The organism is Nocardioides luti (assembly GCF_014212315.1).
In the GTDB taxonomy this organism is placed as follows: domain Bacteria; phylum Actinomycetota; class Actinomycetes; order Propionibacteriales; family Nocardioidaceae; genus Nocardioides; species Nocardioides luti.
On the sequence record NZ_JACKXE010000001.1, the window covers coordinates 2,482,597 to 2,595,841 of the forward strand.

Below are 113,245 nucleotides of genomic sequence, written 5' to 3' on the forward strand. Positions count from 1 at the left end.
GCCCACCTGGACGAGGGCGATGTCGGTGAAGCCGGCCTCCCAGAACGCGGACACGGCCTCGACGATCGCGTCCAGGTCGGGCCCACACGGGATGTTGTCGGCGACGTCCGCCGGGCGGACGAACTGGGTGGCGCCGGCGAAGCCCGCCGGGGTGGGCAGGTCTGCGTTCACCTTCCACCCGCCGGCGAACCAGCGGAACTGCTCGTGCGCGCGGCGTACGGCGGTCTCCTCGTCCGGGTCCCAGCAGATCGGGATCTGCCCGATGGCCCGGGCGCTGTCCGGCCCGATCGTCCGCGCGCCGTCGGCGGCGTTCCAGGCCTCGATCAGGTCGGCCTCCGGCTCCACCGCGATCAGGTGGTCGCCGAGCGGCGCGAACCGGCCGACGCCCTTGGGTCCGGCGACGGCGACGGCCAGCGGCACCCCGCCGTCGGGGCAGTCCCAGATCCGCGCCGAGTCGACGTCGAAGTGGTCGCCGCGGAAGGTGACGAGCTCGCCGGTGTGCAGCTCGCGGATGATCTCGATCGCCTCGACGAGCATGTCCTGCCGGGCGTCGACGGACGGCCAGCCCTGTCCGACGACGTGCTCGTTGAGGTTCTCGCCGCTGCCGAGCCCGAGGGTGAAGCGTCCCTCGGCGAGCAGCTGGACGGTCGCGGCCTTCTGCGCGACGACGGCCGGGTGGTAGCGGATGCTCGGGCAGGTGATGTACGTCATCAGGTCCACCCGCGAGGTGGCGTGCGCGACCGCCCCGAGCACGGACCAGGCGTACGGCGCGTGCCCCTGCTCGGTGAGCCAGGGGGAGTAGTGGTCGCTCATCACCTCGAAGTCGAAGCCGGCCTCCTCGGCCGCGGTGGCGTAGGCCACCAGCTCGCGCGGGCCGCTCTGCTCGGTCATCAGGGTGTAGCCGAAGTTCGTCACGGGAGTCCTCTGGTGCGGTCGGGGATCGTGTGGTGTGCGTACCCGACCTACGGTGGATCCATGACTCCTGCCGAGCTCCTGACCGACGCGTTCGAGCGGATCGTGGAGGGAGGGCGGGCGGTCGTCGCGGACCTCGACGACGACCAGCTGGCCCACCGACCGAGCCCGGACGCGAATTCCATCGCCTGGCTGGTCTGGCACCTCGCCCGCGTGCAGGACGACCACGTCGCCGACGTGGCCGGCACCGGGCAGGTGTGGACCGACGAGGGCTTCCGGGAGCGGTTCGACCTGCCGTTCGAGGCGGGCGACATCGGCTACGGACACTCCTCCGACGACGTGGGGCGGGTGCGGGCCGGGGCCGACCTGCTGGCGGCGTACCTCTCCGCGGTGCACGCTCGCACCGTCGCCCACCTCGCCGGGCTGTCGGAGGCCGACCTCGACCGGATCGTCGACGAGCGCTGGGACCCGCCGGTCACCCTCGGCGCCCGCCTGGTCTCGGTGGTCAACGACGACGCCCAGCACCTCGGCCAGGCGGCGTACGTGCGGGGGCTGCTCGGGGCGTGACCGGGCTTGTAACGCCCGGTTATGGGGTCTGGGGACCGGTTCGAACGGGTCCCCAGATGCGATAACCGGGCGTTACAAGCGCCGTGGCGCGCCGCCCGGGATCACCACGGACTGGGCTGGAAGTCCTTGAGGAAGTGCCCGTGCAGCGGCTCGCCGGCCTCGCCGCGGACGATCGGGTCGTAGACGCGGGCCGCGCCGTCGACCAGGTCGAGGGGGGCGTGCCAGCCCTCGGCGGCGATCCGCAGCTTCTCCTGGTGCGGGCGCTCGTCGGTGATCCAGCCGGTGTCGACGGCGTTCATCAGGATCCGGTCGGTCTCCCACATCTCGCCGGCGCTGGTGCGGGTCAGCATGTTGAGCGAGGCCTTGGCCATGTTGGTGTGGGGGTGGCCCGGGCCCTTGTACTGCCGGGAGAACTGCCCCTCCATCGCCGACACGTTGACCACGTGCGCGACCCGACCACCACCGGCCCCGCCGCCCGCCTGCACCGCGGCGCGCATCGCCGGGCGCAGCCGCGAGATCAGCAGGAACGGCGCGGTCGCGTTGCAGAGCTGGACCTCGAGCAGCTCGAGCGGGTCGACGTCTTCGACCTTCTGGGTCCAGGAGTTCTCGGTCTGCAGGTCGGGCAGCAGCCCGCCCGCGTCGACCGCGGTCCCGTCGAGGTGCGCGGCGAGGCTGGCGCTGCCGGCCTTGAGCGCGAGCGCGGTCATCGTCGCGGCGTTGTGCGCGGCGACGGCGTCGGCCTCGGACTGGCCGTCGTGGTGGGCGACCGCGTCGCGCCGCAGCGTGCCCGCGATGGCGGCGGGGTGCGCGTCGCTGATCCGGTCGAAGGCGATCATCTCGGGCAGCGCGATCCCGGTCGGCAGCGGCGCCGACTCCATCTCGACCAGGCGGCTGTAGGAGCCCGGCGAGCGGCGCACGGTCTGCGCCGCGTTGTTGATGAGGATGTCGAGCGGACCGGCCGCGGCCACCTCGTCGGCCAGCGAGACGACCTGGGTCGGGTCGCGCAGGTCGATGCCGACGACCACGAGCCGGTCGATCCAGTCCGCGCTGTCCTCGAGCGCCGAGAAGCGGCGTACGGCGTCCTTCGGGAAGCGGGTCGTGATGGTGAGGTGGGCGCCGTCGCGGAGCAACCGGAGCGCGATGTACATGCCGATCTTGGCGCGGCCGCCGGTCAGCAGCGCGCGGCGCCCGGTGAGGTCGGTGCCCTGGTCGCGCTTCGCGTGCGACATCGCGGCGCAGGTGGGGCACAGCCAGTGGTAGAAGGCGTCGACCAGCGTGTAGTCGTTCTTGCAGATGTAGCAGCCGCGCGGGTTGATCAGCTCACCCGCGAAAGCGCCCTTGGTCGAGGACACCAGCGGGATGCCCTGGGTCTCGTCGTCGATGCGCAGCGGCGAGCCGGTGGCGGTGGCCTCGGTGACGGCGCGGTCCGCGGCCAGCTCGGCCTCGCGCTTGCGGGTCCGGCGCTCGCGCTTGAGCGCCTTGTACATGTGCGAGGCCGCGTGCTTGATCGTCGCGATGTCCGGGTGGTCGTCGGGCAGGTGGTGCAGCTGCTGCAGCACCCGCACCGCGGTCGCCAGCTCCTCGGGGTCGATCCCGGCCGCCTGCGCGAGGGTCGGGTCGAGGGGGTCGTCGCCGGAAGTCACCGGTCAACTCTAGGTGCGGCGGCGCCGGGCGCCCGCTTCGGCGGGTCAGGCGGCGTCGGGGACGGGCCGGGTGAGGCGGTACCGCACGAAGGAGGGGACGGCGAGCGCCGCGACGACCGTCCCGACGACGACGAGCACGCCACCGCCCGCGGCGGCCGCCGCGGTGCCGACGACCGCGGCCGAGGCGCCGTGCGCCACGTCCGCGATCCGGGGTCCGCCGGCGACGACCACGATGAAGACGCCCTGCAGGCGCCCGCGGACCGCGTCGGTCGCGGCGGTCATCAGCATGGAGTTGCGGAAGGCCGAGGAGGCCATGTCGGCGGCGCCGCCCAGCACCAGCATCAGGACCGCGACGACGAGCATCGGCGTGCGCCACCGGTCGGCCAGCCCGACCGCCACGCCGAAGCCGATCATCGAGGCGCCCCACAGCAGGATGCAGACGATCACGGCCCGGCCCTGCAGCTCGACCCGCGACACCCACCCGGAGAACACCCCGCCGATGACGGCGCCGGCCGGGATCGCCGCGAAGAGCAGCGCGAAGGCGAGGCCGCCGCCCGACGGGCCGTCGAAGCCGAGGTGGGCGATCTCGGGGAACAGCGCCCGCGGCATGCCGAAGACCATCGCGATCAGGTCGACGACGAAGGACATCAGCAGCACCGGGTGACCGCGCAGGTAGGACAACCCCTCGATCACCGAGCGCAGGCCCGGGGTCGCGGCGACCACGCCCTCGATCGTCAGCCGCGGCAGGCGCACGACGGCCGACAGCGTCGCGAACAGCGTGATCGAGTCGACCAGGTAGAGCCACGAGAAGCCGATGACCGGGATCAGCACCCCGCCGACGAGCGGGCCGGCGATGGCGCCGGCCTGCATGACGGTGATGTTGAGCGAGACCGCGGCCGGCAGCAGCTCGGGCTCGACGATCTTCGGCAGGATCGCGCTCCGGGTCGGCTGGTTCACCCCGAAGAACGCCTGCTGCACCGCGAAGAGGCACAGCAGCAGCCACACGTTGCCGATGCCGAGCGCGGCCTGCACCCAGAACGCCGCACTCGTGGCGATCAGCCCGCTCGTGGTGACGATCAGGATCGTCCGGCGGTCGAAGGCGTCGGCCAGCGCGCCGCCGTACAGCCCGAAGACGATCAGCGGCACCAGGCCGAAGAGGCCGGTGAGGCCGACGTACGCCGACGAGCCAGTTTCGCTGTAGATCTGGGCGGGTACGGCGACCACGGTCAGCTGAGCACCGATGACGGTGACGATGTTGGCCAGCCAGAGCCGGCGGAAGTGGTCGTTCCTCAGGGGGCGCGTGTCCGCGACCAGCCCCCGGATCCCCTGCACGGGTCGAACCTACGCCCGCCCCGTCCCCCGAGATGCACCCCCTACCGAGAGGAACCCCATGGCCACCATGCGCGCAGTCCAGGTCAGCGAGGCGAACGCCGCCCTCGAGCTCGTCGAGCGAGAGGTCCCGACGCCCGGCGCCGGCGAGCTCCTGATCAAGGTCGAGGCCTGCGGCGTCTGCCACTCCGACGCGTTCGCCGTCACCGGCGGCTACCCCGGTGTCACCTTCCCCGTCGTTCCCGGCCACGAGATCGCGGGCACCGTCGAGACCGTCGGCGACGGCGTCGACTGGTGGCAGGCCGGCCAGCGCGTGGGCGTCGGCTGGTTCGGCGGCAACTGCAACCACTGCGAGCCGTGCCGCCGCGGCTACCTCATCCAGTGCGAGAACATGGGGATCCCGGGCGTCACCTTCGACGGCGGGTACGCCGACTACGTGGTCGTCCCCGCCGCGGCGGCCGCCTCGCTCCCGGACGAGCTGTCCTTCGAGGACGCGGCCCCGCTCATGTGCGCCGGCATCACGACGTTCAACGCCCTGCGCGAGAGCGGTGCCCGCGCCGGCGGCGTCGCGGCGATCCTCGGCGTGGGCGGGCTCGGCCACCTCGCGGTGCAGTACGCCGCCAAGCTGGGCTTCCACACCGTCGCGATCGCCCGTGGCACCGACAAGGAGCAGCTGGCCCGCGAGCTCGGCGCCGACACCTACATCGACAGCACGAGCAGCGACGTGGCCGAGGAGCTGCAGAAGCTCGGCGGCGCGGACGTCGTGCTCGCCACGGTCACGAACGCCGAGGCGATGGCCGCCACGATCGGCGGGCTCGCCCCGCGCGGCCGCCTCGTCATCGTGGGCGCGTCGATGGACCCGATGCCCGTCGTCCCCGGCGCCGTCATCGGCGGCAACCTCGAGGTCGCCGGCCACGCGTCGGGCACCTCGATGGACTCCGAGGACACGCTGGCCTTCAGCGCCCGGGCCGGCGTGAAGCCGCGCATCGAGACCGTGAAGCTGGAGGACGCCCAGGCGGCGTACGACAAGATGATGGCCGGCGACGCGCGCTTCCGGATGGTCATCACCACCTCCTGACCTGCCCCGGACCGATGACTTCGGGGCGCCCCGCCGGTCGTACCTGCATGACCACGACCGCGAGCAAGGCGGGGCCCCTCGACGTCACCTTCGACGCCGAGCTGCTCCTGAGTCCGAACAAGGCCGGCTGGACGTACGTCGTCTGGCCCGGGTCCGCCGACTTCTTCGGCACCCGCGGCCTCGTCAAGGTGCGCGGCACCGTCGACGGGGCCGGCCTGCGCAGCTCGTTCATGGCGCTCGGCGACGGCCGCCACAAGCTGCCCGTCCGCGCCGACCTGCGCGAGCGGATCGGCAAGCAGGCCGGCGACACCGTGACCGTGCACCTCACCGAGCGGCTGGGCTGAGGCCGTGGCCGAGCAGGTGAAGGGCCCCGCGTCGTACTTCCCCTCGATCGAGAAGAACTACGGCCACCCCGTCGAGCACTGGCTGGCCCTGGTCCGGCCGCGGCTCGCCGCCGGCGAGAAGCACGGGCAGGTCGTGACCTGGCTCAAGGCCGAGCACGGCCTCGGCCACGGGCACGCCAACGCGCTGGTCGCCCACGCCCGGGCGGAGTGAGGATGCCGGCGTCGCCGTCCGCCCGCGTCCGCTGTAACGCGGTGTCCACGTAGCGGAATGGGCGCTGCAGCACCGCACCAGTGACGTGGACACCGCGTTACAGCGGCGGCGGCCGCCCGGTCCCGAGTAGTTTCGGCCCATGGTGGATGACGAGACCGGCCCCGACGTCCGCGACCTGGTCGCCCTGCTCGACGCGCAGGACGTCGTCGGGGTCACGCTCGGGTGGGTCGACAACAACGGGATCGTGCGGGCGCGGACGGTGCCGCTGGCCGAGCTGCCGGCGGTGGCGCGGCGCGGGGTGGGGGCCACGACCGCGGTGTCGGTGTTCGACTCCCACGACGGCATCACGTTCGCCCACGACGGCCTGTCCACACCGGCCGGCGACCTCCGGCTGATCCCGGTCGTCGACGGGCCGCGCAGCATCGTGCCGCTCGCCGGGCAGCCCGGCTTCGCGTGGGTGCCCGCGCGGCTGCGCACCGCGGACGGCGATCCCTGGCCCTACGAGCCGCGCGACGTCCTCGAGCGCCAGGTCCGCCGCGCCGCCGAGGCCGGCTTCGAGGTGCGGGCCGGCTTCGAGATCGAGATGTACGTCGCCCGCGACGACGACGGGGCGACCGCGGCGCACCGCGGGCCGGCGTACTCCGCCAACGCGCTGCGCGACGTCGACGAGTTCGCCCGCCAGCTGCTCGTGGACCTCGCGGCGAACGGCCTGTCGATCGGGCAGCTGCACGCGGAGTACGGCGCCGCGCAGCTCGAGATCGCGCTCAGCCCGCTCGACGCGCTGGCCGCCTGCGACGCCCAGGTGCTGGCCCGGCAGACCATCCACGCCGCCGCCCGCCGCCACGGCCTGCGCGTCAGCTTCGCGCCGGTCGCGACCGTCGAGGGCGTCGGCAACGGCTGGCACCTGCACACCTCGCTGACCCGCGACGGCGCCAACGCCCTCACCGGGGACGGCCCGCACGGGCTGTCGGACGTCGGGCGCGGCTACCTCGCCGGCCTGCTGCGCGAGCTGCCCGGGCTGGTCGGCGTCACCGCGCCGAGCACCGGGTCGCTGGTGCGTCGCCGGCCGGGGTACTGGGCCGGGGCCTACGGCTTCTGGGGCGTCGAGAACCGCGAGGCCGTGCTGCGGCTGGTCCCGTCCTCGGACCTGCTGGGCGCCGGGCACACCAACGTCGAGCTCAAGGCCAGCGACGCGTCGGCGAACCCCTACCTCGCCCTTGCTGTCGTCATCGCCGCCGGGCTGCGGGGGATCGCCGACGGCGCCGAGCCCCCCGAGCCGATCCAGGAGGACGTCGGCACCTGGGACGCGGAGCGGCTCGACGCGGCCGGCATCGCGCTGCTCGCGACCACCCACGAGGAGCAGCGGGCGCACCTGCTGGCCAGCGACCTGGTGCGCGGGGTGCTGGGCGAGGAGCTGCTCGGTGCGTTCGTCGCGGTCCGCGACGCGGACGCGGCCTGGGCGCTCGACCACACGCCCGAGGAGATCGTCGAGTCGCTGAGGTGGCTCTACTGACCGGCCCGGCGACCTCGGACCAGGGCGCCGTGCGCCCCTTCCGCGGGGCCGACGCGGTGCTCGCCGCGCAGGCCGCACGGCTGCCGCAGCCCGACCAGCTCTGCGGGCCGTTCGCGGCCGCCGCCGCCCTGCACGCGGTGCTCCCCGACCCGCCCGACGTCGTCGAGGTCGCCCGGCTGGCGGGGACGGCGATCTGGCCGCACGACGTGGCGGCGTGGCGCCCGGCCGGCGCCCCGCTCGACCGCACCGGGTGGGACGTGCTGCCGCACGCCGCGTCCGCGGAGGACTCCGGCACCGACGGGACCGGCCTCCTGGGCGCGATCGGTCCCGCGACCGGGGACCGGGTGGTCGCCGTGCCCGCGTCCGGGCCGGGCTGGACGGCTGACGCCCTGGGCGACCTCCTCGGGGCAGTCCACGAGGCGTCGTACGCCGTCGGCGTCGTCGCCAACGTCCGGACCGGCCCGCTGGCGGCGGGCGACGGTGCCGGGGGCGGGCCGACGTGGGACGTGGGGCACTTCGTGGTGCTGTGGGGCACGGCCGGTCCGCCGGGGGCACCGACCCACGTCGCGGTCGCCGACACCTACCGCGAGCTGGGCGAGCCCGGCGCGCCACCCGGCTGCCGGCTGGTCCCGCTGGGGGCGCTCGCCGCCGGCCTCGCCGCGCCGCCGGGACGCGGTCTCCTCCTCCTCGTCGCGCCCGCCGACGCGCCCGCGACCCGCGCCCTCGTCGAGGACGCCGGGCTGCGCGTGGCGCCCTGGCGGGCATGACAGGGGCCCGACCGTCCGGTACGCGCACGGTCACAACCGCCTAACGAACAGCCCTGCGTGATTGCCCCCGACCCTCGACGTACGGTGTCCTGTGCTGCGGACCACGCGGGGACAGGGGGAGACGGCGGTGCAGACGGTGGAGATGGGCTCGGACGTCCGCTACGACATCGGGGAGCTCGGCAGGCCCGGTGGCATCGGCATCCGCTGCCAGGGCGTCGTGCACCTCTACCGCACCTTCGAGGGCCACGACGTCGTCGCGCTGCAGGGCGTCGACCTCACGATCGAGCCGGGTGAGCGGGTCGCCTTCCTCGGCCCCAGCGGCTCGGGCAAGTCCACCCTGCTGACGCTGCTCGGCGGCATCCAGAAGCCCAGCGCCGGCCGGATCTTCCTCGGCGACGACGAGATCTCGCGGCTCGGGGAGCGCTCGCTCGCGAAGATCCGCTCCCGCCGGGTCTCGACGATGCTGCAGGGCTCGACGCGCAACCTGCTGCCCTACGCCACCGCCCGGCAGAACATCGCCTTCGCGCGGCTCGCGATGACCAGCGCCGAGCGCCGCAACGCCGTCCTCGACGTCGACCTGCTCCGCCGGGTCGGGCTCGCCGACCAGGTCGACCAGGTCGTCTCGACGATGTCCGGCGGCCAGCGCCAGCGCCTCGCGCTCGCCTGCGCGGTCTCGACCGGCCCGCAGCTGCTGCTCGCCGACGAGCCCACCAGCCAGCTCAGCCACGAGGACCGCGACCACGTCATCGAGCTCATCCACGGCCTCGGTGACGACCTCGACACCACGATCGTCGTCGTCACGCACCAGCCCGAGGTGGCCGCGACCTTCCCGCGCACCGTCACGATGAAGGGCGGCCGGGTCGGGGCGGAGGGCCGCGACGGCGCGGAGTACGTCGTCATCGGCGCCGAGGGCGTCGTGCACCTCCCGACCCACCTCGCCGAGCAGTGGCCGCAGGGCACGCTCGTGCGGATCGAGCCCGAGGAGATGGACCGGCTGGTCGTCTCCCGCCCCGGCGCGCGCACCCCCGCAGTCGGCGGCACCGACACCGACACCCGGGGCCACGCGGCCCCCCAGGAGGACCCGGCGTGAGCGACCTCCGGCTGTCCGGGATCACCTACGTCCTGTCCCGGACCCTCCTCGACGACGTCTCCCTGGACTTCAAGGCGGGCGAGCTCACCGCGCTCTCCGGCCCCAGCGGCTCCGGCAAGACCACGCTGCTCTCCGTGGCGGGCGGGCTGATCGAGCCGACCAGCGGCACGTCGTCGTACGCCGACGGCTCGATGTGGCTGGGCACCGGCGACCCCCGGCCCGAGGTCGCGTTCGTGCTGCAGGTCTACGGCCTGGTCCCGATCCTCTCGGCCCGCGAGAACGTCTCGGTCGCCCTGCGCGCCCGCGGCGTCAAGCCCGCCGAGGCCGACGAGCGCGCCGAGGCCGCGCTCGCCCGCTTCCACATCGCCGACCTCGGCGACCGCCAGGTCGAGGAGCTGTCCGGTGGGCAGATGCAGCGCGTGGCCCTGGCCCGCGGGCTCTGCGTCGGCGCCGGGGTGCTGCTCGCCGACGAGCCGACCAGCGAGCTCGACGAGGGCAACCGCGGGCTGGTGCTGGCCGAGCTGCGCAAGGAGGCCGACCGCGGCGCGGTCGTCGTCGTCGCGACCCACGACCCGGCGGTGGCCGACGCGTGCGACGCGCACTACGTCATCGACGAGGGCCGGCTGGTCGACCACGTCGAGGAGGTGCACTTCGAGCACTTCGCGCACCCCGAGCGGCGCCTGGTCGAGGAGGCGGCCCCGCCGCACTTCGACGACATGCCCGCGGCGGCCCCCGCCACCGGAGAGCGTGCCCCCGACGAGCCCGCTCCCGAGCCCACGCCCGCCCCGGCCCGCCACCGCCTGAGCGAGGACGACGCCGCCTTCCGTCGCCCCGACCCGAAGTGAGCGCTGGGTGAACCGCACGCTCCGGGGCGCCTGGTCCCGGCGGGGCACGCTGCTGCCGCTGCTGCTGCTGACCGTCGTGGTCGTGGCCGGCGCGGTGACGGTGATCGGCTTCGCCGACGAGGCCGGCACCTCGCCGTTGCTCGCCGTCCCCCTCCTCCTGCTCGGGCTGGTCGCCGTCCCCGCCACCGGCCGCGAGCTCGCGACCGCCCGCCGCGCGGAGATCGCGATCTCGCGGCTCCGCGGGCTGCAGGGACCCTCGCTCTACCTCCTGCTGGCCGCCGAGCCGCTGCTCGTCCTCGTCGTCGGTGGCGTCCTCGGGCTGGTCGCCGGCGCCGCGGGATCGTGGCTGGCCGCGCACCTCTGGGTCGACGCCGACGCCGCCCTGCCCGGGGCCAGCGCCGTGCTGGCCGGCGCCGGGATCGTCGTCGTCGCGCTGGTCGCCGTGCTGGTCGGCATGGCCTCGGCGCTGCGCGAGCCGCTCTCGGAGCAGGTCAGCCTCGCGGCCCGCCCGCGCCGGGCCGGCACCGGGGCGATCTTCGCCAGCATCCTGGTCCTCGTGGGGGCGGGGGTCGCGGCCTACCGCGCCGGCGTCGCCGGCGACGAGCCCGACCTCGTCGTGCTCGCCGGGCCCGCGCTGGTCGGCCTCGCGGTCGGGCAGGTCGTGGTCTGGCTGGTCCGGCTGCTGGCCCGCCTCGCCGTCGGCCGCACCAGCCGCGGCGGTCTCGGCGGCTTCCTCGCCGTACGCCGCCTGGCGCGCGTGGCCGATGCGGCCGCCTCGCTCCGCGTGCTGGTCGCGGCCTCGGTCGTCGCCGCGCTGGCGGTCACGGGGGCGACCCAGGTCGACGACTGGACCGACGACACCGCGCGGCTGCGGGCCGGTGCCCCGCTGCGCATCGACGTGGACCTCGACGCCGCGGGGGTGCTCGGCATGGCCCAGGCGGTCGACCCGGACGGGCGCTGGCTGATGGCCGCCGTGCTCGTCGCCGGCGAGGGCAGCGTCGCGGCCCGCCGGGCCTTCGTGGACACCGACCGCTACGACCGCGTGGTCGGCGACTTCTTCGGCGGCACCGACGCCAGCGGGGTGGTCGACCGGGTCGGCGACCTGGCCGACGGCGGCTCCGCCCTGGCGAGCGGCCGCGAGCTCAGCGCCGACGTCGAGGGCGTCAGCGCCCGCCGCAGCGGGCAGATGCGACCGCGCGTCCTGGTGACCTTCCGCGCCGGCCTCGGCGACGAGCAGGAGGTCCGCCTCCGCGCGACCATCGCGCAGGACGGTGCCGCCACCACCGTCAGCGTCCCCGTCTCCTGCGAGGCGGGCTGCGTCGTCACCGACATCAAGCTCGCCCGCAGCACGGGCGACACGACGCTGCCGTGGGTGCTGACCGCCCTGCGGATCGGCGACCAGGACGTGCTCGACGCCGGCTGGAAGCCCGCCTTCCCGCCCCGCAACTTCCGCGGCACCCCGATCCCGGGCGGACCCGAGCCGGTCGACAACGGGCTGCTCGCCGTCGCCACCCGACGCACCCTCGAGGCCGTCCCCGTCGCCTCCACCGCGCAGGTCCCGGTCCTGGCCACCGACACCGCCACCTGGGACGGGAAGCCGATGCTCGACTCCACCGGCGGCGACGAGCGCCCGGCCGACGTGCTCGAGCGGCTCCCCGCGCTGCCGCTCGTCGAGGGCGACGGCCTGCTGGCCGACCTCCGGGTCTCGGCGGCCGGCGCGCCCCCGACCGTCCCGGCCGCCCAGGTGATGGTGCTCGCCCGCAGCGACACCCCCGCGAAGGTCCTCGCCGGTCTCGACGACGTCGCCGTCGGCGCCCCGCACACGCTCGCCCAGGTCGACCGGCAGACCGCGGACGAGTCCGGCGCCGCGCAGGCGCGGGTCTACTCCTTGATGGCCGGCTTCTGCCTGCTCGTCGCCCTGCTCGTGCTGGCCGCGGCGGTCAACCGGCAGCGGACCGCGTGGGTCCGCGAGGTCGCGGCCCTGCGCGTCATCGGCATCCCGCTCCCGACGCTGCGGCGCTCGGGCCGGGTCGAGGTCGGGGTCCTCGTCGTGGCCAGCGTGGTCGCCACCGTGGTCGGCGCGGTGCTGGCCGTCCGCCTGCTGCTCGCGCACCTCGCCCTCGTGGCCGTCCCGCTGCACGCCGTACCCCTCCGCAGCACGCTGGAGGCCGGCCCGGTCCTCCTCGCCGCCGTCGTGGTCGCGCTCGCCGTCGCCGCCGTCAGCGGCCGCGGCCGCAGCGTGCCGGGCGAGCGCAGCCGACCCGCCATCCTGCGCGAGGAGGGGGCCGCATGAGGACCATGCTCGCCACCGTCGTCCGGGGGCTGCGCTCCCGCGCGCTGCTCTCGATGGGCTCGGTGCTGCTCACCGCGCTCGCCATCGGCTCCGCGGTGCTCGGCCCGATCTTCCAGGTCGCCGTCACCAACTCCTACCTCGTCAGCCGGCTGGCCGAGGCGCCCAACCAGCTCACCGGGTTGAGCTGGGACTTCCGGCCCGACCCCGGCGGCGACGCCGCGGGCGCGGTGCGGACCGCGAGCCGCGCGGTCGCCGGGATCGACGGTCCCTTCGCGGCGCCGCAGACGGTCCTCGAGACCTCGATGACCGACGTGTACGGCGGGCGCTGGCGGCTGACCGCCAAGGACGACGCGTGCGCCCACCTCGAGGTCGAGGGCACCTGCCCGAGCAAGCCGGGCGAGGCGCTGATGCTCGCGGGCGACCTGGACTTCTCGGGCACCGAGGTCGGCCAGACCGTCGACTTCGGCGCCCTCGGCAAGCAGACGATCACCGGCACCTACCGCGTCCCGTCGACCGGTCAGGAGACCTTCTGGTTCGACCTGTCGCGCTTCGCGAGCATCCCGCCGCACACCAACCGCTCCGGCACCACGCCGTACATGCCGGCACCCATGGTCACCGTCCCCGAGGCCTTCGACCCCCTGCCCCAGGGGCTCTGGCACGTTCGCGTCGACCGTCGCCTCGCGGTGCCGGCGCACCTGACCCTGCCCGTCATCGAGCGCGCCGAGACCGTGGCCGCGTCGCTCGGGAAGCCCGCCGAGCAGGTCCGTGGCGGGACCCTGGCGGGCAACTCGATCAACGACCTGTCCACGATCGTGCGGGAGACGCGCGCGCAGCAGGCGACCGCCCGGGCCTCGATCGCCCCCGCCGTGATCTCCCTGGTCCTCGTCGCGCTCGCGCTGCTGCTGCGGCTGCTGATGGCGGCCGCCGACCTGCGCCTCCCCGAGCTCGCGCTCGCCTCGCTGCGTGGCGTGGGCCGCCGCCAGATGTGGGCGCTCGGCCTCTCGGAGCCCGCGGCGCTGCTGCTGGCCTCGATCCCGGTCGGCGCCGTCGTCGGCCTCGGCCTCTCGCTCGGTCTGGTCCGCTGGTGGCTGGTGCCCGGCCTGCCGGTCCCGCTGCCGTGGGCGGCCGTGGCGACCGGTCTCGGGGTGGCGCTCTCCGCGCTCCTCGTGGCCGTGCTCGCGGTCGGCCTGGTGCTCCGGGTCTCGCTGTCCGAGCAGCTCACCGGCGTACGCCGTCCCAAGCAGAGCAGCCGCACCACGATCGTCGCCCAGCTCGTCCTGGTGGCCGGCGCCGTCGCCGTGCTCGCCAGCAAGCTCTCGGTCGGGAAGCCCGGCGACCCGGACGCGACCGACCTGGTGCTGCCGGTGCTCCTCGCCGTCGTCGCCGGGCTGGCCGCGACCAAGGTGACCGGCTGGCTGGCCACCGCGTGGACCCGCCGCCGTCGCGGGGGTCGCTCGCTGCCCGGCTTCGTCGCCGCCCGCGCGATCAGCCGCCGTCAGGAGGGCACCCTGGTGATCCTCCCGGTGACCGCGGCGATCGCGATCTGCGTCTTCGGGGCCGGCGTCTACGACTCGGCCGCGCAGTGGCGGGCCTCGGTCGCCGCGACCGCGGCGCCTGCACAGGTCGTGTGGCGCTCCCCGCTCACGATCGACCAGACCGTCGACCTGACGCACGCGATCGACCCGGACGGGCAGTACCTCATGGCCGCCGGCACCCTCGTCACCCAGGGACCGACCTTCGCGGTCGTCGACACGCCCCGGCTCAGCCGGGTCGCGGCCTGGCAGGACCAGTGGACCCCCGGGCTCAGCACCGCGGAGATCACCGACGAGCTCACCGTGCAGGCGACCATCCCGACCGTCACCGGGCGCCGCGTCGAGCTGACCGTGGACAACGGCACCGAGGCCGACGAGGTCGTGGTCCGGCTGCGGCTCGACGCCGAGGGCACCCGCATCCACTACGCGTACGTCGGCCCGTTCGGGCCCGGCGAGAGCACGATGACCGCGCGCACGCCGTGGTGCGACGACGGGTGCGCGCTGCAGGCGATCACCCTCGGCGGCCCGGCCGCCCTGCCGGTCGTCGCCAACGGCACCCTCACGCTCTCCGACCTCGCCGCCGACGGCACCCCGGTGACCGGGGCGTTCGACGGGGCCGGCTGGGCCCGCGCCCCCGACGCCTCCGCGGGCGACGCGATCACCGGGGTGACCACCCAGGACGGCGCACTGCGCGTCGACCTGGCCAGCGACACCACGCCGGTCATCGCGCAGCTGACCTCGGGCGCGATCCCCGAGGCGCTGCCGGTGCTGCGCGGCGTGGACGCCACGACCGAGGCCCGCGGCGGCGCGGCGTCCGAGACGAGCGCGACCACCTTCCCGGTGGACCCCGTGGCGGAGGCGGAGAGCGTGCCGCTGCTCGGCCCGATCGGGCTGATGATCGACTACGGGATGCTCACCTCCGACCGGGAGATCTACGAGCAGCAGGACGCCACGATCCTGGTGCTCGCCCGGGGCGACACGCCCGTCGCGATGCAGCGGCAGCTGCAGGACGCCGGGGTCTCCGTGCAGACCACGCTGGCCGACGTCCAGCGCACGCTCGACCAGAGCGCCTACGCCCTCGCGCTGCGGCTCTACGCCGTCGTCGCGGCGCTGGTGCTGCTGATGGCGCTGGCCGGGCTGTTCGTGAGCACCGCGGTCCAGCTGCCGGCGCGGCGCCGGGACGCGGCCTCGCTGCGGGTCGTCGGCGTGCCCCGCCGCTCGGTGATGTCCGCGGTGCTCCGCGAGCTCGCGTTCGTGCTCGGCGGCACCGCGATCGCCGGGCTCGCGGCCGGGACGCTCGCGCAGTACGTCGTGCTGCGCACCGTGACGCTCGGGTACGTCGAGAGCATCACCACCCCCGCCCTGATCGCCACCATCGACCCCGGCCGGCTCGCGGTGCTGTCCGCCCTGGCCGCGCTGCTCTTCGGCTCGGTCGCGCTCGGCAGCGCCCTGCTGACGGTGCGCGGCGCGCGCGGCGCGACGCTGCGCGAGTCCGCGCGCTAGGCACCGGGCCGCGCTGGGTCGCCGGCGCGGTGGTCCGTCACCCGCCCCCGACTACCGTGGAGGACATGCAGCTCCGACGCACCGTCCTGACCCAGGCCAGCCCCGACCGGGTCTTCGCGTACCTCAGCGACTTCACCACGACCACCGAGTGGGACCCGGGCACCGTCTCGACGGTCCGGATCCAGGGGGACGGCGGCGTCGGCACGACCTACCGCAACGTCTCGAAGTTCCTCGGCCGCGAGTCCGAGCTGACCTACACCGTCGAGGAGCTGACCACGCCGCGGAAGATCGCGCTGCGCGGGGAGAACAAGACCGTCACGGCCCACGACACGATGGAGCTCAAGGCCGCGGGGGCCGGGACCGAGGTGACCTACACCGCCGACTTCACCTTCAAGGGGGTCGCGCGGTTCGTCGCCCCGCTGCTCGCGCCGGCGCTCAAGAAGCTCGGCGACGACGCCGAGGAGGGCCTCGCCGACGCGCTGGGCAAGCTGGCATGACCCGGTCCGCCCGCTGGCCCGAGCCGCTGCCGGCCGAGGACGGCCAGGAGTCGGTCTGGGACTACCCCCGCCCGCCCCGGCTCGAGCCGACCACCGAGCTCGTCGAGGTCGTGCTCGGCGGCCGCGTGATCGCGAGCACCACCGCCGGATGGCGGATCCTCGAGACCAGCCACCCCCCGACGTACTACCTGCCCCGCGACGCCTTCGAGCCCGGCGTCCTGCGCGAGGCCGGCGGCCAGTCGTGGTGCGAGTTCAAGGGCCGGGCGTCGTACTTCGACCTGGTCAGCGGCGACACCGTGGCCACCAAGGCGGCCTGGACCTACCTGCGCCCGAGCGACGCCTACGAGGACATCGCCGGCGCGATCGCGCTGATGCCCGGTGCCGTCGACCGCTGCACCGTCGACGGCGAGGTCGTCGTGCCGCAGCCGGGCGGGTTCTACGGCGGCTGGATCACCTCGCGCGTGGTCGGTCCCTTCAAGGGGGAGCCGGGCACGCTCGGCTGGTGACCTCGCTCAGCAGTGGTCGGCCTCGGGCGTGCGCCCGAGCAGCCGGTCGGCGAGGAAGTCGCACCACAGCCCGGAGTCCGGGCCGCCGTTGCACGGCCCGTCGGACTCACCGGGGTTCTTGACCCATAGGGTCCCGTCGAAGGCGCCGTCGAACTGCAGCCGCGGCGGCTTGCCGAGCCGGGCCCAGGTCGGGTTGCAGACGTCGTACCCGTTGGGCGGCGTGCCGCCGCCGTTGCGTCCCGTCTCGATGACGTACTTCGTGCCCTTCACGCCGATCTTCCTCAGCTCGGTGACCAGGGCGGTGGCGTAGGCCTGCTCGTCGGCGGTCGGGCGGAAGTTGCCGATGTTGGTGCTGAAGCCGCGGGCGCTGGCGATGCCGGCCTGCTTGAGCAGCGGCGCCATGTGCTCGGGCGTCTGCCACCCGGAGTGCCCGGCGTCGAGGTAGACCCAGGCACCGGCCCGCTCGAGCATCCGCGCGGCCCGTCGCAGCAGCCCGAGCCGGTCGCCCTGGCCGGTGCACTGCGGGTTGCCGATGAACGGCACCGCGTCCGGCTCGAGCACCACGATGGCGTGCTGGCCCTTGACCCCGGCGGCCACCTGCGCGATCCACTTCTTGTAGTAGGCGTCGGTGATCTGGTCGTCGTTCGACGAGTAGAGCCCGCAGTCGCGGTCCGGGATGTTGTAGATCGACAGCAGCGGCGTCTTGTTGGCGTCGTTGGCGCGCTCGGCGTAGTTGAGCACGACGTCCTGGACGGTCGCCTTCTTGTAGTAGTCGGTGATCCACAGGGCCTGCGCCCGGCGCGCGATCTTCTTGTACGCCGGCCCGCCCTCGGTCTTCGCCTTCATCAACGGGTCCACGAACAGGCCGCGGGTCCGCCGCGGGTCGCCCGCGCGCGGGGTGGTGCCGGTCGTGCCGGGCGCGTCCGAGCCGGCCGGATGGGCGCGCTCGACCGCGAGCGGGGTCAGGACCAGCGGGGTCGCGGACACCGGCACGGCGGGCGAGCCCAGGCCGGTGGCGACGATGGCGAGCGCAGGCAGCGTCGTCGCCAGGGCCGCGAGGACACCCGGGCGCGCGCGGACACGGCAACGGAGGAGCACGGGGACAGGGTACGGACCGCCGGGGACACCCGGACATCCGTCGATCGGTCAGGTCCGGGCGCCCGGGACGTGATCCACGCCTCAGCCGGGCAGCGGCTGGTCGTCGTCGCGCGGGCCGAAGATGCACAGCCCGTCGAGGTGGTCGGGCTCCAGCACCGGGCCGCCCCAGGCCTGCATCTGGGCGCGCGAGCGCCGGGAGAACACGCCGCGGAAGAGCTCGTACGGCGCCACCTCGACGCGCGGGCCGCCGGCGCCCCAGGTCTCCCCGCCGCAGACCACCTCGGCCGGCGCCCGGGCCAGCAGCCCGGGCGCGACGGCGGCGAGCACCGGCGCCCAGAGGTGCTCGGGCAGCCGGTGGCGACCGAGTGCCTCGTGCAGGTCGGCGTGGTGGACGGCGATGTCCCAGACGACGGCCGGGCGCGGGTTGTCCACGGTAGAGGCCGCCGTCGCCTCGGTGTTCGCGCGCAGCTCGGCCACCAGCTCGCCGACGTCGCGCCCGGCGCGCTCGGCGACGTGCCGCGCGGTCCACTCCGGACCGGGGGCGCCCTCGGTGCGCCCCGTGAGGCTGTCCGCGGGTCCGCCGGCCAGGTGGGCGACCACCTCGCGGACGGTCCACTCCGGCGTCCCGGCCACCCGCGTCGCGAGCGTCGGCTCGTCGAGCCCGGTGGCGAGGGCCGCGACGGCGTCGACGTGGTCGCGGTAGAGCTGGGCCCAGTCGGTCATGCCCGGACTCTAGGAACTTCGAGGAATTTCGGAAAGGGTTGTCGTGTCCCGGCCCCGCCGTTCGTGGCGTTGTCGACGGGGCCGCACGGGCCCCCCAGCCAGGAGGAACCACCATGAGCCAGTACCTGCTGTCCGTCCACCACACCGCCGACGACCCGATGCTGAGCGCTCCCCTCGAGGAGATGCAGCCGGTCTTCGAGGCCGTCGGCCGCTTCAACGACCGGCTGATGGCGGAGGGTGCCTGGGTCTTCGCGGGCGGGCTGCACCCGATCGAGTCCGCGACCACGGTCGACAACACGGGTGCCGAGCCGATCGTCACCGACGGGCCGTTCGCCGAGTCCAAGGAGTGGATCGGCGGCTTCTGGATCATCGAGGCACCGGACCTGGACGCCGCGCTGGCCTGGGCCGCGGAGGGCTCGAAGGCCTGCGCCGGCAAGGTCGAGGTGCGGCCCTTCCAGGAGGAGCCCGCGTGAGCGGCGGCGCATGAGCGCGGCCCACGACGCGGTCGAGCGGATCTACCGCGAGGAGTACGGCCGGGTGGTCGCCTCGCTGGTGCGCCGCTTCGGTGACATCGACGTCGCCGAGGAGGCGGCCGGCGAGGCCCTCCTGACCGCCCTCGAGCGGTGGCCGGCCGACGGCGTCCCGCCCAACCCCGGTGGCTGGCTGACCACGACCGCCGCCCGCCGGGCGATCGACAAGCTGCGCCGCGAGTCCCGCCGCGACGCCAAGCACCAGGCGGCCCTGATGATCGACGACGACACCCCGCACGAGCCGACCGGCGTCGTCGAGGACGACCGGCTCCGAATGGTCTTCACCTGCTGCCACCCGGCACTCGCCCCCGAGGCCCGGGTGGCGCTGACCCTCAAGCTGCTCGGCGGCCTGACGGTCGCCGAGATCGCCCAGGCGTTCCTCGTGCCCGAGACGACGATGGCGCAGCGGATCACCCGCGCGAAGAAGAAGATCCGCGACGCCCACATCCCCTACCGGGTGCCGGCGCCGGCGGACCTGACCGCCCGGCTGGGCGGGGTGCTGGCCGTCGTCTACCTCGTCTTCAACGAGGGCTACCTCGCCAGCGCCGGCGACACCCCGGTCCGCGAGGAGCTCACCGGCGAGGCGATCCGGCTGGGCCGCGTGCTCCGCCAGCTGCTCCCCGACGTGCCGGAGGTGACCGGGCTGCTCGCCCTGATGCTGCTCACCGAGGCGCGCCGCCCGGTCCGCTTCGCCGGCGGCGAGCTGGTCCCCCTGCACGAGCAGGACCGCGGCGGCTGGGACCGCGCTCTCATCGCCGAGGGGCACGACCTGGTCCGCGCGTGCCTCGCGGCCGGCCGCCCGGGGCAGTACCAGCTGCTCGCCGCCGTCAACGCCGTGCACACCGACGCGCCGACCGCCGCCGACACCGACTGGGGGCAGATCGCGACGCTCTACGCCCAGCTCGAGACCATCGCGCCGAGCCCGGTCGTCTCCCTCAACCGGGCCGTCGCCGTCGCGGAGCTGGACGGGCCCGAGGTCGCCCTCGCCCTGGTCGACCGGCTCGACCTGACGGCGTACCACCCCTGGCACGCGACTCGCGCCGACCTGCTCCGCCGGGTCGGGCGCAGCGCTGAGGCGCGGGCGGCGTACGACGCGGCCATCGCCGCCACCGGCAACGACGCCGAGCGCGCCTACCTCGCCCGGAGGCGTGGCAGTCTGGCGCCATGAGCGACCTGCGCCCCCTCGCCCTGCCCGACCGCGACGCGATGCTGCCCTGGCTGCGGGAGCGCTTCGCGGCCCAGCTCGACGGGGCGCGCGAGCTCGCCGAGGGGCTGCGCACGGCGCCGCCGGCGGACGCCCTCGCCGTGCTGCGGCAGTGGGACGACCTGGGGCACCTGGTCGCGCAGGTGGGCGGGATGGCCTCGCTCGTGGCGAACGTCCACCCCGACGAGGAGGTGCGGACCCACTGCGAGCAGGCCGGCCAGGACGCCGACCGGCTCGGGACCGCGCTGCGGCAGGACCGCGCGCTGCACGACGTGCTCGCGGCCGTCGACCCGTCCGGCCTCGACGAGCAGGCGGCGCGGGTGCACGCCAAGGCCCTCAAGGACTTCCGCCGCGCGGGCGTGGACCTCGACGACGCGACCCGCGAGCGGCTGACCGCGATCAACGAGCGGCTCACCACGCTCGACCAGGACTTCAGCCGTGCGATCCGTGACGACGTGCGTACCGTGCGGGTCGAGCCCTGCCGGCTCGCCGGCCTGCCCGAGGACTGGCTCGAGGCGCACCCGGCCGGGGACGACGGCCTGGTCGCGGTCACCACGGACTACCCGGACCAGGTGCCGGTGCGGATGTTCGCCCACGACGCCGGCGTGCGCCGCGAGGTCACGGTCGCGGCCAACGAGCGCGGCTGGCCGCAGAACGACGCGCTGCTGCGCGAGCTCTTCGCGCTCCGCCACGAGCTGGCCGGGCTGGTCGGCTACGCCGACTGGCCGTCGTACGACGCGGACGTGAAGATGATCGGCGAGGGGCCGGCGATCCCGGCCTTCATCGACCGGATCGCCGCCGCCGCGGCCGAGCCGGCCGCGCGCGACCTCGCGGTGCTGCTCGAGCGCTTCCGCCAGGACGTGCCCGACGCGACCGCGATCGACAGCGCCGACGCCACGTACTACACCGAGCTGGTCCGCAAGGAGCAGCTCGACGTGGACGCCCAGCAGGTGCGGACCTACTTCGAGTTCGCGCGGGTTCGGCAGGGGCTGCTCGACGTGACCGGTCGGCTCTTCGGGCTGCGCTACGAGCCGGTCCCGGACGCGACGACCTGGCACGACGACGTCGCGGTCTACGACGTGCACGACACGTCCGCGGCGGCGGGGGCCGCCCCGGTCGGGCGGATCCACCTCGACCTGCACCCGCGCGAGGGGAAGTACAAGCACGCCGCGCAGTTCACCCTCGTCGACGGCATCGCCGGGCGCTCGCTGCCCGAGGGCGTGCTGGTCTGCAACTTCCCCCGCGGGCTGATGGAGCACCAGGAGGTCGTCACCCTCTTCCACGAGTTCGGCCACCTCGTGCACCACGTGCTCGGCGGGCGCACCGACTGGGCGCGCTTCTCCGGCGTCGCGACCGAGTGGGACTTCGTGGAGGCGCCGAGCCAGATGCTCGAGGAGTGGGCCTGGGACGCCGAGATCCTGGCGTCGTTCGCGACGAACGACGCCGGCGAGGCGATCCCGGCCGAGCTGGTGGCTCGGATGCGCGCCGCGCACGACTTCGGCCGGGGCCTGCAGGCGCGGATGCAGATGTTCTACGCGTCGGTGTCGTACTGGTTCCACGCCGAGCGGCCCGACGACCTCACCGCGCGGCTGCGGGAGCTGCAGGCGGCGTACGCGCCCTACCCCTACATCGAGGGCACCCACTTCTTCGCCAGCTTCGGCCACCTCGGCGGCTACTCCTCGGCGTACTACACCTACATGTGGTCGCTGGTGATCGCCAAGGACCTCTTCAGCGCCTTCGACGCCGACGACCTCTTCGACCCCGTCGTCGCGGGCCGCTACCGCGACCGGGTGCTCGCCCCCGGCGGCTCCCGCGACGCCGCCGACCTCGTCGCGGACTTCCTCGGCCGGCCCTACACCTTCGACGCGTACGCCGCCTGGCTGGCCGGGTCCGCCGGCTGAGGGTGCCGGTGGGGGTGGGGAAGTTTCACCGGGTACCCGGTGAATCCTGACGTTCTGTCAGGAAGCTTCCGCCGACAAGCGCCAGTTTCACCGGGTACCCGGTGAAACTGCCTTGCGTCGCGCCCACAGTCGGCGTACGCTCACGATATATCGCGAAACACTCGGCGACAGTCACAGACAGTCAGCGGCGTCAACCCGCCGGCCCGACGTCGGACAGACCGCCACCGCGATACCCACCAGACACAGCGACACGCACAGACAAGGAGTCCTGATCATGGGACGCAAGGAATTCAATCGACAGTTCGACCGGCAGTGGGTCCGGCCCGAGGACGAGTGGCACCAGCACCGCGGCCGCGGAGGCGGCGGCGGGCGGCCCTCGTGGGGCGGCTTCGGCGGCCCCGGTGGTCCGGGCGGCTTCGGCCGACCGGGCGGCCACGGCGGTCCGCCGCCGTGGGTGGCCGGCCTCTTCGGCCTCGCCCAGGGCGAGGGCCAGCGCGGGCCGCGGGTCCGCCGCGGCGACGTCCGCATGGCCATCCTCGACGTGGTCCGCACCGGCGGCTCGGGCGAGGGTGAGCATCTCAACGGCTACCAGGTGATCCAGGAGATCGCCGCCCGCAGCAACGACCAGTGGCGCCCGAGCCCCGGCTCGGTCTACCCGACCATCCAGCAGCTCCAGGACGAGGGCCTCGTCGAGACCGACGAGGGCCCGAGCCGCCGGGCGCTGCGCCTGACGCCGGAGGGTGAGGCGTACGTCGCCGAGCACGCCGACGAGCTCGACGCGGTGTGGAAGCCGTTCCGCTCCCGCCGCGAGCAGTCCTCGGACTTCGCCGGCCTCAAGCCCGAGATCGGCCAGGTGATGGGGGCGGTGTGGCAGATCGTCAGCACCGGCAGCGAGCAGCAGCGCCGCGCCGCGGTCGAGGTGCTCGTCGAGACCCGCCGCAAGCTCTACGGCATCCTCGCCGACGGCGAGCTCGACGAGGCCGACGAGGCCGACGAGGTCGACGAGACCGGCACGAGCGGCCCCGGCGCCGCGGGCAGCTGGGCCGCCGAGGGGGACGACCCGGCATGAACGAGCAGCACCTGCGGATGAGCGACGCGGAGCGCGAGCAGGCGGCGGCCGCCCTGGGGGAGCACTACGCCCAGGGCCGGCTGACCACCGACGAGCACGGCGAGCGCCTCGACCAGGTCTGGGCGGCGCGGACCCGGGGCGAGCTCGCCCCGGTGTTCCGCGACCTGCCCGGTCCCGCACCGATGGGCGCCGGCCAACCGTCCGCACCGGCGGGCCGGCCGCAGCGCACCCACGGCCACCCCCGCGGCTGGCACGGCCTGCCCGTGCCGCTGCTGGCGGTGCTCGCGGTCCTGGTGGTGCTGACCGTGGTCACGCACCTGCCGCTGGTGCTGCTCGGCCTGCTGGGCTGGTTCTTCCTGGTCGGCCGCCACCGCCGGCGCTCCGCCGTACGCCGCTGGTGAGGCGGCGACTCTCCGGTTTGGTCACGTGGTCTAGCGACGTGGACCAGATCACCGAGGCCGGGAGGGTCCGGCGGGACTAACCTGCGGATGCCGCAATGGGGTGCGTGCGCAGCCGACTCGGGCAACGGGAGTGATCCGTAGGACCTAGGAGAGCGGCCATGACCCCCCACCCCAGCAAGCCTCGCCACCGGCGCAGCCTCGCCGTCGCGACCGGGCTCCTCGCCCTGGTCGCCCCGCTGGCCGCCGTGGCCGTCTCGTCGGCCCCGGCCGAGGCGTCGAACACCAAGACCCACCACGTGAAGATGTACAAGGTGGAGGCGCAGGTCGACCTCGACGGGGAGTACCCCGACAACTCGACCCACACCCACCTGTCCTGCGGCGCGGGTGACTACGCCCTCGACGGCATGTGGCGCGTCGACTCCGTCGACCAGGCGAACCCCGACACCGACACGTTCGGTGACGAGCGCGACGTCGAGGTGACCGCGTCGTACGGCGACACCGCCGACATGACCAAGTGGCACTTCGAGATCACCAACCGGGCCGACGGCGACGCGCAGCTCAAGATCTTCCTCACCTGCCTGCAGGGCACGACGGAGGGCCAGCACGGCCACAGCCACGCCATCACCGTGACCAACAAGACCCTCCCCGCCTCCAACAACCAGGCGGACGGCGACTGGGAGAAGGAGTACACCGCGCAGTGCGCGGTCGGGCAGTACGCCGTCGCCCCGGGCTTCAAGATCGCCAACGGTTCGGCGCGGCCCTACGGCAGCTACATGACGACCGACTTCCGGGGCTGGAAGTGGGGATTCGTGAACTCGTCCACGCCGGACATCCAGCCCTACCTCCGCTGCCTGACCATCCGGACCGGCGCGGCCGGCGCCGGCGGCCACGTCCACAAGCTCTACGCCCAGTGGTTCCCGGGCTACGCCGGCGACATGGACTTCGTCCCGGTCAAGCACCAGACCGAGCGGCAGTACTCCTGCACGAACAAGTTCTACGACAAGGGCATGGTCGCCTCGTGGTGGATCAACGACCACCAGTACACCTACTGGCTGGGGATGGACCCGCGGCCCAAGACCCGGGCGTTCCGCTACTGGCGCGAGGCCGGCGGGGACGGCAAGACCTACATCGCCCTCCTCTGCATCGGGACGCGGACCAGCAAGCAGCAGGCGCCCTGATCGACCGACCCCGGGGTGTGACCCGAGAGCATGCCCCGGGGTCGTTCCAGGCCGGGGGACGCATCGCCCGGCTTCCCCGGAGCGGCTAGGGGGCGCCCTGGGGAAGCCGGGCGAGCAGCGCGTCCATCCAGGCGAAGCAGTCGGCCGACAGCGTGGCCGGGTCGCCGGCACCCGGCAGCAGCGCGGTCAGCCGCGCGGCGACGTCCGCGGGCAGGTCCTCGTGCCAGTAGCGCAGGCCGAAGTCGTGGCGCCACGGGCAGTGCTCGATCCGCACCAGCCGGACCAGCGGGACCAGGCCGAAGCCGAGGTAGAGGTGCAGCGCCTCGGCCGCGTGGCCGCGCCGGATCGCCCGGTTGACCAGCCACTCGGCGGTCGCCCGGCGCTGGCGGGCCTGGTCGAGGGTCTCGGCGATGGCGGCAGCCGTGGCCGCGGCGTCGTCCTCGCGCAGCACGACCAGGCCGTCGGGGTCGTGCAGCACGATCGGGGTGCCGTGACGGCGTACGTCGACGAAGCGGTGCGCGTCGGACAGTTCCGAGACGTGCAGGTCGACGATGCGGGTCGGCTCCTCGAGCGCACCCGGCCGCGCCTGGAGGTTGACGAAGCACTGGCGCCCGTCCGGCCAGGTGGCCCGGGGCAGCTCCCACACGTGGTCGACGGCGAAGTCGGTCCGCGCCCGCGCGACCAGCCGGTCGTGCACGGCGTCGGCCTCGCCCGGGGTGCACAGCAGGTCGACGTCGAGGTCGGACCAGTCGTCGTACCCGCCCGTCGCGGCGGAGCCGCCGACCCACACGACGCGCACGTCGGGGTCGGACTCGCCCTGGTGCGCGAGCCAGGTCGTCCAGTCGTCGTAGCGGGACAGGTCGGGGGTCATGGGCACCATCCTTTACCGGCGCTCGCTAGGAGCCGACCGCTCCCAGTGACTAGGGTCACTGCCGATCCCCTCGCGGGTCACAGTCTGCTCGCCACACTCGGAGGTGCACATGGCCGACGCTCCCGACCGCCAGCCCGGCGGTTCCACCCGAGGGCACTGGGCCCTCGTCTACCTGCTGCTCGCGCCGGCCCTCGTGGTGCCGCTGCTGGTGCCGATCTACGACCGCACGGACCCGGAGCTGTTCGGCTTCCCGTTCTTCTTCTGGTTCCAGTTCGCGCTGATCCTGGGAGCGGCGGCGCTGACGATCACGGCGTACGCCGTGGCCTCGCGCGCCGACGCGCAGGACCGTGCCACCCGCAGGGCGCGGCGCGACGCCGGGCGTGACGCGGGACGCGGCGCCGGGGGGTCGGGCCGATGAACGGCGTGGCGGTCGGCGTCTTCACCTTCCTCTTCCTGCTCGTCACGGTGCTCGGCTTCGCGGCCGCGCGCTGGCGGCGCGCGGACAACCTGGAAACCCTCGACGAGTGGGGCCTGGGCGGTCGCGGCTTCGGCACGTTCATCGCCTGGTTCCTCATCGGCGGCGACATCTACACGGCGTACACCTTCATCGCGGTCCCCGCGACGCTGTACGCCGGCAGCGTGGTCGGCTTCTTCGCGGTGCCGTACACGATCGTGGTCTACCCGCTGATCTTCCTGTTCCTGCCGCGGCTCTGGTCGGTCTCGCACCGCCACAGCTACGTCACCCCGGCCGACTTCGTCGGGGGCCGCTACGACTCCAAGGGCCTGGCCCTGGCCGTCGCGGTGACCGGGATCCTGGCGACGATGCCCTACATCGCGCTGCAGCTGGTCGGCATGCAGGTGGTGCTCGAGGTGATGGGCATCGGCACCGGCAGCGACAACTGGTTCGTCAAGGACATCCCGCTGTTCCTGGCGTTCATCGTGCTCGCGGCCTACACCTACTCCTCGGGCCTGCGCGCGCCCGCGCTGATCGCGTTCGTCAAGGACACGCTGATCTACCTCGTCATCATCGTCGCGGTGATCTACCTCCCCGGCCAGGTCGGCGGCTGGGGCCACATCTTCCAGGTGGCCCAGGACAGCTTCAACGCGAGCAACAAGGAGAACGCCGACGCGATCGCCGCCGGTGCGGCCCCCGCGAAGGGCGTCGTGCCACCCCCGGCGGCACAGTGGGCCTACGCCTCGCTGGCGCTCGGCTCGGCGCTGGCGCTGTTCATGTACCCCCACTCGATCACCGGCGTCCTCTCCACCCGCAGCCGCACGGTGATCCGCCGCAACGCGGCCCTGCTGCCGGCGTACTCCTTCCTGCTCGGGCTCCTCGCCCTGCTCGGCTTCGTCGCGATCGCGGCCGGGATCAAGGTCGAGAACGCCCAGCAGTCGGTGCCGCAGCTCTTCGAGCAGGAGTTCACGCCGTGGTTCGCGGGCGTCGCCTTCGCGGCGATCGTGATCGGGGCGCTGGTCCCGGCGGCGATCATGTCGATCGCGGCGGCGAACCTGTGGACGCGCAACATCTACAAGGCGTTCATCAAGCCCGACGCGACGCCGAAGCAGGAGGCCACCCAGAGCAAGCTGGTCTCGCTCGTGGTCAAGCTCGGGGCGCTGGTCTTCGTCCTCGCGTTCTCCAACCAGTTCGCGATCAACCTGCAGCTGCTCGGCGGGGTCTGGATCCTGCAGACGCTGCCGGCGATCGTGGTCGGCCTCTACACGCGCTGGTTCCACCGCACCGCGCTGCTGGTCGGCTGGGCGGTCGGGATGGCGTACGGCACCTGGCTGGCGTACGGCGTGCCTCTCCCGGGCCAGCCGGACAGCCACTTCGGCGGCCCGCTCGTGGTGTTCCCCGGCGCCGAGACGACCAAGGTCTACATCGCGCTCGTCGCGGTGCTGGCCAACCTGCTCGTCACCGTCGTGCTCACGCTGGTCTTCCGTGCGATCAAGCTCGACCCGGGCGTCGACCAGACCCACGCCGACGACTACGTCGTCGACGCGGGCGAGGAGGGCGTCGCCGAGGAGCTCGACCCGCACGCCCCGGTGCACGGCTGAGGCCGGCGGTACGGCGCTTGTAACGTCCGGTTATCGCATCTGGGGACCCGTTCGAACGGGTCCCCAGTGCCTATAACCGGGCGTTACAAGCGCGGGCGCGCGGGTACGGTCGCCCTCGTGACCACACCTTCCTTCGAGCTCGGCCAGGACCACCTCGACCTCCGCGACTGGGTGCACCAGTTCGCCGCCGACGTCGTCCGGCCGGCGGCGGCCGAGTGGGACGAGAAGGAGGAGTTCCCGTGGCCGGTGCTCGAGGAGGCCGCCAAGATCGGGCTCTACTCGATCGACTTCTTCGCCACCCAGAGCTTCGACGAGACCGGGCTCGGCATCCCGATCACCATGGAGGAGCTCTTCTGGGGTGACGCCGGCATCGGCCTCTCCATCGTCGGGACGGCGCTGGCCGCCGCGGGCGTGAGCTCCAACGGCACGCCCGAGCAGGTCGGCGAGTGGGTGCCGCAGATGTTCGGCTCCCCGGGCGACCTCAAGCTGGCGGCGTTCTGCTCCTCCGAGCCCGACGCGGGCAGCGACGTCGGCGCGATGCGCACCCGGGCGACGTACGACGAGGCCACCGACGAGTGGGTCCTCAACGGCACCAAGACCTGGGCCACGAACGGCGGGCTGGCCGACATCCACGTCGTGACCGCGGTCGTCGACCCCGACCTGCGGACCCGCGGGCAGGCCAGCTTCATCGTGCCGCCGGGGACGAAGGGGCTCAGCCAGGGGCAGAAGTTCCACAAGCACGGCATCCGCGCGAGCCACACCGCCGAGGTCGTGCTCGACCACGTCCGGGTGCCCGGCAGCTGCCTGCTCGGCGGCAAGGAGAAGCTCGACGCCCGGCTGGCCCGGGCCCGCGAGGGCGCGAGCTCCGGCGGCAGCAACGCCAGCATGGCGACCTTCGAGCGGACCCGCCCGGCCGTCGGCGCGCAGGCGATCGGCATCGCGCGCGCGGCGTACGAGGTGGCGCTCGACTACGCGAAGACGCGGGAGCAGTTCGGCAAGCCGATCATCGAGAACCAGGCGATCGCGTTCATGCTGGCCGACATGGCGATGTCGATCGAGGCGTCCCGCCTGCTCGTGTGGCGCGCGGCCTGGATGGCCAGCCAGGGCAAGCGCTTCGAGCAGGCCGAGGGCTCGATGTCGAAGCTGTTCGCGGGCGAGACCGCCGTGAAGGTGACCACGCAGGCGATGCAGATCCTGGGCGGCAACGGCTTCACGCGCGAGTACCCCGTCGAGCGCATGTCGCGCGACGCCAAGATCTACACGATCTTCGAGGGCACCTCCGAGATCCAGCGCCTGGTGATCGCACGCTCGATCTCCGGGGCGCCGATCCGCTGAACACCCCGAGCGTGTCCCGCGACGACGTCCGTCGCTGGGTGCACGAGAACGCGCGCGACCCGGTCTTCTGGACCGAGGTCATCCAGATCGTCAAGACCGTGGTCGCCGGGGTCATCTCGTGGGTGCTCGCCACCCACGTCCTGGACCTGCAGCAGTCGTTCCTGGCGCCGTGGGCGGCGATCCTGGTCGTGCACGCGACCGTCTACCGCACCTTCTCCCAGGGCGCCCGGCAGGTCGGTGCGACCGTCGTCGGCGTGCTGGTCGCCTGGGTGGTCGGCAACCTGCTCGGCCTGTCCCCGCTCGCGGTCGGCGTCGCGCTGCTGGCGGGGCTGGCGATCGGGGCGCTGCCGTGGTTCGAGGGCCAGGGCACCACGGCGGCCGCCACCGCGCTGGTGGTGCTGACGACCGGCTTCTCGACCAACGACAACGTGCTGGTCTCGCGGCTCGTCGACACCGCCGTCGGCGTGGTCGTGGGCCTGCTGGTGAACCTCGTCGTGTGGCCGCCCCTGCGCCGGCGTACGGCGATCCGCGCGCTCGACGCGCTGGACGACCGCATCGGCCGCCACCTCACCGCGATGGGCGAGGGCCTGGTGCGCGACCTCGACGACGAGGCCATCGACGACTGGGTCGACGAGATCCGCGACCTCGACGCCGAGCTCGACCAGACCTGGGCGCTGGTGCGCCAGGCCCGCGAGAGCGCGCGGCTGAACCCGCGCCGCCAGGCCAAGGAGTTCCGCGACCCCCGCCAGTGGACGACCCTGCTGCACGACCTCGAGCAGGCGATCGCCGAGTCGCTGAGCATCTGCCACACCGTCCGGCTCGCCACGCAGCAGGGCCAGCCCTGGCACGACGAGTTCCGCGACGCCTACGCCCAGGTGCTGTGCGCGGGCGGGCACGCGATCGAGGACGCCGACCGCGACGGCCTGCGCCGGTGCCGTGACGACCTCGACCAGGTGATCGAGATCGGCGCGCGCAGCGACCCGGACCCCTACCTCTGGCCGGTGTACGGCGCGCTCGTCGTCAACCTGCGCAACATCCTCGACGCGATGGACGAGGTGGCCGGCGCCAACCCGCTGCACCAGCCGCCGCTGCCGTTCCGCGGCCGCGGGGCTGCGGCGTCGTGACCCGGACGCGCTCGCGCTTCCACGGCGCGATCGCCGGCGTCGGCAGCACCAGCGGCGTCCGCGTGGTCGTCGGGCACTGGCACGACACCCCGCTCGGCCGGTTCTCCGACGCGATGGTGGAGACCCCCGACGGTCACCGGGTGCTGCTCGCCCCGCGCCGCGAGGTCGCCGACTTCATCGAGGCGACCTACTCCTTCGACGAGGTCCGGATCGAGCCGTTCGCGGTCGTGTCCTCGCCGACCGCTTGGCAGGTGCGCTCGCCGTCGCTGGTGCTCGACCTCGCCGTGGGAGGGCGGACGCCGCTCGGCCGGCTGCTCCGGCTGGTGCCCCGCGCGGTGGCGACGAGCCCGGCCTGGTGCACGCTGACCGACCCGGTCGCCCGGGTCGTGCTCCGCGGGGTGCGGACCCGCGGGACCGCCGGCAACGGCCGTCGGGAGTGGTACGGCGCCACCGGCACCCGCTCGGTCCGCTCCGTGTCCGGGAGCTTCGACGGCGCCGACCTCGGCACCCTCGCCCCGGTCGACCCATCGTGCCGCTTCGGCTTCTCCTCGACGCCGCGCCGCCCCTCCGTGACCGCCGTCGTCACCACCGTCGACGTGGGCTGAGCCGCCGCGCCCCGACCCGCGGCGTGTGCCCCACGACGCGCTCGGGCGCGTGCTCAGGCACACGAGGCGTGCGGCGGAGCAGGCCGGCCGCACCCGTGGGTGAGCAGCCCGTGCGTGCGCGGCGTGTGCCCCACGACGCGCCCGGGCGCGTCCTCAGGCACACGACGTCGACGGAGCGGTCTGCTCAGAACCCGGACCGGAGCCGCTCCACCAGCGGCCGGACGCGGGCCAGGTCCCGCTCGACCTGGGCCGGGTCCCAGCGCAGCACGTCCGCGTGCCCGGCCTCCATCAGCGCGTGGATCGCGAGCCGGAACGCCAGCGCCCGGGCCACCAGCGACGCCGGGTCGGGGCCGTCCAGCTCGTCGGCGAGGGAGGCGTCGGCGCCGTACCAGAGCACCGCGTCGACGACGACCTGCGCCGGCGCGAGCCCCGCGGGGCGCCAGGACGGGGACAGGTCGATGACCGCGGGCGGGAGCCCGTCGGCCCAGAGCAGGTTGCCCGCGATGTCGCCGTGCACGACCTGGCGCGGGGCGTGGTCGGGGCGGGCCTGGCCGACCAGCTCGGCGACCAGCTCGGCCGCGTCGCCCACCCCGGGCACGGCGAGCTCGCCCCACGCGATCCGGTCGGCGTCGGCGAACACGTCGGCGCGGGTGTCGGTGAACGACGGACGCGGCACCCGGGCCAGCGCGGCCGTGAAGCGGCGCGCCACCTCGACCCCGGCGGGCCAGTCGGCACCGGTGGTCCGGTGCACGCCGGGCAGCCAGCCCCAGGCGGACCAGCCGTCCACGGTCCAGCCGTCGTCGCAGCGCCAGTCCCGTGCCGGCAGCGGCCGGGCGACCCGGAAGCCGTCCTCGACCACGTCGCGCTGCACCCGCGCCAGCCAGGCGTCGACGGCCGCGTCGTCACCGTGGCGGACGACGGCGTCGCCCACGCGGTAGGCGCGGCCCTGGCCGCCGGGGAGCAGCACGGGCTCGCCGGCCAGGCCGTAGGCCCGGAGCACGTGCAGTGGCGGAGCCTCGAGGACCGTCACAGGTCGATCGCCCGGTTCACCCAGGTCGAGGTCACGACCATCCCGACCCGCTCGTAGATCGCGCGCGCGCCGGCCCGGGTGTCGGTCGAGAGGTAGCACCGCACCGCCCCGTGCTCCCGGGCCCGCGCGAAGGCGTCCACCAGCAGCGTCCGCGAGAGCCCGCGGCCGCGGTGGTCGGCGCGGACGGCCACGCGGGCGACGTACCCGCTGTCACCGGTGAGGTGGACGTGCGTCACCCCGACGAGCTCGCCGGCGGGGGAGAAGAGCAGCCGGAGGTTCCACGGCTCGAAGCCCGGGCGGCCCCAGACCAGCGCCCCCCAGTCCTCGAGGGAGTGGCGCTCGCGGTCCGACCACTCGAGGAAGGCGTCCTCGACGAGCGTCCACGCGGCCGCCCGGTCGGCCTCCGTCGCGTCGCGCAGCGTGGATCCGTCGCGCAGCGCGGGCGGCTCGATCTCGTGGCCCTCCGGCAGCTCGAGGTCCCACGCGGTCCACCGCAGCCGGTAGCCGAGGTCGGCCATCAGGCGGTCGGCCGCGCTGCCCTCGGGCACCTGGGTGCCGATCGTGGTCGAGCCGCGCTCCCGGGCGGCGCGCTGCAGCCAGTGCGCCAGGGCGGTGCCGATCCCCCGACCCTGGTGGGAAGGGAGGACGGCGGTGTACGCCGTGTCCGGGCCGGCCAGGTCGGCGTACCCGACGAGCAGGTCGCCGTCCAGGACCCCCACCGTGCTCGACGCGATGTCGTACGACGGCCGCTGCCAGTCGGCCACCACGTCCTCGAGCGTCATCTCGGCCTCGCCGAGGTCCACGACCTCCTCGGCGGCGATCGCGGCGTGCACGCCGGCGGCGTCCGCCGTCGTCAGCGGGCGCGCGGTCAGGCCGTCGGGCAGGCCGGGCAGGTCCATGGGCGCCATTGAAGCCCGAAATCGCCGACGGGGCCGCCGATTTCCATCGGAGGCCCCGTCGTGGGTGGGAGGTCGTGCCTCCCGGAGGATCAGGCGTTGCGGATCGCCGAGACGTCGAACTCGAGCTTGATCTTCTCGGAGACGAGGACGCCGCCGGTCTCGAGCGCGGCGTTCCAGGTGAGGTCCCAGTCCTTGCGGTTGATCGAGGTGCCGCCCTCGAAGCCGACGCGCAGGTTGCCGAACGGGTCGCGGGCCGAGCCGGTGGACTCGAAGGAGATCGTGACGGGCTTGGAGACACCCTTGATGGTCAGGTCGCCGGTGATGTCCCAGTCGTCGCCGTCGCGGGTCACGTTCGTCGAGACGAAGGTGATCTCCTTGTTGTTGTCGGCGTCGAAGAAGTCGGCCGAGCGCAGGTGGCCGTCGCGGTCCGCGACACCGGTGTCGACCGAGGCGGTCTGGATGACGAGGTTGACCGAGGACTGGCCCGGGTTCGCGGTGTCGATGTGCGCGGTGCCCGTGAAGTCGGTGAACTGGCCGCGGACGGTCGTGACCATCGCGTGGCGGGTGCTGAAGCCGAGACGCGTGTGCGTCTGGTCGATGGTGTAGTCGCCGGAGATGTCCTCGACGGCGGCGGTGGGGGCGTCGAAGACGTCCGTGGTGGTGGACTCGGACTTGCGGCTGAAGATGCTCATCGGGTGCTCCTGGCGGTGGTGGGTGTTTGTTCAAACTTCAACCACTTTAACCGGACTCGGGTCCGGATCATTCCCGTCAGGATGTGGGCTGGGTCACATTCGCCCCGCAGCTCGGGGTGCGCCCGGCCCCGGACATGCACGAGGGCCGCGATCCCCGTGGAATCGCGGCCCTGGTGGAAGGTCGGTGGTGCGGTGGTGCGGTGGTGCGGCGTCAGGCGGCGTGGGACGTCTGGGCGGGCGAGGTGCTGTGCGTCTCGTTCCCCCAGCGTGCCTCCATGTGGGTGCGCCCGCGGCTGTCCGTCACGCTCACCCAGTGCATCGTGAGCCCTGACGTCATCTCGTGGTCCCTCATGTGACACCTCCTGTTCATCTGCTGTTCACCAAGAGTAGCACCCATCCACCCGAGCGGGTGAAAACGCGGGAAATCGGTGACCGACGCTCCCCTGACGGCCCTGCGGCCGGGCGTGTCGGGGCCTGTCGCTCCACCCCACGCTCGGGGTCGACGACGACCGTCGGCGCCGCGGCTCGGCTCCCCACGCAGTGTTCCTGCCCGATTTCGGGCAGGAAGTGGCATGTCGCGGTCGGAGAGCGCACGATGACCGGGTGCCCAGCCGTCCCGACCCCGACCTGGTCGCCCACGTTGCCGCCAGCACCGGCCTCAGCGAGGCGGAGGCCGCGCGGGTCGTGCAGGACGTGGTCGCGTTCCACGCGGAGCCGGTCGAGGCGTACGTCCGGCGCCGGCACGCCCACCTGAAGACCTACGGGGCGAGGAACGACGAGATCTTCGCCCGGATCGCCGCGGAGCTGGCCACGCGTGTCGTGGCCGCCCCGGCACTCAGCGAGCGGCAGCTGCGCCGGCTCGTGTACGGCTAGACCACGGCAAGAGGAGACACCGGAACATGTGCGGAATCGTCGGCTACATCGGCGGCCAGCAGGCCGCCCCGCTCCTGCTCGAGGGGCTGGGCAGGCTCGAGCACCGTGGCTACGACTCGGCGGGGGTCGCCGTGCTCGGCGGCACCGGGCTGCGCGTGGCCAAGCAGGCCGGCCGGGTCCGGGACCTGGGTGAGCAGCTGCCGAAGCGGTTCGCCGGCAAGGTCGGCGTCGGTCACACCCGGTGGGCGACCCACGGGCCGGCGAACGACGTCAACGCCCACCCCCACACCGACGCCGCCGGCGAGGTCGCCGTCGTCCACAACGGGATCATCGACAACGCGGCGGCGCTGCGGCGCCGGCTCGCCGACGACGGGGTGGAGCTGGTGAGCGACACCGACACCGAGGTGCTCGCGCACCTGGTCGCCGGCTCGGACGCCGACACCCTGGAGGGCAAGGTGCGCGACGCCCTGGCCGCGATCGAGGGCACCTACGGGATCGCCGTGCTGCACGCGGCGTTCCCGGACCGGATCGTCGTGGCCCGCAACGGCAGCCCGCTGATCATCGGCGTGGGGGAGAAGGAGATGCACGTCGCCTCCGACCTCGCGGCGCTGGTCCGCTACACGACGACGGTCGCGCACCTCGACGACGGCGAGCTCGCCACCCTGACCGCCACGGGCTTCACGACCTACCGCGAGGACCTGTCGACCACGGACAAGGCCGCGCACACCGTGGACGTCGACCCGTCGTCGTACGACGCGGGCGAGCACGACTCCTTCATGCACAAGGAGATGGTGGAGCAGCCGGCCGCGGCCGAGCGGGTGCTGCGCGGGCGGCTCGACGAGCGCTTCGGCACGGCGCACCTCGGCGGGCTCGGGATGGATGCGCGCGAGACCCGGGCGATCCGCCGCGTCAAGATCCTCGGCTGCGGCTCGGCGTACTACGTCGGCCAGATGGGGGCGGCGCTCGTCGAGGAGCTGGCACGGATCCCGGCGGACGCGGAGGCGGCCAGCGAGTTCCGCTACCGCGACCCGATCATCGAGCCGGACACGCTGTACGTCGCCGTCAGCCAGTCCGGCGAGACCCTGGACACCCTGCTCGCGGTGCAGGAGGTGCGGCGCAAGGGCGGCCGCGTGATCGGCCTGGTCAACGTGGTCGGCAGCGCGATCGCGCGCGAGTGCGACGGCGGGATCTACCTCCACGCCGGCCCCGAGGTGGCGGTCGCGTCGACCAAGGCCCTCACCAACATGTTCCTCGGCTTCGCGCTGCTGGCGCTGCAGCTCGGCCGGGTCCGGGACCTGTCCATCGCCGACGGCAAGCGGCTGATCGCCGGGCTGCAGCGGATCCCCGAGCAGCTCGAGGCGGTCCTCGCCCGCGAGGACGAGATCGCCGGCGTCGCCGCCCGGCTGGCCGAGGCCGAGAGCCTTTTCTTCATCGGCCGCGTCCGCGGCTTCCCGGTGGCCCGGGAGGGGGCGCAGAAGTTCAAGGAGATCTCCTACCGGCACGCGGAGGCCTACCAGACCTCCGAGCTCAAGCACGGGCCGCTGGCGCTGATCTCGGAGGCGGTCCCGACCGTCGCCGTGGTGCCGTACGACGAGCTCACCGACCGCAACGTCGGGGCCCTGCACGAGATCGCGGCCCGGCGCGGCCCGCTGGTCGTGGTCACGCACGCGGACGTGGACCTCGGCGACGTCGACGCCGTCCGCATCGACGTCCCTCGCAACGAGCGCGAGCTCGACCCGATCCTGCTGACCCTGCCGCTGCAGCTGCTGGCGTACCACGCCGCCCTGCTGCTGGGCCACGACATCGACAAGCCCCGCAACCTCGCCAAGTCGGTCACGGTGGAGTGAGCACGCCCCACCCACCCCGGAAGGTGAGCAGGATCTCCGCGACCACGAATCGGACGTGAGCCGCAACACCCACTACCGTCGTGGGTTATGAGCAGCGACGAGACCGACACCACCCCCGAGGCCAGCCTGACCTTCGCGGACCTCGGTCTCGACGAATCCGTCCTCAAGGCGGTGCGGCAGATCGGCTACGAGACGCCGTCCGCGATCCAGGCCGCGACGATCCCGCCGCTGCTCGCGGGCCGCGACGTCGTCGGCCTCGCGCAGACCGGCACCGGCAAGACGGCGGCGTTCGCGCTGCCGATCCTCTCGCGCCTCGACCTGCGCCAGAAGAAGCCGCAGGCCCTCATCCTCGCGCCGACCCGCGAGCTCGCGCTCCAGGTCTGCGAGGCGTTCGAGAAGTACGCCGCGCACCTCAAGGGCGTGCACGTGCTGCCGGTGTACGGCGGGCAGGGCTACGGCGTCCAGCTCAGCGCCCTGCGGCGCGGCGTGCACATCGTCGTCGGCACCCCCGGCCGGATCATGGACCACCTCGACAAGGGCACGCTCGACCTGACCGAGCTGCGCTTCCTGGTGCTCGACGAGGCCGACGAGATGCTCAACATGGGCTTCGCCGAGGACGTCGAGACGATCCTCGCCGACACCCCGGCGGACAAGAACGTCGCGCTGTTCTCCGCGACGATGCCCAGCCAGATCCGGCGGATCTCGAAGAAGTACCTCAACGACCCGCAGGAGATCACGGTCAAGAACAAGACCGCGACCGCCGCGAACATCACGCAGCGCTACCTCACGGTCTCCTACCCCCAGAAGGTCGACGCCCTCACCCGCATCCTCGAGGTCGAGAACTTCGAGGGGATGATCGTCTTCGTCCGCACCAAGAACGAGACCGAGACGCTGGCCGAGAAGCTGCGCGCCCGCGGCTTCTCCGCGATGGCGATCAACGGTGACGTCGTCCAGGCCCAGCGCGAGCGGACCGTCAACCAGCTCAAGTCCGGCAAGCTCGACATCCTCGTCGCCACCGACGTCGCGGCCCGCGGCCTCGACGTCGAGCGGATCAGCCACGTCGTCAACTACGACGTGCCGACCGACCCCGAGTCCTACGTGCACCGCATCGGCCGCACCGGCCGCGCCGGCCGCAGCGGCGACGCGATCTCCTTCATCACCCCGCGCGAGCGCTACCTGCTCAAGTCGATCGAGAAGACCACGCGCCAGCCGATGACGCAGATGCAGCTGCCGACGGTCGACGACGTCAACACGACCCGGCTCGCGCGCTTCGACGACGCGATCACCCAGGCGCTCACGCAGACGGCGCGGATCGACCAGTTCCGCGACATCGTCGCGCACTACGTCCGGGCCAACGACGTGCCCGAGGCCGACGTCGCCGCCGCCCTCGCCGTGGTCATGGAGGGCGACACCCCGCTGCTCCTCGACCCGGCCAAGGAGCGCGCGGTCCGCCCGGAGCGCACCTACGACGACGAGCGCGGCCCCAAGCCCCGCAAGGAGTTCAAGGAGCGTCCGCCGCGCAAGCCGCGCGGTCGCACCGACGTCCCCATGGCGACGTACCGCATCTCCGTCGGCAAGCGCCACAAGGTCGAGCCGCGCCAGATCGTCGGCGCCATCGCCAACGAGGGCGGCCTGTCGCGCCAGGACTTCGGGCACATCGACATCAAGGGCGACCACTCGCTGGTCGAGCTGCCAGCGGACCTGCCCGGCGACGCCTGGTCGAAGCTGTCCGGCACCCGGATCTCCGGCAAGCTGATCGAGCTCAGCCTGGACACCGAGGGCGGCTCGTCGTCGTACGACGACCGCAAGCCGCGCTCCAAGCCGCGGCACTGACCGCGGGCGGGACCCTCAGAAGACGTCGTCGTCGCGTCGCGGACCGGGCACGGTCAGCGTCGCGATGACGGTGGTGAGCGGGACCGCCAGCACCAGACCGATGCTGCTGGCCAGCGCGCGCACGACCTCCTGGCCGATGTCCTCGGTCACGAGCAGGTCGAGCAGCGGCTGGTCGTAGAGCTGGATGACGAGCAGCACGGTGAGCGCGGTCCCGGCGTAGGCGAAGACGATCGTGTAGATCGTCGAGGCGATGTGGTCGCGGCCGATCCGCATGCCGCGGGCGAAGAGCTGGGCGCGGGTCAGCGTCGGCGCCGCCCCGCGGAGCTCCCACACCGCCGACGCCTGGGTGATCGTGACGTCGTTCAGCACGCCGAGCCCGGCGATCACGATCGCGCAGGTGAGCAGGCCCTGGAAGTCGAGGCCGCCGGTGAAGCTGGACAGCACGCTGCCGCTCTCGTCCCCCGCCCCGGTCAGGTGCGTCCCGCCGACCGCCAGCAGACCGGTGGCGGCGGTGATCGCCACGCCGGCCAGGGTGCCGGCGAGGGCTGCGCTGGTGCGCATCGAGAAGCCGTGGGTCGTGTAGAGGACGACGTACATGATGGCCGCGGAGGCGACCAGGCCCACCAGCAGCGCGGACTCGCCGGCGAGCAGTGCGGGCAGCACGAACTGCCAGATCACCACGCCGCTGAAGGCGAGGCCGACGATCGCGAGCACGCCGCGGAGGCGGGCGACCGCGACCACGACCAGCACGAAGGCGCCGAGCAGCCACCACAGGGCGCCCGAGCGCTCGGTGCCGAAGTAGGAGTAGGCGACCGGCTGGTCGGGCGCCGCCGCCGGAGGGGCGAGCAGGCGGACGCCGTCGCCGGGCTCGAGCCCGGAGGCCAGCACCTGGGGGGCGACCTGGACGGTCGCCCGGGCGCCGCGGTCCGGGCCGCTGGTCACCTCGACCTCGAGCGCGTTGCACTCCCCGCTCCCGGCGCCGGGCCCCGGGGCCGTCGTGCAGACGGGGGCGACCTTGCGGACGACGGCGTCGGGGAAGGTGACGCCCGGCGCCGCGAACTCCACCGACCGGCGGACGTCGTCGACCTTGCCGCCGTCCGGCCAGAGCCAGACCAGGCCGCCGACCGTGGTCGCCGCGAGCAGGCCCAGCACGGCGAGCAGCACCACCCGGGGGACCCGGGCGACCTCGACGTCGTCCTCGTCGTGGCGGTGCGCGCGGTGGGAGTGGCCGTGACCCATGGGGTCATCCTGACGGACCGGTGGCTGGGCCGGTGGCTGGGCGGTCGGGCGAGCCCGGTCCGGACCTGTCCGTCCGGCCACTGGTCAGCGGTCCGCGCCGGGCCCTAGTTTGTGACGGCGGTCACAGCAGTGGTCGCGTCCACCGTTCTCGGAGGTTCGATGCGTCCTCTCTCGCGTGCCCGGCTCGCCCGGGCCGGCGGCACCCCTGCCGGTGTCCTGGCCGCCGCCGCTCTCGTCACCCTCAGCACCCTGCTCGCCCCGCTGGCCCCGGCCCAGGCGGCCGTCGCTCCGTCGTACGTCGCCCTCGGCGACTCCTACTCGTCCGGCACCGGCACCCGCAGCTACCTCAACGACGGCACCTCCTGCCAGCGCTCGACGTACGCCTACCCCAGCCTGATCGCCGCCGCACGCGGCTACGCCCTGAACTTCCGTGCCTGCTCGGGCGCGAAGATCCCGGACGTCACCAACACCCAGCTCAGCGCGCTCTCGACGGCGACGAAGTACGTCACGATCTCCGTCGGCGGCAACGACGCCGGGTTCGCGGACGTGCTCACCGAGTGCGCGCAGCCCGGGTGGGCGAGCAACTGCGACGGGGCGATCAACACCGCGCAGGCCTACATCACCAACACCCTGCCGTCCGCGCTGTCGACGCTGTACGCCGCGATCCGCAGCCGCGCCACCACCGCGAAGGTGGTCGTGGTGGGCTACCCGCGCGTGTTCATGGGCGAGGACTGCAACGCGTTCACGTGGTTCTCCCCGGCCGAGGAGACCCGCCTCAACGCGACCGCGGACCTGCTCAACAGCAAGCTGTCGAGCGCGGCCGCCGCGAAGGGCTTCGCGTTCGCGAACCCCACCAGCCGCTTCACCGGGCACGCGGTGTGCGACGACCCCGAGTGGCTCAACGGCCTGTCGAACCCGGTCAGCGAGAGCTACCACCCGAACCGGCTCGGCCACTCCTCCGGCTACACGCCGCTGGTCAGCGCGCTGCTCACCGGCGCCACGCTGACCGCGTCCGCCGCGACGCTGCGGACCGCCGCGGCGTCCGGGCCGGCGCTGGCCGCGCAGCAGCGGGAGTACGCCGCCGCCGACCGCTCGATCAGGCCGCAGGTCTTCCGGGCGCCCGACCTGACCAGTCACCGGATGCGGGTGGCGGCGCAGCGGGCCGGGATCGACCTCGACCGGTGGATCGCCCGGCACTGACGCGCCGCTGTCACCGCGGGCTGGTAGAACCGGGGCCATGCGACGACCCGGCACCCTGACCGCGATCGCCCCGCTGGTGCTGCTGACGGGGCTGGTCACCGGTTGCGACTCCGTCGCGGAGGTGACCAGCCCCGGCCCCGACCCGGACGACACCGTGGCGGCGCTGGCGACCGCGCTGGCGTCCGGGTCCTTCGACGACGTCGCCCTCGCCGGCGACGACCCGGCCCGGGTCGGCCGGCAGTGGCAGGCGATCACCGAGGGGATGGGGGACGTCGAGCCCACCGTCACCGCCGGGAACGTCCAGGAGGACGGCGACCGTGCCACGGCGACGTACTCCTGGTCCTGGCCGCTCGGCGCCCAGGACTGGACCTACGAGACCACCGCGGACCTGACCCGCGTCGACGACGAGTGGCAGGTGGCCTGGGAGCCGGCCCTGGTCGAGCCGAGCCTCGAGGCCGACACGGTGCTCACCGCCACCTCGGTGGCGGCGCGGCGCGGCGAGATCACCGGTCGCGGGGGCGCGGCGATCGTCAGCGAGCGTCCGGTCGTCCGCTTCGGGATCGACCGCCAGAAGGTGCCCTCGCCCGACGCGGGCAGCTCCGCCCGCCGGCTCGCGCGGCTCGTCGGCATCGACGCCGCCGCCTACGCCAAGCGGGTCGAGGCCGCCGGGCCGCGGGCCTTCGTCGAGGCGATCGTCTACCGCCGGGGCGACGCACCGTCGGCGGTCGCGGCGTACGACACCATCCGCGGCGCGGTCGCGCTGCCGGACGAGCTGCCGCTGGCCCCCACGCGCGAGTTCGCCGCCCCGATCCTCGGGACCGTCGGCGACGTCACCGCGGAGATGATCGAGAAGGACCCGGACGCCTACCGCGTCGGAGACCAGGCCGGGCTCTCCGGGCTCGAGGCCCGCTACGACGACCAGCTGCGCGGGACGCCCGGCGTGGTCGTGGACACCGTGGCGGAGGGCGGCGAGGAGCGCGAGGTGTTCCGGGTCGACGCGACCGACGGGGAGCCGCTCGCGCTCACCCTCGACGTGGACCTCCAGCAGACCGCCGAGCGGCTGCTCGCCGACGTCGGCCCCGCCAGCGCGATCGTCGCGGTCAAGCCGTCGACCGGCGACCTGCTCGTGGCCGCCAACGGGCCGGGGAACGACGGCTACAACATCGCGACCTACGGTCAGCTCGCGCCGGGCTCGACCTTCAAGAGTGTCAGCGGGCTGGCGCTGCTGCGCGCCGGGCTCACTCCGGACTCCGTGGTCCCCTGCACCACCTCGATCACGGTCGACGGCAAGACCTTCACCAACTACTCCGACTACCCGGCCGGCGCGACTGGGCGGATCCCCTTCCGGACGGCGCTGGCCAACTCGTGCAACACCGCCTTCATCTCGCAGGCCGGGCGGCTCGGGGACGGCGACCTCGCCGACGCGGCCGCGTCGCTGGGCCTCGGGATCGACCACGACCTCGGCTTCCCGGCGTACTTCGGCAGCGTGGCGCCGCCCGCCTCCGAGACCGAGGCGGCCGCCGACATGATCGGCCAGGGCGCGATCCTGGCCTCGCCGATGGCGATGGCGGCGGTGATCGGGTCGGTGCAGGCGGGCACGGCGGTGGTGCCCCGGCTGATCACCTCGCTCGACGTCGAGAAGCAGGACGCCGACGCGCTGACGCCGTCGGAGGCCACCCAGCTGCGGGCGCTGCTGCGTGGCGTCGTGACCAGCGGGAGCGGCCGCGGCCTCCTGGACGTCCCCGGGCCGCCGGTCATCGCGAAGACCGGCACCGCGGAGTTCGAGCGCGACGGCAAGGTGCTCACCCACGCCTGGATGATCGGGGCGCAGGGCGACCTGGCCGTGGCGGTGTTCGTCGACGTCGGCTCGTCCGGCTCCGGCACGGCCGGGCCGATCCTGGAGGCGTTCCTGCGGGCGGCCCGCTGAGCGGGCGCCACCGACGTGCTCCCGCCGGCACGCGGGGGTCCCGGCACAGGACCCCCGCGTGCGGTGCGCCTGGGATCCGTCACATGGGGACGGGCCGGATCCCGACAGGGGTGAACCCCTCACTGCATGGGGTCAGCAAGGGGTTCATGCCGACGACAAGGTGCTCCCTCCGAAGTCGACGTGCCAAGAATCCCACAGCGCTCCGCGCCATGTCCCCGGTTTCCTGCAACCGCTCGGGGTGACAAGGTTGGTGCATGGAACCCCTCGACCTGCTGGCCCCCGACCACCGCGGACTGCTCATCGGAGGGGCCTGGCGAGCGGCCGACGGCGACGACCGGTTCGAGGTGACCGACCCCGCCGACGGGTCCGTGATCACCGACGTCGCGAACGCCTCCGTCGCCGACGCCGTGGAGGCCCTGGACGCCGCCGTCGAGGCGCAGGCCGCGTGGGCGCGGACGGCGCCCCGCGAGCGCGGGGAGATCCTGCGGACGGCGTTCGAGCTGGTCACCGAGCGGGCCGACGACTTCGCCCGGCTGATGAGCCTGGAGATGGGCAAGACGGTCGCGGAGGCGCGCGGCGAGGTCGGCTACGGCATCGAGTTCTTCCGCTGGTACGCCGAGGAGGCGGTCCGCATCCACGGTCGCTGGATGCAGGCGCCGGCCGGCGGCAGCCGGCTGCTCACGATCAAGAAGCCGGTCGGCCCGTGCCTGTTCGTGACGCCGTGGAACTTCCCGCTCGCCATGGGCACCCGCAAGATCGGGCCCGCCATCGCGGCCGGCTGCACGATGGTGGTCAAGCCCGCGCACCAGACCCCGCTGACGATGCTGGCGCTGGCCGCCGTGCTCGCCGAGGCCGGGCTGCCCGACGGCGTGCTCAACGTCGTCCCGAGCACCCGCGCCGGCGAGATCAGCGAGGCGCTGATGGGCGACGACCGGCTCCGCAAGGTCAGCTTCACCGGCTCCACCAACGTCGGCAAGGTGCTGGTGCGCCAGTCCGCCGACCAGCTCCAGCGGGTCTCGATGGAGCTCGGCGGCAACGCGCCGTTCCTCGTCTTCGAGGACGCCGACGTCGACGCCGCCGTGGACGGCGCGATGGTCGCGAAGATGCGCAACATGGGGGAGGCCTGCACGGCCGCCAACCGGTTCCTCGTGCACTCCTCGCTCGCGGGCGAGTTCGCCGAGAAGCTCGGCGCGCGGATGTCGGCGCTCACCCTCGGTCGCGGCCAGGACGAGGGCGTCGACGTCGGCCCGCTCATCGACGAGAAGGCCGTCGACAACGTCGGTCGGCTGGTGGCCGACGCCGTGCAGGACGGGGCGACGGTCGTCTGCGGCGGCGAGAAGCCGGACGGGCCGGGGTGGTTCTACCCGCCGACGGTCCTGCTGGACGTCCCGGTCGACGCCGCGATCAACGTCGAGGAGATCTTCGGCCCGGTCGCGCCGATCACGACCTTCGACACCGAGGACGAGGCGGTCGCCCGGGCGAACGCAACGGAGTACGGCCTGGCGTCGTACGTCTACACCCGCGACCTCGCCCGCACGATCCGGATGGCCGAGGCGCTCGACTTCGGCATGGTCGGCATCAACACCGGCCTGATCTCCAACCCGGCCGCGCCGTTCGGTGGCGTGAAGGCGAGCGGCTTCGGCCGCGAGGGCGGCTTCGAGGGCATCGAGGAGTACCTCGAGACGACGTACGTCGCGCTGCCGGCCGGCTGAGTCGCCGACCGGCGCTGCCGCCGGTCAGCGGGCGGCGAGGTCGGCGCCCGCGCCGTCCGGTCCCGACGTGGCCGCGGCCGTCGTCGCGGGTGTGCTGCCGATCCCGGTCACCGCACCCTCGACGGCCCGCTTGATCAGCGCCTCGAGGTCCAGACCGGTCGTCGTCTTGAGCATCGACAGGGTCTGCACGACGTTGTCGGTGACCTGACGGGGGATCGCGCCGGCCCCGTCGGAGGAGATGACCGTCAGCTGGTCGATGGCGGCGATGGGGGCGGCCACCTCCCGGGCGATCTGGGGCAGCACCTCGATCAGCATCTGCAGGACGGCGGCGTCGTTGTAGTTCGCGAACGCCTCGGCCCGCTTGTCCATGGCCTCCGCCTCGGCCTGGCCGATCGCGAGCGTCGAGGCCGCCTGCGCCTCGCCCTCGGCCCGGGTCGCCTCGGCCTCGGCGGTACGGCGGGCCCGCTCGGCCTCACCGCGCTTGGTGCCCTCGATCGCCTCGGCCTCAGCCAGCGCGGCGCGACGGGACTTCTCGGACTCACCGCTCAGCCGGGTCTCCTCGGCCTTGGCCTGGGCGTTGGCGATCGAGGCCGCCTTGCGGGCCTCGGCGGCCGCGATCTCGGAGTTCCGGTTGGCCTCGGCCTCCTGCTCGACCTTGTACCGCGCAGCGTCGGCCGGCTTGCGGACCTGGGTCTCGAGCTGGCGCTCGGTCAGGGCGGCCTGGCGCACGGCGACCTTCTCCTGCTCGAGCAGGATCGCCTGGTCGCGATCGGCCTGGGCGAGCGGACCGGACGCGGCAGCGGTCGCGGAGGCGGCATCGGTCTCGGCCTTGATGCCGGCTTGGCGCAGGGCCAGCGCCCGCTGCGCGACCGCGATCTCCTCCTCGGACTTGATCCGGGCCTGCTCGGCCGCCTGTCGGGCGTTGGCCTCGGCGATCGCCGCGGCCTGACCGATGCGCGCGGCCTCGGGGCGCCCGAGGTCGGCGAGGTAGTTGCCGTCGTCGGTCACGTCCTGGATCTGGAAGGTGTCGAGGATCAGCCCCTGACCGGTCAGGGAGTTCTCGGACTCGTCGGCGACGCGCTGGGCGAAGGCCGCGCGGTCCCGGATGATCTGCTCGACGGTGAGCCCGCCGACGATCGAGCGGAGCGCGCCGGCCAGCACCTCCTGGGTGAACGGTTCGACCTCGTCCTGCTGGCTGAGGAAGCGCTGCGCGGCGAGCCGGATCTGGTCGGCGTTGCCGCCGACCTTGACGATGGCCACGCCCTCGACGTTCAGCTTGATGCCCTGCCCCGAGACGGCGCCGCGGATCTGGACCGAGATGCGACGGCTGGACAGGTCGAGGGTGGCGAGCTTCTGGACGAACGGGATCACGAAGGTCCCGCCGCCGAGGATCACCTTCTGGCCGGACAGGTCGGTCGTCAGCGCCCCGGTCTCGGGGTTGCGGACCGCCTGGCCCTTGCGGCCCGTGACGATGTAGGCCTCGTTGGGGCCGGCGACCTTGTAGCGACTGGTCACGAGCAGCACGATCAGTACCAGCAGGACGACGAAGCCGATGACCGGCACGAGCAGGGAGTCCAGCACGAGAAGGGCCTTTCCGAGAGGGTGGGAGGGTCAGTCGAGCTCGAGGTCGTTCCACACGGGGGCCACCGTGACCGCCGTCGGGGAGAGCACGCCGGTGACGTGGACCTGCGTCCCGGTGACGAGGGCGCGCTCGGCCCGGGCGTTGAGGCGCAGGGTGTGCCCACCGATCTGGAGGCGTACGACGCCGAAGCCGTCGCCCGGGATGTCGGTGATCACGGTGGCGTCGTGCCCGATGGTGTCGTCGGTCGTGGGCGTCGCGTCGCTGGACCCGTCGCGCACGAGGCGGGTGAGCCAGGAGGCGAACCAGCCGAAGCCGGCGCCGGCAACGACGCCCACCGGGACGGCGATGACGGTCGGCGCTCCCGCGGCCTGGGCCAGGGCGCCACCGAAGCCGAAGGCGGCGACGAACCCGGCGACGACGGCGCTCGAGAACCAGTCGGCCGTCAGGGCGTCGCCGAGGCCGTCGAGGGCGCTGCCGACGAGGTCGCCGACGAGCAGCGAGAGGCCGAGCAGGACCAGCCCGGCGATGCCGATCACGAGGAACGTCGTCACACTGCTGCCCCCGGTGCTGTGGGCGGTCCTCCCCCGACGGGGACCACGTCGCCACCCTAGTGCGCGGCGGCGCCCGCCGGGGAGGGATCGGGGCGTTGGCGACCGTCAGCCGGCGGCGCCGGCGAGCGCGACGAGCCAGCGGTCCCAGTGCCGGTCGAGCCGGTCCCGGCCGTGGACCGGGCGGTGGTCGGAGACCCAGAAGCCGAACACGTCGTCGCCGGCCGGGGTGTCGTGGCGCAGCTGGAGCCAGACCGGCCGGGCGTCCGGGGCGCGCGGGGCGTCCCCCACGCCGACGGCGGCCAGCGCGGCCCGGGCGAGCGGGCGCAGGTCCTCGGCGTACCTCTCCGTCGTGAGCCGCGCGGGCTCGACCTGCTCCGGGAGGCCGACCTCGAGCGCGAGCAGGACGTGGTCGCGCCGACGCTCGAGGCGCCAGGACGTGGCCGCCACCGGCAGCTCGGACGACACCGTGCTGCGCTGGACCCGCTGCAGCATCTCGACGTCCGCATGCGCGACGCGGCCGGTGACCAGCACCGCCGAGGGGCCCGAGGTGAAGCGCCAGGTGGTCCCGGCGCCGCCGTACCCGATCCGGCTCGCCTCCGTGGCGTCGTGCAGGAGCCCGCCGTCGGAGGCGACCGCGATCGTCTCCGTCCCGTCCTCGACGGTGTAGGTCACCGGCCCGAGCAGCGCCTGGGTCACGGCCTGCCAGCTCTCCAGCACGGCGAGCTCGTCGTCGCGCCCGGCGAACGTGTCGTCGACGACGAGGACGTCCCCCTCCTCGTCGGCCGGCTCGAGCTCGAGGCGGTGGCTCGGGTAGTCGTCGCGGACCGTCACCTTGCCGACCGCCCGCAGGAGCAGCACCAGGTCGGCGGCCGTCAGGTCGGGGTCGACGGTCAGCTCGATCCGCGGCGCCTCGGCGTCCGAGGGGGCGGTGACGTCCGCGCTGAGCACGCCGTCGACGCGGCCCAGCCGGGTCTGCACGCTGTGCGCCAGGTCGACGCCCTCCGAGCACCCGGCCAGCAGGCAGGACGACAGCAGCAGCGCCGCGGCCGTGGCCGCCGCCGTCGCCGCCGTCGTCCGGACACGGCGCAGCCCGGTCCCCCCAGGTCCCATGGCCCAAGGCTCCCGCACCGTGCGTCGCGGGGGTGGCGGAACCACGAGACCTTGAGGGGATCGTGAGAATGGCGGCATGGAGCTCTGGACCGGAGTGGTGGAGCAGTACGCCGAGTTCGCGGACTACGCGCGCGGCGACTCGCCGTGCTTCGAGGCGTGGGCGCGCGGGGTGGCCGACGACCCCGAGGTGGTCGCCTGGATCGCGACCCTGCCCGAGATCAAGCAGCAGCCGAACCTCGTCTTCGCCGCGGCCCGGTGGCACGGGGTGGCCGCGCCGGCGGCGTACGCCGTGCTGCGGGAGGCCCTGCTCGCCGACGGCGCCGGCGAGCCCGGCGAGCCCGGCGACCCCGGCGGTATCGGCCCGATCCGGTCGACGATCCTGGCGCGGGCGACGCAGACCAACGAGGTCGGCCGGCTCGCGACGCTGGTGCCGGCCTTCGCGCAGCTGGGCGGCGGCGTGCCGCTGTCACTGCTGGAGGTGGGGGCGAGCGCCGGGCTGTGCCTCTACCCCGACCGCTGGTCCTACGCGTGGTCGGCCGGCCCGGCCGGGTCGGACGTGGTGGAGGTGGGTGCGCCGGGCGCGGCCGGTCCGCTGCGCGCCGAGGTGGACGGGCCGGTGCCGTTCCCGACCGCGCCGCCCGCGGTGGCCTGGCGCGGTGGCGTGGACCTGAACCCGCTCGACGTGCGCGACCCCGACGACACGGGCTGGCTCGAGACGCTGGTCTGGCCCGAGCACGACGACCGTCGGGCGCTGCTGCGTGAGGCGGTCGGGGTGGCGGCCGCGGACCCGCCCGAGCTGGTCCGGGGCGACCTCCTGGAGGAGCTGCCGGGGCTGGTGGAGCGCGCGTCCGAGCACGGCCCGGTGGTGGTCTTCCACAGCGCGGTCATCGCCTACCTCGAGCCGGACGACCGGCGGCGCTTCGCCGCGATGATGCGCGACCTGGTCGCGGCCGGCCGCTGCCACTGGGTCAGCAACGAGGGGCGCAGCGTCCTGCCCGAGGTGAGCGCGACCTGGCCGCAGGAGGCTCCGTCGGGACGGTTCGTGCTCGGCGTCGACGGGCAGGCGGTGGCCTGGACCCACGGCCACGGCCGGTCGATGACCTGGCTGCGCGGCTGAGCCCGGCGGTTCCTCAGTCGGGCACGCCCAGCGACCCGGCCAGCCCGCTGCGGGAGCGGATGCCGAGCTTGCGGTAGACGTGCGAGAGGTGCCACTCGACGGCCTTGACGCTGACCTCGAGCTCCTCGGCGACCTGGCGGTTGGTGCGCCCGAGGGCGGCCAGCCGCGCGACCCGGCGCTCGGAGACGGTGAGGGTGGCGAGCGCCTCGCTCTGCACGGGGCGTGGCTGCTCGCCGAGGCGTTCGAGGAGTCGCCGGACCCGCGCCGTGAGCGGCCACAGGTCCTGGCGACCGGCGTAGGCCTCCGCCGCGCGCAGCAGCACGAGCGCCTCCGTGGCCCGGCCCTGCAGGACCAGCAGCCCGGCGAGGTCGGTGTCGACCTGGGCGGCCAGCCGGCCGGCCCGGATCCCCGCCAGGGTGTCCCGCGCCCGGCGCAGCAGCGCGAGCTGCTCGGTCCCGGTGCCGGTGGTCGCCACCGTGCGGAGCGCCAGCGCGACGGCGTACGGCGTGGTGGCGAGGTCCAGCTGCTCGCGGGCCAGCCGGGTGGCCTCGCTGCGGCGGCCCAGGCGCAGCGCGGCGAGGGCGGCCCCGACCCGCCAGGGCGCCAGGTCGTCGGGCAGCCGGCCAGAGGCGTCGGCCAGGAGGACGCCCGCCGTGGCGAAGTGGCCGGCCGCCGGCTCCGGCTCGTGCAGGGCGGTGGCCAGCTCCCCGCGGGCGTGGTGCGCGAGCGCCCCGCGCAGGCCGTCCGCGGCGAGGTGGACCTCCAGCTCCTCGCCGAGGACCAGGGCCTCACCGACGTCGCCACGGGCCAGCCGGCAGTCGAGGCCGACGGCGAGCAGCATCGCCGTGTCGGCGGAGTCGGGCTCGAGCACGGCCAGGACCCGCAGTGAGTCGAGGTCGCCCAGCGCGGCGTTGACCTCGCCCGCGCGGGCCTGCTCCCACGCCCGCAGCAGGGCCGGGTGGGTGGTCGGCGGGTGGTGCGCCCGCACGACGGTGAGGGGCGCGGTGTGCGCGGGGCCCCGCGTCCGGGTGCCGGGGGCCGCCGACGGTTCCGACTCGGGTCCTCGCATGCCGCACAGGCTAGGAAGCGACGCCCGGGGTCGTGCCCCGATTGCCCCGAACCCGTCCGGGTGGACCAGTCAGGTGTCGGCCCAGGAAGGCCAGCAGCTGGACGTCGTACGACGTCCCGACCGCGGTCGGCCGGGGGCTGTCGAAGCGGCGGCCGCGGTCGCTCGGGTCGACGACCGTGCGGGCCACGGCGAGCAGCATCCGGGCCAGGTCGTCGGGGATGGGGGCGTCGCGCCCGGTGCTCTGGCCGACGTCCCAGCCGTGCACCGTGATCTCGAGGGCCGCGGTGGCGACCAGCAGCGGGGCCGCGAGGTCCAGGTCGCCGACCCGGACCCCGGCCCGCGCGACGGGCGCGGCCCGCGTCCAGGCGCCGAGCAGTGCGCACGCCTTCTGCTGCAGCACGTCCGTGCGGGCGTGTGCCGGGCCGGGGCGGTCGACCTCGACGAGTCCCTCGGCCGCCTCGGCGAACGCGTCGAGCGCGTCCTCCATGTGGGCGAGCAGGTCGTCGAGCGACCAGCCGGCGCACGGCGTCGGCAGGTCGAGGTGGTGGTCGGTGACGTCGGCGAGCACGACGCGGGTGTAGCCCAGGGCCCGGTCGAGGAGCTCGACGGCACCGTCGAGCGCCGCGGTCACCGCGGGGCCGGGGCGTTCTCGGTGCTGGCCGGGACGTAGTCCGCCGGGAGCCGGTCGGGCAGGCCGAAGGTCGCGAAGAGCCGGGCGTCGAAGAACGCGCTGACGTGGCGCACCTGGTCGCCGTCGAGGTCGAGCACCTGCAGCTGGAACGGCACGAAGTCGCCGGCCTCGGTGCGCATGTAGAGGCCGAACGCGGGCTGCCCGTTGGCCTCGGTCGCGATCATCGGCATGTCGTGCGAGCCGCCGGGGCACTCGGTGCCGATCAGCCACCCGATCGCCTCGGACCCGCGGAACCAGCTGGTGAACGGCGGCATCTCCCACGTGGCCTCGGCCGTGAGCAGGCTGACGATCGTGTCGATGTCCTTCTTCCAGAAGGCGTCGACGTAGCGGTCCAGCAGCGAGCGCTGGGCGTCGGTCAGGTCCGGGCGCACCGTCTCCTCGCTGAGCCCGCGGTCGGCGAGCTGCGCGTGTGCGCGCTGGAGGGCGGAGTTGACCGCCGCGGTGGTGGTGTCGAGCGCCTCGGCGACCTCGGCGGCCGACCAGCGGAGCACGTCGCGCAGGATCAGCACGGCGCGCTGCCGGGCCGGCAGGTGCTGCAGCGCGGCGACGAAGGCCAGCCGGATCGAGTCGCGCTCGGCGACGACGACCGCGGCGTCCGGGACCGGCTCGAGCCAGGCGATCTCCGGGTCCTGCTCGAGCGCGTCGCCCATGGTGGCGTCGGACGTGCCGAGCCCGGTCGGCAGCGGCCGGCGCGGCCGGCTCTCGAGGTTGGTCAGGCAGACGTTCGTGGCGATCCGGTAGAGCCAGGTCCGCACCGAGGACCGGCCCTGGAAGTCGCCCGAGGCCTTCCAGGCGCGCAGGAAGGTCTCCTGCACGAGGTCCTCGGCCTCGTGGACCGAGCCGCTCATCCGGTAGCAGTGCGCCAGCAGCTCGCGCTGGTAGCGCTGCGTGAGCGTCGGGAAGTCGTCCAGCTCGGTCGTGCCGTCCGTGCCCTGCGCGCTCGTCACCGTGGTCGTCCCTCGTGCCGTCATCGGGTGCCCCTCGTCGTCCGTCCAGTGTGCCTGCTGGTGCAGACCGGCGTCGACCGCGGAACTCATCGGTGGGGTGGCCGCGCCTGCTGCAACGCGGTGTCCACGTCACTGGCGCGGTGCTACGACGGCGGTTTCGCTACGTGGACACCGCGTTACAGCTCCGACCCGGCCGCGCGCACCAGCGCCAGCGCCCGCTCGGCGGCCGGCACGGCGAGGGCGCGGTCGGCGGGGACCAGGCCGACACGGGTACGCCGGTCGAGGAGGTCGTCGACGTCGTGGGCCCCCTCGTGCGTGATCGCGAAGACCAGCTCGGCCAGGGTGACCGGCACGGTCGGGGCGACCGGCGCCAGCAGCTCCTCGTCGGTGAGCCCGGTGACCTCGCGGGCGCTGGTGAGCACGAGCTCGGCGTCGGTGCCGTAGCGCCGCACCAGGCGTGCGGGCTGCTCGAGCCCGGCGAGCACGGGCCGCGGGGCGGCCCCGCTGATCGGCAGCCGCCGGGTCCGGCACGGGCCGGCCGCGAGCCCCGACCGCGCCAGCGCGGCGTCGACGGCGTCCTCGGCCATCTGGCGGTACGTCGTGAGCTTGCCGCCCACGATCGTGACGACGCCCGTCCGGCTGGTGAGAACCGCGTGCTTGCGCGACAGGTCGGCGGTCGAGCCGTCGCCGGCGTCGATGAGGGGACGCAGGCCGGCGAAGGCGCCGACGACGTCGTCGCGGTGCAGCTGGCGCGCGAACGCGGCCGAGACCACGTCGAGGAGGAAGCCGATCTCGGGCTCGGACGGCTCGGGCACGTCCGGGACGTCGCCCTCGACCGGCTCGTCGGTGAGCCCGACGTACACCGTCCCGTCGGGCTGCGGCAGCACCAGCACGAAGCGGTTGGTCTCGCCCGGCACCGGGGCGAAGACCGAGACCTGCAGGCCGGGCAGGCTGTCGGCGCGCAGCACCAGGTGGGTGCCGCGGCTCGGGCGCAGCGTGACCTCCTCGACCAGGTCGCCCGCCCAGACCCCGGCGGCGTTGACGACGGACCCGGCGCGCACGTGCGTGACGGCGCCGGTCAGCTCGTCGCGCAGCTCGACCCCGGTGCCGGTCGCGGAGAGGACGCGGGCACGGGTGCGGACGTGGGCGCCGTACGACGCCGCCGTGCGCGCGATCGTCGTGACCAGGCGGGCGTCGTCCTCGAGCTGGCCGTCCCACGAGAGCAGCCCGCCGCGGAGGCCGGCGGAGCGCAGCGGCGGTGCCAGCTGGAGCGCCTCGGTGGCGGAGAGCCGGCGCGGCTTCGGGAGCGTCTCGGCGTCGGTGCGGGCACCGCGACGGAGCACGTCGCCGGCCAGCAGCCCGGCGCGGGTGACGCCGGCCTGGAGGCGGGTGACGCTGGAGTTGAGCGGGACGAGCATCGGCATCGCGTGGCTGAGGTGCGGTGCGGTCGTCTCCATCAGGATGCCGCGCTCGACGGCGCTCTCGTGCGCGACGCCGACCTGGCCCTTGGCGAGGTAGCGCAGCCCGCCGTGCACCATCTTCGAGCTCCAGCGCGAGGTGCCGAAGGCGAGGTCGTGGGCGTCCACGGCGAGCACGCTCAGGCCGCGGGTCACGGCGTCCAGGGCGACCCCGACGCCGGTGATCCCGAGCCCGATGACGACCAGGTCGACCTGGTCGGGCGCGCCGGCGAGGCCGGGCGTGATGCGGGTGGGCGTGGGTGCGGTGCTCACGGGGCCAGCGCCCGGGTCAGCAGCGTGGTCAGCTCGGCGTCCAGCTCGTCCTCGGTCACGTCGTCGTCGACCATCGTGTGCGCGGACAGCACGAACCCGTGGGCGGCCAGCAGCAGCCCGCGGGCGATGGCGACCGGATTGCCGGCGCGGATCGTGCCCTCGGCCTGGCCGGCGCGGACCTGCTCGGTGGTCAGCGCCAGGATCGCGTCCTGCGAGCGCCCGCGCCGGGACAGCAGGTAGGGCAGCAGCAGCTCGGGGTCGAGCTCGACGATCCGCACGAACAGCTCGTTCTCCCGCAGCGAGCGCACCGTGCCGACGACGTCGGCGACCAGCCGGTCGACGGTCGGGGCGTCGGGGTCCTCGCCCGCGACGGTGGCCGCCACGACGCCGGCCCACTCGCGGGTCATCAGGTCGCCGAGCAGCTTCGGCATGTCGGCCCAGGTGCGGTAGATCGTCATCCGCGAGACCCCGGCCCGGCGGGCGACCTCGGTGAGCGTCGTCCGTCGCCAGCCGACGTCGAGGATGCAGGCGCGGGCGGCGTCGAGGTAGCCGTCGCGGGGGCTGTCGGGCTGGGTGCCGGGCTGGGTGTCGGTCTGGTCCGGCTTCTCGGGACCGTTGTGACGAAGTGACGTCATGTGTCACACTGTAACACATGGACGCTCACCAAGACCCGCCCCGCACGGCCGTCGAGATGAACCCCACCGGCTGGGGTGACGCCGCCGCCGCGACCGCCCTCCCCGACGCCGCGCGCGGCCTGATCGAGATGGTGTTCGGGCTCGACGACCGCCCGGCCACCACCTCCGTCGAGCTGCCCGCCCCGGGTCTGGCCCCGGAGCTGCTGGACGGCCTGCGCGACCTGCTCGGGGCCGAGCACGTGCGCACCGACGACGAGACGCGGCGGCTGCGGACCCGCGGCAAGTCGACGCCCGACCTGCTCAAGGCCCGCGCCGGCGACCTCTCCGACGCACCCGACGCGGTGGTGCGGCCCGGCACCCACGACGACGTCACGGCGCTGCTGGCGTACGCCGTCGAGCACCACCTCGCGGTCGTCCCGTTCGGCGGCGGCACCTCGGTGACGGGTGGGCTCGCCGCACGGCGGGAGGGGTACGCCGGCCTGCTCAGCCTCGACCTGATCCGGATGAAGCGGCTGCTCGCCGTCGACCACGAGTCGATGACCGCGACCCTCGAGCCCGGCCTGCGCGGCCCGGAGGCCGAGGCGCTGCTGGCGGCGGAGGGGCTGACGCTGGGGCACTACCCGCAGTCGTTCGAGTACGCCTCCATCGGCGGCTTCGCCGCGACCCGCTCCAGCGGCCAGTCCAGCGCCGGCTACGGCCGCTTCGACGCCCTGGTCGTCGGCCTCACCGTCGCCACCCCGCAGGGCGAGCTCACCCTGGGCAGCGCCCCCGCCAACGCCGCCGGCCCCGACCTGCGCCAGCTGGTGCTCGGCTCGGAGGGCGCCTTCGGCGTGATCACCTCGGTGACCGTCCGGGTCCGCCGGCTCCCCGCCGTCAAGGTCTACGAGGGCTGGCGCTGGCCGTCCTTCGACGACGGCGCCGCGGCGATGCGCACGCTGGCCCAGGCCGGCCTGCTCCCGACCGTCATCCGGCTCTCCGACGAGTCCGAGACCGCGATCAACCTGGCCCGCCCCGACGAGATCGGCGGCGAGAGCGCCGGCGGCTGCATGATGATCACCGGCTACGAGGGCGAGCAGGAGGCGGTCGACGCCAAGCGGGCGGCCGTCACCGCCGTGCTCACCGGCCTGGGCGGCGACCCGCTGGGCGAGGAGCCCGGCCGGTCCTGGGCGCACGGCCGCTTCAACGCGCCGTACCTCCGCGACGCGCTGCTCGACGTCGGCGTCCTCGTCGAGACCCTCGAGACCGCGACGTTCTGGTCCAACCGCGACCGCCTCTACGCGGACGTGAAGGCCGCGCTGACCGCCAGCCTGGGCGAGGGCACGATCGTGCTCTGCCACATCTCGCACGTCTACGAGACCGGCTGCTCGCTCTACTTCACCGTGGCCGCCAAGGAGGGCGCCGACCCGCTGGCGCAGTGGCAGGTCGCCAAGGCCGCCGCGAGCGACGCGATGATCGGCGCCGGCGCGACGATCACCCACCACCACGCCGTCGGCACCGACCACAAGCCGTGGTTCGCGCAGGAGATCGGCCCGGTCGGGGTCTCGATCCTGCGCGCGGTCAAGGCCGACCTCGACCCGACCGGCATCCTCAACCCGGGGGTGATGGTGCCGTGAGGGCCTTCACGTTCCTGGTCAACCCGGCCTCCGGCGGCGGGGCCGCCCCCGACGCCGTGGTGCCGGTCGCCCGGCTGCTGCGCGAGGCCGGGGCCACCGTCGACGTCACCTACTCGCCCGGCCCGAAGGCGATGGGCGCGCTGGTCGACGTCGCGATCGCCCGCGGCGACGTGGTCGTCTCGGTCGGCGGCGACGGGATGCTCTCCTCGCTGGCCGGCAGCGTGTCGGTCGCCGGCGGCACCCTCGCGGTGCTGCCCGCGGGCCGAGGCAACGACTTCGCGCGGATGCTCGGGCTGCCCGAGGACCCCGCCGCCCAGGCCCGACTCCTGCTCGAGGGCGCCGTACGCCGGGTGGACCTCATCTCCTGGACGCTGCCCGGCGGCGCCCCGCGGCTGGTCGCCGGCTCGGTCTACTCCGGGGTCGACGCGCGCGCCTCGGAGATCGTCGACGGGGCTCACTGGCTGCCGAAGAAGGCGCAGTACCCCTACGCCGCCCTGCGCTCGCTCGCGACCTACCAGCCGGGTCGCTTCCGCGTCTCCGTCGACGGGGTCGAGCACGAGTACTCCGCCGCGACCGTGGTCGTCGCCAACTCGGCGTACTACGGCAAGGGGATGAAGATCGCCCCCGCCGCCGTGCTCGACGACGGCCTGCTCGACATCGTCGTGATCGAGGCCGCCTCCAAGCTGGAGCTGATGCGCTCGCTGCCGACGGTGTACGACGGCGCGCACGTCACCCGGCCCGAGGTGACCGTGCTGACGGGTCGGCGCGTCGAGCTCCGCGGCCGCGGCCGGACCCCGATCCCGGTCGGCGGGGACGGCGAGCCGCTCGGTGCGCTGCCCGGTCTGGACGGCCCGCCCGCCGTCGCCGAGGTGCGACCGGGGGCGCTCGCGGTCATCGCCTGAGCCCGCTCAGGCCTCGAGCTCCCAGACCAGCAGCTCGGTGGGGACGGCGGCCGTCACGACGAGACCGGGCCGGTCGGTGATCCGGTAGCCGTCGCCCTCGTGGAGCGGCTCCGCCAGCGACGAGCGCTGCAGCGCCCCGCGCGCGACATAGACGTGCACGAGCCCCTGCTCGGGCAGCAGCAGCGTCGCTCCGGCGGGGAGCCGGGCGACCGAGAACGTCGCGCCCGGCGTCGCCAGCCGGACCGCGCCGGCGCCCTCGCGGGACGACGCGACCGGCACCAGCTCACCGTCCGGCAGGGTCACCGGCGCGACGTCGTACGACGGCACGGCGGCCGGCTCGGCGCCCGCGAGCCAGACCTGGACGAACCGCACGGGACCGGCGGAGGGGTCGGCGCGCTCGGCGTGCACGACGCCGGAGCCGGTGCCCAGCACCTGCACCTCGCCCCGGCCGACCCGGCCCTCGTGGACCTCGCCGCCCGACGCCGGGTCGGTGTGGGTGTGCAGGAGGGCGCCGGTGAGCACCCAGGTGACGATCTCCAGGTCGCTGTGCGGGTGGTCCTCGAAGCCCTGGTCGCTGCCCAGCAGGTGGTCGTCGTGGCAGACGATCGGGCCGAAGCGCAGGTTGTCCGGGTCGTAGTGGTCACCGAACGAGAACGAGTGCCGGGTGGACCGGCCGCGCTCGCGGGTGACGAAGGAAGGGGAAGCCCGACGGATCTCGACAGTCACGGGCATCATTGTGCCCGTGCTTCCACAGCTCCCTCCCGGCTTCCGCTTCGGCACCAGCACCGCGTCGTACCAGATCGAGGGCGCCGCGACCGAGGACGGCAAGGGCCCCAGCATCTGGGACACCTTCACCTCCCAGCCCGGCCGCATCGTCGACGGCTCGAGCGGGGAGGTCGCCTGCGACCACTTCCACCGCTATCCCGAGGACATCGCGCTGATGAAGCGGCTCGGCGCGGGCGGCTACCGCTTCTCGCTGTCGTGGCCGCGGATCCAGCCGACCGGGGCCGGGGCGCCGAACGAGAAGGGGCTGGAGTTCTACGACCGGCTCCTCGACGGGCTGCTCGAGGCCGGCGTGCAGCCGATGGTCACGCTCTACCACTGGGACCTCCCACAGGCGCTCGAAGACGACGGCGGCTGGCTCAACCGGGCCACGATCGACCGGTTCGCGGACTTCGCCGCGATCGTGGGGGAGCGGTTCGCCGACCGCGTGGAGCACTGGATCCCGGTCAACGAGCCGAACGTCGTCACGATGCTCGGCTACTCCACGGGCATGCACGCACCGGGCCGCACCCTGATGTTCGACGCGCTCCCGGTCGCCCACCACCTGCTGCTCGCCCACGGCCGCGCCGCGATCGCCCTGCGCGCCGCCGGCGCGACGAGCGTCGGCTGCGCCAACAACCACGCCCCGATCTGGCCGGCCAGCGACGACGCCGCCGACGTCGGTGCCTCGAAGCTCTTCGACGCGCTGTGGAACGGCATGTACGTCGAGCCGATGCTGCTCGGCCGCTACCCCGCCGACCTCGCGCCGCTGCTCGAGGACGTGGTCCGCGACGGCGACCTCGCGACGATCCGCCAGCCGCTCGACTTCTACGGCGTCAACTACTACAACCCGATGAAGATCGCGGCCGCCGGCGAGGAGTCGGAGATGCCGTTCGAGTTCCGCGAGCTGGTCGGCTACCCCACGACCGACTTCGGCTGGCCGGTCGTCCCCGACGGCCTGCGCGAGTGGCTGATCACCCTGCGCGCCCGCTTCCGCGCCGCGCTGCCGCCGCTGATGATCACCGAGTCCGGCTGCTCCTACGCCATGGGCCCGGACGCCGACGGGGTGGTCGACGACCAGCCGCGCATCGACTACCACGAGGCGCACCTGCGCGCGATCGCCACGGCGATCCAGCGCGGCGTCGACGTCCGCGGCTACTACGCTTGGTCGCTGCTCGACAACTTCGAGTGGGCCGAGGGCTACACCCAGCGCTTCGGCCTCGTGCACGTCGACTACGAGACCCAGGTCCGCACCCCCAAGCGGTCCTTCGAGTGGTTCGCCGCGCTCATCGCCGCCCAGGCGCAGCACCCGGGCTGAGGCGAGCCCGGGGCGGTCCGGCGAGCGCGCGATCGGGCATGTAACGCCCGGTTATGGGTTCCAGGGACCCGTTCGAACGGGTGCCAAGCCCCCATAACCGGGCGTTACATGCGCCATCAGCCCAGCGCCGCCGCCAGCCGGTCGACCATCAGCCCCAGCCGCTCCGGCGAGGTCGCGACGTTCATCCGGACGTGGCCGGTGAGCCCCTGGTGGTAGTCGCCGCCCGGGGAGAGGCGCACCCCGTGGGCGAGCGCCGCCGCGGCCGGGTCGTCGACGGCGTACGCGCGCAGGTCGAGCCAGGCGAGGTACGTCGCCTGCAGCGGCCGCATCCGCGCGGCCGGGAACCGGTCGGCCAGGAGCCGCGTCAGCAGCCGGCGCTGGTCGTCGAGCCGCGCGACGAGGGCGGCGTTCCACGCGTCGCAGTCGGTCCAGGCGACCCGCGCGGCGAGCATCCCGAGCGGTGAGTAGGCGTGGTTCTGCGGCAGCGGCACTCCGCGCAGCCGCGCCTGGTCCGCGGGGTCGAGGGCGGTCACGTGCGCCGTGTGCAGGCCGGCGGTGTTGAAGGTCTTGGAGGGGCTGGTGACGAGGATGCCGCGCGGGTCGACCGAGAGGTACGGCGTGAACGTCGCGCCCGGGAGCACCAGCGGGCCGTGGATCTCGTCGGCGACCACGCGGGCGTCGTACCGCTCGGCGAGCGCCGCCAGGTCCGCCAGCTCGGTGCGGCTCGCGACCCGGCCCAGCGGGTTGTGCGGGTTGCAGAGCAGCAGCGTGCGGGCGCCTGCGCGGAAGGCGTCCTCGACGGCGCCCAGGTCGAGCGCGGCGTCCTCGGCGTCCGGGTCGACCTCGACGGTGACGAGCTCACGGCCGGTCAGCGCCACGATGTCGCGGAACGGCGGGTAGCACGGCAGCGGCACCACGACCGGCCCCGGCGGGCAGAGCGTCTCGATCGCGAGCCGGATGCCGCCGATGACGTCGCCGACGACCGCCGTGGCGTCCTCCGGCGGCTGCCAGGACCAGTGCCGCCCGGCGTACGCCGCGAAGGCCGCGCCGATCCCGCCGTCGCCGAACGGCGGGTAGCCGGTCGTCCCGCGCGCCACCGCCGCGGTCAGCGCGTCGACGAGCGGCGGCGCCAGCGCGTAGTCCATCTCCGCCACCCAGCCGGGCACCACCCCGGGCTCGACGGTGCCCCACTTCAGCGGCAGGGCGGCTCGGGCTTCGTCGTCGGTCAGGTCCACGATCACGTGGCCGAACCTAGCGGGCCGCCTCAGAGACCCGCCGCCACCCGCGTCCCCTGCTCGATGGCGCGCTTGGCGTCGAGCTCGGCGGCGACGTCGGCGCCGCCGATCAGGTGCACGCCCAGCTCGTGGCCCGGGGCCGGCTCGGCGTGGGCGACGAGGTCGTCGTACACGCACCGCACCGACTCCTGCCCGGCGCACAGCACCACGTGGTCGACGTCGAGGACGTGGTCGACCCCGTCGAGCGTGTAGTGCAGGCCGGCGTCGTCGACGCGGGTGTACGTCGCGCCGCTGACCTGGGTGATGCCGGACTGCTTGAGCACCGCGCGGTGCGCCCAGCCCGACGTCTTGCCGAGCCCGATGCCGATCGGGGTGGTCTTGCGCTGGAGGAGCGTCACCTCGCGGACCGGCGTGCGCGGCTTGCGCTCGGTCAGGCCGCCCGGGTGCAGGGACGGGTCGCCGACGCCCCAGTGCGCCATCCAGTCGTCGAGCGTGTCGGCCGGGTCGTGGGTCAGGAAGTGGCTGACGTCCACGCCGATCCCGCCGGCGCCGATCACCGCCACCCGCTTGCCGGGCACGACCGCGCCGCTGAGCACGTCGGCGTACGACACGACCTTGTCGTGGTCGATCCCCTCGAGGTCCGGGACCCGGCCGACGACGCCGGTCGCCACGACCACCTCGTCGTACGCCGTCAGGTCGGGGGCCGTGGCCACCGTCCCGAGCCGGACCTCGACGCCGAGCACCTCGAGGCGGCGCGTGTAGTAGCGCAGCGTCTCGCGGAAGTCCTCCTTGCCGGGCACCTGCATCGCGAGGCGGAACTGGCCGCCGAGGCTGTCGGACTTCTCGAAGAGCGTGACCGCCAAGCCGCGCTCGGCCGCGGAGACGGCGGCGGACAGCCCGGCCGGGCCGGCGCCGACGACCGCGACCGTGCCCGCGCGCTTCGTCGGACCGAGCACGAGCGTGGTCTCGCGGCAGGCGCGGGGGTTGACCAGGCAGGACGCCTTCTTGTTCTCGAACACGTGGTCCAGGCAGGCCTGGTTGCAGGCGATGCAGGTGTTGATCTCGTCGGCGCGGCCGGCCGCCGCCTTGGCGACGAAGTCGGGGTCGGCGAGCAGCGGGCGCGCCATCGAGACCAGGTCGGCCTCGCCGGCGGCCAGGATCGACTCGGCCAGCTCGGGGGTGTTGATCCGGTTCGAGGCGCACACCGGGACGGACACCTCGGCCTTGAGGCGGGCGGTCGCGGAGCGCCACGCGCCGGGCGGGACCTGGGTGATGATCGTGGGCACCCGGGCCTCGTGCCAGCCGATGCCGGTGTTGAGGACGGTCACGCCGGCCTCCTCGAGCAGGTGCGCCAGCGTGACGACCTCCTCCCACGTCTGGCCGCCCTCGACCAGGTCGAGCAGCGAGATCCGGTAGACGATCGGGAAGTCCGCGCCGACCAGGTCGCGGGCGCGGCGGACGACCTCGAGGGGGAAGCGCATCCGCTTCTCCGCGGTGCCGCCCCACGCGTCGGTGCGGTCGTTGGTGCGTACGGCGAGGAACTGGTTGATGAGGTACCCCTCCGAGCCCATCACCTCGACGGCGTCGTACTCCGCCTTCACGGCCAGCGCGACGGTCTGCGCGAAGTCGGTCGCGGTGCGGTCCACGGCCTTCGTGGACAGGGCGCTCGGGCGGAACGGCGTGATCGGCGACTTCCTGCTCGACGCGCTGACGCTCAGCGGGTGGTAGCCGTAGCGGCCCGCGTGCAGCACCTGCAGCGCGATCGCGCCGCCCTCGGCGTGCACCGCCCCGGTGACCTCGCGGTGCCGCATCGCCTGCAGCCGCGTGGTCAGCTCGGAGGCGAGCGGCTTGAGCCAGCCGCGCTTGTTGGGGGCGTAGCCGCCCGTGACGATGAGGCCGACGCCGCCGCGGGCGCGCTCGGCGAAGTACGCCGCCAGGGCCGGCAGGTCGCGCGCGCTGTCCTCGAGGCCGGTGTGCATCGAGCCCATCACCACGCGGTTGCGCAGCCGGAGCCCCGACGGGCCGCCCAGGGTGATCGGGCTCAGCAGGTGGGGGTAGTCGCTCATCGTTCCGCCTTCTCGTGGGCATGGAGGTACTCGCCGAGCCACTCGACCCAGAACCGCTCCGTGCGGATGCCCCCGCGCAGGACGAGGTACTGGTCGAGGGCGTGCCCGGTGAGGGTCTCGGGGGTGGGGTGCTCGCGCTTCGCGAGCCGTTCGTAGTGGTCGAGGCGCACCTGGTGGTCGACCAGGGTGGCGCGGACGACGTCGAGGACGGCCGCGCGGTCGCCGTACGACGCCCCGCGCATCTTGACCGCGAGCTCGCTGCGCAGCGGCTCCGTCGGGGTGGGGGCCGCCAGCCAGTCGGCGAGGACGCCCTCGCCGGCGGCGGAGACGGCGTACACCTTCTTGTCGGGCTTGCCGCTCTGCGCGACCGCGGTGGCGGTGACCCAGCCGTCGGCGTCCATCCGGCCGAGCACCTTGTAGATCTGCTGGTGCGTGGCGTGCCAGAAGTAGCCGATGGAGCGCTCGAAGCGCCTCGCCAGCTCGAGCCCGGAGGCCGGCTGCTCGCGCAGCGCGACGAGGAGGGCGTGCTCGAGGGCCATGCCGTTAATGGTGGCGCACCTATGCAACGAGTTGCAAGAGTGCGTGGCCCGGGTCACTCATGGGCTCTTGATCGATACCCCTAGGGGGTATAGCGTGAGCGCATGGACTCGACGTGGAGGATGGCCGCGACCGCGACGCTGCACTGCCTGACCGGCTGTGCGATCGGCGAGGTGCTGGGCATGGTGCTGGCGACCTGGTGGGGCTGGAGCAACGGCGCGAGCATCGTGCTCTCGGTGGCCCTGGCGTTCTTCTTCGGCTACCTGCTGACCTTCCGTGGCGTGCGCACCGCCGGTCTGGACGTCCGGGCCGCGGTGCGCACCGCGCTCGCCGCCGACACCGTCTCGATCCTCACGATGGAGGTCGTCGACAACGGCACCCTGCTGGTCTGGCCGAGCGCGATGGCGGCCACGCTGGCCGACGTCCTGTTCTGGGCCAGCCTGGTCGTGAGCCTCGCCGTCGCGTTCGTGCTGACCGTCCCGGTGAACCGCTGGATGATCGGGCGAGGCCGAGGTCACGCCGTCGTCCACGAGATGCACCACCACGAAGCCCACTGAAACCGTACGATTTGCCCATGCGCCTGCGTGGATCCGTTGCCGTCCTGCCCCTCGTCCTGCCGATCCTGGCCTTCTCGGCCTGTGCGCCGGTGGACGACGCCCCCTCCTCGACGGCGAACACCTCGTCCGGCAGCGGCTCGGCCGCGCCCGACGACTGCGCGGTCGACAGCCTCCCGCTGCGCACGGCCGGGACGCTGACCGTGGGCACCGACTCCCCGGCGTACGACCCGTGGTTCCGCAAGAACGACCCCACCAACGGCCAGGGCTACGAGTCGGCGGTGGCCTACGCCGTTGCCGAGCAGCTCGGTTTCTCGCGGGACCAGGTCACCTGGGTCAAGGTGCCGTTCAACTCGTCGTACAAGCCCGGTGCCAAGGACTTCGACTTCGACATCAACCAGATCTCGATCACCCCCGCGCGGGCGCAGGTCGTCGACTTCTCCGACGGCTACTACTCCGCGTCGCAGGCGGTCGTCGCCCTGAAGGGCTCCGCCGGCGCGGAGGCGACCAGCCTGGCCGACCTCAAGGGCCTGCGCCTCGGCGCGCAGACCGGCACCACCTCGCTGACCGCGATCCGCGACGACATCCAGCCCGACACCGACCCGGTCGTCTTCGAGGACACCAACGCCGCCAAGCAGGCGCTGCAGAACGACCAGGTCGACGCGATCCTGGCCGACCTGCCGACCGCGCTCTACATCAGCGCCGTCGAGATCCCCGACAGCACGCTGGTCGGGCAGTTCCAGGTGTCGTCGGGTGACGCCGAGGAGTTCGGCATGCTCTTCGAGAAGGGCAGCGGGCTGGTCTCCTGCGTCAACCAGGCGCTCGCGACGCTGCAGGACGACGGCACCCTCGACCAGCTCCAGCAGAAGTGGCTCTACGACGCCGCGGACGTCCCCGAGCTCCAGTGAGCGGGCCCTCGGCCCCGCCGTCCGCCGGTGCCGCCTGGACGCCGTCGCCGCGGGAGGTCGAGCGGCGCGAGCAGCGCCGCCGGCTGAGGCTGCGCTCGATCCTGATCGCCACGATCGCCCTGGTCGTCGTGTTCGTCGGCCTCGGGCTGCTGGTCGTGACGTCGCCCGGCTGGGACCGGGTGAGGGTGTCGTTCTTCAACGGGTTCCACGCGAAGGCATCGTTGCCGGACATCGCGCGGGCGTTCTGGATCAACGTGAAGATGTTCCTGATCGCCGAGCCGCTGATCCTGGTGGCGGGGCTGGCGATCGCGCTCGCGCGCGGCGCCCGCTCCCCGTGGCTCGTGCCGCTGCGGGTCTTCGCCGTTGCCTACACCGACGTCATCCGCGGCGTCCCCACGATCCTGCTCATCCTGCTGCTCGGCTTCGGCATGCCCGGGCTGCGGCTCCAGGGCGTCCCGAACAGCGCGTTCTTCTGGGCGACGACCGCGCTGGTGATCTCCTACAGCGCCTACGTCGCCGAGGTGTTCCGCTCCGGCATCGAGTCGATCCACCCCTCGCAGCTCGCGAGCGCCGAGGCGCTGGGGCTCTCGCGCGGCCAGACGATGCGCTTCGTGGTCGTGCCGCAGGCCGTACGCCGCGTGGTGCCACCGCTGCTGAACGACTTCGTCTCCCTGCAGAAGGACACCGCCCTGGCCTCGACGCTCGGCGTCTTCGAAGCGGTCTTCGTGGCGCGCGACTACACCAACTACAACTTCAACTACACGCCGTACGTCGTGGTCGCGGCGTTCTTCGTGGCGCTGACCATCCCGCTGGCGCGCTTCACCGACTGGCTCGGCCGGCGCTACGCCGAGCGCGAGCGGGCGGGTGCGCGATGAGCGCCCTGCTGGAGGCCGTGGACGTCCGCAAGGCGTACGGCGACAAGGTGGTGCTCCGCGACGTCTCCCTGGCGTTGCAGCCGCACGACGTGGTGTGCCTGATCGGCTCGTCCGGCTCGGGCAAGTCGACGCTGCTGCGCTGCCTGAACCTGCTCGAGGACGTCGACGACGGCGTGATCCGCTTCGAGGGCCGCGAGATCTCCGACCCCCGCGTCGACCGGCGCGCGGTGCACGGGCGGATGGGGATGGTCTTCCAGGCGTACAACCTCTTCCCGCACCTCTCGGTCCTGGACAACTGCACCCTCGCACCCCGGCGGGTGCACGGCGTCCCGCGCGCCGAGGCCGAGGCCCGGGCCCGTGACCTGCTCGGCCAGTTCGGGCTCGCCGACCAGGCCCTCAAGCACCCCGACCGCCTGTCCGGCGGCCAGCAGCAGCGCGCCGCCCTGGTCCGGGCGCTCTGCACGCAGCCCACCCTGCTGCTGCTCGACGAGATCACCGCCGCCCTCGACCCCGAGCTCGTCGGCGACGTCCTCACCATCGTCCGCGACCTCGCCGAGCAGGGCACCACCATGGTGCTCGCCACCCACGAGATGGCCTTCGCCCGCGAGGTCGCCACCACCGTCTGCTTCCTCCACGAGGGCCGGATCCTCGAGCAGGGCCCGCCCTCCCAGATCTTCACCGAGCCGCGCGAGGAGCGGACGCGGCAGTTCCTGCGGCGCGTGCTCTGACCTCGCCGGCGGGCGGGCGGGCCCAGCGGTGAGCCTGCCACCTAAAGGGTCACCACGACGGTGGCTGGGGCACCGCTGACGTCGGTGCCTCGCGCGGAGCGGTGAGCCTGCCACGGAGTCGGCGTCCCGGAGGGTGGCCAGCTCACCGCCGGGCGACTGGCGCTTCGACATCCGTCGGGTGACGTCGAGGTCCGAGCGCCGTGCTGACCCGCGCGAAGAGCAGCTCCCACTGGCTGCCGAACGAAGGGGGAGGCCCGTCGTAGCCGGCGTCCACCAGCGCGCGGAACACCTCTCCGACAAGAGTCTTGCGGTGGTCCAGCTTCTCGCGGGTGACCTGGACGTAGGGGATGTCGGCGCTGCGCAGGAGGGCGTAGCGACCGAGGTCCTGGAGGTACTGGGCGCGGTCGTCCTGGTGGTGGGCGCCTTCGTACTCGACCACGACTCCCCACGCTCGGTAGAGCAGGTCGGCGAGGACGACGACATCCTCGCGCACGTCGACCGACACGTTCGCCTCGGCGGGTGGCAGCCCGGCGAAGTCGAGCACGCACCGTGTCTCCGACTCCTTCAGTGACCTGGCGCGGTGGTTGAGATGCTCCAGCAGCCACACGGCCTCCTGCGCGCCGTCCCGCCAGAGCGCTGACAGAGCAAGCTCCTCGAGCTCGTCGAGCGTCATGTGCCCGTGGTGCAGCAGCCAGTCACCGACCTTGATCGCGTCGATGGTCCGCGCGCGAGCGACGTAAGAGACGTACGCAGCGGCTGGCGTGACGCACAGGTCGTCCGAGCTAGGCGGAAGCCGCCGGGTGCGGTGGAGGAAGACGCCAGGAAGGGCGAGATGCAGGTCTCCCTGGACCACGAAGCGCACGGGCGACCGGGGCCCGAAGTCGAGGCCGAGTCGTTGAATGCGGCTGATCCCGGTCAGCCTGGCCGCCGCGGGCAGTGCCAGGGCGGCCGCCTGGATGCGGTCCTCCGGGCTCAGTGGGTGTCCGCGCTCGCACCACACCCGGGGATGGAGCCGGACGAATCGTCGGCCCTCGAGCATGCGCGAGGACACGCCCGAGGCGATGGCCTCGTCGCGGGTGAACGGTCTACCCAGCAGCTCGGTCGGGATGGGGCGCATGACGCCATCGAAGGCGGCCGAGGAGGCCGTCGGCGGCGCGGAATGCCTCTCCTGTGGACGAAGCTGCTCCCGGGCTGTCCTGTGCATGGTTGTCGGCTGCTCTGCAGGCCGACGGGCGATGGCGGGCGGTGGACTGGCCACCGATCCAACCGTGGGAACGGTGGCTGAGACACCGCTGGTGGGCAAGGCTTCAGCTCAGCGGTGACGAGGCCACCGTTTGCCGGCGCGAATCGGTGGCCAGCTCACCGCTCGCTCGCCAGCCAGCGCCTCCGACACCCCCTACAACCCTGACAGTGAACCTGTCACAATCGCGCCATGACGACAGAACTCGGACAGGGCACGGGACCGCTCGCAGGCGTCAGGGTCGTCGAGATCGCGGGGATCGGGCCGGGTCCGCACGCGTGCATGATCCTGGCCGACCTGGGGGCGGACGTGATCCGGATCGAGCGGCCGGGCGGGCAGCTGCTGGCAGGGGGCCCGCACAACCTGCTCAACCGGGGGCGGCCGAGCGTGGCGCTCGACCTCAAGCGGCCCGAGGCGATCGCGACCGTCCTCGAGCTCACGAAGGACGCCGACCTGCTGGTCGAGGGGATGCGGCCCGGCGTCGCGGAGCGGCTCGGGCTCGGCCCGGACGACGTGCACGCGACGAACCCGCGGCTCGTCTACGGCCGGATGACCGGCTGGGGCCAGACCGGGCCGCTGGCGAGCGCCGCGGGGCACGACATGAACTACATCGCGATCACCGGGGCCCTGCACGGCCTGGGCCAGGACAAGGCCCGACCGCACTTCCCGGCCAACCTGGTCGGGGACTTCGGCGGCGGCTCGACGTACCTCGTCATCGGCCTGCTCGCGGCGCTCCTCGAGGCCCGCGTCTCCGGCCGCGGCCAGGTGGTCGACGCGGCGATCGTCGACGGCACCGCCCACCTCAACGCGATGACCGCGGCCTTCCTCGCCGCGGGCACCTTCACCGAGGAGCGCGCGAGCAACCTGCTCGACGGCGGGGTGCCGTTCTACGACGTCTACGAGACCTCCGACGGCCGGCACATGTCGGTCGGTGCGCTGGAGCCGCAGTTCTTCGCGACCTTCGTCCGGCTGCTCGGCATCGAGGACGAGGCGCCCGGCCAGCACGAGCCCGAGCGGTACGACGAGCTCCGCGTCCTCATCGAGACCACCTTCCGGCAGCAGACGCAGCAGCACTGGGTCGAGGTCTTCGAGGGCACCGATGCCTGCGTCGCCGGCATCATCCCGATCAGCGAGGCGGCCGAGCACCCGCACATGGCTGCGCGCGAGGTCTTCGTGGAGCGCGACGGCCTGCTGCAGCCGAGCCCGGCGCCGCGCTTCTCGCGCACCGCGGCGACGCTCACGACGCCGCCGTCGGCCGAGGCCGGCGCCCAGACCCGCGAGGCGCTGACCGCCTGGGGGATCGACGGCGTCGACGAGCTGATCGCCAGCGGCGTCGCCGTCCAGGTGTGATGCATCCCGCTTGCTGAATATCTGTCAATAAGAACGGAACTCGGCTAGCGTTCCCACCATGACCGAACACGTCGACGTCCTCATCGTGGGTGCCGGGCTCTCCGGCATCGGCGCCGCCTGCCGCATCCGCGAGGAGCACCCCGAGCGCAGCGTGGCCGTGCTCGAGGGCCGCGACCGCAGCGGCGGCACCTGGGACCTGTTCCGCTACCCGGGCGTGCGCTCCGACTCCGACATGTACACCCTGGGCTACCAGTGGCGTCCGTGGCGCGGCGACAAGGCGCTGGCCGACGGTCCGTCGATCCTGGCCTACGTCCGCCAGGTCGCGGAGGAGTACGGCGTGGACGCGCTGATCCGCTACGACCACCGCGTCGTGGCCGCCTCCTGGGACACCGGCACCGCGCGCTGGACCGTGGACGTCGAGGTCGGCGGCGAGCGCCGGCAGCTGACCGCGGGCTTCCTGTGGGGCTGCTCCGGCTACTACGACTACGACCAGGGCTACGCCCCGGAGTTCCCGGGGCAGGAGAACTTCGCGGGCCAGGTCGTGCACCCGCAGCACTGGCCCGAGGACCTGGACTACAGCGGCAAGAAGGTCGTCGTCATCGGATCCGGCGCGACCGCGGTGACGCTGGTCCCCGCGATGGCGGACCGGACCGAGCACATCACCATGCTGCAGCGCTCCCCGACGTACGTCCTGTCGATGCCGGGCCGCGACCCCCTCGCGCAGAAGCTGTCGAAGCTGCCCGAGAAGGTCGCCTTCCCGATCGTGCGGTGGAAGAGCATCCTCGTCGCGATGGCGAGCTACGGCCTGAGCCGCAAGCGCCCCGACGTGCTGCGCGGCTTCATCCGCAAGAACACCGAGCGGATGCTCCCCGACCACATCGACGTCGACACGCACTTCAAGCCGACCTACGACCCGTGGGACCAGCGCCTGTGCCTGGTGCCCGACGGCGACCTGTTCCGCGCGTTCCGCAAGGGCACCGCCTCGATCGTCACCGACACCATCGAGACCTTCACCGAGACCGGCATCCGGCTCACCTCGGGCCAGGAGCTCGAGGCGGACATCATCGTCACGGCGACGGGCCTGAACCTCAAGGCGTTCGGCGGCATCGACCTGACCGTCGACGGCGAGCCCGTGAAGGTGTCGCAGACGATGGCCTACAAGGCCCTGATGCTCAGCGGCGTGCCGAACTTCGCCTTCACGATCGGCTACACCAACGCCTCGTGGACGCTCAAGGCCGACCTGGTCGCCGACTACGTCTGCCGGCTGCTGCGCCACCTCGACGAGAACGGGCTGCGGTACGCCGTCCCCGTGGCCGACCCGGGGATGGCCCAGGAGCCGTTCATGGACTTCCAGTCCGGCTACGTCCTGCGCGCCCTCGACACCCTGCCCAAGCAGGGTGACCGGGCGCCGTGGAAGCTCAAGCAGAACTACCTGACCGACCTCCGCACGATCCGCAAGACGGACATCGACGACGGCGTCCTGGAGATGGCCTGACGGTCGCCGGAGGGGGTTTGCCACGCCCCGGATCGGGCACGTGAGCAGGACCTGCGCCGCACCGGCGACGCGCCCCACTCACGGAGGAACCCATGAGCATCGGTGACAAGCTGAGCAACAAGGCCGAGGACCTCGGCGGCAAGGCCAAGGAGGGCACCGGCAAGGCGACCGGTGACCGCAGCCTCGAGGCCGAGGGCAAGACCGACCAGTCGAAGGCCTCCCTCAAGGACGCCGGCGAGAAGGTCAAGGACGCGGCCAAGGACGTCAAGGACGGCCTGACCAAGTAGTCCAGCCGAACCCCAGCACCACCACCAGCACCACCAGGAACGCCGGCCCGGGGCCGGTACGCCGACCGGCGCCCGTGCGCCGATTGTCGCCGTACCGGCCCCGTCCCGTACGCTGGAGGCACGAACCCGCCCAGTCTTGCCTCGGGTTCCTGCGCACGGCCCCAGCCCTCTCGGAGCTGACGAGCCGACGCCCCTCCTTCGTGAGGTCCGCTTCCCCAGTCACGTCGCCGACGTGGCCAGCGTGGTGAGACAGCCACACGTGAGTGAATTGTCTTGTCTTCTGACACCCGTTCCACCGTCCCCTCCTTCGCCGAGCTCGGCGTTCCCGCCTCCCTGACCGCGCTCCTGACCGCGCAGGGCATCACCACCCCGACCCCCATCCAGGCAGCGACGCTGCCCGACTCGCTGGCCGGACGCGACGTCCTCGGCCGGGGCCGCACCGGCTCCGGCAAGACCTATGCCTTCCTGCTGCCGCTCGTCGCCCGCCTCGTGGCCTCCGGCCGCCCGGCGAGCAAGAACCAGCCCCGCGCGCTGATCATGGCGCCGACCCGCGAGCTCGTCGGCCAGATCCACGCCGCGCTCAAGCCGCTCGCCGAGTCCGCCGGGCTCACCTCGATGACCATCTTCGGTGGCGTGGGCCAGAACCCCCAGGTCGCGAACCTGCGCCGCGGCGCCGACATCGTGCTCGCCTGCCCCGGCCGGCTCGAGGACCTGATGCAGCAGGGTCACTGCGACCTGCGCAACATCGAGATCACCGTGCTCGACGAGGCCGACCACATGGCCGACCTGGGCTTCCTGCCCGCCGTCCGCCGGATCATGGACCGCACCCCGCAGGAGGGCCAGCGCCTGCTGTTCTCCGCGACGCTCGACAACGCGATCAACGTGCTGCTCAAGCGCTTCCTGCACTCCCCGGTGACCCACGAGGCCGACTCGGCGCAGTCGCCGGTCGGCACGATGGACCACCACGTCCTGCACATCGGCCGCGAGCACCGCGTCGGCGTGCTGGTCGACCTGACCAGCGCCCCCGGCCGCACGGTCGTCTTCACCCGCACCAAGCACGGCGCCAAGGCGCTCACCCGCCAGCTCAACAAGAGCGGCGTCCCCACGGTCGAGCTGCACGGCAACCTCAGCCAGAACGCCCGCACCCGCAACATGGACGCCTTCCACGCCGGCACCGCCTCGACCCTGGTCGCGACCGACATCGCCGCGCGCGGCATCCACGTCGACGACGTGGCGCTCGTCGTGCACGCCGACCCGCCGGTCGAGCACAAGGCCTACCTGCACCGCTCGGGCCGTACGGCGCGCGCCGGTGCCGCGGGCACCGTCATCACCCTGATGACCGACGACCAGGTGCGCGACGTGCGCGACCTGACCCGGGCGGCCGGCATCAAGGCGACCACCACCAAGTTCACCGGCTCCAGCCACCCGGTCCTGGCCCAGCTCGCCCCCGGCGAGCGGGTGCTCGTGCCCGGCGGCCTCGTCGTCGAGGGCTCCGGTGCCTCGGAGTCCAACCAGCGGGGCAACGGCTCCGGTGGCGGCCAGTCACGGGGCGGCTCGCGCCGCGGTCGCGGGGGCGCGGGCGGCGGTGCGGCCAAGGCCGCGTCGAAGTCCGGCAAGCCCGGCGGCAAGGGTGGCCAGCAGCGTTCGCAGGGCCAGTCCGGCGGTCCGTCCACCGGTGGGCAGGGGCGCTCGCGCCGCCGCCCGGCCGGCGTGGCCACCTCGGGTGGGAGCACGCACACCGCGGCGAGCTTCAGCTCGGGTCGTCGCTGACCCTCTGAGGTCGGCTGGGAGGCCGTCCGTACAGTCGATCGAGTCCTGCTCGAGCGAAGGAGTGATCCGGTGCGCACTTGGCTACAGCGGGCCCTGTGGGACGTCGTCCCCCGGGACCACCGCGAGAGCGCACCGGCGCTCCAACGCCGCCAGCTCGTCACGATCGGGTTCGTGGTGCTGGGCGGGCTGGTCCTCGGCTTCTCGCTGAGGATCGAGCCCGGCAGCAACTGGTTCTACGTCTCGACGATGGTCCTGGCGGCGGTCTGGACGGTGGGCGCGTTCGCCTCCGGGCCGCTGCACCTGGGCCGGATCGCCTACCCGTCCGGTGAGCGCCGCCCGGTCGTCACCCCGATCCTGCTGGGCCTCGGCCTCGCCGGGGTGTTCCTGCTCGGCGGGCTCGTCGTGCGGCAGATCCCGTTCCTCTACGACCAGGTCCAGTCGGTCCTCGACCACGCGGACGCCGGCTCGGTGCCGCTGCTGGTCGTCATCACCGTCGTCAACGGGATCGCCGAGGAGCTGTTCTTCCGCGGCGCGGCGTACGCCGCCACCACGCGCTACCCGGTGCCGGTCACCACGGTGGCCTACGCCATCGCGACGCTCGCGACCGGCAACGTGATGCTCTCCTTCGCCGCGCTGCTGCTCGGCGTGGTCGTCGGCCTGCAGCGCCGGGCGTCCGGGGGCATCCTCGGTCCCGTGCTCACGCACGTCACCTGGAGCGTCGCGATGCTGTTCCTGCTGCCCTGGCTCTTCGGCTGAGCGGCTACTTCGCGTCGCCCTCGGCGAGCGCGCGGCGCACCGCCTCCTCGTAGGACAGCGGCGCACCCGGCACGATCTCCTGGATCGAGCGGTCGGTGACGACCACCTCGACCCCCATCGAGTCGATCAGGTTGCGCCCGGTCGTCACGTCGACGTCGGTGACGAGGGCGAGCCAGTACGACGACAGCCGCGGCGTCAGCACCGGCACCTTCACGATCGCGACCTTCCGGCCGTTCATCTGCTGCGCCGCGACCTGGAGCATCTCGAGGTAGGTCATCGCCTCGGGACCGCCGATCTCGAAGACGCGGGAGTACGCCGCCTCCTCGCCCACGACGCCCGCGAGGTAGCGGACCACGTCGTCGAGCGCGATCGGCTGCGTGCGGGTGCCGACCCACTTGGGGACGACCATCGCCGGCAGGTTCTTGACCAGCTGGCGGGTGAGCTCCCACGAGATGCCGCCGGCGCCGACGACGATCGCGGCGCGGAGCACCGTGACGGGCACGCCGGCCTCGCCGAGCAGGCCCTCGACGTCGCGGCGCGAGCGCAGGTGCGCGGACAGGTCGTCGTCCTCGGCGCCGAGCCCGCCCATGTAGACGATCTGCTGCACCCCGGCCGCCGCGGCCGCGGCGCCGAAGCTGCGGGCCGCGTCGGCGTCCTTGCGCTCGAAGTCGGGGTCGTCGAGCGAGTGCACGAGGTAGATCGCGACGTCCGCGCCCGCCAGCGCCGCGTCCAGCGACGCCCGGTCACCCACGTCCGCACCGACCGCGGTCCCGGGGCCGTCGTACGACTCGGGCCGGCGCGTCATCGCCCGAACTTCCAGGCCCCGCTCGACGAGCTCGGGGACCAGGCGGCGTCCGATGAAGCCGGTGGCGCCGGTGACCAGCACGGTGCGGGAGTCGCTCATGGCGCCAGCGTAGGGGCAGGCACCCCACGGCGGGTGCGCTCCGCGATGCCTTCCCGCTTGGTCTCGTCCATGGCGCTCTCGTAGGCCTGCACGAGGCTCGCGATCGAGAGCGGCTTGAGCCGCTCGACGACCTCACGCACCCGCTCCGGCGAGGTGCCGGACTCCTTGTAGACCGGCCACGCCTTCGTGCGGAACACCTCGTAGAGCTCCTCGGCGATCGCGCGGCCGTGCGCGGCGTACACGTCGGCCGCGGCGAGCGCCGCCTCGGTCGGGAAGCCGAGGTCGAGCAGGCCGAGGCCGACCGAGAGCTGGGAGACCGCGACCTGGAAGCGCCCGCGGCGCACGGGGAAGACGACCCCGAGGGCGGCCAGCGTCGTCAGGTCCTCGTCGGTCAGCGGGCGGCCGGCGCGCTTGTCGAGGTCCGCGCGCGACATCTCGATCGGCGCCTCGTGCTGCCAGGGCGCCAGCATCGCGCGCTGGAGCGCGATGTCCTCGGGGGTCGCGTCGCGCGGGATGTTGGCGACGTACGTCGAGATCGCGGACAGCGTGAAGCCGTGGCTCTGCAGCTCCTGGACCAGCTCGAGCCGGGCCACGTGGTCGGGCGTGTAGTAGCCCGAGCGACCGCGCCGGATCGGCGGCGGCACCAGCCCCTTGGTCGTGTAGAAGCGGATGTTGCGCACGCTCATGCCGACGCGGTTGGTCAGCTCGTCGAGGGTGAGCAGCTCGCGCAGCGCGTCGACGCTCTCGTCGTCCATGGGCACTCCTTCTCGTGGCCGCGTCACCGTGGTGACCCAGACCACATCCACCCCGTCCTTGACCGTGACACCAATAGTGTCACAATCGATCTCGATACGGTCGCTGCGCGACCTACTCGATCACCGAAACGGGACGGTCCCTGCGACCTGCTCGATCACCGAAACGGGACGGTCGCTGCGCGACCTCCCGGTCTCCGAACCAACGCTAGGACGGTCATGGCAGAAGCATTCGTGTACGACCACATCCGCACGCCGCGCGGCAAGGGCAAGGCCGTCGGCACGCTGCACGAGGTCAAGCCCGTCGACCTCGTCGTCGGCCTGCTCGACGAGATCCAGGTCCGCAACCCCTCGCTCGACACGAACCGCATCGACGACGTCGTCCTGGGCGTCGTGTCGCCGGTCAGCGAGCAGGGTGGCGACATCGCCAAGACCGCCGCGCTGAAGGCGGGCTACCCCGAGACCGTGGCCGGCGTGCAGCTGAACCGCTTCTGCGCCTCCGGCCTCGAGGCCGTCAACCAGGCCGCCTCCCGCGTCCGCGGCGGCTTCGAGGACCTGATCCTCGCCGGCGGCGTCGAGTCGATGAGCCGCGTCCCGATGGGCTCCGACGGCGGCGCCTGGGCGTCCGACCCGGCCACCGCGCTGGCCACCGGCTTCGTGCCGCAGGGCATCGGCGCCGACCTGATCGCGACGCTCGGCGGCTGGAGCCGCAGCGACGTCGACGCGTACGCCGCGGAGTCGCACCACCGCGCCGCGAAGGCCTGGGCCAACGGCTACTTCGCCGACGCGGTCATCCCGGTCAGGGACCTCAACGGCCTCGTCGTGCTCGACCACGACGAGACGATCCGCCCCGACACCAGCCCCGAGGGCCTCGCCGGCCTCAAGCCGTCGTTCGCCGACATCGGCAAGGGTGCGGGCTTCGACGACGTGGCGCTGGAGAAGTACCACTGGGTCGAGCGGATCGACCACGTCCACCACGCCGGCAACTCCTCCGGCATTGTCGACGGCGCCGCGATCATGGCGATCGGCTCCGAGCAGGTCGGCACCGACCTCGGCCTGACCCCGCGCGCCCGGATCATCGCGACCGCCGTCTCCGGCGCCGACCCGACGATCATGCTGACCGGCCCCGCCCCGGCGGCCCGCAAGGCGCTGGCCAAGGCCGGCCTCGGCGTCGAGGACATCGACCTGTTCGAGATCAACGAGGCCTTCGCGGCCGTGGCCATGCGCTTCATGCAGGACATGGGCATCAGCCACGACATCACCAACGTCAACGGGGGCGCGATCGCGATGGGCCACCCGCTCGGCGCGACCGGCGCGATGATCCTCGGCACCCTCATCGACGAGCTCCAGCGCCGTGACCTGCGCCGCGGCCTCGCCACGCTCTGCGTCGGCGGCGGCATGGGCATCGCCACCATCGTCGAGCTCGTCTGAAAGCGAAGGACCCACCATGACCGAGACCCAGACCCAGAGCGCCGTCCGCTACGACCGTGACGCCGACGGCATCGTCACCCTCACGCTCGACGACCCGACGTCGAGCGCCAACACCATGAACGAGCTGTACCTCGACTCGATGAAGGCCGCGGTCGACCGGCTGTACGACGAGGAGGCCGACGTCACGGGCGTCGTCATCGCGAGCGCGAAGAAGACCTTCTTCGCCGGCGGCAACCTCAAGAACATGGTCCAGGCGACCAAGGACGACGCCGCCCAGATCTTCGCGATGGGCCAGGGCGTCAAGGACGGCCTGCGCCGCCTCGAGAAGTTCCCGAGGCCCGTGGTGGCCGCGATCAACGGCGCCGCGCTCGGCGGCGGCCTCGAGATCTGCCTGGCCTGCAACCACCGGATCCTCGTCGACGACAACAAGGTCGAGGTCGGCCTGCCCGAGGCGTCGCTCGGCCTGCTGCCCGGCGGCGGCGGGGTCACCCGCGTCGTCCGGATGCTCGGCATCCAGTCCGCGCTGATGGACGTGCTGCTCCAGGGCAGCCGCTTCAAGCCGGCCGCCGCGCTCGAGAAGGGCCTGGTCGACGAGCTCGTCGCCACCCGCGAGGAGCTCGTCCCCGCGGCCAAGGCGTGGATCAAGGCCAACCCCGACGCGGCCCAGAACCCGTGGGACGTCCAGGGCTACAAGATGCCCGGCGGCACGCCGAGCCACCCCAAGCTGGCGGCGTTCCTCCCGGCGTTCCCGGCGCTGCTGCGCCAGCAGACCAAGGGCGCGGTCTACCCGGCCCAGCGGGCGATCCTCTCGGCCGCGGTCGAGGGTGCCCAGGTCGACTTCGACACCGCCTCGCGGATCGAGTCGCGCTACCTGACGAACCTGATCGTCAACCAGAACTCCAAGAACATGATCCAGGCGTTCTTCTTCGACCTGCAGGCGATCAACTCCGGCTCGCTGCGGCCCGACGGCATCCCGCCGTACAAGGCCGTCAAGGTCGGCGTGCTCGGCGCCGGGATGATGGGCGCCGGCATCGCCTACTCCTGCGCCCGTGCGGGCATGCAGGTCGTGCTCAAGGACGTGGCCCAGGAGAGCGCCGACAAGGGCAAGGCCTACACCGAGAAGCTCAACGCCAAGGGCATCGAGCGCGGCAAGCTGACGCAGGAGAAGGCCGACGAGCTGCTCGGCCGGATCACCGCGACCGCCGACCCGGCGGACCTCGCCGGCTGCGACCTGGTGATCGAGGCTGTCTTCGAGGACCCGGCGCTCAAGGCCAAGGTCTTCGCCGAGATCGCGCCGTTCGTGAACCCGGACGCGCTGCTGTGCTCGAACACCTCGACGCTGCCGATCACCGAGCTCGCGACCGGCGTGGACCGGCCGAAGGACTTCATCGGACTGCACTTCTTCAGCCCGGTCGACAAGATGCCGCTCGTCGAGATCATCCGCGGCGCGGAGACGTCCGACGAGGCGCTGGCCAAGGCGTACGACGTCGTGCAGCAGATTCGCAAGACGCCGATCGTCGTCAACGACAGCCGTGGCTTCTACACCTCGCGGGTCATCGGGACGATGGTCAACGAGGGCCTCGCGATGCTCGCCGAGGGCGTGCACCCGGTGTCGCTCGAGCGGGCGGCGACCCAGGACGGCTACCCCGTCGGCACTCTGCAGCTCGCCGACGAGCTGAACATGGAGCTCTTCCAGAAGATCGCCAAGGCGTCGAAGGACGCCGTCGAGCGCGACGGCGGCACCTACACGCCGCACCCGGCCGAGGCCGTCGTGGCCACGATGGTCGACGGCGGTCGCCCGTCGCGGCTCAAGGGCGCGGGCTTCTACGAGTACGACGAGGCCGGCAAGCGCCAGGGCCTGTGGAAGGGCCTCGCCGAGACCTTCCCGGTCGCCGAGGAGCAGATCCCGTTCGAGGACGTCAAGGAGCGGCTGCTGTTCGTCGAGGCGCTCGAGACGGCCAAGTGCTTCGAGGAGGGCGTGCTCACCTCGGCCGCCGCCGCGAACATCGGCTCGATCATGGGCATCGGCTTCCCGCCGAACACCGGTGGTGCCGCACAGTTCATGACCGGCTACGAGGGTGCGGACGGCACCATCGGCCTCGCCGCGTTCGTCGCCCGGGCCGACGAGCTCGCCGCGTCGTACGGCGAGCGCTTCCAGGCGACGGCGTACCTCCGCGACCTCGCGTCGTCGGGGGGCTCCTTCCCTGCCTGACCGGTCACAGGATCGCCGAGTCGGCGCATCTGCAGACGGGCATCACCTCGAGTCGGCGCATCTGCCTCTGCAGATGCGCCGACTCGGCGTCGGGGCTGGGGCAGGATGAGCCCGTGAACTCGGGCAACTCGTCGCCGCAGCCGGCCGTCCCCCCGCCGGCCGCCCCCGTGCCGGTCGTCGACGTCCGCGGCCTGCACGTCCGGTTCGGCCAGGTCGAGGCGGTGGCGGGCATTGACCTCGCGGCGTACGCCGGCCAGGCGACCGCCCTGCTGGGCCGCAACGGCGCCGGCAAGTCCACGACGATGCGGGTGCTCGCCGGGGTGGTGCCGCCGACGGCCGGGTCGGTCACGCTGGCCGGGCACGACCTGGTGACCGCGACGCTGGCGGCCAAGCAGGCCAGCGGCTACTGCCCCGACGTCGGCGGGCTGGTGCCGCGCGCGACCGCCTGGGAGCACCTGCAGCTCTCGGCGCGGCTGCGACGCCTCACCGGCTGGGAGGAGCGCGGGCGCGACCTGCTCGAGCGCTTCGAGCTCGGCGACGCGGCGCACCGGGTGACCGGCGGCTACTCGCACGGGATGGGGCGCCGGCTGTCGGTCGTGCTCGCCGCCCTGCACGAGCCCGAGGTGCTGCTGCTCGACGAGCCCTTCGACGGCGTCGACCCGATCGGCGTCGAGGCGACCTTCGAGGTGATCGCCGACGCCCGCGCCCGCGGCGCCTGCGTGCTGGTCTCCACCCACCTGCGCGAGCTCGCGATCCAGGCCTGCGCCACGGTGCTCGTGCTCCGCGGCGGCTCCCGGGTCGCGACCCTCGACGCCGACGCCATGGTCGGCGAGGAGGGCGCGCGTGCCTACCGCAGCCTCCTCGACTGACCGGCTCGCACCGACCCGCCGCGCGGTCGCGGACGTCGGGCACCTGCTGCGCTTCCGCGCCCGGGCCGTACGCCGACGGGCGAGCGTCGTCCTGCTGGCCGCGACGTTCCTGGCCGTCACCGCGGCCGCCGCGGTGGTCCCGGCGCTCGTCCCGGGCGCCGCGGACGGGCCGCACGCGAGCGACGTGCGCCTGCTCCTGCCCAGCGGCCTCGCTGGCTTCCTCGCGCTGGCCGTGGTGTCGGCGGTCGCGTCGGGCGGCGGGCGCGAGCTGATCGCCCACGAGCACGCGGTCGTGCACCCGGTCAGCCCCACCACCGACCACCTCGGGGCGCTGCTGCTGGCCCCGCTCAACATCGCGTGGCTGCTGCAGGGCTGGCTGCTGCTCGGCAGCACGGCGTACGCCTTCGGGCCGGGCCGGCTCCTCCCCGCCCAGCTCGGCACCCTGCTGTGGCTCGCCGCCGCGACGGCGGTCGCGCAGGTCGTCGCGTGGAGCGTCGAGTGGGTGCGCCGCGGCCCGCACGGCGTCGCCACCGTCCGGGTGGCCGGGGTCGTGGTCGCGGCCGCGGTGCTGGTGCTCCAGGTGACCGGCCGGCTGACGGCCGTCCTGGACCGGATGCCGACGGTGGCGGTCGTGGCCGGCTACGTCGACGGGTTCTCGTGGCGCTGGCTCGCCACCGTCGGCGCCGAGGTCGCGCTCCTCGGCGCGGCCGTCGTGCTCGGCGCCGTGCCCGCCCATGCCGCGGCGCGCCGCACCCCCCGCGACGAGCTGCGTCTCGAGAGCGACCTCCACCCGGCCCGGCCGATGCCGCGCTCGCTTCTGGGTGCACTGCTGCGGACCGACCGGGCGTCGGTCTGGCGGGCGGTGCCGATGCGGCGCGGGCTCGCGGTGCTCGCGGTCGGGCCCGGCGTCGTGGCCATCATCGGCGACCTGCCGTGGCACGCGATGACCGTGCTGCCCGGGCTGGTCGCGTCGGGTGGCGCGCTGCTGTTCGGGGTGAACGCCTGGTGCCTCGACGGCCGCGGCGGCCTGTGGCGCGAGAGCCTCCCGGTCCCGGCGTCGACGGTGTTCGCTGCCCGCTCGCTCGTGCTCGGCGAGTTCCTGCTCGCCGCCTCGGCGGTGACGATCGCGCTGTCCTCGCTGCGCGCCGGCGTGCCGACGCCCAGCGAGGCGGCCGCGATGCTCGCCACCTCGGTCGTCGTGCTGGTCCAGGTCGTGGCCGCGGCGATGCGCTGGTCGGACCGTCGCCCGCTGGCCGTCGACCTGCGCTCGGCGCGCGCGACCCCGGCCCCGCCGCTGGCGATGGTCGGCTACTCGACCCGGCTGGCCGTCAGCACCACCGTCACGGGGCTGGTCTTCTCCGGCCTCGCCCGGGTCGACGACTGGTGGGTCGCCCCGCTCGTCGCCGTCACGTTCGTGGCCTGGTCGACCGCCCGCCTGCTCCGCACCCGGCGGCGCTGGCTCGACCCGGTCGCCCGGTCCCGGGTCGTCACCACCGTCGCCGCCTGAGCCGTGGAGACGCGACGGGTCGGCGTCAGGCCGACTCGAACCAGGGGTGCCGCAGGTCGAGGAACATCGCGCCGGCCATCGCCGTCTCGAGCGTCGAGCGCAGGTCGTCGGGCATCTGGGCGGCCATCACCTGCTCGCCCTGCCGGGCGCTCTCCTCGTCGGTGAAGGCGACGGTCTCGGTGAACGTGCCGTCGTCCTCGACCGCGAGCGTCGCGCCGAGGATCTCGGGGCGCATCTGGTGCAGCAGGTCGGCGTCGGTCATCAGGGCCTTGAGCCGCTCCGGCTCGTCGACGCGGCCGCGGATCACCTGGACGAAGCCGGCCGTGTCGGAGCCGCCGCCCATCATCAGGGTGACGTCGTCGCAGTCGTGGAACTCGACCGGCCCGTCCATCAGCGCCATCATCCGCTCGGCCCACACCCCCTGCTCCGGCCGCGCGGAGTTCCGCATCGCGGCCTCACGCGACTCGAACCGCACCACCCCGACGAACAGGTCGTCGTCGGTGAAGCCGTAGGTCCCGCCGAGCCAGCCGTCCGCGCTGGGCCCGAGCTCGTCGCGCCACCGCTCCGCCATCGCGCGGAGCTCGTCCTGCCTGGTGCACCTGCCCTGGATGATCTGGATGAACACGGTCGCCTCCCTGGTCCGCGGGCCGGTGGCGACCCGACCTTCCGACGCTAGGACCGGCCCCGCCGAGCGTCCATGACCCCTTCGGGCTGGCCCGACCGGCTCAGCGGGACAGGGACTCCCGGGCGCACGAGGTCTGCGCCTGCGTGAAGCGCTCCACCGCGGCCGCGCCGAAGTCGCCCTCGAGCGTCGCGACCTGCGCCGCCCGCAGCTCGTCGTCGGAGAGCGCGTCGCGCAGGCAGGCGGCGTACCCCTCGGTGTCGATCGCGCCGTGCGTCACCTTCGCCTGCGCACGGGCCGAGGCGTCCACCAGGTCCACGCAGCCGGCCTGGGCGTCCACCCAGGTCTCGGCCATCGGCTCCGGGAGGGCCGGGAGCGTGGTCACGACGGCGTACGACGCGTCGAGCACGCCCGCGTCCCGCAGCTGCTCCGGGGTGGCGCGGGCGGCCAGCTCGCGCGCGAAGCACGCACCGTCCTCGCGGTCCTGCGCGCTGGGGTGGTCGCCGGCGAAGAGCGCCGCCAGGCCCGTCCGGATCGCCTCCCGGTCGGCGCCCCCACCGTCAGCGGGGGAGGAAGCAGGGGAAGCAGCGGAAGCCGCCGGCGTGGCCGGGGCGTCGTCACCGCCGCCGCACCCGCCCACGAGCAGGACCAGCAGCAGGAGCGGTGCGAGCAGGCGGGTCACCCGCCCAGCATCCCATCGCGCTCCCACTACTGTGCCCGACATGGACTTCTCCCCTTCCCCGCGCGCCGCCGACCTGACCGCCCGGGTGGCGGCGTTCCTGCGCGAGGAGGTCGAGCCGGTCGAGGCGGCCTACCACCACGACCTCGCCGAGCTCCGCCGCACGGGCGACCCGTGGCGGCCGCTCCCGGTGCTCGAGGAGCTCAAGGCGAAGGCCCGCGCGCAGGGCCTGTGGAACCTCTTCCTGCCCGCCGAGCACGCGGGGGAGTACGCCGCCCGCTTCGGCACCGACGGCGGGGTCGGGCTGAGCAACGTCGACTACGCCCCGATCGCCGAGCTGACCGGTCGCTCCGCGATTGCCCCGCTCGTCCTCAACTGCAACGCCCCGGACACCGGCAACATGGAGGTGCTGCTGCGCTACGGCTCGGACGCCCAGCGCGAGCAGTGGCTCGAGCCGCTGCTCGACGGCCGGATCCGCTCGGCCTTCGCGATGACCGAGCCCGGCGTCGCGTCCTCCGACGCCACCAACATGGAGGCGACCGCGGTCGTCGACGGCGACGAGATGGTCGTCAACGGGCGCAAGTGGTGGTCGACCGGCGTCGGCAACCCCGACTGCAAGGTCCTGGTGTTCATGGGGCTCACGAACCCCGACGCCGACCGCCACCACCGGCACTCGATGGTGCTGGTGCCGATGGACGCCCCCGGCGTGAAGGTCGAGCGGCTGCTCAACACGATGGGGCTGTACGACGAGCCCCTCGGCCACGGCGAGCTGTCCTTCACCGACGTCCGGGTGCCGCTGGACAACGTCATCAGCGGGCCGGGCATGGCCTTCGAGATCGCCCAGGGGCGGCTGGGTCCGGGCCGGGTCCACCACTGCATGCGGCTGATCGGCCTGGCCGAGCTCGCCCTCGAGCTGGCCTGCACGCGGGCCCTGGGCCGGTCGGCGTTCGGCAAGCCGATCGCCAACCTCGGGGGCAACCGCGAGCGGATCGCGGACGCCCGGATCGCCATCGACCAGGCCCGGCTGCTGGTGCTGAACGCCGCCTGGAAGCTCGACGTCGGCGGCTCCCCCCACGCGCTCTCCGAGGTCTCGCAGATCAAGGTCGCGGTGCCGAACATGGCCCAGCAGGTCATCGACATGGCCATGCAGATCCACGGCGGCGGCGGGCTCTCCGACGACTTCCCGCTGGCCGGCGCCTGGACCGCGGCCCGCTCGCTGCGGCTGGCCGACGGGCCCGACGAGGTGCACCGCGGCGTGGTCGCCCGCCTCGAGCTCGGCAAGTACGGCGCGACCCGATGAGCGACGCCGGGAGCCGCCCCACCGACGCCGGCAACCCCGCCAGGCCTGTCCGCGACGAGGACGCCTTCGATGTCGAGGCGGTCGCGGCCTGGCTGCGCGAGCACGCCACGGCGTACCACGACGACCTCGTCGGCACCCCCGAGGTCCGCCAGTTCCCCGGCGGGGCGTCCAACCTGACCTACCTCCTGCGGTACCCCACCCGCGACCTGATCCTGCGCCGCCCGCCCCGGGGCGCGAAGGCGAGGAGCGCGCACGACATGGGTCGCGAGTTCCGCATCCAGTCGGCCCTCGCCCCGGTCTTCCCCTACGTCCCGGCGATGGTCGGCTACTGCCAGGACGAGTCGGTCATCGGCTCGGACTTCTACGTCATGGAGCGCATCGACGGCACCATCCTCCGCCACGACCTGCCCGCGCCGATGACCCCCGAGGAGGCGTCGACGCTGTGCCAGCACGCCCTCGACGTGCTCGTCGCCCTGCACGAGGTGGACGTCGAGGCCCACGAGGAGCTGGCCGCGCTCGGCCGCGGCGAGGGGTACGTCGCACGTCAGGTCGCCGGCTGGACCGACCGCTTCGCGAAGGCCCGCACCGACGACACCGGCGACTGGTCGGACATCGTGGCCTGGCTCGAGGAGCACCGGCCCGACGACGTCGCACAGGTGCTGATCCACAACGACTTCCGCCTCGACAACATGGTGCTCGACCCCGAGGACCGGCTCACCGTGATCGGGGTCCTCGACTGGGAGATGGCCACGGTCGGCGACCCGCTGACCGACCTCGGCGGGATGCTGTCCTACTGGGTCGAGGCCGGCGACGACGAGTTCTTCCAGATGTTCCGCCGCCAGCCGTCGACCGAGCCGGGCATGTGGACGCGCCAGGAGTTCGTCGAGCGCTACTGCGCCCGCACCGGCCACGTCGTCACCCCCGAGCAGTGGCGCTTCTACGAGGTGCTGGGGCTGTTCCGGCTCGCGGTGATCGCCCAGCAGATCTGGTACCGCTACGCCCACGGCCAGACCACGAACGAGGCGTACGCCGTGTTCGGACCCGCCGTGGCCGTGCTCGAGGCCCGGTGCCGCTCGCGGATCGCCGGCGCCGACGGGGCGGGCGCCTGATGGGCGTCGTGCTGCTGGTCCGCCACGGCCAGGCGTCCTTCGGGGCCGAGGACTACGACGTGCTCTCGGAGACCGGCTGGGAGCAGGCCCGCCTGCTCGGCCGGCACCTCGCCGCGGCCGGGGTCCGTCCGGACGCGGTCGTGCGCGGCGGGATGCGCCGGCACCGCGAGACCGCCGAGGGGCTGCTCGAGGGCGCGGGCTGGACGACGCCGCCCGAGGAGGACACCGACTGGGACGAGTTCGACCACCTCGGGGTCGTGGCGGCGTACCCCGACCTCCCCACCCACGAGCTGGACCGCCGCGAGTTCCAGCACGTCTTCGAGCTCGCGACGGCGCGCTGGACCAGCGGCGAGCACGACGCGGACTACCCGGAGCCGTTCGGCGGCTTCAGCGGTCGCGTCGGCGCCGCCCTCGCCCGCGCGCAGGAGCGGGCCGGCTCGGGGAGGACCGTGGTGGTGATCAGCTCCGGCGGCCCGATCGCCGCCTGCTGCGGGGCCCTCGTCGCCCCGGAGCCGACCGGGGAGCCCGACCCGGCCCTCACCTGGGCGCTCTGGGGCCGCTTCAACACCGTCGTGGTCAACACCTCGGTCACCCGCGTGGTCGTCGGCTCGACCGGCGCCCGGCTGCTCACCTTCAACGAGCACGCCCACCTCGCGGGCGACACCCTCACCTACCGCTAGGACCCGATGACGACGCTCCGCACCTTCGGCCGCCTGCTGCTCGCGACGATCCTGCTCGTCGCCGGCGTCGCCCACCTCGTCGACACCGCCGAGTTCCTCGGCCAGGTGCCCGGCCGGCTGCCCGCCCGCGACGCGGTCGTGGTGGTCTCGGGGCTGGTCGAGATCGTCCTGGGCGCCGCGCTGGCCGGCGCCCGTGGCCGCACCCTCGCGTGCGTCGGCGTCGTGGTCGCGGCGTTCTTCGTGCTGGTGTTCCCCGGCAACATCAACCAGTACGTCGTGGGCTCGGACTCGTTCGGCCTCGACACCGACGCGAAGCGGCTCGCGCGGCTGCCGTTCCAGGTGTCGCTGGTCGCGCTGGCGCTGGCGACGACCGGTGCCTGGGGGCTGCTCCGCGAGCGGTGGCAGCGCCGGCGCTGAGCCGTCCGCCGCTAGACCATCCGCCGGAAGAGCGGCAGCGGCGCGTGCTTCATCACGACCGACAGCGGCGCCCACGGCAGGGCCGGGACGCAGGCCGAGGCCTTCTCCTTCTCGATGGCGTCGACCATCGCGCGCACACCCTTCTCGGTCGAGACCATCATCGGCTGCTCGGAGGGGACCTGGTCGTTCATCTCCGAGGCGATGTACCCGGGGTAGATGACCGTCACCGAGATCGGCTTCCCGTGCAGCTCGTGGCGCAGCCCCTCGGCGAGGTGCGCGACGCCGGCCTTGGTGGCGGCGTACGTCGTCATCGACTTCGGCAGCCCGCGCATCGCCGACATCGAGGAGATCATCACGAAGTGGCCGGCGTTCTGGGCGCGGAAGATCTCCATCGCGGCCTCCGACTGCGTCAGGGCGGCGACGAAGTTGGTCATCGCCGTCTCCCGGTTGGCGGCGTGGCCGCCGGTGCCGAGCGGGGCGCCCTTGCCGAGGCCCGCGTTGACGATGATCCGGTCGAGCGTGCCGAAGTCGTCGCGGAAGGCCCGGAAGACCGCGAAGACCTCCTCGTCGTCGTTGACGTCGAGCGCGCGGATCTCCACCCGTCGGTCGGGGTGCGCGGCGAGGATCTCGGCGCGCAGCTCCTCGAGCCGCTCGAGGCGCCGGGCGCAGAGGGCGAGGTCGTGGCCGGCGGCGGCGAACTGGCGGGCCATCTCGGCACCCAGCCCGGCGGAGGCCCCGGTGATCAGGATCGTCTTCGACATGCCCCGAGTCTGACGCAGGCCGGTGCGGAACGCCGCAGGGGCGCCGCGGCCATGGCCACGACGCCCCTGCGGGAGGTGCGGGAGGAGCGGGTCAGCCCTTGGGCTGGTTGACCACGACCGTGCCGAGGACCTTGTCGGCGAACGTCTGCCGCTTGGAGTCCCACAGCGGCCACAGGTAGCCGATGTAGCAGGGGATCGAGTCGAGGATGTGCGCGATGTAGCGGACGAACGCCATGCCGGCGCCGATCGGCTGACCGGTGTCGGCCTTGACCAGCTTGATGCCGAGGACGCCCTTGCCGATCGAGTAGCCGGTCTTGCCGCCCTTGAGGCAGGTGTTCCAGATGAAGAAGCCGAGGCCGGTGAGGAGCCCGATCAGGATCAGGATCGTGGAGCCCGCGCCGCCGTTCATCGTCGTCGTCGTGAGGCCGGTGTTCGGGTCCCGCGTCGTCTCGGCCGAGCCGGCCAGGATGCCGTAGCCGATCCAGGCGGGGATCGCGGCGAGCGAGGTCAGGATGCCGTCGACCAGGTAGGCGCCCACGCGCTTGGGCCAGCCGGCGTAGTCGAAGCCGGTCGTGGCGGCGCCGTAGCCCTGCGCGCCGTACGCCGGCGGCTGGCCGTACGGGTTGGCGTTCGGGTCGGGCTGCTGGCCGTATGGGTTCGGCTGGGCGTTGGGGTCCTGCGGCGGATTCCCGTAGTCGGACATGTGCTCCCCCTTCAAGGGTGGTTCAGGTGGGCGTCAGCGTAGTGATGCCGAGGCGCTGGGGTGATGCCCTCGGCGCGAACCGGCAAACGTGTCGACCGGGCATTTCTGGGCGACGGGGGATGCATACGTGGTATACATACTCGGTATCCACCGCCACGGGGGCGGTGGATACCCAGACGGGGAGGACCCAGATGTCGGTCAAGCAGGCACTCCTGGCGCTGCTCGAGCAGGGGCCGATGTACGGCTACCAGCTGCGCGCCGAGTTCGAGCAGCGGACGGGGGCGACCTGGCCCCTCAACATCGGGCAGGTCTACACCACGCTCACCCGCCTCGAGCGGGACGGCTTCGTCGAGGCGGTCCCCGAGGAGGACGGCGGGGCCGGCACCAGCCACGGGGCGATCTACCGGGTGACCGACGCGGGCCGGGGCGAGGTGGCGGCCTGGTTCACCACCCCGGTGGAGCGCACCCAGCCGCCGCGCGACGAGCTGGCGATCAAGCTGGCCCTCGCGGTGACCGTGCCCGGCGTGGACGTCGGGCGGGTGATCCAGCAGCAGCGCACGGCGACGATGGCCGCGCTGCAGGACTACACCCGGCTCAAGCGCGGCGGCCGGGCCGCCGCCCCGGTCGAGCCGGGCGACATGGCCTGGAGCCTGGTCCTGGACTCGCTCGTCTTCGCGGCCGAGGCCGAGGTGCGGTGGCTGGACCACTGCGAGGCCCGGCTGCGCCGTGCGGCGCTCGAGCGGTCCTCGCAGCCCGGGACCGCCCCCGTCGCCGACCCGGCGGCCCCGCGTCCCGAGGGGAGCGTCCGATGAGCACCCCGACGAGCACCCCGGTCCTGCAGCTGCGCGACGTCACCCGGATCCACGGCGAGGGCGCCACCGAGGTGCACGCGCTGCGCTCGGTGTCGTTCAGCGCCCGGCCCGGCGAGCTGGTCGCGATCATGGGCCCGTCGGGCTCCGGCAAGTCCACCCTGCTCACCCTCGCCGGCGGCCTCGACGAGCCGACCTCCGGCACCGTCGCGGTCGAGGGCGTCGACCTCGCCTCGCTCGGCGCCCGCGGTCGCGCGCGGATGCGGCGTACGTCGCTGGGCTACGTCTTCCAGGACTTCAACCTGATCCCCGCCCTCACGGCCGCCGAGAACGTCGCCCTGCCCGCCGAGCTCGACGGCACCCGGCCGCGGGCCGCCCGCGCGGCTGCCCGGCTGGCCCTGGAGGAGGTCGGGATCGCCGACCTCGCCGACCGGTTCCCCGACCACATGTCGGGCGGCCAGCAGCAGCGCGTCGCGATCGCCCGCGCGATCGTGGGGGAGCGGCGGTTGATCCTCGCGGACGAGCCGACCGGCGCCCTCGACACGGAGACCGGCGAGGAGATCCTGCGGCTGCTGCGCGCCCGCTGCGATGCCGGTGCCGCCGGCGTCCTGGTCACGCACGAGGCGCGGCACGCCGCGTGGGCCGACCGGGTGGTGTTCCTGCGCGACGGCGTCGTCGTCGACGAGTCCGGCGCCGACCCCGCCGACGTGCTGCTCGAGTCGGGCCACCGGTGAACCGCTGGCTCGCGGGCTGGCGGCTCTCCCTACGGCTGGCCCGCCGTGACGCGCTGCGCGCCCGCGGACGCAGCCTGCTCGTGCTCGTGATGATCGCGCTGCCCGTGCTCGCCGTGACCGCCGCCGACGTCGTGCTGCAGACCCAGGACGTCTCGTCCGCGGAGTCGCTGGACCGCCGGCTCGGCGCCGCGACCGCGCAGGTGACGGTGCAGAAGGGGATCGAGCGGATCGTCCAGGCCCCCGACCCCGACCAGGCCAGCAGCTCCGTCGGCGCCGACGAGGGCTCCGCGCCGGCGACCGAGAGCCAGGTCGCGACCCTGCTCGGGGACCCCCGCCTGGTCGAGATCCGCACCGGCGAGGCCGACGTCGTCACGGACAAGGGCAAGGCCTACACCGAGGGCACCGAGGTGGACCTGCACGACCCGGCCGCGCGGGGCCTGTTCCGCCTCACGTCCGGCCGGCTGCCGGACGCCGTCGACGAGGTCGTGGTGAACCAGGCGCTGGCGGACAAGGGGTACGCCATCGGCGACGCCCTCGACCTCGCGGACGAGGGACGCACCGACCCGCGGATCGTCGGCATCGCCGAGTCCGCCACGATCCGCGACTCGCCCGCGGTCGCCGGCCCGGTCGGGAGCCTCCACGTGGCGACGTACGGCGCCCGCTCGTGGCTCGTGGACGGCGCGCCCGTCCCGTGGAGCACGGTCCTGCGGCTGAACCAGGTCGGTGCGACGGTGCTGTCCCGCGAGGTCGTGCTGGACCCGCCGCCGCTGCCGCCGGAGGTGCAGCAGTACCTCTCCGACTCGTCCGGCGACGTGATCGCGGTGATCGTGCTGATCGTCGTGATGGCGCTGATCGAGGTCGTCCTGCTGGCCGGTCCGGCCTTCGCGGTCGGCGCTCGCCGGCAGGCGCGGAGCCTCGCGCTGATGGCGTCCGCCGGCGGCACCCCGCCGCAGACGCGCCGCGTGGTGCTGGCCGGCGCGGTCGTGCTGGGCGGCGTCGCCTCCGTCCTCGGCGTGGTCGTCGGGATCGGGCTCGGCCGGGCCCTGGTGCCCCTGCTGCAGCAGCGGAGCGGGTCGTGGTTCGGCCCGTTCGAGGTGCCGTGGCTGCACCTGCTTGGCGTCGCCGGCTTCGGCCTGCTCAGCGCCCTGCTCGCCGCCGTCGTGCCGGCCACCATCGCCTCGCGCCAGGACGTCGTGGCCGTGCTGGCCGGGCGTCGTGGCGACCGCAAGCCGTCGCTGCGCTCGCCGATCCTCGGCACGGTGCTGCTCGGACTCGGCGTCGCCGGTGCCGCGGTCGGCTCGCGCAGCAGCGACGTCAACGGCGCCTACTTCATCGCCGGTGCCGCGATCTCCTCCGTGCTCGGCATGGTGCTGCTGGTGCCGCTGGTCCTGGTGCTGGTCTCACGGCTGTCGTCCGCCCTGCCGCTCACGCTGCGCTACGCCGCCCGCGACGCGGCCCGGCACCGGACGCGCACGGTCCCGGCCGTGGCCGCGGTCGCCGCCACCGTGGCCGGGGTGGTCGCGCTCGGGATCGCGCTGGCCAGCGACGAGGCCCAGAACGAGGCGGAGTACACCCCGTCGTTCGCCTCCGGCGTCGGCGTCGTGACCGGCGCGGGCGACTACGCGACGTACGCCCGCCTCGTGCAGCGCGAGATCCCCGGCGCCACGGTGACGCCGGTGCTCGGCGTGCCCTACCCGGACGGCGGCTTCCGCGACGTGTCGATCACGACGGCCGGGTCCGACCGCGAGGCGCTGCTGACGTCGTACGGCGCGAGCTTCGGCTCCGACGTGCTCGTGTCCGACGGCGCGCTCCCGACCGGGCTGCTCGGCCTGGACACCGCGTCGCGCCGCGCCGCCGAGGCCGCCCTCGCGGACGGGCGCTCGGTCGTGTTCACCGACACCGGGGTCGCGGCGGACGAGGCCCGGATCGCCGTCACCACCTTCAAGGCCAGCAGCAAGAAGGCCGGGCCCGCGGTGCGCGAGCGGCTGCCGGTCGTCACCGTGCCGGTGAGCGTCGGGGCCGGACCGCAGGCGATCCTGTCCGCCGACGCCGCGGCGGCGCTGGACCTGCCGGTGGCACCGGTGGGGCTGACCGTCAGCGGGACGAGCCTGACGAAGGCCGACGAGAGCGCCGTGACCGAGGCGCTCGCCGGGTCGTCCGAGGCCGCGTCGTTCACGGTCGAGCGGGGCTACCAGGCCGACAGCGCCACGGTCATCACCCAGCTGGTGCTGGCGGGTCTCGGGGCGGTGCTGATGCTGGGGGGCACGCTGACCGCGACCTTCCTCGCGCTCTCCGACGCGCGGCCCGACCTGGCCACGCTGTCGGCGATCGGGGCGTCCCCGCGGCGCCGGCGCGGGATCGCGGCGGCCTACGCCGTCGTCGTGGGCATGGTCGGCGCCCTGCTGGGGGTGGTGGTCGGGTTCATCCCGGGGATCGCGATCACCTATCCGCTCACCTCGACCGGGGGCGACACCTGCTCGGTCGCCAGCGGGAGCGGCTACTGCGAGGCGACGGGGGTGTCGTCGGGTCCGTTCCTCGACATCCCGTGGCTGCTGATCCTCGGGCTGGTCGTCGTGCTGCCGCTGCTCACCGCGCTGGTGGTGGGGGCGGCGGTCCGCTCGCGGCTGCCGCTGGTGGCCCGGCTGGTCTGACGGGTCGCGCCGCCGTACGAACAAAAAGTCAGGCTTGACTGTTTGTTCGTACGGCGGCATGCTGGCCGCGTGACGACCCAGACCGCCCCGGCGGCGAGCGCGAGCGCGCGCGTGCCGCAGGAGGAGCGGACCCGGCTGATGCGGGCGCGGCTGCTGGAGGCGACGGTCGACTGCCTGGTGGAGCGGGGCTTCGGGGGCACCTCGACGACGCTGGTCTCGGAGCGCGCCGGCGTCAGCCGCGGTGCCCAGCTGCACCACTTCCCGACCAAGAACGCCCTCGTCCTGGCGGCCGTCGAGCACCTCACCGAGGTGCGCGGCGCCGAGCTCGCGGCGGCCGCTGCCCGGCTGCCTGGCGGCCCGCGCCGGACCCGCGCGGTGCTGCGGATGCTCGGCGACCACTTCGCCAGCCCGGTCTTCACCGCCGCCCTCGAGCTGTGGGTGGCGGCCCGCACCGACGAGCACCTGATGGCGGCCGTCGCGCCGCTGGAGCAGCGGGTCGGCCGCGAGACGCACCGGATGACCGTCGAGCTGCTCGGCGCCGACGAGTCGGTCCCCGGCGTCCGCGAGCTCGTGCAGGCGACCCTCGACCTCGTGCGCGGCCTGGGCCTCGCCAACACCATCTCCGACGACGCCCGGCGCCGCGGGCGGATCCTCGACCAGTGGGCCGACACGCTCGACGCCGCGCTCGCCGGCTCCCCGTCCGCGACCGAAGGCAAGGCCTCCTGATGACGCTGCTCGACGACCTGCTCGCCGACCTCGACGCCGAGGGCGACCTGCTCTGGAACGCTGTCGCCGCCCTCGACGCCGACGGCTGGGCGACGCCGACGCCGGCCGCCGGCTGGGACGTGTCGACCCAGGTCGCGCACCTGCTCTGGACCGACGAGGTCGCGGTCGCCGCCGCCACCGACAAGGAGGCCTGGGACGCGCTGGTCGTGGCCGCGATCAACGACCCGACCGGGTACGTCGACCAGGCCGCCCTCGAGGTCGCCCGGCTCGCCCCGCAGGCGCTGCTCGCCCGCTGGGGCGCGGCCCGCACCGCCCTCGCCGCCGCCCTGCGCGGGCTGCCCGAGGGGCAGAAGATGCCGTGGTTCGGCCCGCCGATGTCGGCAGCCTCGATGGCGACCGCCCGCTTCATGGAGACCTGGGCGCACTCGCTCGACGTGCACGAGGCGCTCGGCCTCGAGCCCACCGTCACCGACCGGATCCGGCACGTCGCCCACCTGGGCGTCCGCACCCGCAACTTCGCCTTCGGCGTGCACGAGCTGACCCCGCCCGCCGAGGAGTTCCGCATCGAGCTGACCGCGCCGTCGGGCGCGACGTGGGCCTGGGGTCCCGAGGCCGCCGCCCAGTCGGTCCGCGGGCCGGCGTACGACTTCTGCCTGCTGGTCACCCAGCGGGTCCACCGCGACGACACCGCGCTCGTCGCGACCGGCGCGGACGCCGAGCAGTGGCTGGCGATCGCCCAGGCCTTCGCCGGCCCGGCCGGCGAGGGGCGGGCGCCGCGATGAGCGGGTCCGACGCGGGCGTGCTGCGGATCGGCAACTGCTCGGGCTTCTACGGCGACCGCCTCGCCGCGATGCGCCAGATGCTGGAGGGCAGCGCGGACGGCCACGGCCTCGACGTGCTGACCGGCGACTACCTCGCCGAGCTGACCATGCTGATCCTCGGCAAGGACACGATGAAGGACCCGGCGCTCGGCTACGCCCGCACCTTCGTGCGCCAGGCCGAGGACTGCCTCGGGCTCGCGCTGGAGCGCGGCGTGCGGATCGTCGCCAACGCCGGCGGCCTCAACCCCGCCGGGCTGGCCGACAGGCTGCGCGAGGTGGCGCAGGGGCTCGGCCTCGACGCCGCGGTCGCGCACGTCGAGGGCGACGACCTGCGGGACCGTGCCTCCGAGCTCGGCTTCGAGGGGGCGCTCACCGCCAACGCCTACCTCGGCGGCTTCGGCATCGCCCGGGCGCTCGAGCAGGGCGCCGACGTCGTGGTCACCGGCCGCGTCACCGACGCCTCCCTCGTGGTCGGACCCGGGATCGCGCACTTCGGCTGGACCCCCACGTCGTACGACGCCCTGGCCGGTGCGGTGGTCGCAGGGCACGTGCTCGAGTGTGGGACGCAGGCGACGGGCGGCAACTTCTCGGGCTTCCGGTCGCTGCGGCACGACGGCTCGCCCCTCGGCTTCCCCCTCGCCGAGCTCTCGTCCGACGGGTCCTGCGTCGTCACCAAGCAGGACGGCACCGGCGGCGCGGTCACGGTCGACACCGTCACCGCCCAGCTGGTCTACGAGATCCAGACGACCCGCTACCTCGGCCCCGACGTCACCACCGAGCTCGACTCGATCGCGCTCGAGCAGGTCGGCGAGGACCGGGTCGCGATCACCGGCGTCCGCGGCCAGGCGCCCCCCGAGCAGCTCAAGGTCTGCGTCAACGAGCTGGGCGGCTTCCGCAACTCCCTCGAGCTGGTGCTGACCGGCCTCGACATCGAGGAGAAGGCCGAGTGGGTCCGCGCCCAGCTGACGCCCTCCCTCACGGCCGAGACCGTCAGTTGGACCCGCACCGCCCTGCCCGGCCCGAATGCCGACACCGAGGAGGGCGCCTCCTGCCTGCTCCGGTGCACGGTGATGGACCCGCGCCCCGAGCCCGTCGCCAAGGCCTTCACCGGCCCCGCCGTCGAGCTCGCGCTGGCGTCCTACCCCGGCTTCACGATGACCGCCCCGCCGGGCCCGCCCACGCCGTACGGCGTCTACCGGCCGGCGTACGTCCCCCGCGACGCCGTCGCCCACACCGTCGTGCACGCCGACGGCAGCCGCGAGGTCGTCGCCGACCCGACCGACTTCGGGACCCACGAGCCTGACGCGGGCCGTCGCCCCTCGCCGTACCCCGCGCCCGCCGACTCCCTCAACCGCCGGATGCCGCTCGGCACCTTCGTGCACGCCCGCTCGGGCGACAAGGGCGGCGACGCCAACCTCGGCCTGTGGGTCGCGCACGACGACTCCGGGAAGTACGACGCCCGCGTGACGTGGCTGGCCAAGCTGATCACCCCCAAGAAGGTGCGCGAGCTCGTCCCCGAGGCGGCCGACCTCGAGGTCGAGGTGTTCGTGCTGCCGAACCTCGGTGCCGTCAACGTGCTCATCCACGGCCTGCTCGGCCAGGGGGTCGCGGCCTCCACCCGCTTCGACCCGCAGGCCAAGGGCCTCGGCGAGTGGGTCCGGTCGCGGACCGTGCACATCCAGGAGAAGCTGCTGTGAGCGACGACCGCGAGGCACTGAAGGCGACCGCCCGCGAGTTCGTCCGCCGCGAGATCGCCCCGCACCTGCAGGAGTGGGAGGACGCCCAGACGGTGCCGCGCGAGCTGCACGTGGCCGCCGCCCGGCAGGGACTGCTCGGCGTCTCCTTCCCCGAGAGCCTTGGGGGCGAGGGCGGTGACCTGCTCGACTCGGTCGCGCTCCAGGAGGGCTTCTTCGAGGCCGGCGCGTCCAGCGGCCTGATGGCCGCCCTCTTCACCGGCGGGATCGCGCTGCCGCACCTCGCCGCCAACGGCTCGCCCGACCTCGTCGACGGCTTCGTCCGCCCGACGCTCGCCGGCGAGCTGATCGGCTCGCTCGCGATCACCGAGCCGGGCGGCGGCTCCGACGTCGCCGGGATCCGCACGACCGCGCGCCGCGACGGCGAGCACTACGTCGTCAACGGCACCAAGACCTTCATCACCAGCGGCGTCCGCGCCGACTTCGTCACCACCGCGGTGCGTACCGGCGGCCCCGGCCACGCCGGCATCAGCCTGCTCGTCGTCGAGAAGGGCACGCCCGGCTTCACCGTCGACCGGACCCTGTCCAAGATGGGCTGGCACTGCTCGGACACCGCGGAGCTGTCGTACGTCGACGTCCGCGTCCCGGTCGCGCACCTGGTCGGCGAGGAGAACGCCGGTTTCTACCAGATCGCCGAGCAGTTCGTCGTCGAGCGGATCGGCCTCGCCGTCCACGCGTACGGCATCGCCGCCCGCTCGCTCGAGCTGGCCGCCGACTACTGCCGCACCCGCGAGACCTTCGGCCGTCCGCTCGTCGCCAACCAGGTGGTGCGGCACAGGCTGGTCGAGATGCGCCGCCAGGTCGAGGTGGCCCGGGCCTACACCCACGCGGTCGCCGCCCGCCACGTCGCGGGGGAGTCGGTCATCGCCGAGGCCTGCCTCGCGAAGCAGACCGCGTGCGACACCGCGACCTACGTCTGTGACCAGGCCGTCCAGCTGCACGGCGGGACCGGCTACCTGCACGGGACCGAGGTGGAGCGGCACTACCGCGACGCCCGGATCCTGCCGATCGGAGGAGGTGCGACCGAGGTGCTCACGGATCTCGCCGCCAAGCTGTTGGGGTACGCCTCATGAATCTCGATACGGGCGCTGCGCGCCCTACTCGATCACCGATCCCTGAGGGCGTTACTCGATCACCGAACGCCGAGGCGATGCTCGAGAAGATCGCCGCGCTCGACGCCGAGCAGGCCAAGGCCGTCGCCGGTGGCGGGGAGAAGTACGTCGCCCGCCACCACGACCGCGGCAAGCTGATGCCCCGGGAGCGGATCGAGCTGCTCATCGACGAGGGCTCCGCCTTCCTCGAGCTCAGCCCGCTGGCCGGGTGGGGCTCGGACTTCGCGGTCGGTGCGTCGGTGGTGACCGGCATCGGCGTGGTCGAGGGCGTCGAGGTGATGATCACCGCCAATGACCCCTCGGTGAAGGGCGGCGCGAGCAACCCGTGGACGGTCAAGAAGATCTTCCGGGCCTCCCAGATCGCCGAGGAGAACCGCCTCCCCACGATCGCCCTGGTCGAGTCCGGGGGTGCCGACCTCCCGACCCAGAAGGAGATCTTCATCCCGGGCGGCAAGCTCTTCCGCGACATCACCCGCTCCAGCGCGGCCAAGGTGCCCACCGTCGCCCTGGTCTTCGGCAACAGCACCGCCGGTGGCGCCTACGTCCCCGGCATGAGCGACTACACCGTGATGGTGCGCGAGCAGGCCAAGGTCTTCCTCGGCGGCCCGCCGCTGGTGAAGATGGCCACCGGCGAGGAGTCCGACGACGAGTCGCTCGGCGGCGCCGAGATGCACGCCCGCACCTCCGGGCTGGCCGACTACCTCGCCGAGGACGAGCGCGACGCGATCCGGATCGGCCGGCGGATCGTCGCCCGGCTGAACTGGCGCAAGGCGGTCTCGAGGGGTGGTTTCGAGACAGGACTTCGTCCTTCCTCAACCACCAGGGAGCTTCGTGCCTCGACCAACGAGAACGCGTACGCCGAGCCCGACGAGGACCCCGAGGGCCTGCTCGACCTGGTCCCGACCGACCTCAAGGAGCCCTTCGACCCGCGCGAGGTGGTCGCCCGGATCTGCGACGGCGTCAGCGCGACGAACGGCCAGGTCTTCGACGAGTTCAAGCCGCTCTACGGCACCTCGCTGGTCACCGGCTGGGCGAAGCTGCACGGCCGCCCGATCGGCATCCTCGCCAACGCCCAGGGCGTGCTGTTCTCGCAGGAGGCGCAGAAGGCCACGCAGTTCGTGCAGCTCGCGAACCAGACCGACACCCCGCTGCTGTTCCTGCACAACACCACCGGCTACATGGTCGGCAAGGAGTACGAGCAGGGCGGCATCATCAAGCACGGCGCGATGATGATCAACGCGATCAGCAACTCCACGGTCCCGCACCTCAGCGTGGTCATGGGGGCGTCGTACGGCGCCGGCAACTACGGCATGAACGGCCGCGCCTTCGACCCGCGCTTCCTCTTCACCTGGCCCTCGGCGAAGTCCGCCGTGATGGGGCCGGCGCAGCTCGCCGGCGTCCTCGAGATCGTGGCCCAGCAGTCCGCGGAGTCCAAGGGCCAGCCCTTCGACGCCGAGGGCTTCAAGGGCATCAAGGAGATCGTCGAGGCGCAGATCGAGGAGCAGTCGCTGCCGCACTTCCTCTCCGGGATGTTGTACGACGACGGCGTCATCGACCCGCGCGACACCCGCACCGTCCTGGGCATCTGCCTGTCCGTGATCGACAACGTGCCCGTCGAGGGCACCGACCGCTTCGGCGTCTTCAGGATGTGAGGGCACCATGACGATCCAGAGACTCCTCGTCGCCAACCGCGGCGAGATCGCCCGACGCGTCTTCGCGACCTGCCGCCGCCTCGGCATCGAGACCGTGGCCGTCCACTCCGACGCCGACGCGGGGCTGTCGTTCGTGCACGAGGCCGACCACGTCGTCCGCCTGCCCGGGAACACCCCCGCCGAGACCTACCTGCGCGCCGACCTGGTCCTCGAGGCCGCCCGTCGCACGGGCGCCGACGCGGTCCACCCCGGCTACGGCTTCCTGTCCGAGAACGCCGACTTCGCCCGGGCCGTCCTCGACGCCGGTCTGACCTGGGTCGGCCCGGCGCCGGAGTCCATCGAGTCGATGGGCTCCAAGATCGAGTCCAAGAAGCTGATGGAGGCCGCCGGCGTCCCGGTGCTGGGCAACCTCACCCCGGACACCGCGACCGAGGCCGACCTCCCGCTGCTCGTCAAGGCGTCCGCGGGCGGTGGCGGTCGCGGCATGCGCATCGTCCGCGCCCTGGTCGACCTGCCCGGCGAGATCGACAAGGCCTCGGCCGAGGCCGCGTCGGCGTTCGGCGACGGCACCGTCTTCGTGGAGCCGTACGTCGAGCACGGCCGCCACGTCGAGGTCCAGGTCGTGGGTCACGTCGAGGGCGTCCTCGTCCTCGGCGAGCGGGACTGCTCGGTCCAGCGCCGGCACCAGAAGGTCGTCGAGGAGACGCCGGCCCCGCTGCTGCCGGACGCCACCCGCGCGGCCCTCCACGAGGCCGCCCGGGCGGCCGCCGCCGCGATCGACTACCGCGGCGCCGGGACCGTCGAGTTCCTGTACGACGCGGACGCGGACCGCTTCTTCTTCCTGGAGATGAACACCCGCCTCCAGGTCGAGCACCCCGTCACCGAGCTCGTGCACGGCGTCGACCTGGTCGAGCTCCAGCTGACGGTGGCCGAGGAGCGGCCGCTGGACGTCCGCGCGATCGGCGAGACCTACGGCCACGCGATCGAGGTGCGGCTCTACGCCGAGGACCCGGCCGCCGACTGGCAGCCCCAGAGCGGGACCCTCGACCTCTTCGAGATCCCCGGGGTCACCGCCGAGTTCGACCTGCTCAACCGGCCCGGCGTCCGCCTCGACACCGGCTTCGTGTCGGGCGACGAGGTCTCGACGCACTACGACGCGATGCTCGCCAAGGTGATCGCCTGGGCGCCCACCCGCGACCAAGCGGCCCGGCGGCTCGCCGACGCGCTCGCCAAGGCCCGGCTGCACGGCCTGGTCACCAACCGCGACCTGCTCGTCGACATCCTGCGCGACCCGGTCTTCCTGTCCGGCGAGGTCAGCACCCACTTCCTCGTCGACCGGCCGGCCCCGTCCGCCTTGGAGGACCCGGGCGCCGCCCTGGCCGCGACCCACGCCCTCCTGCGCGACACCGACGACCGGCGCACCGTCCAGCGCGGCATCCCGACGGGGTGGCGCAACGTGCGCAGCGCCCCGCCCACGGTGACGTGGCGCCGGGGCGAGGACGAGCAGGTCGTCGCCTGGTCCGGCGGCCGCGACGGGATCGGCTTCCCCGACGTCGACGCCGAGGTGCTCGCCGACGGCCCCGGCTGGGTCCGGCTTCGCGTGGAGCAGGACGTGACGACGTACGCCGTGGTCCTCGGCGCCGGCGGGAGCGCCGACGTCGACTCCCCGCGCGGGCACGTCCGGCTGACCCGGGTCCCGCGGTTCACCGACCCGGCGGACGCCGTCGGCAGCGGCAGCCTCCTGGCGCCGATGCCCGGCACCGTGGTCAGCGTGGCCGTCGAGGTCGGGACCGAGGTGGCCGCCGGCCAGCCGGTGCTGGTGCTCGAGGCGATGAAGATGCAGCACACCGTGAGCGCGCCGCACGCCGGCACGGTCACCCAGATCGAGGTGCGCCCCGGGGCCCAGGTGGCCGCCGGTGAAGTCCTGGCCGTCGTCGAAGGAGAAGAGTCATGACCCAGATCCCGTTCAGCGAGACCGAGGAGCGCCAGGAGCTGCGCAAGCAGGTCGCGAAGCTGGCCGGCAAGTACGGCCGCGAGTACTTCACGGCCCAGGCGCGCAGCGGCGGCAAGACCACCGACCTCTGGCTGGAGATCGGCAAGAACGGCTACCTCGGGATCAACATCCCCGAGGAGTACGGCGGCGGGGGCGGCGGGATCGGCGACATCGCCGCCGTCTGCGAGGAGCTCGCGGCCCAGGGCTGCCCGCTGCTGCTGATGGTCGTCAGCCCGGCGATCTGCGGCACCATCATCACCCGCTACGGCACCCCGGAGCAGAAGCAGAAGTGGCTGCCCGGCCTCGCCGACGGCACCGGCACGATGGCCTTCGCGATCACCGAGCCGGACGCCGGCACCAACTCCCACAACATCACCACGACCGCGCGCCGCGACGGCGACGGCTGGGTGCTGAACGGTCGCAAGATCTGGATCTCGGGCATCGACGAGGCCGAGAACGTCCTGGTCGTCTCGCGCACCGAGGACGCCCGCACCGGCAAGCTCAAGCCCTGCCTGTTCGTCGTCCCGACCGATGCCGAGGGATTCGAGGCGAACCCGATCCCGATGGAGATCGTCTCGCCGGAGAAGCAGTTCCAGGTCTTCCTCGACGACGTGCGGCTGCCGGCGGACGCTCTGGTCGGCGACGAGGACGGCGGGCTCGTCCAGCTGTTCGCGGGGCTCAACCCGGAGCGCATCATGGCCGCGGCGTTCTCCCTGGGCCTGGCCCGCTTCGCGCTGGAGAAGGCGACGGCGTACGCCAAGGAGCGCACGGTCTTCCAGACGCCCATCGGCGCCCACCAGGCGATCGCCCACCCGTTGGCCCAGTCGCACATCGAGATCGAGCTGGCCCGGCTGATGAACCAGAAGGCCGCCGCCCTCTACGACGCCGGCGACGACATGGCCGCCGGCGAGGCCGCGAACATGGCGAAGTACGCCGCCGCCGAGGCGGCCTGCGACGTGGTCGACCGCGCGGTGCAGACGCACGGCGGCAACGGCATCAGCCAGGAGTACGGCATGGCCGGCCTCCTCGTCGCGACCCGCGCCGGGCGGATCGCGCCGGTGAGCCGGGAGATGATCCTGAACTTCGTCGCGATGCACTCGCTGGGCCTGCCGAAGTCGTACTGATCCGCGCCTCGACGCCGGTCCGGGGATTCCGGACCGGCGTCGTCGGCCCGGTACCCTCGGCCGCGTGGGGAACGTGGTCGACGGCGCCGACAGGCTGCAGCGCCGGACCCCGTGGCTGGCGGCGCCGATCGCCGTCATCTACAAGTTCTTCGACGACCAGAGCAACTACCTGGCCGCGATCATCACCTACTACGCGTTCGTGGCGATCTTCCCGCTGCTCCTGCTCGCCTCGTCGATCTTCGGCTTCTTCCTGCAGGGCAACCCCGCGCTCCAGCAGCGGCTGCTGAACACCACCCTCGCGCAGTTCCCGATCATCGGCGACCAGCTCGGCCGCCCCGAGGGCCTGCAGGGCTCCACCGTCGGCGTGGTCGTCGGTGGCCTCGCCGCGCTCTACGGCTCGCTCGGCCTCGGGCAGGCGATCCAGAACGCGATGAACATCGCCTGGTCGGTGCCGCGCAACAGCCGGCCCAACCCGATCCTGATGCGGGTCAAGAGCCTGCTGATCCTGCTGAGCGCCGGCCTCGCGGTCATCGCGGTCTCGATCCTCTCGGCCGTCGGGTCCGGCACGAAGGTGCTCGGCCAGGACACCGGCTCCGCGCTGCGCTGGTTGATCACCCTCGTGACCGTGCTCCTGGTGGGCGGCGTGCTGAGCCTGCTCTTCCGCTTCACGGTGTCGCGCAAGCTCAGCTTCCGCGAGGCGGCCCCGGGCGCCTTCGTCGTCGCCATCCTGTGGCAGGGCCTGCAGTTCATCGGCACCTACTACGCCACCCACGTGCTCACCGAGACCAGCAACATGAACAAGACCTTCGGCCTGGTTCTCGGCCTGATCGGGATCATCTACGTCGCGTCGGTGATGGCGCTGATCGGCATCCAGGTCAACGTCGTGCTCGTGCGGCACCTGTGGCCGCGCGCCCTGCTCACGCCGTTCACCGACGCCGTCGAGCTGACCGAGGCCGACCGGCGCGCCTACACCGGCTACGCGCGCGCCCAGCGCCACAAGGGCTTCGAGACCGTCGACGTCACCTTCGACGGCCTGCCGAGCGTCCCCCAGGAGGCCGCGGCCCCGGGCGACACCGGCGACGCCGACGAGCCCACCCCCGAGGCGGACCGCAAGGCCGGACGCGCCTGAGGCTTTCCCGGGACAGATCGACCGGGATCGCGCACACTTCTCGCGTGATCAAGCTCGATCTTCTCGTGGGCGTCGTGTCCTTCGCCCTGCTCGTCTTCTGCCTCGTCGAGGTCATCAGCACCCCGGAGAGCCGGATCCGCAACCTCCCCAAGGTCGCCTGGGTCCTGCTCGTGCTGCTCTTCCCGCTGGTCGGCTCGATCGCCTGGCTGGTCGCCGGCCGACCCGAGACCAACGCTCCGCGCTCGTCGACCGGCGCCGCGCCCGGCTTCCCGGAGTACGAACGCCCCGGCCGCGCCGCCCCCGCCGACGCCGCCAAGGACGAGGAGTTCCTGCGGCAGGTCCGCGAGCGCGCGGAGCAGCAGCGCCGCGCCCACGACCTCGCCCGCCGCGAGCGCGAGCGGCTCGCCGAGGAGGAGCGCGAGCGCTTCCGCAAGGGGCGCCGCGAGGGTGACGCGCCCGAGCAGCCCTGACGTGACGACGGCTGGGTTCTGCGCGTGACGATCCTGGAGACGAACTACCTGGTGCCCTCGGCCGGCTTCGTCCTGCTGCTCGTCGCGTACGCCGTGGTCTTCGTCCTCTGGCCGCTGTGGCAGGCGCTGCGCGCCGGGCAGCTGCTGTGGGCGCTGGTGATCTTCTTCCTCTCGCCCCTGGGTGCGATCGCGTGGTACCTCCTCGGCCGGGACCGTCGCCGGTCATGACTCGCCCCCGCTCCTGGCTCCTCGCGCTCGTGGCCTTCGGGGTCCCGGTCGCGTTCCTGTTCTCCCTGGTCTTCGTCGTCATGGAGGCCCTGAGCCAGCCCGTGCTCGTCGGTCGTCGCCGCGACCTGGCGTCCGTCGGCTTCGGCCGGCCCCTGGTCTGGGTGCACCAGGACCTGACCTCGACCGACCCGCCGTTGCCCGGCACAGTGGGTCTGGACTCACCCTGGGAGCACCCCGTGCAGGTGCACGGGGTCGCGTTCCTGCTCGACCTGATGATCGTCTTCGCCGTGGTGGCGGTCGTCGTGCTGGTGGTCGCCGCGGCGCTGGTGGCGTTCCGCCGACGCGTCGTGCCACTACGTGGTCGATCCGGTTCACCAGGTGAACCGGATCCACCACACAGTCAGCTGAATCGCCTGTGCGAGCCCGCCCGGCCGCGGGCCTAGCCCGCGTCGAGCACGCGCTGCAGGAACCGCCGGGTCCGCTCCTCGCGGGGGTCGGTGAGCACCTCGGCGCCCCCGCGCTCGGCGACGACGCCGCCGTCGAGGAAGAGCACCTGGTCGGCGACGTCGCGGGCGAAGCGGACCTCGTGGGTCACGATCAGCAGCGTCCACCCCTCGCGCGCGAGGTCGCGGATGACACCGAGCACCTCGCCGACCAGCTCGGGGTCGAGGGCGGAGGTCGGCTCGTCGAGGAGCAGCACCTCGGGCTGCAGGGCGAGCGCCCGGGCGATCCCGACCCGCTGCTGCTGGCCGCCGGAGAGCTGCGAGGGGTAGGCGTCCTCGCGGCCGGCCAGGCCGACCTGCTCGAGCAGCACCCGGGCCGCCGCGGCCGCCTCGTCGGGGTCGCGCTTCTGCACCTGCACCGGCCCCTCGACGAGGTTGCCCAGGACGGTCCGGTGGGGGAAGAGGTTGTGGGACTGGAAGACCATCCCGCTGCGGGCGCGCAGCTCCGCGACGGCCTGCCGCCGGGCCGCCTTGTCGCCGGTGAGGGGGAACTCCAGGGCGGTCGGGCCGACGCGCACGAGCCCGGCGTCCGGCGTCTCGAGCACGTTCAGCGAGCGCAACACGGTCGTCTTGCCCGAGCCCGAGGGACCGAGCAAGACGGTCGCCGTGCCCGCCGTGGCGGTGAAGTCGACGTCGCGCAGCACCGGGGTGTCGCCGAAGGACTTCCGCAGGCCGCGGACCTCGATCAGGTCGGCTGCGGGGGCGTCGGCCGGGGGGACGTCGGCCGGGGGGACGTCGGGAGGAGTGCTCATGCGGTGTACCTGCCCAGTCGTCGCTCGAGCGGGCCCTGGGCCAGCGTGATGAGGTAGCAGACCACCCAGTAGTACAGGGCGGCCAGCGCGTACAGCGGGAGGTACTCCGTGCTCAGCGCCGCCGCGATCTGCGCCTCGTGGAACAGCTCCGGGACCAGCACCAGCGAGGCCAGCGAGGTGTCCTTGACCAGCGAGAGCAGCGTGTTCGAGAGCGGGGGTACGGCGATCCGCGCGGCCTGCGGCAGCACGATGCGGCGCATCGACTGCCAGGAGTCCATGCCGATGACGGTCGCGGCCTCGTACTGCCCGCGCGACACCGAGAGGATCGCCGCGCGCAGGATCTCGGCGGCGTACCCGCCGACGTTCAGGCTGAAGGCGATCCCGGCGGCGACGTAGGGGTCGAGCTTGATCCCGACCTGCGGCAGCCCGAAGAAGATGAGGAACAGCTGCACCAGCAGCGGGGTGCCGCGGATGATCGAGATGTAGCCGCGGGCGGCCGCCCGCAGCGGCCGCACCGACGAGATCCGCGCCAGCGCCACGGCGAGCGCGATCGCGAGGCCGAGCACGAAGCACACGACCGTGAGCGGGACGGTGCCGACGAGCAGGCCCCGCAGCATCGGCCAGGCGGTGTCCTGCACGACCTGCCAGGTGGAGCGGGAGGTGTCGGAGCCCTTGACCGAGACGTCGCCCGAGCCCTTCTCGACCGTGACGTCGGCCTTGAAGTACTTCTCCGAGATCGCGGCGAGCCGGCCGTCCTTCGCCAGCGCCGCGAGCGCCTGGTCGGCCTCCTGCTGCAGCGCGGGGTCGGACTGCCGGAAGGTCAACGCCTGCTGGAGCGTCTCGTCCCCGGCGTCGCCGGCGATCTTGACCTGGTCGTTGCCGGACGAGGCGAGGTAGTCCAGCACCGCGATGTTGTCGTTGACGATGGCGTCGACGCGTCCCTGGACCAGCAGCTCGACCCCGGGGCCGAAGTCCTGGACGTACTGCACCTTGGCGCCGGCCTCGCGGGCCACCTGCGCCCAGTTGCTGCTGGACGTCTGCGCGGTCGTGCGGCCCTTCAGGTCCGCCAGCGTGGTGATGTCGTCGGTGCCCTTGGCCGTGACGATGACGCCGTGGGAGTAGGTGTACGGCGTGCTGAAGAGGTAGCGCGCGCTGCGCTCGGGGTTGATCGTGACCTGGTTGGCGATCACGTCGATGCGCTTCGCGTCGAGCGCGGGGAAGAGCGAGTCGAACGGCGCCTCGACGAAGCGCACGTCCCAGCCGGCCTGCTCGCCGACGGCCTTCATGACCTCGATGTCGAAGCCGGTGAGCTGGTCGGTGGCGGGGTCGCGGTAGGTGAAGGGCGGGTAGGTGCCCTCGGTCCCGACCCGGACGACGCGCGGGGTGTCGTCGCGGGACGCGGCCGACGCCGGCGAGGCGAGACCGACCAGCACCGCCCAGCCCACGAGGAGGAGGACGAGCAGTCGGGTCAGGCGCACCGAGCCACCGTACCCAGCAGGGTCGGCTCAACGCCTCCGGGGCGGCAGCGGGAAGAACATCGACGTACGGCGGGCGTACTCGGGGTAGCCGTCGCGCTGCATCATCGTCCGCTCCAGCAGCCGGGCGCCGGTGGCGAACACCAGGAAGTACGTCATCGCGATCGGGGCGACGAGCGTCAGCAGGCCGGGCAGCCAGCCGGAGGCGAGGCCGCCGGCGAGCCAGATGCCCCACCAGACGCAGGCGTCGCCGAAGTAGTTCGGGTGCCGGGTCCAGCCCCACAGACCGCGGTCCATGACCGGGCCGCGGTCCGGGTCGGCCTTGTACGCCGCCAGCTGGGCGTCACCGACGGACTCGAAGACGATGCCGACGAGCCAGACGACCGAGCCGACGACGACCAGCGGCCACCACCGGACCTCGAGGGCCGCGCCCACCTGGACCGGCAGCGAGATCAGCCACAGGGCGAAGCCCTGGACCAGGAAGACCTTGCGGACCGCCACGCCCAGGCCGACCTCGGAGAGACGGCCACCGAGGAGCTCCTCGTAGCGCGGGTCCTCCCCGTGGCCCACGGCCCGGCGGCGGATGTGCCAGGCGAGGCGGAACCCCCATAGAACCACCAGCGCCAGCACGACCCACCGCCGAGCCGCTCCTTCATTCGCCGCGAGCGCCGTCGTGGCAGCGATCGCGACGAAACCCAGTCCCCACGCGATGTCGACCACGGCGACGCGGTCGACGGCGCGGGCGATCAGTGCGGTCACGGCCATCAGCCCCGCGGCCGTGGCCAGGGCGACGAGCAGGACCTGCAGGACGTCGTTCACCAGGTCCGCACGGCCGGGAGCGTGTGGGCGGCACCGGGACGCACCATGAGGATCTGGTCGACGCCCATCCGGCCGTCGCGGAAGGCCATCGCGCCGCCGACGAGGTAGAGGCGCCACACGCGGACGACCTCCTCGCCGACGAGCTCGGTGAGCCGCTCGACGTTGGCCTCGAAGCGCTCGAGCCAGCCGGCGACGGTCAGCACGTAGTGCTCCCGCAGGCCGTGCACGTCGCGGACCTCGAGCCCCCCACGCTCGAGGTACGCGACGGTCTCGCCGACCGGGCGCATGTACATGTCCGGCGCGATGAACGACTCGATGAACGGGCCGCCACCGGGCCACCGGCCGCTGCGGGACATCTGCTGGATCAGGACCCGGCCGCCGGGGCGGACCGAGCGGTGCAGGACCTCGGCGTACGTCGGGTAGTTCTTCTCGCCGACGTGCTCGCCCATCTCGATCGAGGAGACGGCGTCGAAGGTGCCGCGCTCGGGCACCTCGCGGTAGTCCTGCAGCCGGATCTCGACGCGGTCCTGCAGGCCGCGCTCGGCGATCCGGGCGTCGATGAACTTCTTCTGCTCGGCGGCGATCGTGACGCCGGTGACCTGCGCGCCGAAGTGCTCGGCGGCGTGCAGCGAGAGCGAGCCCCAGCCGCAGCCGACGTCGAGCAGGGTCATGCCCTCCTCGAGGCCGAGCTTGGTGCAGATCAGGTCCAGCTTGGCCTTCTGCGCCTCCTCCAGGGAGACGTCCGGCGTGACGTGGTAGCCGCAGGAGTAGGCCATCGACTGCTCGAGGATCAGCGAGTAGAACTCGTTCGAGAGGTCGTAGTGGTGGCTGATCGCGCGGCGGTCGCGCAGCGCGCTGTGCAGGCGACCCTTGATGTTGGCCTGGGAGGCCGGGGGAGCCGGTGGGCGGCCGAGTGCACCAATGCCGACGGCCGTGCGTACCGCCTGGACGACGGCCGCGGGGGTCGGTCGCCCACCGCTCAGTCCCCGGTCGCGAGCGACCGAGAACGCATGGGTGAGGGCGGAGTCGAGCGTCCAGCCCCCCTGGTCGTGGACCTCGAGCTCGCCCGTGACGTAGGCCTGCGCGGCCCCGAGCTCGCCCGGGTGCCAGAGCAGACGGCGTACGGCGTCGGCGGAGGTGAGCTCGACGAGCGGAGCGTCCACGGGGCCGGTCTCGGAGCCGTCCCAGGCGCGCAGCCGCACCGGCAGGTCGCCGCCGACGAAGGGGCGCACCGCCTCGGCGAGCTGGTGGGCGACGCCGACCGCGGTGGGCGTCGTCGTGCGCTGGTCGGTCGTCGTCATCGGGCGCTCTCCTCGTCAGGGCGGGTGAAGGTCAGCTGGTTGACGTCGATGTAGCCCGACGCGAAGCCGCCGCGGGAGTACTCCAGGTAGAAGTGCCACATCCGCAGGAAGGTCTCGTCGAAGCCGAGCTCGACGACCCGGTCGTGGGCGGACTCGAAGGCCTCGTCCCACAGCCGCAGCGTCTCGGCGTAGTGCGCGCCCATCGAGAGCCGGCCGGTCAGCCGCAGCCCGGTGTGCTCGCGGGTGATCTCGTCGAGCACCTGCACCGACGGCAGGAAGCCGCCGGGGAAGATGTACTTGTTGATCCAGGTGTAGGTGTTCTTGGTGGCGCGCATCCGGTCGTGCGGCATGGTGATCGCCTGGATGCCGACCTTGCCGCCGGGCGCGAGCACCCGGTCGATGGTCTCGAAGTAGGTCTGCCAGTACTGCCAGCCCACGGCCTCGATCATCTCGACGGAGACCACGGCGTCGTAGCTGCCGGTGACGTCGCGGTAGTCGCAGAGCCGGACCTCGACCTGGTCGGCGAACCCGGCGTCGGCGATGCGGGCGTCGGCGAGCGCCTTCTGCTCGGTCGACAGCGTGATCGTCACGACGGTGGCACCCCGGCGCGCGGCGCGGATGGCGAGCTCGCCCCAGCCGGAGCCGATCTCGAGCACGCGGGAGCCGTCGGTGACGCCGGCCTGGTCGAGCAGCCGCTCGATCTTGCGGGCCTGGGCCTCCTCGAAGACCTCCGGCGTGGCGGCGTACGGCGCCTCCGCGACGAGCAGGTCGCCGGTGCGGTCGTGGGCCGGGACGACGGCGCCGTCGAAGAGCGCCGAGGAGTAGCTCAGCGTCGGGTCGAGGAAGAGCTCGAAGAGGTCGTTCGACAGGTCGTAGTGGTGCGCGATGTTCCCGCGGGTGTTCGTGGTGCTGTTGCGGTGGTAGCGCGGCGGCCGCGAGACGACCAGGGCCCGGAGCTTCTGGAGGTTCTGCGGGATCAGGTCCGCGACCTCGGAGGCCAGCACGGTGAGGAACTCGCCGAGCTCGGCGGAGTCCCACGACCCGGTGAGGTAGGCCTCGCCGAAGCCGATCAGCTGGGCACGGCCCAGGCGCGCGAAGAACTCGTCGGGACGGTGCACGGTCGCGACCGGGCCGCCGCGGCCGAGGGTCTCGGCCGGCGAGGACGCGCCGGCCGCCACCTCGACGGTGACGTCGAGGCGGTTGACCGCGGAGCGGAAGAGCCGGCGGGCGATGCGGGCGGAGACGGCGGCCCGCGGACCGGACGGGATGACGTCCAGGCCGGGCCAGTAGTTCGCCGAGGGTCGGGCGGGAGCGAGGGTCATCGCACGCCTTCCTGTGAGTGGGCCGGTCGGGGGCGGACCGGCAGTCGACGGGCCCACAGCACGATGCCGTGGACGCGGATGAGCAAGGACCCGAGAAGTGCGGAGGGCGCCGCGCGCCAGCCGTCGCGGCGGTCGCCGCCCGAGGAGCGGGTGCCGCTGAGCGAGGCGCTGAAGACCGCGCCGTCGTCGGTGCGGAGGCTGACCGCGATGTGGAGCCGGGCGTCGGGGAGCGCGGATGGCACGGGGACGGCCAGGTCGTAGGTGCCGTCGGTGCCGTGGAAGGGCGAGACGTACATCGCCTTCGGCGTGGTGGCCCGGCCCTGCTCGTCCGGGTGGACAAGGTAGGCGTGCCGGTCGCCGTAGGTGTTGTGCACCTCGACGACGGTGGCGACGGGCGCCCCGCCGGCCGAGAAGCACCAGAAGACGCTGATCGGGTTGAAGCAGTAGCCGAACGCGCGGGCGTGCGCGGCCATCACGATCCGGCCGCCCTGGAGGTCGAGGCCCTCCTCCTGCGCGAGGAACGCCTCGACGTTCTCCCGGATGCTGCGCGACGGGTCGCCGAGGTGGTCGCGCGCCTCGAAGCTGCCGAGCACCGGGGCCAGCCGGCCGTGGCGGGGCAGGTCGTCGAGGTCGACGAGCCAGGTCCGCGAGCGGTTCGTGAAGGTGCGCTCGAAGGGCCGGCGGCGGACGTGGCTGATCGTGGTGTCGTAGACGCCCGTGGGCACGGTCGTCGCGACGTCCTCCTCGGTCGACCACAGGAAGCCGAGGTGCTCCACCGCGGCGAGCCCGGAGCGCGCGCCGTCCTCGTGGAAGCCCCAGCCGTGGTAGGCGCCGGCGAAGGCGATCCGCCCGGTGTTCAGCTCGGGCAGCCTGGCCTGGGCCGCGACCGAGACCGGGTTGTAGAGCGGGTGCTCGTACTCCATCCGGTCGATCACGGTCGCGGGGTCGACGAGGTGCTCGCCGCCCAGCGTGACGAGGTAGTGCGTCTTGGTGTCGAGCCGCTGGAGGCGGGTCAGGTCGTAGGTGACCGTGACGCCCTCACCGGCCCGCTCGGGGCGCAGGAAGTTCCACGACGCGCGGGCGTTCTCCGCGCGGGGCAGCAGCGAGGTGTCGGTGTGCAGCAGCGCCGTGTTGGGGGAGTACGGCATGGCGCCGAGCAGCTCGCGGTGCAGGTCGGTCGGCTCGGCCAGCATCGTGAGGGCGTGGCCGGGGTGCGTGGCGATGACGACGGCGTCGTACGTCGCGGTCGTGCCGTTGCCGTCGGTGACCTCGACCCCGTCGGAGGTCTCGAGCACGGACGTCACCTTGGTGCCGGTGCGGACGTCGTGGATGCCGGCGCCGACACGGCGGACGTACTCGTGCGAGCCGCCGGTCACGGTGCGCCAGGTCGGCGAGCCGAAGATGCTGAGCATCCCGTGGTGCTGGAGGAAGGAGAAGAGGTAGCGCGCGGGGTAGTCGAGGGCGACCTCGGGGTCGCACGACCAGACGGCCGCGACGACCGGCTCCATGAAGTGCCGGGTGAAGTACGGCGTGAACCCGCCGGCCTCGATGAACTCGCGCAGCGTGGTGTCCGGGCCGTCCGCGCCCTGCGCCAGCACGGCCTTGGCACGGCGGTGGAAGCGCGGGATCTCTGTCAGCATCCGGAGGTACGCCGGGCGCGAGAGGTTGTCGCGGGTGGGGAAGACGCCCTTGCGGCCGAGCGCGCCGGCCCACTCCAGGCCGGTGCCGTCGTCGCGGATCGACATCGACATCTCGGACTCCTGGGTCGCGACGCCGAGCTCGGCGAAGAGGCGCAGGAGCACCGGGTAGGTGCGCCGGTTGTGCACGATGAAGCCGGTGTCGATGCCGAGGACGTGCTCGGTGCCGTCGGGCCGGGTCTCGGTGACCCGGTGCGTGTCGGCGTGGCCGCCCAGGCGCTCGTCGGCCTCGTAGAGGGTGACGGACGCGGTGCGCGAGGCGACGTGGGCAGCGGTCAGCCCGGCAACGCCGGACCCGACGACCGCGACCCGCCGTGACGGGTGGCGTCCCATCAGGCGTTCTCGAAGCTGAACTCGGCGATGGGCGTCGTGGTCGGCACGTGCGAGCCCCCGGCGGGCTCGACGGTGATCCCGGCACCGGTGGCGTTCTGGATGTCGCCGTCGAGGACGACGGTGGCGTCCTCCGCGGTCATCAGCCCGGCCTTGACCATGCCCTTCTGGGCGTCGCGGATCCACATCTCGTAGATCTGGTCGTCGGTGAGCGGGGGGAGGTTCTTGGTCATCACGACGATCTTGTTGAGCGACCGGGACGCGACGACGGTGGCCTCGCCGCCCTGGCCGAGCTTCTGGGTACGCGTCACGGCGTCGGGGGAGGCGAGCACCTGCTCGGCCGCCGACAGGGTGGGCGGCACCTGGCTGGTGTCGTCGCCCGCGAGCTGGTCCCACACGATGCCGCCGGCACCGAGCGTGGCGACGACCGCGGCGGCGGCCACGAGGCCGCGCAGCCAGGGACGACCCGGACGCGAGGAGCGGGCGGTGCCGGACGTGGCCGCGGCGGGGTGCGCGGGGACGACCGGGGCCAGCGGGCGGACCGTGGCGATCTCGGCCAGCACGCGCTGACGCAGGGCGCCGGAGGGCGTCAGGGTCGTGAGCTCGGGCAGCATCGCGGCTGCCTCGCGGAGGCTGTCGACCTCGGCCTGGCACTCGCTGCACTCCGCCAGGTGGCGGGCGAAGCGGGCACGCTCGAGGTCGTCCAGCGCGTCGACGGCGTAGGCGCCGGACAGTGCGTGGATGTCGCCGTTGAGGTCGCTCATGCGCCTACTCCCATCGCGTCTCGGAGACGGATCAGTCCGTCTCGTATTCGTGTCTTGGCGGTGCCGACCGGGAGGTCGAGCATGCTCGCCACTTCTGTGTGCGTGTAGCCGCCGAAGTAGGCCAGCTCGAGTGCCTGGCGCTGGACGTCCGTGAGGGTCTGCAGCGCGCCGCGCACCCGGCGGGCCTCGAAGGAGGCCTGGACGGCTTCCGCCGTCGTGTCGTGCTCCGTGGGTTGGTTCTTGTGGTGGTACGACGTGTCCCGCCGCGTGGACGCCTCGGCCGAGCGGACCCGGTCGACCGCCTTGCGGTGGACGATCGTGAACAGCCACGCCAGGGCACTGCCCTTGGCGGCGTCGTAGCGGGAGGCGGTCTTCCAGATCTCCAGGAAGGCCTCCTGGCAGACCTCCTCGGCCTGCGCGGGATCCCGGACCACCCGGACCGCGAGTCCGAAGACCCGGGCCGAGGTGGCGTCGTACAGCCGGGCGAAGGCAGCCTCGTCCCCGCGCCCGCTGAGCTTCAGCAGCTCGGCGAGCTCGGGCGCCACCGGTGCCCCCTCCGAGGAGGGGGCACCGGGGGCAACAGGTCGGATCGGGTCCACGACGTCAATCCTCTCCTGTCCGAGGCTCATTGGCGACTATCAGGCAGCCGGCATGAGCACGGTGTCGATGACGTACACCGTGGCGTTCGCGGTCGGGATGTTGCCGCAGAGGACCTTGGCGTTGTCACCGGCGACGGTGAAGTTGTCGCCCGAGCCCTCGACCTTGAGGGTGTCGCCCGCGAGGGTGTCGTGCTCACCGGCGATCTGGTCCGGGCCGAGCTGGCCGGCGATCACGTGGTGGGTCAGGATCTTGGTGAGCGTCTTCTTGTCGGCGAGCACCGCGTTGAGCGTCTTCGTGGGGATCTTCGCGAAGGCGTCGTCGGTCGGGGCGAACACCGTGAGGGCGTCGGCCGAGTTCAGCGTGTCCACGAGGCCGGCCTTGGTGACGGCGGCGACGAGGGTCTTGAGGAGCGGGTTGGCGCTCGCGGCGGTGGCGACCGGGGCGGTGGCCATGCCGTTGAAGGAGCCGTCGCCCTCGGTGGGGATGGCGGAGCAGCCCGGGCCGAAGGTGTCGGCGCCGGCGTCGGTCGCGGCCGAGGAGGACTCCTCGGTCGGGGACGGCGCGGCAGCGGACGACGAGGTGTCGTCCGAAGCGGTGGTGGAGCTGTCGTCACTGCTGCAGGCGGCGAGGCCGAACGACAGGCTCAGCGCCGCGGCGGCGAGGCCGGTGTTGCGGATGGTGGTGTTGAGCTTCATGAGGGTTGGACCTTCCGTTGTGGTGACTTACACGAGTGATTCGGGGCGGGGACCGCTCCGGATTGGGCGGATCTGAGGTTTCTCAGGAGATTTGGGGTGACTCAGGCCACAGTGACGACGATTTCCTGGATGCCGCTCGAGCCGTCGGGGAACGGCGTCGCCCGGGCGGCGGTCTGCTTCTCGTCGTCGCCGCTGATCGCGCGGACCGCGAGCGAGTGCTGGCCCTTCTCGGCCGTCCAGGGGAGGTACCACTGGCGCCAGTAGTCCTGGCCGCCCGTCGGACCCATCCGGGCCTCCTGCCAGGCGCCGCCGTCGACGCGGACCTCGACCTTGGAGATGCCGCCCTGGTGCTGGGCCCAGGCGAGACCGCCGATGACGGTGCGACCGGGGTCGATCGTGGACAGCGGCTTGGGGGTGTCGATCCGGCTGGAGATCTTGATGGGGGCGTCGGTGGCCCAGTCCTTCTTGGTCCAGTACGAGTCCTGCTCGGCGTACGTCGTCAGCGTCATTCGGGTGATCCACTTGGTCGCGCTGACGAAGCCGTAGAGGCCGGGGACGATCATCCGGGCCGGGAAGCCGTGCTCGCGCGGCAGCGGTGCGCCGTTCATGCCCACGGCGATCATCGAGTCGCGACCGTCGAGCGCCACGTCGAGCGGGGTGCCGATGGTCATGCCGTCGACGTCCGTGCTGAGCAGCTGGTCGGCCTTGGTGCTGTCGATGCCGGCCTTGTCGAGCAGGTCCTTGAGCGGGACCCCGAGCCAGCGGGCAGCGCCGAGGTACTTCCCGCCGACGTCGTTCGAGACACAGGTGAGCGTGATGTCGCGCTCCATCAGGTCCATCGCGAGCAGGTCGTCGTAGCTGAACGACACCTCGTTGTCGACGTCGCCGTCGATGGTCAGCGACCAGCCCTGGCTGGTGACGACGGGCAGCGTGAGCCGGGTGTCGACGCGGTAGAAGTCCTTGGTCGGCGTGCGGAACGGCGAGATGCCGGGGACCTTCTCGTCCAGGCCGGCCGGGAGCTTCGGGGCCGGGTCCTTCGCGGCGGGGAGGTCGATGTTCTCCGGACGCGTGCGGTACGACGTGATCCAGCGGCCCGCGCCGCCGAGGACGGCCGCGGCGGCCGCGAGGGCGCCGGCGGCGACGAGGACGCCGCGGCGGCTGGCGCCCCGGGCCTCGCCGTGGGTGTCCTCGCTCGGGGCGGAGCCGGTGAGGGGGGCGCGACGCCAGGTCCGGTCGAGCAGCCACAGGGCGCCCACGCCGACGACCGCGGTGGCCAGGGCGGGGATCGCGTCCTGGACGCCGGCGGCCGGGCGCGAGAGGGCGGTGTAGCCGGCGATCGCGACGAGCAGCACGAGCAGCGCGGCGCCGAGCACGAAGCGCTTGCGGGCGAGCAGGCCGCCGATCGCGGCGAAGACCAGCACGCCGAGGAAGACGCTGCCCACGAGGATCGTCTTGTCGTGGGTGCCGAACTGCCGGATCGCCCACTCCTTCATCGGGGTGGGCGTCAGGTCGATGACCTGGGAGCCGACCGCGAGGACCGGGGAGGACGACGGGTTCAGCAGGGAGGCGACGAAGTGGCCCGTGGCGACCCCGACGAGGGTGGCCAGGATGCCGAAGCCGGCGTAGGCGAAGCGATTTCTCATACCGGTGGTTCGGAGCGGGCGGCCTTCCGGATGTGTCCGGGGCGGTCCTGGGGCAGGATGGCGGCCATGTCCGAGACCCCCGCCGAGCTCGTCCACTACGGCACCGCCGACGCGGTGGCCACGATCACCTTCGACTCGCAGCACAACCGCAACGCGCTCTCGCGCCAGCTCGTGACGGAGCTGATCGCGCACCTCGAGGCCGCCGAGGCCGACGACGCGGTGCGCGTGGTGCTGGTGCGGGCCGAGGGGAAGGTGTTCTGCTCCGGGGCCGACCTGTCCGAGGCGAGCACCGAGGGCATGGAGGTCGGCGCGAGGCGGATCGTCGACCTGCAGCGCCTGGTCGCCACGATGGCCAAGCCGGTCGTGGTGCGGGTGCACGGGGCGGTGCGCG

At 73.3% G+C, this 113,245-nt stretch carries 105 protein-coding genes (2 of these 105 running past the window's edge); 65 read left to right on the forward strand and 40 right to left on the reverse strand.

The annotated features are described in order from the left end of the window. On the reverse strand, positions 1-915 hold the 5' portion of the coding sequence (locus H5V45_RS11800; RefSeq protein ID WP_185253096.1) for a TIGR03557 family F420-dependent LLM class oxidoreductase. 75 nt of this gene lie to the left of the window's left edge; 915 of the gene's 990 nt are visible here — the first part of the coding sequence; its start codon is at positions 913-915; the stop codon falls past the left edge of the window. A gap of 60 nt (positions 916-975) precedes the next feature. On the opposite strand from H5V45_RS11800, the gene H5V45_RS11805 reads away from it, so the two are divergent. After that, positions 976-1,479, forward strand: coding sequence for a mycothiol transferase (locus tag H5V45_RS11805; RefSeq protein WP_185253097.1), 504 nt, complete (start codon positions 976-978; stop codon positions 1,477-1,479). 101 nt (positions 1,480-1,580) lie between these two features. Here the strand turns inward: H5V45_RS11805 and H5V45_RS11810 are convergent, their stop codons facing one another. Together H5V45_RS11810 and H5V45_RS11815 are read right to left on the reverse strand one after the other, a co-directional pair. Next, a complete protein-coding gene (locus H5V45_RS11810) occupies positions 1,581-3,122 on the reverse strand; it encodes an SDR family NAD(P)-dependent oxidoreductase (RefSeq protein ID WP_185253098.1) in 1,542 nt (513 codons plus the stop codon). Between the two features lie 45 nt (positions 3,123-3,167). Then, a complete protein-coding gene (locus tag H5V45_RS11815; protein ID WP_343061536.1) occupies positions 3,168-4,454 on the reverse strand; it encodes an MFS transporter in 1,287 nt (428 codons plus the stop codon). A 58-nt stretch (positions 4,455-4,512) separates the two neighbouring features. Here H5V45_RS11815 and H5V45_RS11820 point away from each other — a divergent pair, with 58 nt between their 5' ends. From H5V45_RS11820 to H5V45_RS11870, 11 genes are all read left to right on the forward strand, one after another. Further along, the gene (locus tag H5V45_RS11820) at positions 4,513-5,529 is read left to right on the forward strand and encodes an alcohol dehydrogenase (RefSeq protein WP_185253099.1); all 1,017 of its coding nucleotides are present in this window, start codon (positions 4,513-4,515) and stop codon (positions 5,527-5,529) included. 47 nt (positions 5,530-5,576) lie between these two features. After that, positions 5,577-5,873, forward strand: a complete 297-nt coding sequence (locus tag H5V45_RS11825; RefSeq protein WP_185253100.1) for a DUF1905 domain-containing protein — start codon at positions 5,577-5,579, stop codon at positions 5,871-5,873. A 4-nt stretch (positions 5,874-5,877) separates the two neighbouring features. Next, positions 5,878-6,084, forward strand: coding sequence for a DUF4287 domain-containing protein (locus tag H5V45_RS11830; protein WP_185253101.1), 207 nt, complete (start codon positions 5,878-5,880; stop codon positions 6,082-6,084). Positions 6,085-6,223: 139 nt separating this feature from the next. Beyond that, positions 6,224-7,597 carry a type I glutamate--ammonia ligase gene (locus H5V45_RS11835; protein ID WP_185253102.1) on the forward strand — a complete coding sequence of 458 codons (1,374 nt, stop codon included), beginning with the start codon at positions 6,224-6,226 and terminating at the stop codon, positions 7,595-7,597. Then, positions 7,585-8,364, forward strand: coding sequence for a DUF6885 family protein (locus H5V45_RS11840; RefSeq protein ID WP_185253103.1), 780 nt, complete (start codon positions 7,585-7,587; stop codon positions 8,362-8,364). Before H5V45_RS11835 ends, H5V45_RS11840 begins: the two co-directional genes overlap by 13 nt. A 127-nt stretch (positions 8,365-8,491) precedes the next feature. Next, entirely contained in the window at positions 8,492-9,454 is a 963-nt protein-coding gene (locus tag H5V45_RS11845; RefSeq protein WP_221633991.1) for an ABC transporter ATP-binding protein, read from the forward strand. Then, positions 9,451-10,299: an ATP-binding cassette domain-containing protein gene (locus tag H5V45_RS11850; protein ID WP_185253104.1), complete on the forward strand. Its 849-nt coding sequence runs from the start codon at positions 9,451-9,453 to the stop codon at positions 10,297-10,299. Before H5V45_RS11845 ends, H5V45_RS11850 begins: the two co-directional genes overlap by 4 nt. Positions 10,300-10,306: 7 nt before the next feature. Next, a complete protein-coding gene (locus tag H5V45_RS11855) occupies positions 10,307-12,592 on the forward strand; it encodes an FtsX-like permease family protein (RefSeq protein ID WP_185253105.1) in 2,286 nt (761 codons plus the stop codon). Next, entirely contained in the window at positions 12,589-15,627 is a 3,039-nt protein-coding gene (locus H5V45_RS11860) for an FtsX-like permease family protein (protein WP_185253106.1), read from the forward strand. The genes H5V45_RS11855 and H5V45_RS11860 overlap by 4 nt, the downstream gene beginning before the upstream one ends. A 65-nt stretch (positions 15,628-15,692) precedes the next feature. Further along, positions 15,693-16,124 carry an SRPBCC family protein gene (locus H5V45_RS11865; RefSeq protein WP_185253107.1) on the forward strand — a complete coding sequence of 144 codons (432 nt, stop codon included), beginning with the start codon at positions 15,693-15,695 and terminating at the stop codon, positions 16,122-16,124. Next, entirely contained in the window at positions 16,121-16,630 is a 510-nt protein-coding gene (locus tag H5V45_RS11870) for a DUF427 domain-containing protein (RefSeq protein WP_185253108.1), read from the forward strand. The genes H5V45_RS11865 and H5V45_RS11870 overlap by 4 nt, the downstream gene beginning before the upstream one ends. Before the next feature lie 6 nt (positions 16,631-16,636). Here H5V45_RS11870 and H5V45_RS11875 read toward each other — a convergent pair whose 3' ends face one another. After that, a complete protein-coding gene (locus tag H5V45_RS11875; protein WP_185253109.1) occupies positions 16,637-17,728 on the reverse strand; it encodes a glycoside hydrolase family 6 protein in 1,092 nt (363 codons plus the stop codon). A gap of 81 nt (positions 17,729-17,809) precedes the next feature. Further along, positions 17,810-18,451 (reverse strand): maleylpyruvate isomerase N-terminal domain-containing protein, encoded by a 642-nt coding sequence (locus tag H5V45_RS11880; protein ID WP_185253110.1) that lies wholly within the window; start codon positions 18,449-18,451, stop codon positions 17,810-17,812. A 113-nt stretch (positions 18,452-18,564) separates the two neighbouring features. Here H5V45_RS11880 and H5V45_RS11885 point away from each other — a divergent pair, with 113 nt between their 5' ends. The 6 genes from H5V45_RS11885 (at position 18,565) to H5V45_RS11910 (ending at position 24,734) form a co-directional block, all read left to right on the forward strand. Beyond that, positions 18,565-18,924 carry a YciI family protein gene (locus H5V45_RS11885; protein ID WP_185253111.1) on the forward strand — a complete coding sequence of 120 codons (360 nt, stop codon included), beginning with the start codon at positions 18,565-18,567 and terminating at the stop codon, positions 18,922-18,924. Between the two features lie 10 nt (positions 18,925-18,934). Next, a complete protein-coding gene (locus tag H5V45_RS11890; RefSeq protein WP_185253112.1) occupies positions 18,935-20,149 on the forward strand; it encodes an RNA polymerase sigma factor in 1,215 nt (404 codons plus the stop codon). Next, positions 20,146-22,086, forward strand: coding sequence for a M3 family metallopeptidase (locus H5V45_RS11895; protein ID WP_185253113.1), 1,941 nt, complete (start codon positions 20,146-20,148; stop codon positions 22,084-22,086). Before H5V45_RS11890 ends, H5V45_RS11895 begins: the two co-directional genes overlap by 4 nt. A gap of 274 nt (positions 22,087-22,360) precedes the next feature. Then, complete coding sequence (locus tag H5V45_RS11900; RefSeq protein WP_185253114.1) at positions 22,361-23,155, forward strand: PadR family transcriptional regulator; 795 nt, start codon at positions 22,361-22,363, stop codon at positions 23,153-23,155. After that, on the forward strand, positions 23,152-23,556 hold the full coding sequence (locus H5V45_RS11905) for a DUF1707 SHOCT-like domain-containing protein (protein WP_185253115.1): 405 nt from the start codon (positions 23,152-23,154) through the stop codon (positions 23,554-23,556). Before H5V45_RS11900 ends, H5V45_RS11905 begins: the two co-directional genes overlap by 4 nt. Before the next feature lie 158 nt (positions 23,557-23,714). Continuing rightward, complete coding sequence (locus H5V45_RS11910) at positions 23,715-24,734, forward strand: hypothetical protein (RefSeq protein WP_185253116.1); 1,020 nt, start codon at positions 23,715-23,717, stop codon at positions 24,732-24,734. A gap of 85 nt (positions 24,735-24,819) precedes the next feature. On the opposite strand, the gene H5V45_RS11915 is transcribed toward H5V45_RS11910, so the two are convergent. Beyond that, complete coding sequence (locus H5V45_RS11915; protein WP_185253117.1) at positions 24,820-25,605, reverse strand: hypothetical protein; 786 nt, start codon at positions 25,603-25,605, stop codon at positions 24,820-24,822. A 109-nt stretch (positions 25,606-25,714) separates the two neighbouring features. On the opposite strand from H5V45_RS11915, the gene H5V45_RS11920 reads away from it, so the two are divergent. From H5V45_RS11920 to H5V45_RS11940, 5 genes are all read left to right on the forward strand, one after another. Next, positions 25,715-26,023 (forward strand): DUF3311 domain-containing protein, encoded by a 309-nt coding sequence (locus H5V45_RS11920; protein WP_185253118.1) that lies wholly within the window; start codon positions 25,715-25,717, stop codon positions 26,021-26,023. Next, on the forward strand, positions 26,020-27,660 hold the full coding sequence (gene mctP / locus H5V45_RS11925) for a monocarboxylate uptake permease MctP (protein ID WP_185253119.1): 1,641 nt from the start codon (positions 26,020-26,022) through the stop codon (positions 27,658-27,660). Before H5V45_RS11920 ends, mctP begins: the two co-directional genes overlap by 4 nt. Positions 27,661-27,777: 117 nt before the next feature. Next, on the forward strand, positions 27,778-28,995 hold the full coding sequence (locus H5V45_RS11930; protein WP_185253120.1) for an acyl-CoA dehydrogenase family protein: 1,218 nt from the start codon (positions 27,778-27,780) through the stop codon (positions 28,993-28,995). Positions 28,996-29,006: 11 nt separating this feature from the next. Then, entirely contained in the window at positions 29,007-30,119 is a 1,113-nt protein-coding gene (locus H5V45_RS11935; protein ID WP_185253121.1) for an aromatic acid exporter family protein, read from the forward strand. After that, complete coding sequence (locus H5V45_RS11940) at positions 30,116-30,724, forward strand: hypothetical protein (RefSeq protein WP_185253122.1); 609 nt, start codon at positions 30,116-30,118, stop codon at positions 30,722-30,724. Before H5V45_RS11935 ends, H5V45_RS11940 begins: the two co-directional genes overlap by 4 nt. Before the next feature lie 184 nt (positions 30,725-30,908). On the opposite strand, the gene H5V45_RS11945 is transcribed toward H5V45_RS11940, so the two are convergent. The 4 genes from H5V45_RS11945 to H5V45_RS11960 form a co-directional block, all read right to left on the reverse strand. Then, positions 30,909-31,754 carry a hypothetical protein gene (locus H5V45_RS11945; protein ID WP_185253123.1) on the reverse strand — a complete coding sequence of 282 codons (846 nt, stop codon included), beginning with the start codon at positions 31,752-31,754 and terminating at the stop codon, positions 30,909-30,911. Next, on the reverse strand, positions 31,751-32,653 hold the full coding sequence (locus H5V45_RS11950) for a GNAT family N-acetyltransferase (protein WP_246415897.1): 903 nt from the start codon (positions 32,651-32,653) through the stop codon (positions 31,751-31,753). Before H5V45_RS11950 ends, H5V45_RS11945 begins: the two co-directional genes overlap by 4 nt. Before the next feature lie 89 nt (positions 32,654-32,742). Beyond that, positions 32,743-33,345, reverse strand: a complete 603-nt coding sequence (locus tag H5V45_RS11955) for a YceI family protein (protein WP_185253125.1) — start codon at positions 33,343-33,345, stop codon at positions 32,743-32,745. A 211-nt stretch (positions 33,346-33,556) separates the two neighbouring features. Next, a complete protein-coding gene (locus H5V45_RS11960; RefSeq protein WP_185253126.1) occupies positions 33,557-33,697 on the reverse strand; it encodes a hypothetical protein in 141 nt (46 codons plus the stop codon). Between the two features lie 251 nt (positions 33,698-33,948). Between H5V45_RS11960 and H5V45_RS11965 the strand changes: the two genes are divergently transcribed. From H5V45_RS11965 to H5V45_RS11975, 3 genes are all read left to right on the forward strand, one after another. Then, entirely contained in the window at positions 33,949-34,218 is a 270-nt protein-coding gene (locus H5V45_RS11965; RefSeq protein ID WP_185253127.1) for a hypothetical protein, read from the forward strand. A 26-nt stretch (positions 34,219-34,244) separates the two neighbouring features. Further along, on the forward strand, positions 34,245-36,065 hold the full coding sequence (gene glmS / locus H5V45_RS11970) for a glutamine--fructose-6-phosphate transaminase (isomerizing) (protein WP_185253128.1): 1,821 nt from the start codon (positions 34,245-34,247) through the stop codon (positions 36,063-36,065). Between the two features lie 87 nt (positions 36,066-36,152). Beyond that, a complete protein-coding gene (locus H5V45_RS11975) occupies positions 36,153-37,898 on the forward strand; it encodes a DEAD/DEAH box helicase (protein WP_185253129.1) in 1,746 nt (581 codons plus the stop codon). Between the two features lie 15 nt (positions 37,899-37,913). Here the strand turns inward: H5V45_RS11975 and H5V45_RS11980 are convergent, their stop codons facing one another. Then, positions 37,914-39,137 (reverse strand): YibE/F family protein, encoded by a 1,224-nt coding sequence (locus tag H5V45_RS11980; RefSeq protein WP_185253130.1) that lies wholly within the window; start codon positions 39,135-39,137, stop codon positions 37,914-37,916. 159 nt (positions 39,138-39,296) lie between these two features. On the opposite strand from H5V45_RS11980, the gene H5V45_RS11985 reads away from it, so the two are divergent. The 3 genes from H5V45_RS11985 (at position 39,297) to H5V45_RS11995 (ending at position 43,976) form a co-directional block, all read left to right on the forward strand. Further along, positions 39,297-40,337 carry an SGNH/GDSL hydrolase family protein gene (locus H5V45_RS11985; protein ID WP_185253131.1) on the forward strand — a complete coding sequence of 347 codons (1,041 nt, stop codon included), beginning with the start codon at positions 39,297-39,299 and terminating at the stop codon, positions 40,335-40,337. 37 nt (positions 40,338-40,374) lie between these two features. Continuing rightward, positions 40,375-42,264 (forward strand): penicillin-binding transpeptidase domain-containing protein, encoded by a 1,890-nt coding sequence (locus tag H5V45_RS11990; protein ID WP_185253132.1) that lies wholly within the window; start codon positions 40,375-40,377, stop codon positions 42,262-42,264. Positions 42,265-42,518: 254 nt separating this feature from the next. Then, positions 42,519-43,976 (forward strand): NAD-dependent succinate-semialdehyde dehydrogenase, encoded by a 1,458-nt coding sequence (locus H5V45_RS11995; protein WP_185253133.1) that lies wholly within the window; start codon positions 42,519-42,521, stop codon positions 43,974-43,976. A gap of 24 nt (positions 43,977-44,000) precedes the next feature. Here the strand turns inward: H5V45_RS11995 and H5V45_RS12000 are convergent, their stop codons facing one another. The 3 genes from H5V45_RS12000 to H5V45_RS12010 form a co-directional block, all read right to left on the reverse strand. After that, positions 44,001-45,557 carry a flotillin family protein gene (locus tag H5V45_RS12000; protein ID WP_343061537.1) on the reverse strand — a complete coding sequence of 519 codons (1,557 nt, stop codon included), beginning with the start codon at positions 45,555-45,557 and terminating at the stop codon, positions 44,001-44,003. 30 nt (positions 45,558-45,587) lie between these two features. Continuing rightward, the gene (locus H5V45_RS12005; RefSeq protein ID WP_185253134.1) at positions 45,588-46,109 is read right to left on the reverse strand and encodes a hypothetical protein; all 522 of its coding nucleotides are present in this window, start codon (positions 46,107-46,109) and stop codon (positions 45,588-45,590) included. 105 nt (positions 46,110-46,214) lie between these two features. Beyond that, positions 46,215-47,219: a hypothetical protein gene (locus H5V45_RS12010; protein ID WP_185253135.1), complete on the reverse strand. Its 1,005-nt coding sequence runs from the start codon at positions 47,217-47,219 to the stop codon at positions 46,215-46,217. Positions 47,220-47,295: 76 nt separating this feature from the next. Between H5V45_RS12010 and H5V45_RS12015 the strand changes: the two genes are divergently transcribed. Continuing rightward, complete coding sequence (locus tag H5V45_RS12015; protein WP_185253136.1) at positions 47,296-48,336, forward strand: DUF2332 domain-containing protein; 1,041 nt, start codon at positions 47,296-47,298, stop codon at positions 48,334-48,336. Positions 48,337-48,349: 13 nt separating this feature from the next. Here H5V45_RS12015 and H5V45_RS12020 read toward each other — a convergent pair whose 3' ends face one another. The 5 genes from H5V45_RS12020 to H5V45_RS12040 all read right to left on the reverse strand — a co-directional run bounded on the left by H5V45_RS12020 (position 48,350) and on the right by H5V45_RS12040 (position 53,408). Further along, on the reverse strand, positions 48,350-49,405 hold the full coding sequence (locus H5V45_RS12020; protein WP_185253137.1) for a helix-turn-helix transcriptional regulator: 1,056 nt from the start codon (positions 49,403-49,405) through the stop codon (positions 48,350-48,352). Between the two features lie 10 nt (positions 49,406-49,415). Further along, positions 49,416-50,036 carry a TIGR03086 family metal-binding protein gene (locus H5V45_RS12025; protein ID WP_185253138.1) on the reverse strand — a complete coding sequence of 207 codons (621 nt, stop codon included), beginning with the start codon at positions 50,034-50,036 and terminating at the stop codon, positions 49,416-49,418. After that, complete coding sequence (locus tag H5V45_RS12030) at positions 50,033-51,067, reverse strand: sigma-70 family RNA polymerase sigma factor (RefSeq protein WP_185253139.1); 1,035 nt, start codon at positions 51,065-51,067, stop codon at positions 50,033-50,035. Before H5V45_RS12030 ends, H5V45_RS12025 begins: the two co-directional genes overlap by 4 nt. Positions 51,068-51,219: 152 nt before the next feature. Continuing rightward, positions 51,220-52,773: an FAD-dependent oxidoreductase gene (locus tag H5V45_RS12035; RefSeq protein ID WP_185253140.1), complete on the reverse strand. Its 1,554-nt coding sequence runs from the start codon at positions 52,771-52,773 to the stop codon at positions 51,220-51,222. Then, positions 52,770-53,408, reverse strand: a complete 639-nt coding sequence (locus H5V45_RS12040) for a TetR/AcrR family transcriptional regulator (protein ID WP_185253141.1) — start codon at positions 53,406-53,408, stop codon at positions 52,770-52,772. The genes H5V45_RS12035 and H5V45_RS12040 overlap by 4 nt, the downstream gene beginning before the upstream one ends. Positions 53,409-53,425: 17 nt before the next feature. Here H5V45_RS12040 and H5V45_RS12045 point away from each other — a divergent pair, with 17 nt between their 5' ends. Together H5V45_RS12045 and H5V45_RS12050 are read left to right on the forward strand one after the other, a co-directional pair. After that, on the forward strand, positions 53,426-55,021 hold the full coding sequence (locus H5V45_RS12045) for an FAD-binding oxidoreductase (protein ID WP_246415898.1): 1,596 nt from the start codon (positions 53,426-53,428) through the stop codon (positions 55,019-55,021). After that, complete coding sequence (locus H5V45_RS12050; RefSeq protein WP_185253142.1) at positions 55,018-55,923, forward strand: diacylglycerol kinase family protein; 906 nt, start codon at positions 55,018-55,020, stop codon at positions 55,921-55,923. Before H5V45_RS12045 ends, H5V45_RS12050 begins: the two co-directional genes overlap by 4 nt. A gap of 6 nt (positions 55,924-55,929) precedes the next feature. On the opposite strand, the gene H5V45_RS12055 is transcribed toward H5V45_RS12050, so the two are convergent. After that, positions 55,930-56,649, reverse strand: a complete 720-nt coding sequence (locus H5V45_RS12055; RefSeq protein ID WP_185253143.1) for a pirin family protein — start codon at positions 56,647-56,649, stop codon at positions 55,930-55,932. Positions 56,650-56,665: 16 nt separating this feature from the next. On the opposite strand from H5V45_RS12055, the gene H5V45_RS12060 reads away from it, so the two are divergent. After that, complete coding sequence (locus H5V45_RS12060; protein ID WP_185253144.1) at positions 56,666-58,003, forward strand: GH1 family beta-glucosidase; 1,338 nt, start codon at positions 56,666-56,668, stop codon at positions 58,001-58,003. A gap of 116 nt (positions 58,004-58,119) precedes the next feature. Here H5V45_RS12060 and H5V45_RS12065 read toward each other — a convergent pair whose 3' ends face one another. The 3 genes from H5V45_RS12065 to H5V45_RS12075 are packed head-to-tail and all read right to left on the reverse strand — an operon-like array spanning position 58,120 to position 61,843. Continuing rightward, complete coding sequence (locus tag H5V45_RS12065; protein ID WP_185253145.1) at positions 58,120-59,244, reverse strand: aminotransferase class I/II-fold pyridoxal phosphate-dependent enzyme; 1,125 nt, start codon at positions 59,242-59,244, stop codon at positions 58,120-58,122. Between the two features lie 23 nt (positions 59,245-59,267). Beyond that, the gene (locus H5V45_RS12070) at positions 59,268-61,304 is read right to left on the reverse strand and encodes an NADPH-dependent 2,4-dienoyl-CoA reductase (protein WP_185253146.1); all 2,037 of its coding nucleotides are present in this window, start codon (positions 61,302-61,304) and stop codon (positions 59,268-59,270) included. After that, a complete protein-coding gene (locus H5V45_RS12075) occupies positions 61,301-61,843 on the reverse strand; it encodes a PadR family transcriptional regulator (protein ID WP_185253147.1) in 543 nt (180 codons plus the stop codon). The genes H5V45_RS12070 and H5V45_RS12075 overlap by 4 nt, the downstream gene beginning before the upstream one ends. Positions 61,844-61,945: 102 nt before the next feature. On the opposite strand from H5V45_RS12075, the gene H5V45_RS12080 reads away from it, so the two are divergent. From H5V45_RS12080 to H5V45_RS12095, 4 genes are read left to right on the forward strand one after another with little or no spacing between them, the layout of a single operon-like run. Next, on the forward strand, positions 61,946-62,398 hold the full coding sequence (locus H5V45_RS12080; RefSeq protein ID WP_185253148.1) for a DUF4396 domain-containing protein: 453 nt from the start codon (positions 61,946-61,948) through the stop codon (positions 62,396-62,398). Between the two features lie 17 nt (positions 62,399-62,415). Continuing rightward, positions 62,416-63,303, forward strand: coding sequence for an ABC transporter substrate-binding protein (locus H5V45_RS12085; protein ID WP_185253149.1), 888 nt, complete (start codon positions 62,416-62,418; stop codon positions 63,301-63,303). Then, positions 63,300-64,178 (forward strand): ABC transporter permease subunit, encoded by an 879-nt coding sequence (locus H5V45_RS12090; protein WP_185253150.1) that lies wholly within the window; start codon positions 63,300-63,302, stop codon positions 64,176-64,178. The genes H5V45_RS12085 and H5V45_RS12090 overlap by 4 nt, the downstream gene beginning before the upstream one ends. After that, entirely contained in the window at positions 64,175-64,906 is a 732-nt protein-coding gene (locus tag H5V45_RS12095) for an amino acid ABC transporter ATP-binding protein (RefSeq protein ID WP_185253151.1), read from the forward strand. Before H5V45_RS12090 ends, H5V45_RS12095 begins: the two co-directional genes overlap by 4 nt. Positions 64,907-65,048: 142 nt before the next feature. On the opposite strand, the gene H5V45_RS12100 is transcribed toward H5V45_RS12095, so the two are convergent. After that, the gene (locus tag H5V45_RS12100; RefSeq protein WP_185253152.1) at positions 65,049-66,110 is read right to left on the reverse strand and encodes a hypothetical protein; all 1,062 of its coding nucleotides are present in this window, start codon (positions 66,108-66,110) and stop codon (positions 65,049-65,051) included. Between the two features lie 228 nt (positions 66,111-66,338). Here H5V45_RS12100 and H5V45_RS12105 point away from each other — a divergent pair, with 228 nt between their 5' ends. The 5 genes from H5V45_RS12105 (at position 66,339) to H5V45_RS12125 (ending at position 71,804) form a co-directional block, all read left to right on the forward strand. Continuing rightward, positions 66,339-67,496 (forward strand): CaiB/BaiF CoA transferase family protein, encoded by a 1,158-nt coding sequence (locus H5V45_RS12105; RefSeq protein ID WP_185253153.1) that lies wholly within the window; start codon positions 66,339-66,341, stop codon positions 67,494-67,496. A gap of 58 nt (positions 67,497-67,554) precedes the next feature. Continuing rightward, the gene (locus H5V45_RS12110) at positions 67,555-68,991 is read left to right on the forward strand and encodes a flavin-containing monooxygenase (RefSeq protein WP_185253154.1); all 1,437 of its coding nucleotides are present in this window, start codon (positions 67,555-67,557) and stop codon (positions 68,989-68,991) included. A gap of 92 nt (positions 68,992-69,083) precedes the next feature. Beyond that, entirely contained in the window at positions 69,084-69,278 is a 195-nt protein-coding gene (locus tag H5V45_RS12115; RefSeq protein ID WP_185253155.1) for a CsbD family protein, read from the forward strand. A gap of 273 nt (positions 69,279-69,551) precedes the next feature. Next, complete coding sequence (locus H5V45_RS12120) at positions 69,552-71,048, forward strand: DEAD/DEAH box helicase (RefSeq protein ID WP_185253156.1); 1,497 nt, start codon at positions 69,552-69,554, stop codon at positions 71,046-71,048. Positions 71,049-71,117: 69 nt separating this feature from the next. Further along, a complete protein-coding gene (locus H5V45_RS12125) occupies positions 71,118-71,804 on the forward strand; it encodes a CPBP family glutamic-type intramembrane protease (RefSeq protein WP_185253157.1) in 687 nt (228 codons plus the stop codon). 4 nt (positions 71,805-71,808) lie between these two features. Here the strand turns inward: H5V45_RS12125 and H5V45_RS12130 are convergent, their stop codons facing one another. Continuing rightward, positions 71,809-72,708: an NAD(P)H-binding protein gene (locus tag H5V45_RS12130; protein ID WP_185253158.1), complete on the reverse strand. Its 900-nt coding sequence runs from the start codon at positions 72,706-72,708 to the stop codon at positions 71,809-71,811. Continuing rightward, positions 72,705-73,463: a MerR family transcriptional regulator gene (locus H5V45_RS12135; RefSeq protein ID WP_185253159.1), complete on the reverse strand. Its 759-nt coding sequence runs from the start codon at positions 73,461-73,463 to the stop codon at positions 72,705-72,707. The genes H5V45_RS12130 and H5V45_RS12135 overlap by 4 nt, the downstream gene beginning before the upstream one ends. Before the next feature lie 216 nt (positions 73,464-73,679). Between H5V45_RS12135 and H5V45_RS12140 the strand changes: the two genes are divergently transcribed. The 4 genes from H5V45_RS12140 (at position 73,680) to H5V45_RS12155 (ending at position 79,479) form a co-directional block, all read left to right on the forward strand. Continuing rightward, positions 73,680-74,891, forward strand: a complete 1,212-nt coding sequence (locus H5V45_RS12140; protein ID WP_185253160.1) for an acetyl-CoA C-acetyltransferase — start codon at positions 73,680-73,682, stop codon at positions 74,889-74,891. 16 nt (positions 74,892-74,907) lie between these two features. Further along, positions 74,908-77,103, forward strand: coding sequence for a 3-hydroxyacyl-CoA dehydrogenase NAD-binding domain-containing protein (locus H5V45_RS12145; RefSeq protein ID WP_185253161.1), 2,196 nt, complete (start codon positions 74,908-74,910; stop codon positions 77,101-77,103). A gap of 113 nt (positions 77,104-77,216) precedes the next feature. Continuing rightward, positions 77,217-77,972 carry an ABC transporter ATP-binding protein gene (locus H5V45_RS12150; protein ID WP_343061538.1) on the forward strand — a complete coding sequence of 252 codons (756 nt, stop codon included), beginning with the start codon at positions 77,217-77,219 and terminating at the stop codon, positions 77,970-77,972. After that, a complete protein-coding gene (locus tag H5V45_RS12155; protein WP_185253162.1) occupies positions 77,947-79,479 on the forward strand; it encodes a hypothetical protein in 1,533 nt (510 codons plus the stop codon). The genes H5V45_RS12150 and H5V45_RS12155 overlap by 26 nt, the downstream gene beginning before the upstream one ends. Before the next feature lie 25 nt (positions 79,480-79,504). Here the strand turns inward: H5V45_RS12155 and H5V45_RS12160 are convergent, their stop codons facing one another. Together H5V45_RS12160 and H5V45_RS12165 are read right to left on the reverse strand one after the other, a co-directional pair. Then, the gene (locus tag H5V45_RS12160; protein ID WP_185253163.1) at positions 79,505-80,104 is read right to left on the reverse strand and encodes a hypothetical protein; all 600 of its coding nucleotides are present in this window, start codon (positions 80,102-80,104) and stop codon (positions 79,505-79,507) included. 100 nt (positions 80,105-80,204) lie between these two features. Next, positions 80,205-80,783 (reverse strand): hypothetical protein, encoded by a 579-nt coding sequence (locus tag H5V45_RS12165; RefSeq protein ID WP_185253164.1) that lies wholly within the window; start codon positions 80,781-80,783, stop codon positions 80,205-80,207. A 40-nt stretch (positions 80,784-80,823) separates the two neighbouring features. On the opposite strand from H5V45_RS12165, the gene H5V45_RS12170 reads away from it, so the two are divergent. The 4 genes from H5V45_RS12170 to H5V45_RS12185 are packed head-to-tail and all read left to right on the forward strand — an operon-like array spanning position 80,824 to position 84,286. Then, on the forward strand, positions 80,824-82,080 hold the full coding sequence (locus tag H5V45_RS12170) for an acyl-CoA dehydrogenase family protein (RefSeq protein ID WP_185253165.1): 1,257 nt from the start codon (positions 80,824-80,826) through the stop codon (positions 82,078-82,080). Then, complete coding sequence (locus H5V45_RS12175) at positions 82,077-83,189, forward strand: phosphotransferase family protein (protein ID WP_185253166.1); 1,113 nt, start codon at positions 82,077-82,079, stop codon at positions 83,187-83,189. Before H5V45_RS12170 ends, H5V45_RS12175 begins: the two co-directional genes overlap by 4 nt. Further along, entirely contained in the window at positions 83,189-83,869 is a 681-nt protein-coding gene (locus H5V45_RS12180) for a histidine phosphatase family protein (protein WP_185253167.1), read from the forward strand. The genes H5V45_RS12175 and H5V45_RS12180 overlap by 1 nt, the downstream gene beginning before the upstream one ends. Before the next feature lie 6 nt (positions 83,870-83,875). Then, the gene (locus H5V45_RS12185; protein ID WP_185253168.1) at positions 83,876-84,286 is read left to right on the forward strand and encodes a DoxX family protein; all 411 of its coding nucleotides are present in this window, start codon (positions 83,876-83,878) and stop codon (positions 84,284-84,286) included. A gap of 11 nt (positions 84,287-84,297) precedes the next feature. Here the strand turns inward: H5V45_RS12185 and H5V45_RS12190 are convergent, their stop codons facing one another. Together H5V45_RS12190 and H5V45_RS12195 are read right to left on the reverse strand one after the other, a co-directional pair. Next, positions 84,298-85,047, reverse strand: a complete 750-nt coding sequence (locus H5V45_RS12190; RefSeq protein ID WP_185253169.1) for an SDR family oxidoreductase — start codon at positions 85,045-85,047, stop codon at positions 84,298-84,300. A 91-nt stretch (positions 85,048-85,138) separates the two neighbouring features. Continuing rightward, entirely contained in the window at positions 85,139-85,750 is a 612-nt protein-coding gene (locus H5V45_RS12195) for an RDD family protein (RefSeq protein WP_185253170.1), read from the reverse strand. Positions 85,751-85,941: 191 nt separating this feature from the next. Here H5V45_RS12195 and H5V45_RS12200 point away from each other — a divergent pair, with 191 nt between their 5' ends. From H5V45_RS12200 to H5V45_RS12265, 14 genes are all read left to right on the forward strand, one after another. Further along, positions 85,942-86,562 carry a PadR family transcriptional regulator gene (locus tag H5V45_RS12200; RefSeq protein ID WP_185253171.1) on the forward strand — a complete coding sequence of 207 codons (621 nt, stop codon included), beginning with the start codon at positions 85,942-85,944 and terminating at the stop codon, positions 86,560-86,562. Beyond that, positions 86,559-87,293 carry an ABC transporter ATP-binding protein gene (locus H5V45_RS12205; RefSeq protein ID WP_185253172.1) on the forward strand — a complete coding sequence of 245 codons (735 nt, stop codon included), beginning with the start codon at positions 86,559-86,561 and terminating at the stop codon, positions 87,291-87,293. Before H5V45_RS12200 ends, H5V45_RS12205 begins: the two co-directional genes overlap by 4 nt. Then, entirely contained in the window at positions 87,290-89,944 is a 2,655-nt protein-coding gene (locus tag H5V45_RS12210) for an FtsX-like permease family protein (protein WP_185253173.1), read from the forward strand. Before H5V45_RS12205 ends, H5V45_RS12210 begins: the two co-directional genes overlap by 4 nt. 69 nt (positions 89,945-90,013) lie before the next feature. After that, positions 90,014-90,670 carry a TetR/AcrR family transcriptional regulator gene (locus tag H5V45_RS12215; protein WP_343061539.1) on the forward strand — a complete coding sequence of 219 codons (657 nt, stop codon included), beginning with the start codon at positions 90,014-90,016 and terminating at the stop codon, positions 90,668-90,670. After that, on the forward strand, positions 90,670-91,452 hold the full coding sequence (locus H5V45_RS12220; protein WP_185253174.1) for a TIGR03084 family metal-binding protein: 783 nt from the start codon (positions 90,670-90,672) through the stop codon (positions 91,450-91,452). Before H5V45_RS12215 ends, H5V45_RS12220 begins: the two co-directional genes overlap by 1 nt. Continuing rightward, on the forward strand, positions 91,449-93,188 hold the full coding sequence (locus tag H5V45_RS12225) for an acyclic terpene utilization AtuA family protein (protein ID WP_185253175.1): 1,740 nt from the start codon (positions 91,449-91,451) through the stop codon (positions 93,186-93,188). The genes H5V45_RS12220 and H5V45_RS12225 overlap by 4 nt, the downstream gene beginning before the upstream one ends. Beyond that, entirely contained in the window at positions 93,185-94,318 is a 1,134-nt protein-coding gene (locus tag H5V45_RS12230; protein WP_185253176.1) for an acyl-CoA dehydrogenase family protein, read from the forward strand. The genes H5V45_RS12225 and H5V45_RS12230 overlap by 4 nt, the downstream gene beginning before the upstream one ends. Before the next feature lie 77 nt (positions 94,319-94,395). Beyond that, complete coding sequence (locus H5V45_RS12235; protein ID WP_221633992.1) at positions 94,396-96,009, forward strand: acyl-CoA carboxylase subunit beta; 1,614 nt, start codon at positions 94,396-94,398, stop codon at positions 96,007-96,009. Between the two features lie 7 nt (positions 96,010-96,016). Next, positions 96,017-97,963: an ATP-binding protein gene (locus H5V45_RS12240; RefSeq protein WP_185253178.1), complete on the forward strand. Its 1,947-nt coding sequence runs from the start codon at positions 96,017-96,019 to the stop codon at positions 97,961-97,963. Continuing rightward, entirely contained in the window at positions 97,960-99,126 is a 1,167-nt protein-coding gene (locus H5V45_RS12245; protein WP_185253179.1) for an acyl-CoA dehydrogenase family protein, read from the forward strand. The genes H5V45_RS12240 and H5V45_RS12245 overlap by 4 nt, the downstream gene beginning before the upstream one ends. A 64-nt stretch (positions 99,127-99,190) precedes the next feature. Further along, the gene (locus tag H5V45_RS12250) at positions 99,191-100,255 is read left to right on the forward strand and encodes a YhjD/YihY/BrkB family envelope integrity protein (RefSeq protein WP_185253180.1); all 1,065 of its coding nucleotides are present in this window, start codon (positions 99,191-99,193) and stop codon (positions 100,253-100,255) included. A 44-nt stretch (positions 100,256-100,299) separates the two neighbouring features. Further along, positions 100,300-100,725: a PLDc N-terminal domain-containing protein gene (locus tag H5V45_RS12255; RefSeq protein ID WP_185253181.1), complete on the forward strand. Its 426-nt coding sequence runs from the start codon at positions 100,300-100,302 to the stop codon at positions 100,723-100,725. A 24-nt stretch (positions 100,726-100,749) separates the two neighbouring features. Beyond that, positions 100,750-100,953 (forward strand): DUF5652 family protein, encoded by a 204-nt coding sequence (locus H5V45_RS12260; protein WP_221633993.1) that lies wholly within the window; start codon positions 100,750-100,752, stop codon positions 100,951-100,953. Next, positions 100,950-101,396 (forward strand): hypothetical protein, encoded by a 447-nt coding sequence (locus H5V45_RS12265; RefSeq protein WP_185253182.1) that lies wholly within the window; start codon positions 100,950-100,952, stop codon positions 101,394-101,396. The genes H5V45_RS12260 and H5V45_RS12265 overlap by 4 nt, the downstream gene beginning before the upstream one ends. On the opposite strand, the gene H5V45_RS12270 is transcribed toward H5V45_RS12265, so the two are convergent. The 10 genes from H5V45_RS12270 to H5V45_RS12315 all read right to left on the reverse strand — a co-directional run bounded on the left by H5V45_RS12270 (position 101,393) and on the right by H5V45_RS12315 (position 112,854). Further along, the gene (locus H5V45_RS12270) at positions 101,393-102,208 is read right to left on the reverse strand and encodes an amino acid ABC transporter ATP-binding protein (protein ID WP_281385832.1); all 816 of its coding nucleotides are present in this window, start codon (positions 102,206-102,208) and stop codon (positions 101,393-101,395) included. The two genes, H5V45_RS12265 and H5V45_RS12270, sit on opposite strands and share 4 nt — an antisense overlap. Further along, positions 102,205-103,686: an ABC transporter permease subunit gene (locus H5V45_RS12275; protein WP_185253183.1), complete on the reverse strand. Its 1,482-nt coding sequence runs from the start codon at positions 103,684-103,686 to the stop codon at positions 102,205-102,207. The genes H5V45_RS12270 and H5V45_RS12275 overlap by 4 nt, the downstream gene beginning before the upstream one ends. Before the next feature lie 27 nt (positions 103,687-103,713). Beyond that, positions 103,714-104,502, reverse strand: coding sequence for a DUF1295 domain-containing protein (locus H5V45_RS12280; protein ID WP_343061540.1), 789 nt, complete (start codon positions 104,500-104,502; stop codon positions 103,714-103,716). Then, positions 104,499-105,803, reverse strand: coding sequence for an SAM-dependent methyltransferase (locus tag H5V45_RS12285; protein ID WP_185253184.1), 1,305 nt, complete (start codon positions 105,801-105,803; stop codon positions 104,499-104,501). The genes H5V45_RS12280 and H5V45_RS12285 overlap by 4 nt, the downstream gene beginning before the upstream one ends. Continuing rightward, on the reverse strand, positions 105,800-107,125 hold the full coding sequence (locus H5V45_RS12290) for an SAM-dependent methyltransferase (protein WP_185253185.1): 1,326 nt from the start codon (positions 107,123-107,125) through the stop codon (positions 105,800-105,802). The genes H5V45_RS12285 and H5V45_RS12290 overlap by 4 nt, the downstream gene beginning before the upstream one ends. Continuing rightward, positions 107,122-109,155 (reverse strand): FAD-dependent oxidoreductase, encoded by a 2,034-nt coding sequence (locus H5V45_RS12295; RefSeq protein ID WP_185253186.1) that lies wholly within the window; start codon positions 109,153-109,155, stop codon positions 107,122-107,124. The genes H5V45_RS12290 and H5V45_RS12295 overlap by 4 nt, the downstream gene beginning before the upstream one ends. Further along, positions 109,155-109,916, reverse strand: coding sequence for an anti-sigma factor (locus H5V45_RS12300; RefSeq protein WP_185253187.1), 762 nt, complete (start codon positions 109,914-109,916; stop codon positions 109,155-109,157). The genes H5V45_RS12295 and H5V45_RS12300 overlap by 1 nt, the downstream gene beginning before the upstream one ends. After that, a complete protein-coding gene (gene sigK, locus H5V45_RS12305) occupies positions 109,913-110,461 on the reverse strand; it encodes an ECF RNA polymerase sigma factor SigK (RefSeq protein WP_343061541.1) in 549 nt (182 codons plus the stop codon). The genes H5V45_RS12300 and sigK overlap by 4 nt, the downstream gene beginning before the upstream one ends. 93 nt (positions 110,462-110,554) lie before the next feature. Then, positions 110,555-111,211 (reverse strand): fasciclin domain-containing protein, encoded by a 657-nt coding sequence (locus H5V45_RS12310; RefSeq protein ID WP_185253189.1) that lies wholly within the window; start codon positions 111,209-111,211, stop codon positions 110,555-110,557. 101 nt (positions 111,212-111,312) lie between these two features. Next, entirely contained in the window at positions 111,313-112,854 is a 1,542-nt protein-coding gene (locus tag H5V45_RS12315) for a molybdopterin-dependent oxidoreductase (RefSeq protein ID WP_185253190.1), read from the reverse strand. A gap of 66 nt (positions 112,855-112,920) precedes the next feature. Between H5V45_RS12315 and H5V45_RS12320 the strand changes: the two genes are divergently transcribed. After that, positions 112,921-113,245 carry the start of an enoyl-CoA hydratase-related protein gene (locus H5V45_RS12320; protein ID WP_343061542.1) on the forward strand. The gene runs 440 nt beyond the window's last position, so 325 of the gene's 765 nt are visible here — the first part of the coding sequence; it begins with the start codon at positions 112,921-112,923; its stop codon lies beyond the right edge, outside the window.

What these genes read in the sequence shown, in the direction of transcription:
- H5V45_RS12240 (WP_185253178.1), top strand. Translation starts at nt 96,017, where the DNA reads ATGACGATCCAGAGACTCCTCGTCGCCAACCGCGGCGAGATCGCCCGA.
- glmS (WP_185253128.1), top strand. Translation starts at nt 34,245, where the DNA reads ATGTGCGGAATCGTCGGCTACATCGGCGGCCAGCAGGCCGCCCCGCTC.
- H5V45_RS12170 (WP_185253165.1), top strand. Translation starts at nt 80,824, where the DNA reads ATGGACTTCTCCCCTTCCCCGCGCGCCGCCGACCTGACCGCCCGGGTG.
- H5V45_RS12200 (WP_185253171.1), top strand. Translation starts at nt 85,942, where the DNA reads ATGTCGGTCAAGCAGGCACTCCTGGCGCTGCTCGAGCAGGGGCCGATG.
- H5V45_RS12180 (WP_185253167.1), top strand. Translation starts at nt 83,189, where the DNA reads ATGGGCGTCGTGCTGCTGGTCCGCCACGGCCAGGCGTCCTTCGGGGCC.
- H5V45_RS12190 (WP_185253169.1), bottom strand. Translation starts at nt 85,047, where the DNA reads ATGTCGAAGACGATCCTGATCACCGGGGCCTCCGCCGGGCTGGGTGCC.
- H5V45_RS11990 (WP_185253132.1), top strand. Translation starts at nt 40,375, where the DNA reads ATGCGACGACCCGGCACCCTGACCGCGATCGCCCCGCTGGTGCTGCTG.
- H5V45_RS12300 (WP_185253187.1), bottom strand. Translation starts at nt 109,916, where the DNA reads ATGAGCGACCTCAACGGCGACATCCACGCACTGTCCGGCGCCTACGCC.
- H5V45_RS12265 (WP_185253182.1), top strand. Translation starts at nt 100,950, where the DNA reads ATGACTCGCCCCCGCTCCTGGCTCCTCGCGCTCGTGGCCTTCGGGGTC.
- mctP (WP_185253119.1), top strand. Translation starts at nt 26,020, where the DNA reads ATGAACGGCGTGGCGGTCGGCGTCTTCACCTTCCTCTTCCTGCTCGTC.
- H5V45_RS12080 (WP_185253148.1), top strand. Translation starts at nt 61,946, where the DNA reads ATGGACTCGACGTGGAGGATGGCCGCGACCGCGACGCTGCACTGCCTG.
- H5V45_RS11950 (WP_246415897.1), bottom strand. Translation starts at nt 32,653, where the DNA reads ATGGACCTGCCCGGCCTGCCCGACGGCCTGACCGCGCGCCCGCTGACG.
- H5V45_RS11890 (WP_185253112.1), top strand. Translation starts at nt 18,935, where the DNA reads ATGAGCGCGGCCCACGACGCGGTCGAGCGGATCTACCGCGAGGAGTAC.
- H5V45_RS12205 (WP_185253172.1), top strand. Translation starts at nt 86,559, where the DNA reads ATGAGCACCCCGACGAGCACCCCGGTCCTGCAGCTGCGCGACGTCACC.
- H5V45_RS11870 (WP_185253108.1), top strand. Translation starts at nt 16,121, where the DNA reads ATGACCCGGTCCGCCCGCTGGCCCGAGCCGCTGCCGGCCGAGGACGGC.
- H5V45_RS12075 (WP_185253147.1), bottom strand. Translation starts at nt 61,843, where the DNA reads ATGGCCCTCGAGCACGCCCTCCTCGTCGCGCTGCGCGAGCAGCCGGCC.
- H5V45_RS11920 (WP_185253118.1), top strand. Translation starts at nt 25,715, where the DNA reads ATGGCCGACGCTCCCGACCGCCAGCCCGGCGGTTCCACCCGAGGGCAC.
- H5V45_RS12145 (WP_185253161.1), top strand. Translation starts at nt 74,908, where the DNA reads ATGACCGAGACCCAGACCCAGAGCGCCGTCCGCTACGACCGTGACGCC.
- H5V45_RS12285 (WP_185253184.1), bottom strand. Translation starts at nt 105,803, where the DNA reads ATGACGACGACCGACCAGCGCACGACGACGCCCACCGCGGTCGGCGTC.
- H5V45_RS12085 (WP_185253149.1), top strand. Translation starts at nt 62,416, where the DNA reads ATGCGCCTGCGTGGATCCGTTGCCGTCCTGCCCCTCGTCCTGCCGATC.
- H5V45_RS11975 (WP_185253129.1), top strand. Translation starts at nt 36,153, where the DNA reads ATGAGCAGCGACGAGACCGACACCACCCCCGAGGCCAGCCTGACCTTC.
- H5V45_RS12045 (WP_246415898.1), top strand. Translation starts at nt 53,426, where the DNA reads ATGGACGCTCACCAAGACCCGCCCCGCACGGCCGTCGAGATGAACCCC.
- H5V45_RS11895 (WP_185253113.1), top strand. Translation starts at nt 20,146, where the DNA reads ATGAGCGACCTGCGCCCCCTCGCCCTGCCCGACCGCGACGCGATGCTG.
- H5V45_RS11885 (WP_185253111.1), top strand. Translation starts at nt 18,565, where the DNA reads ATGAGCCAGTACCTGCTGTCCGTCCACCACACCGCCGACGACCCGATG.
- H5V45_RS12115 (WP_185253155.1), top strand. Translation starts at nt 69,084, where the DNA reads ATGAGCATCGGTGACAAGCTGAGCAACAAGGCCGAGGACCTCGGCGGC.
- H5V45_RS12235 (WP_221633992.1), top strand. Translation starts at nt 94,396, where the DNA reads ATGCTCGAGAAGATCGCCGCGCTCGACGCCGAGCAGGCCAAGGCCGTC.
- H5V45_RS11805 (WP_185253097.1), top strand. Translation starts at nt 976, where the DNA reads ATGACTCCTGCCGAGCTCCTGACCGACGCGTTCGAGCGGATCGTGGAG.
- H5V45_RS12015 (WP_185253136.1), top strand. Translation starts at nt 47,296, where the DNA reads ATGGAGCTCTGGACCGGAGTGGTGGAGCAGTACGCCGAGTTCGCGGAC.
- H5V45_RS11985 (WP_185253131.1), top strand. Translation starts at nt 39,297, where the DNA reads ATGCGTCCTCTCTCGCGTGCCCGGCTCGCCCGGGCCGGCGGCACCCCT.
- H5V45_RS11980 (WP_185253130.1), bottom strand. Translation starts at nt 39,137, where the DNA reads ATGGGTCACGGCCACTCCCACCGCGCGCACCGCCACGACGAGGACGAC.
- H5V45_RS12110 (WP_185253154.1), top strand. Translation starts at nt 67,555, where the DNA reads ATGACCGAACACGTCGACGTCCTCATCGTGGGTGCCGGGCTCTCCGGC.
- H5V45_RS11960 (WP_185253126.1), bottom strand. Translation starts at nt 33,697, where the DNA reads ATGAGGGACCACGAGATGACGTCAGGGCTCACGATGCACTGGGTGAGC.
- H5V45_RS12270 (WP_281385832.1), bottom strand. Translation starts at nt 102,208, where the DNA reads ATGAGCACTCCTCCCGACGTCCCCCCGGCCGACGTCCCCCCGGCCGAC.
- H5V45_RS12070 (WP_185253146.1), bottom strand. Translation starts at nt 61,304, where the DNA reads ATGAGCGACTACCCCCACCTGCTGAGCCCGATCACCCTGGGCGGCCCG.
- H5V45_RS11915 (WP_185253117.1), bottom strand. Translation starts at nt 25,605, where the DNA reads ATGACCCCCGACCTGTCCCGCTACGACGACTGGACGACCTGGCTCGCG.
- H5V45_RS11900 (WP_185253114.1), top strand. Translation starts at nt 22,361, where the DNA reads ATGGGACGCAAGGAATTCAATCGACAGTTCGACCGGCAGTGGGTCCGG.
- H5V45_RS11880 (WP_185253110.1), bottom strand. Translation starts at nt 18,451, where the DNA reads ATGACCGACTGGGCCCAGCTCTACCGCGACCACGTCGACGCCGTCGCG.
- H5V45_RS12010 (WP_185253135.1), bottom strand. Translation starts at nt 47,219, where the DNA reads ATGGGACCTGGGGGGACCGGGCTGCGCCGTGTCCGGACGACGGCGGCG.
- H5V45_RS11910 (WP_185253116.1), top strand. Translation starts at nt 23,715, where the DNA reads ATGACCCCCCACCCCAGCAAGCCTCGCCACCGGCGCAGCCTCGCCGTC.
- H5V45_RS11860 (WP_185253106.1), top strand. Translation starts at nt 12,589, where the DNA reads ATGAGGACCATGCTCGCCACCGTCGTCCGGGGGCTGCGCTCCCGCGCG.
- H5V45_RS11820 (WP_185253099.1), top strand. Translation starts at nt 4,513, where the DNA reads ATGGCCACCATGCGCGCAGTCCAGGTCAGCGAGGCGAACGCCGCCCTC.
- H5V45_RS12315 (WP_185253190.1), bottom strand. Translation starts at nt 112,854, where the DNA reads ATGAGAAATCGCTTCGCCTACGCCGGCTTCGGCATCCTGGCCACCCTC.
- H5V45_RS12130 (WP_185253158.1), bottom strand. Translation starts at nt 72,708, where the DNA reads ATGAGCGACTCCCGCACCGTGCTGGTCACCGGCGCCACCGGCTTCATC.
- H5V45_RS12135 (WP_185253159.1), bottom strand. Translation starts at nt 73,463, where the DNA reads ATGGACGACGAGAGCGTCGACGCGCTGCGCGAGCTGCTCACCCTCGAC.
- H5V45_RS11995 (WP_185253133.1), top strand. Translation starts at nt 42,519, where the DNA reads ATGGAACCCCTCGACCTGCTGGCCCCCGACCACCGCGGACTGCTCATC.
- H5V45_RS12195 (WP_185253170.1), bottom strand. Translation starts at nt 85,750, where the DNA reads ATGTCCGACTACGGGAATCCGCCGCAGGACCCCAACGCCCAGCCGAAC.
- H5V45_RS12175 (WP_185253166.1), top strand. Translation starts at nt 82,077, where the DNA reads ATGAGCGACGCCGGGAGCCGCCCCACCGACGCCGGCAACCCCGCCAGG.
- H5V45_RS12185 (WP_185253168.1), top strand. Translation starts at nt 83,876, where the DNA reads ATGACGACGCTCCGCACCTTCGGCCGCCTGCTGCTCGCGACGATCCTG.
- H5V45_RS12295 (WP_185253186.1), bottom strand. Translation starts at nt 109,155, where the DNA reads ATGGGACGCCACCCGTCACGGCGGGTCGCGGTCGTCGGGTCCGGCGTT.
- H5V45_RS12030 (WP_185253139.1), bottom strand. Translation starts at nt 51,067, where the DNA reads ATGACGGCACGAGGGACGACCACGGTGACGAGCGCGCAGGGCACGGAC.
- H5V45_RS12225 (WP_185253175.1), top strand. Translation starts at nt 91,449, where the DNA reads ATGAGCGGGTCCGACGCGGGCGTGCTGCGGATCGGCAACTGCTCGGGC.
- H5V45_RS12105 (WP_185253153.1), top strand. Translation starts at nt 66,339, where the DNA reads ATGACGACAGAACTCGGACAGGGCACGGGACCGCTCGCAGGCGTCAGG.
- H5V45_RS12040 (WP_185253141.1), bottom strand. Translation starts at nt 53,408, where the DNA reads ATGACGTCACTTCGTCACAACGGTCCCGAGAAGCCGGACCAGACCGAC.
- H5V45_RS11825 (WP_185253100.1), top strand. Translation starts at nt 5,577, where the DNA reads ATGACCACGACCGCGAGCAAGGCGGGGCCCCTCGACGTCACCTTCGAC.
- H5V45_RS12095 (WP_185253151.1), top strand. Translation starts at nt 64,175, where the DNA reads ATGAGCGCCCTGCTGGAGGCCGTGGACGTCCGCAAGGCGTACGGCGAC.
- H5V45_RS11835 (WP_185253102.1), top strand. Translation starts at nt 6,224, where the DNA reads ATGGTGGATGACGAGACCGGCCCCGACGTCCGCGACCTGGTCGCCCTG.
- H5V45_RS11865 (WP_185253107.1), top strand. Translation starts at nt 15,693, where the DNA reads ATGCAGCTCCGACGCACCGTCCTGACCCAGGCCAGCCCCGACCGGGTC.
- H5V45_RS12100 (WP_185253152.1), bottom strand. Translation starts at nt 66,110, where the DNA reads ATGCACAGGACAGCCCGGGAGCAGCTTCGTCCACAGGAGAGGCATTCC.
- H5V45_RS11955 (WP_185253125.1), bottom strand. Translation starts at nt 33,345, where the DNA reads ATGAGCATCTTCAGCCGCAAGTCCGAGTCCACCACCACGGACGTCTTC.
- H5V45_RS12290 (WP_185253185.1), bottom strand. Translation starts at nt 107,125, where the DNA reads ATGACCCTCGCTCCCGCCCGACCCTCGGCGAACTACTGGCCCGGCCTG.
- H5V45_RS12245 (WP_185253179.1), top strand. Translation starts at nt 97,960, where the DNA reads ATGACCCAGATCCCGTTCAGCGAGACCGAGGAGCGCCAGGAGCTGCGC.
- H5V45_RS12310 (WP_185253189.1), bottom strand. Translation starts at nt 111,211, where the DNA reads ATGAAGCTCAACACCACCATCCGCAACACCGGCCTCGCCGCCGCGGCG.
- H5V45_RS12220 (WP_185253174.1), top strand. Translation starts at nt 90,670, where the DNA reads ATGACGCTGCTCGACGACCTGCTCGCCGACCTCGACGCCGAGGGCGAC.
- H5V45_RS11905 (WP_185253115.1), top strand. Translation starts at nt 23,152, where the DNA reads ATGAACGAGCAGCACCTGCGGATGAGCGACGCGGAGCGCGAGCAGGCG.
- H5V45_RS12020 (WP_185253137.1), bottom strand. Translation starts at nt 49,405, where the DNA reads ATGCGAGGACCCGAGTCGGAACCGTCGGCGGCCCCCGGCACCCGGACG.
- H5V45_RS12140 (WP_185253160.1), top strand. Translation starts at nt 73,680, where the DNA reads ATGGCAGAAGCATTCGTGTACGACCACATCCGCACGCCGCGCGGCAAG.